The organism is Cryobacterium luteum (assembly GCF_900110125.1).
Classification (GTDB): Bacteria; Actinomycetota; Actinomycetes; order Actinomycetales; family Microbacteriaceae; genus Cryobacterium; species Cryobacterium luteum.
The window spans coordinates 169,325-280,984 of sequence record NZ_FOCN01000001.1; the positions used below are offsets into that span (position 1 = coordinate 169,325).

At 65.7% G+C, this 111,660-nt stretch carries 110 protein-coding genes, 4 tRNA genes, 3 pseudogenes and 2 riboswitches (2 of these 119 only partly in view); of the genes and pseudogenes, 47 read left to right on the forward strand and 70 right to left on the reverse strand.

All coding sequences use genetic code 11. The features are described from left to right. Together BMW72_RS00770 and BMW72_RS00775 are read left to right on the forward strand one after the other, a co-directional pair. On the forward strand, positions 1-648 hold the 3' portion of the coding sequence (locus BMW72_RS00770; RefSeq protein WP_092106273.1) for a DUF3105 domain-containing protein. It extends 33 nt beyond the left edge of the window; only the last 648 of its 681 coding nucleotides appear in the window; its start codon lies off the left edge, out of view; its stop codon occupies positions 646-648. Positions 649-659: 11 nt separating this feature from the next. Next, entirely contained in the window at positions 660-1,364 is a 705-nt protein-coding gene (locus BMW72_RS00775; RefSeq protein WP_134361565.1) for a DUF305 domain-containing protein, read from the forward strand. 86 nt (positions 1,365-1,450) lie between these two features. Here BMW72_RS00775 and BMW72_RS00780 read toward each other — a convergent pair whose 3' ends face one another. The 6 genes from BMW72_RS00780 to rplJ all read right to left on the reverse strand — a co-directional run bounded on the left by BMW72_RS00780 (position 1,451) and on the right by rplJ (position 8,259). Beyond that, on the reverse strand, positions 1,451-3,358 hold the full coding sequence (locus tag BMW72_RS00780) for an ABC transporter ATP-binding protein (RefSeq protein WP_370448772.1): 1,908 nt from the start codon (positions 3,356-3,358) through the stop codon (positions 1,451-1,453). Positions 3,359-3,449: 91 nt separating this feature from the next. Then, positions 3,450-4,418 (reverse strand): carbohydrate ABC transporter permease, encoded by a 969-nt coding sequence (locus tag BMW72_RS00785; protein WP_092106279.1) that lies wholly within the window; start codon positions 4,416-4,418, stop codon positions 3,450-3,452. Next, positions 4,415-5,548 (reverse strand): carbohydrate ABC transporter permease, encoded by a 1,134-nt coding sequence (locus BMW72_RS00790; protein WP_092106281.1) that lies wholly within the window; start codon positions 5,546-5,548, stop codon positions 4,415-4,417. Before BMW72_RS00790 ends, BMW72_RS00785 begins: the two co-directional genes overlap by 4 nt. Positions 5,549-5,695: 147 nt before the next feature. Beyond that, positions 5,696-7,015 carry an ABC transporter substrate-binding protein gene (locus BMW72_RS00795; protein WP_092106283.1) on the reverse strand — a complete coding sequence of 440 codons (1,320 nt, stop codon included), beginning with the start codon at positions 7,013-7,015 and terminating at the stop codon, positions 5,696-5,698. Between the two features lie 292 nt (positions 7,016-7,307). Continuing rightward, on the reverse strand, positions 7,308-7,691 hold the full coding sequence (gene rplL / locus BMW72_RS00800; RefSeq protein ID WP_092106285.1) for a 50S ribosomal protein L7/L12: 384 nt from the start codon (positions 7,689-7,691) through the stop codon (positions 7,308-7,310). A 52-nt stretch (positions 7,692-7,743) separates the two neighbouring features. Beyond that, complete coding sequence (gene rplJ, locus BMW72_RS00805; protein ID WP_092106287.1) at positions 7,744-8,259, reverse strand: 50S ribosomal protein L10; 516 nt, start codon at positions 8,257-8,259, stop codon at positions 7,744-7,746. A 327-nt stretch (positions 8,260-8,586) separates the two neighbouring features. Between rplJ and BMW72_RS00810 the strand changes: the two genes are divergently transcribed. Next, the gene (locus tag BMW72_RS00810; RefSeq protein ID WP_134361569.1) at positions 8,587-10,188 is read left to right on the forward strand and encodes an MDR family MFS transporter; all 1,602 of its coding nucleotides are present in this window, start codon (positions 8,587-8,589) and stop codon (positions 10,186-10,188) included. Then, positions 10,185-10,646: a MarR family winged helix-turn-helix transcriptional regulator gene (locus BMW72_RS00815; RefSeq protein WP_092106289.1), complete on the forward strand. Its 462-nt coding sequence runs from the start codon at positions 10,185-10,187 to the stop codon at positions 10,644-10,646. The genes BMW72_RS00810 and BMW72_RS00815 overlap by 4 nt, the downstream gene beginning before the upstream one ends. Here BMW72_RS00815 and BMW72_RS00820 read toward each other — a convergent pair. From BMW72_RS00820 to BMW72_RS00830, 3 genes are all read right to left on the reverse strand, one after another. Then, entirely contained in the window at positions 10,643-12,151 is a 1,509-nt protein-coding gene (locus tag BMW72_RS00820) for a sensor histidine kinase (RefSeq protein ID WP_092106291.1), read from the reverse strand. The genes BMW72_RS00815 and BMW72_RS00820 overlap by 4 nt on opposite strands. Before the next feature lie 23 nt (positions 12,152-12,174). Further along, complete coding sequence (locus tag BMW72_RS00825; RefSeq protein WP_092106293.1) at positions 12,175-12,921, reverse strand: response regulator transcription factor; 747 nt, start codon at positions 12,919-12,921, stop codon at positions 12,175-12,177. 68 nt (positions 12,922-12,989) lie between these two features. Next, positions 12,990-14,084 carry a hypothetical protein gene (locus tag BMW72_RS00830; RefSeq protein ID WP_092106295.1) on the reverse strand — a complete coding sequence of 365 codons (1,095 nt, stop codon included), beginning with the start codon at positions 14,082-14,084 and terminating at the stop codon, positions 12,990-12,992. Between the two features lie 324 nt (positions 14,085-14,408). Between BMW72_RS00830 and BMW72_RS00835 the strand changes: the two genes are divergently transcribed. Both BMW72_RS00835 and BMW72_RS00840 read left to right on the forward strand, forming a co-directional pair. Continuing rightward, positions 14,409-14,936 carry a YqaJ viral recombinase family protein gene (locus tag BMW72_RS00835; protein ID WP_092106798.1) on the forward strand — a complete coding sequence of 176 codons (528 nt, stop codon included), beginning with the start codon at positions 14,409-14,411 and terminating at the stop codon, positions 14,934-14,936. 120 nt (positions 14,937-15,056) lie between these two features. After that, entirely contained in the window at positions 15,057-16,034 is a 978-nt protein-coding gene (locus BMW72_RS00840; protein ID WP_241983968.1) for an NADP-dependent oxidoreductase, read from the forward strand. Between the two features lie 78 nt (positions 16,035-16,112). Here the strand turns inward: BMW72_RS00840 and BMW72_RS00845 are convergent, their stop codons facing one another. From BMW72_RS00845 to BMW72_RS00865, 5 genes are all read right to left on the reverse strand, one after another. Continuing rightward, positions 16,113-16,904 (reverse strand): hypothetical protein, encoded by a 792-nt coding sequence (locus tag BMW72_RS00845; RefSeq protein ID WP_092106297.1) that lies wholly within the window; start codon positions 16,902-16,904, stop codon positions 16,113-16,115. Between the two features lie 36 nt (positions 16,905-16,940). Continuing rightward, positions 16,941-17,525 (reverse strand): signal peptidase I, encoded by a 585-nt coding sequence (locus BMW72_RS00850; protein WP_092106299.1) that lies wholly within the window; start codon positions 17,523-17,525, stop codon positions 16,941-16,943. After that, positions 17,522-18,826, reverse strand: coding sequence for an RICIN domain-containing protein (locus BMW72_RS00855; protein WP_092106301.1), 1,305 nt, complete (start codon positions 18,824-18,826; stop codon positions 17,522-17,524). Before BMW72_RS00855 ends, BMW72_RS00850 begins: the two co-directional genes overlap by 4 nt. A 3-nt stretch (positions 18,827-18,829) precedes the next feature. Continuing rightward, complete coding sequence (locus BMW72_RS00860) at positions 18,830-19,438, reverse strand: hypothetical protein (protein WP_092106303.1); 609 nt, start codon at positions 19,436-19,438, stop codon at positions 18,830-18,832. A gap of 113 nt (positions 19,439-19,551) precedes the next feature. After that, positions 19,552-20,124 (reverse strand): alternate-type signal peptide domain-containing protein, encoded by a 573-nt coding sequence (locus BMW72_RS00865; protein ID WP_092106305.1) that lies wholly within the window; start codon positions 20,122-20,124, stop codon positions 19,552-19,554. Positions 20,125-20,430: 306 nt separating this feature from the next. Here BMW72_RS00865 and BMW72_RS00870 point away from each other — a divergent pair, with 306 nt between their 5' ends. Continuing rightward, positions 20,431-21,852 (forward strand): cryptochrome/photolyase family protein, encoded by a 1,422-nt coding sequence (locus tag BMW72_RS00870; protein WP_092106307.1) that lies wholly within the window; start codon positions 20,431-20,433, stop codon positions 21,850-21,852. Here BMW72_RS00870 and BMW72_RS00875 read toward each other — a convergent pair. The 3 genes from BMW72_RS00875 to aceB form a co-directional block, all read right to left on the reverse strand. Continuing rightward, on the reverse strand, positions 21,849-22,346 hold the full coding sequence (locus tag BMW72_RS00875) for a signal peptidase I (protein WP_166787760.1): 498 nt from the start codon (positions 22,344-22,346) through the stop codon (positions 21,849-21,851). The two genes, BMW72_RS00870 and BMW72_RS00875, sit on opposite strands and share 4 nt — an antisense overlap. A gap of 77 nt (positions 22,347-22,423) precedes the next feature. Continuing rightward, positions 22,424-23,131 (reverse strand): hypothetical protein, encoded by a 708-nt coding sequence (locus tag BMW72_RS00880; protein ID WP_092106311.1) that lies wholly within the window; start codon positions 23,129-23,131, stop codon positions 22,424-22,426. Between the two features lie 269 nt (positions 23,132-23,400). Then, positions 23,401-25,074, reverse strand: a complete 1,674-nt coding sequence (aceB, locus tag BMW72_RS00885; RefSeq protein ID WP_092106313.1) for a malate synthase A — start codon at positions 25,072-25,074, stop codon at positions 23,401-23,403. Between the two features lie 265 nt (positions 25,075-25,339). On the opposite strand from aceB, the gene BMW72_RS00890 reads away from it, so the two are divergent. The 3 genes from BMW72_RS00890 (at position 25,340) to BMW72_RS00900 (ending at position 29,537) form a co-directional block, all read left to right on the forward strand. Continuing rightward, positions 25,340-26,821: a helix-turn-helix transcriptional regulator gene (locus BMW72_RS00890; RefSeq protein WP_092106315.1), complete on the forward strand. Its 1,482-nt coding sequence runs from the start codon at positions 25,340-25,342 to the stop codon at positions 26,819-26,821. 211 nt (positions 26,822-27,032) lie between these two features. Further along, positions 27,033-27,992, forward strand: coding sequence for an ATP-binding cassette domain-containing protein (locus BMW72_RS00895; protein ID WP_092106317.1), 960 nt, complete (start codon positions 27,033-27,035; stop codon positions 27,990-27,992). A gap of 180 nt (positions 27,993-28,172) precedes the next feature. Beyond that, positions 28,173-29,537, forward strand: a complete 1,365-nt coding sequence (locus BMW72_RS00900) for an NAD-dependent succinate-semialdehyde dehydrogenase (RefSeq protein ID WP_092106320.1) — start codon at positions 28,173-28,175, stop codon at positions 29,535-29,537. A gap of 345 nt (positions 29,538-29,882) precedes the next feature. Here BMW72_RS00900 and rplA read toward each other — a convergent pair whose 3' ends face one another. The 5 genes from rplA to BMW72_RS00925 all read right to left on the reverse strand — a co-directional run bounded on the left by rplA (position 29,883) and on the right by BMW72_RS00925 (position 32,749). Then, a complete protein-coding gene (rplA, locus tag BMW72_RS00905; RefSeq protein ID WP_092106323.1) occupies positions 29,883-30,572 on the reverse strand; it encodes a 50S ribosomal protein L1 in 690 nt (229 codons plus the stop codon). Between the two features lie 139 nt (positions 30,573-30,711). Further along, a complete protein-coding gene (rplK, locus tag BMW72_RS00910; RefSeq protein ID WP_092106326.1) occupies positions 30,712-31,143 on the reverse strand; it encodes a 50S ribosomal protein L11 in 432 nt (143 codons plus the stop codon). A gap of 132 nt (positions 31,144-31,275) precedes the next feature. Continuing rightward, positions 31,276-32,247: a transcription termination/antitermination protein NusG gene (gene nusG, locus BMW72_RS00915; RefSeq protein WP_092106329.1), complete on the reverse strand. Its 972-nt coding sequence runs from the start codon at positions 32,245-32,247 to the stop codon at positions 31,276-31,278. Positions 32,248-32,363: 116 nt separating this feature from the next. Continuing rightward, on the reverse strand, positions 32,364-32,636 hold the full coding sequence (secE, locus tag BMW72_RS00920; protein ID WP_092106331.1) for a preprotein translocase subunit SecE: 273 nt from the start codon (positions 32,634-32,636) through the stop codon (positions 32,364-32,366). Positions 32,637-32,676: 40 nt separating this feature from the next. Then, positions 32,677-32,749, reverse strand: a tRNA-Trp gene (locus BMW72_RS00925). A gap of 278 nt (positions 32,750-33,027) precedes the next feature. Here BMW72_RS00925 and BMW72_RS00930 point away from each other — a divergent pair. The 5 genes from BMW72_RS00930 (at position 33,028) to BMW72_RS00950 (ending at position 37,310) form a co-directional block, all read left to right on the forward strand. Further along, a complete protein-coding gene (locus BMW72_RS00930; RefSeq protein WP_092106333.1) occupies positions 33,028-34,230 on the forward strand; it encodes a pyridoxal phosphate-dependent aminotransferase in 1,203 nt (400 codons plus the stop codon). 116 nt (positions 34,231-34,346) lie between these two features. Continuing rightward, positions 34,347-35,276: an ABC transporter ATP-binding protein gene (locus tag BMW72_RS00935; protein WP_092106335.1), complete on the forward strand. Its 930-nt coding sequence runs from the start codon at positions 34,347-34,349 to the stop codon at positions 35,274-35,276. Beyond that, the gene (locus BMW72_RS00940; protein WP_092106337.1) at positions 35,273-36,127 is read left to right on the forward strand and encodes an ABC transporter permease; all 855 of its coding nucleotides are present in this window, start codon (positions 35,273-35,275) and stop codon (positions 36,125-36,127) included. Before BMW72_RS00935 ends, BMW72_RS00940 begins: the two co-directional genes overlap by 4 nt. Before the next feature lie 509 nt (positions 36,128-36,636). Next, positions 36,637-36,948, forward strand: a complete 312-nt coding sequence (locus BMW72_RS00945; RefSeq protein ID WP_134450400.1) for a hypothetical protein — start codon at positions 36,637-36,639, stop codon at positions 36,946-36,948. 8 nt (positions 36,949-36,956) lie between these two features. Continuing rightward, positions 36,957-37,310, forward strand: coding sequence for a DUF559 domain-containing protein (locus BMW72_RS00950; protein WP_092106341.1), 354 nt, complete (start codon positions 36,957-36,959; stop codon positions 37,308-37,310). Between the two features lie 84 nt (positions 37,311-37,394). Here the strand turns inward: BMW72_RS00950 and BMW72_RS00955 are convergent, their stop codons facing one another. Continuing rightward, positions 37,395-38,126, reverse strand: a complete 732-nt coding sequence (locus BMW72_RS00955) for a LuxR C-terminal-related transcriptional regulator (RefSeq protein ID WP_092106343.1) — start codon at positions 38,124-38,126, stop codon at positions 37,395-37,397. Beyond that, complete coding sequence (locus tag BMW72_RS00960) at positions 38,123-39,553, reverse strand: ATP-binding protein (RefSeq protein ID WP_092106345.1); 1,431 nt, start codon at positions 39,551-39,553, stop codon at positions 38,123-38,125. The genes BMW72_RS00955 and BMW72_RS00960 overlap by 4 nt, the downstream gene beginning before the upstream one ends. 113 nt (positions 39,554-39,666) lie before the next feature. Between BMW72_RS00960 and BMW72_RS00965 the strand changes: the two genes are divergently transcribed. Both BMW72_RS00965 and BMW72_RS00970 read left to right on the forward strand, forming a co-directional pair. Next, positions 39,667-41,301: a PspC domain-containing protein gene (locus tag BMW72_RS00965; protein ID WP_166787761.1), complete on the forward strand. Its 1,635-nt coding sequence runs from the start codon at positions 39,667-39,669 to the stop codon at positions 41,299-41,301. A gap of 8 nt (positions 41,302-41,309) precedes the next feature. Beyond that, entirely contained in the window at positions 41,310-41,735 is a 426-nt protein-coding gene (locus tag BMW72_RS00970; protein ID WP_092106349.1) for a hypothetical protein, read from the forward strand. 92 nt (positions 41,736-41,827) lie between these two features. Here the strand turns inward: BMW72_RS00970 and BMW72_RS00975 are convergent, their stop codons facing one another. From BMW72_RS00975 to BMW72_RS00985, 3 genes are read right to left on the reverse strand one after another with little or no spacing between them, the layout of a single operon-like run. Then, positions 41,828-43,012 carry a UDP-N-acetylmuramate dehydrogenase gene (locus BMW72_RS00975; RefSeq protein ID WP_092106351.1) on the reverse strand — a complete coding sequence of 395 codons (1,185 nt, stop codon included), beginning with the start codon at positions 43,010-43,012 and terminating at the stop codon, positions 41,828-41,830. Positions 43,013-43,015: 3 nt separating this feature from the next. Further along, a complete protein-coding gene (locus BMW72_RS00980) occupies positions 43,016-43,453 on the reverse strand; it encodes a MaoC family dehydratase (protein WP_092106353.1) in 438 nt (145 codons plus the stop codon). Continuing rightward, positions 43,450-43,896, reverse strand: a complete 447-nt coding sequence (locus BMW72_RS00985; protein WP_092106356.1) for an FAS1-like dehydratase domain-containing protein — start codon at positions 43,894-43,896, stop codon at positions 43,450-43,452. Before BMW72_RS00985 ends, BMW72_RS00980 begins: the two co-directional genes overlap by 4 nt. Before the next feature lie 71 nt (positions 43,897-43,967). On the opposite strand from BMW72_RS00985, the gene BMW72_RS00990 reads away from it, so the two are divergent. After that, positions 43,968-44,417 carry a GNAT family N-acetyltransferase gene (locus BMW72_RS00990; RefSeq protein WP_166787762.1) on the forward strand — a complete coding sequence of 150 codons (450 nt, stop codon included), beginning with the start codon at positions 43,968-43,970 and terminating at the stop codon, positions 44,415-44,417. A gap of 48 nt (positions 44,418-44,465) precedes the next feature. On the opposite strand, the gene BMW72_RS00995 is transcribed toward BMW72_RS00990, so the two are convergent. The 3 genes from BMW72_RS00995 to BMW72_RS01005 are packed head-to-tail and all read right to left on the reverse strand — an operon-like array spanning position 44,466 to position 47,075. Next, on the reverse strand, positions 44,466-45,296 hold the full coding sequence (locus tag BMW72_RS00995) for a MetQ/NlpA family ABC transporter substrate-binding protein (protein WP_092106358.1): 831 nt from the start codon (positions 45,294-45,296) through the stop codon (positions 44,466-44,468). Between the two features lie 25 nt (positions 45,297-45,321). After that, positions 45,322-46,065: a methionine ABC transporter permease gene (locus tag BMW72_RS01000; RefSeq protein WP_092106361.1), complete on the reverse strand. Its 744-nt coding sequence runs from the start codon at positions 46,063-46,065 to the stop codon at positions 45,322-45,324. After that, positions 46,062-47,075 (reverse strand): methionine ABC transporter ATP-binding protein, encoded by a 1,014-nt coding sequence (locus tag BMW72_RS01005; protein WP_092106363.1) that lies wholly within the window; start codon positions 47,073-47,075, stop codon positions 46,062-46,064. Before BMW72_RS01005 ends, BMW72_RS01000 begins: the two co-directional genes overlap by 4 nt. 215 nt (positions 47,076-47,290) lie before the next feature. Here BMW72_RS01005 and BMW72_RS01010 point away from each other — a divergent pair, with 215 nt between their 5' ends. Beyond that, complete coding sequence (locus BMW72_RS01010; RefSeq protein ID WP_092106365.1) at positions 47,291-47,863, forward strand: HEAT repeat domain-containing protein; 573 nt, start codon at positions 47,291-47,293, stop codon at positions 47,861-47,863. A gap of 21 nt (positions 47,864-47,884) precedes the next feature. Here the strand turns inward: BMW72_RS01010 and BMW72_RS01015 are convergent, their stop codons facing one another. Beyond that, positions 47,885-48,781, reverse strand: coding sequence for a carbohydrate kinase family protein (locus BMW72_RS01015; protein WP_092106368.1), 897 nt, complete (start codon positions 48,779-48,781; stop codon positions 47,885-47,887). After that, positions 48,774-49,772, reverse strand: a complete 999-nt coding sequence (locus BMW72_RS01020) for a LacI family DNA-binding transcriptional regulator (protein WP_092106370.1) — start codon at positions 49,770-49,772, stop codon at positions 48,774-48,776. The genes BMW72_RS01015 and BMW72_RS01020 overlap by 8 nt, the downstream gene beginning before the upstream one ends. A gap of 168 nt (positions 49,773-49,940) precedes the next feature. Between BMW72_RS01020 and BMW72_RS01025 the strand changes: the two are divergent. From BMW72_RS01025 to BMW72_RS01040, 4 genes and pseudogenes are all read left to right on the forward strand, one after another. Continuing rightward, positions 49,941-51,041: pseudogene (locus BMW72_RS01025) on the forward strand (substrate-binding domain-containing protein). Between the two features lie 77 nt (positions 51,042-51,118). Continuing rightward, positions 51,119-52,165: an ABC transporter permease gene (locus tag BMW72_RS01030; RefSeq protein WP_241983969.1), complete on the forward strand. Its 1,047-nt coding sequence runs from the start codon at positions 51,119-51,121 to the stop codon at positions 52,163-52,165. Next, a complete protein-coding gene (locus BMW72_RS01035) occupies positions 52,162-52,962 on the forward strand; it encodes an ATP-binding cassette domain-containing protein (RefSeq protein ID WP_092106372.1) in 801 nt (266 codons plus the stop codon). The genes BMW72_RS01030 and BMW72_RS01035 overlap by 4 nt, the downstream gene beginning before the upstream one ends. After that, a complete protein-coding gene (locus tag BMW72_RS01040) occupies positions 52,959-53,261 on the forward strand; it encodes a putative quinol monooxygenase (protein WP_092106374.1) in 303 nt (100 codons plus the stop codon). Before BMW72_RS01035 ends, BMW72_RS01040 begins: the two co-directional genes overlap by 4 nt. A 107-nt stretch (positions 53,262-53,368) precedes the next feature. Here BMW72_RS01040 and BMW72_RS18590 read toward each other — a convergent pair whose 3' ends face one another. Further along, positions 53,369-53,533 carry a hypothetical protein gene (locus BMW72_RS18590; RefSeq protein WP_166787763.1) on the reverse strand — a complete coding sequence of 55 codons (165 nt, stop codon included), beginning with the start codon at positions 53,531-53,533 and terminating at the stop codon, positions 53,369-53,371. Positions 53,534-53,745: 212 nt separating this feature from the next. Here BMW72_RS18590 and BMW72_RS01045 point away from each other — a divergent pair, with 212 nt between their 5' ends. The 4 genes from BMW72_RS01045 to BMW72_RS01060 all read left to right on the forward strand — a co-directional run bounded on the left by BMW72_RS01045 (position 53,746) and on the right by BMW72_RS01060 (position 59,034). Beyond that, positions 53,746-54,660, forward strand: a complete 915-nt coding sequence (locus BMW72_RS01045; protein WP_092106376.1) for a LysR family transcriptional regulator — start codon at positions 53,746-53,748, stop codon at positions 54,658-54,660. A 292-nt stretch (positions 54,661-54,952) separates the two neighbouring features. Continuing rightward, positions 54,953-56,284, forward strand: a complete 1,332-nt coding sequence (locus BMW72_RS01050; protein ID WP_092106377.1) for an MFS transporter — start codon at positions 54,953-54,955, stop codon at positions 56,282-56,284. 48 nt (positions 56,285-56,332) lie between these two features. After that, on the forward strand, positions 56,333-57,595 hold the full coding sequence (locus BMW72_RS01055) for a M20 family metallo-hydrolase (RefSeq protein WP_092106379.1): 1,263 nt from the start codon (positions 56,333-56,335) through the stop codon (positions 57,593-57,595). Positions 57,596-57,597: 2 nt separating this feature from the next. After that, positions 57,598-59,034: an amidase gene (locus BMW72_RS01060; RefSeq protein ID WP_092106381.1), complete on the forward strand. Its 1,437-nt coding sequence runs from the start codon at positions 57,598-57,600 to the stop codon at positions 59,032-59,034. An 83-nt stretch (positions 59,035-59,117) separates the two neighbouring features. On the opposite strand, the gene moeB is transcribed toward BMW72_RS01060, so the two are convergent. The 4 genes from moeB to thiO are packed head-to-tail and all read right to left on the reverse strand — an operon-like array spanning position 59,118 to position 62,540. Further along, a complete protein-coding gene (moeB, locus tag BMW72_RS01065; RefSeq protein WP_092106383.1) occupies positions 59,118-60,278 on the reverse strand; it encodes a molybdopterin-synthase adenylyltransferase MoeB in 1,161 nt (386 codons plus the stop codon). A 5-nt stretch (positions 60,279-60,283) separates the two neighbouring features. Continuing rightward, the gene (locus tag BMW72_RS01070; protein WP_092106385.1) at positions 60,284-61,039 is read right to left on the reverse strand and encodes a thiazole synthase; all 756 of its coding nucleotides are present in this window, start codon (positions 61,037-61,039) and stop codon (positions 60,284-60,286) included. A 26-nt stretch (positions 61,040-61,065) separates the two neighbouring features. After that, positions 61,066-61,308 (reverse strand): sulfur carrier protein ThiS, encoded by a 243-nt coding sequence (gene thiS / locus BMW72_RS01075; protein WP_166787764.1) that lies wholly within the window; start codon positions 61,306-61,308, stop codon positions 61,066-61,068. Next, positions 61,305-62,540 carry a glycine oxidase ThiO gene (gene thiO, locus BMW72_RS01080; RefSeq protein ID WP_092106387.1) on the reverse strand — a complete coding sequence of 412 codons (1,236 nt, stop codon included), beginning with the start codon at positions 62,538-62,540 and terminating at the stop codon, positions 61,305-61,307. Before thiO ends, thiS begins: the two co-directional genes overlap by 4 nt. 36 nt (positions 62,541-62,576) lie before the next feature. Then, positions 62,577-62,676: riboswitch (TPP riboswitch) on the reverse strand. 74 nt (positions 62,677-62,750) lie between these two features. Between thiO and thiE the strand changes: the two genes are divergently transcribed. Next, positions 62,751-63,395, forward strand: coding sequence for a thiamine phosphate synthase (gene thiE, locus BMW72_RS01085; protein WP_092106389.1), 645 nt, complete (start codon positions 62,751-62,753; stop codon positions 63,393-63,395). Positions 63,396-63,448: 53 nt separating this feature from the next. Here thiE and thiD read toward each other — a convergent pair. The 7 genes and pseudogenes from thiD to BMW72_RS01120 all read right to left on the reverse strand — a co-directional run. Continuing rightward, a pseudogene (gene thiD, locus BMW72_RS01090) lies at positions 63,449-64,294 on the reverse strand (bifunctional hydroxymethylpyrimidine kinase/phosphomethylpyrimidine kinase); the annotation flags it as partial. Continuing rightward, a riboswitch (TPP riboswitch) is annotated at positions 64,277-64,376 on the reverse strand. (Overlaps the previous pseudogene by 18 nt.) A 63-nt stretch (positions 64,377-64,439) precedes the next feature. After that, the gene (locus tag BMW72_RS01095; RefSeq protein WP_092106393.1) at positions 64,440-65,276 is read right to left on the reverse strand and encodes an ABC transporter permease; all 837 of its coding nucleotides are present in this window, start codon (positions 65,274-65,276) and stop codon (positions 64,440-64,442) included. Then, positions 65,273-66,235 carry an ATP-binding cassette domain-containing protein gene (locus BMW72_RS01100; protein WP_092106395.1) on the reverse strand — a complete coding sequence of 321 codons (963 nt, stop codon included), beginning with the start codon at positions 66,233-66,235 and terminating at the stop codon, positions 65,273-65,275. The genes BMW72_RS01095 and BMW72_RS01100 overlap by 4 nt, the downstream gene beginning before the upstream one ends. Positions 66,236-66,301: 66 nt before the next feature. Beyond that, on the reverse strand, positions 66,302-67,159 hold the full coding sequence (locus BMW72_RS01105) for a DUF4097 family beta strand repeat-containing protein (protein WP_092106397.1): 858 nt from the start codon (positions 67,157-67,159) through the stop codon (positions 66,302-66,304). A gap of 75 nt (positions 67,160-67,234) precedes the next feature. Then, a complete protein-coding gene (locus tag BMW72_RS01110; protein WP_092106399.1) occupies positions 67,235-67,723 on the reverse strand; it encodes a histidine kinase in 489 nt (162 codons plus the stop codon). A 517-nt stretch (positions 67,724-68,240) separates the two neighbouring features. Continuing rightward, positions 68,241-68,936 (reverse strand): hypothetical protein, encoded by a 696-nt coding sequence (locus BMW72_RS01115; protein ID WP_092106401.1) that lies wholly within the window; start codon positions 68,934-68,936, stop codon positions 68,241-68,243. A gap of 531 nt (positions 68,937-69,467) precedes the next feature. After that, positions 69,468-70,124 (reverse strand): annotated as a pseudogene (locus tag BMW72_RS01120) (PDDEXK nuclease domain-containing protein). 545 nt (positions 70,125-70,669) lie between these two features. Here BMW72_RS01120 and BMW72_RS19455 point away from each other — a divergent pair. Next, the gene (locus tag BMW72_RS19455; RefSeq protein WP_166787766.1) at positions 70,670-71,284 is read left to right on the forward strand and encodes a DUF4232 domain-containing protein; all 615 of its coding nucleotides are present in this window, start codon (positions 70,670-70,672) and stop codon (positions 71,282-71,284) included. A 23-nt stretch (positions 71,285-71,307) separates the two neighbouring features. Here the strand turns inward: BMW72_RS19455 and BMW72_RS01130 are convergent, their stop codons facing one another. From BMW72_RS01130 to BMW72_RS01140, 3 genes are all read right to left on the reverse strand, one after another. Next, the gene (locus BMW72_RS01130; protein ID WP_092106405.1) at positions 71,308-71,592 is read right to left on the reverse strand and encodes a hypothetical protein; all 285 of its coding nucleotides are present in this window, start codon (positions 71,590-71,592) and stop codon (positions 71,308-71,310) included. 234 nt (positions 71,593-71,826) lie between these two features. Next, positions 71,827-71,900, reverse strand: a tRNA-Met gene (locus BMW72_RS01135). Between the two features lie 31 nt (positions 71,901-71,931). Then, positions 71,932-72,003, reverse strand: a tRNA-Thr gene (locus BMW72_RS01140). A gap of 128 nt (positions 72,004-72,131) precedes the next feature. On the opposite strand from BMW72_RS01140, the gene BMW72_RS01145 reads away from it, so the two are divergent. Then, complete coding sequence (locus BMW72_RS01145; RefSeq protein ID WP_092106407.1) at positions 72,132-73,832, forward strand: glycoside hydrolase family 13 protein; 1,701 nt, start codon at positions 72,132-72,134, stop codon at positions 73,830-73,832. Next, complete coding sequence (locus tag BMW72_RS19460; RefSeq protein WP_166787767.1) at positions 73,829-74,611, forward strand: GTP pyrophosphokinase; 783 nt, start codon at positions 73,829-73,831, stop codon at positions 74,609-74,611. The genes BMW72_RS01145 and BMW72_RS19460 overlap by 4 nt, the downstream gene beginning before the upstream one ends. A 227-nt stretch (positions 74,612-74,838) precedes the next feature. Here the strand turns inward: BMW72_RS19460 and BMW72_RS19465 are convergent, their stop codons facing one another. From BMW72_RS19465 to BMW72_RS01190, 8 genes are all read right to left on the reverse strand, one after another. Then, positions 74,839-76,023 carry a M23 family metallopeptidase gene (locus BMW72_RS19465; protein ID WP_092106409.1) on the reverse strand — a complete coding sequence of 395 codons (1,185 nt, stop codon included), beginning with the start codon at positions 76,021-76,023 and terminating at the stop codon, positions 74,839-74,841. Positions 76,024-76,205: 182 nt separating this feature from the next. Next, positions 76,206-77,042: an inositol monophosphatase family protein gene (locus BMW72_RS01160; RefSeq protein WP_092106411.1), complete on the reverse strand. Its 837-nt coding sequence runs from the start codon at positions 77,040-77,042 to the stop codon at positions 76,206-76,208. A 79-nt stretch (positions 77,043-77,121) separates the two neighbouring features. Then, positions 77,122-77,206 (reverse strand) — tRNA-Tyr (locus tag BMW72_RS01165). 114 nt (positions 77,207-77,320) lie between these two features. Then, the gene (locus BMW72_RS01170) at positions 77,321-79,240 is read right to left on the reverse strand and encodes an HlyD family efflux transporter periplasmic adaptor subunit (protein WP_166787768.1); all 1,920 of its coding nucleotides are present in this window, start codon (positions 79,238-79,240) and stop codon (positions 77,321-77,323) included. Further along, complete coding sequence (locus BMW72_RS01175; RefSeq protein ID WP_092106415.1) at positions 79,233-80,081, reverse strand: hypothetical protein; 849 nt, start codon at positions 80,079-80,081, stop codon at positions 79,233-79,235. The genes BMW72_RS01170 and BMW72_RS01175 overlap by 8 nt, the downstream gene beginning before the upstream one ends. A gap of 60 nt (positions 80,082-80,141) precedes the next feature. Then, positions 80,142-81,374, reverse strand: coding sequence for an ABC transporter permease (locus BMW72_RS01180; protein WP_092106417.1), 1,233 nt, complete (start codon positions 81,372-81,374; stop codon positions 80,142-80,144). Further along, positions 81,371-82,090: an ABC transporter ATP-binding protein gene (locus BMW72_RS01185; protein WP_092106419.1), complete on the reverse strand. Its 720-nt coding sequence runs from the start codon at positions 82,088-82,090 to the stop codon at positions 81,371-81,373. Before BMW72_RS01185 ends, BMW72_RS01180 begins: the two co-directional genes overlap by 4 nt. Continuing rightward, on the reverse strand, positions 82,083-83,312 hold the full coding sequence (locus tag BMW72_RS01190) for an efflux RND transporter periplasmic adaptor subunit (RefSeq protein WP_092106421.1): 1,230 nt from the start codon (positions 83,310-83,312) through the stop codon (positions 82,083-82,085). The genes BMW72_RS01185 and BMW72_RS01190 overlap by 8 nt, the downstream gene beginning before the upstream one ends. A gap of 126 nt (positions 83,313-83,438) precedes the next feature. On the opposite strand from BMW72_RS01190, the gene BMW72_RS01195 reads away from it, so the two are divergent. Beyond that, entirely contained in the window at positions 83,439-83,927 is a 489-nt protein-coding gene (locus BMW72_RS01195; RefSeq protein ID WP_092106423.1) for a YajQ family cyclic di-GMP-binding protein, read from the forward strand. A gap of 212 nt (positions 83,928-84,139) precedes the next feature. On the opposite strand, the gene BMW72_RS01200 is transcribed toward BMW72_RS01195, so the two are convergent. Genes BMW72_RS01200 through ubiE form a run of 3 tightly spaced genes read right to left on the reverse strand, consistent with a single transcriptional unit; the run spans position 84,140 to position 87,377 of the window. Then, positions 84,140-85,522, reverse strand: a complete 1,383-nt coding sequence (locus tag BMW72_RS01200; RefSeq protein WP_092106425.1) for an FAD-dependent oxidoreductase — start codon at positions 85,520-85,522, stop codon at positions 84,140-84,142. A 60-nt stretch (positions 85,523-85,582) separates the two neighbouring features. Further along, positions 85,583-86,653 carry a polyprenyl synthetase family protein gene (locus tag BMW72_RS01205; protein ID WP_241983971.1) on the reverse strand — a complete coding sequence of 357 codons (1,071 nt, stop codon included), beginning with the start codon at positions 86,651-86,653 and terminating at the stop codon, positions 85,583-85,585. A gap of 22 nt (positions 86,654-86,675) precedes the next feature. Continuing rightward, the gene (gene ubiE / locus BMW72_RS01210) at positions 86,676-87,377 is read right to left on the reverse strand and encodes a bifunctional demethylmenaquinone methyltransferase/2-methoxy-6-polyprenyl-1,4-benzoquinol methylase UbiE (protein ID WP_092106427.1); all 702 of its coding nucleotides are present in this window, start codon (positions 87,375-87,377) and stop codon (positions 86,676-86,678) included. A 100-nt stretch (positions 87,378-87,477) separates the two neighbouring features. On the opposite strand from ubiE, the gene BMW72_RS01215 reads away from it, so the two are divergent. Continuing rightward, entirely contained in the window at positions 87,478-88,719 is a 1,242-nt protein-coding gene (locus BMW72_RS01215) for an isochorismate synthase (RefSeq protein WP_422386316.1), read from the forward strand. Between the two features lie 4 nt (positions 88,720-88,723). Here BMW72_RS01215 and BMW72_RS01220 read toward each other — a convergent pair whose 3' ends face one another. Next, positions 88,724-88,966, reverse strand: a complete 243-nt coding sequence (locus tag BMW72_RS01220) for a hypothetical protein (protein WP_241983973.1) — start codon at positions 88,964-88,966, stop codon at positions 88,724-88,726. 648 nt (positions 88,967-89,614) lie between these two features. On the opposite strand from BMW72_RS01220, the gene BMW72_RS01230 reads away from it, so the two are divergent. From BMW72_RS01230 to BMW72_RS01260, 7 genes are all read left to right on the forward strand, one after another. Next, positions 89,615-90,007: a hypothetical protein gene (locus tag BMW72_RS01230; protein WP_092106433.1), complete on the forward strand. Its 393-nt coding sequence runs from the start codon at positions 89,615-89,617 to the stop codon at positions 90,005-90,007. A gap of 71 nt (positions 90,008-90,078) precedes the next feature. Continuing rightward, positions 90,079-90,297 carry a hypothetical protein gene (locus BMW72_RS01235; RefSeq protein WP_134450402.1) on the forward strand — a complete coding sequence of 73 codons (219 nt, stop codon included), beginning with the start codon at positions 90,079-90,081 and terminating at the stop codon, positions 90,295-90,297. Positions 90,298-90,934: 637 nt separating this feature from the next. Beyond that, positions 90,935-91,522 (forward strand): TetR/AcrR family transcriptional regulator, encoded by a 588-nt coding sequence (locus BMW72_RS01240; protein WP_092106437.1) that lies wholly within the window; start codon positions 90,935-90,937, stop codon positions 91,520-91,522. Next, the gene (locus tag BMW72_RS01245) at positions 91,519-92,670 is read left to right on the forward strand and encodes an SGNH/GDSL hydrolase family protein (protein ID WP_092106439.1); all 1,152 of its coding nucleotides are present in this window, start codon (positions 91,519-91,521) and stop codon (positions 92,668-92,670) included. Before BMW72_RS01240 ends, BMW72_RS01245 begins: the two co-directional genes overlap by 4 nt. 448 nt (positions 92,671-93,118) lie before the next feature. After that, positions 93,119-93,670, forward strand: a complete 552-nt coding sequence (locus BMW72_RS01250) for a TetR/AcrR family transcriptional regulator (protein ID WP_092106441.1) — start codon at positions 93,119-93,121, stop codon at positions 93,668-93,670. A 74-nt stretch (positions 93,671-93,744) separates the two neighbouring features. Next, positions 93,745-93,969 (forward strand): hypothetical protein, encoded by a 225-nt coding sequence (locus tag BMW72_RS01255; RefSeq protein ID WP_198411002.1) that lies wholly within the window; start codon positions 93,745-93,747, stop codon positions 93,967-93,969. 142 nt (positions 93,970-94,111) lie between these two features. Continuing rightward, positions 94,112-95,143: a medium chain dehydrogenase/reductase family protein gene (locus tag BMW72_RS01260; RefSeq protein WP_092106443.1), complete on the forward strand. Its 1,032-nt coding sequence runs from the start codon at positions 94,112-94,114 to the stop codon at positions 95,141-95,143. Between the two features lie 487 nt (positions 95,144-95,630). On the opposite strand, the gene BMW72_RS19130 is transcribed toward BMW72_RS01260, so the two are convergent. From BMW72_RS19130 to BMW72_RS01280, 4 genes are read right to left on the reverse strand one after another with little or no spacing between them, the layout of a single operon-like run. Then, positions 95,631-97,136 (reverse strand): 2Fe-2S iron-sulfur cluster-binding protein, encoded by a 1,506-nt coding sequence (locus BMW72_RS19130; RefSeq protein ID WP_092106445.1) that lies wholly within the window; start codon positions 97,134-97,136, stop codon positions 95,631-95,633. Further along, positions 97,133-98,113, reverse strand: a complete 981-nt coding sequence (locus BMW72_RS01270; RefSeq protein WP_092106447.1) for an FAD:protein FMN transferase — start codon at positions 98,111-98,113, stop codon at positions 97,133-97,135. The genes BMW72_RS19130 and BMW72_RS01270 overlap by 4 nt, the downstream gene beginning before the upstream one ends. Before the next feature lies 1 nt (position 98,114). After that, the gene (locus tag BMW72_RS19135) at positions 98,115-98,534 is read right to left on the reverse strand and encodes a hypothetical protein (protein WP_194088170.1); all 420 of its coding nucleotides are present in this window, start codon (positions 98,532-98,534) and stop codon (positions 98,115-98,117) included. Then, complete coding sequence (locus BMW72_RS01280; protein WP_134450403.1) at positions 98,524-98,991, reverse strand: hypothetical protein; 468 nt, start codon at positions 98,989-98,991, stop codon at positions 98,524-98,526. The genes BMW72_RS19135 and BMW72_RS01280 overlap by 11 nt, the downstream gene beginning before the upstream one ends. Positions 98,992-99,112: 121 nt before the next feature. Between BMW72_RS01280 and BMW72_RS01285 the strand changes: the two genes are divergently transcribed. Next, the gene (locus BMW72_RS01285) at positions 99,113-99,802 is read left to right on the forward strand and encodes a response regulator transcription factor (RefSeq protein WP_092106451.1); all 690 of its coding nucleotides are present in this window, start codon (positions 99,113-99,115) and stop codon (positions 99,800-99,802) included. Continuing rightward, positions 99,799-101,256 carry a sensor histidine kinase gene (locus BMW72_RS01290; protein ID WP_092106453.1) on the forward strand — a complete coding sequence of 486 codons (1,458 nt, stop codon included), beginning with the start codon at positions 99,799-99,801 and terminating at the stop codon, positions 101,254-101,256. Before BMW72_RS01285 ends, BMW72_RS01290 begins: the two co-directional genes overlap by 4 nt. 15 nt (positions 101,257-101,271) lie before the next feature. Here BMW72_RS01290 and BMW72_RS01295 read toward each other — a convergent pair whose 3' ends face one another. From BMW72_RS01295 to BMW72_RS01305, 3 genes are all read right to left on the reverse strand, one after another. Next, entirely contained in the window at positions 101,272-102,132 is an 861-nt protein-coding gene (locus BMW72_RS01295) for a DUF4190 domain-containing protein (RefSeq protein WP_092106455.1), read from the reverse strand. Positions 102,133-102,232: 100 nt separating this feature from the next. Then, positions 102,233-103,948 (reverse strand): 2-succinyl-5-enolpyruvyl-6-hydroxy-3-cyclohexene-1-carboxylic-acid synthase, encoded by a 1,716-nt coding sequence (gene menD, locus BMW72_RS01300; RefSeq protein ID WP_174843173.1) that lies wholly within the window; start codon positions 103,946-103,948, stop codon positions 102,233-102,235. Next, positions 103,941-104,423, reverse strand: coding sequence for a PLD nuclease N-terminal domain-containing protein (locus BMW72_RS01305; RefSeq protein ID WP_092106459.1), 483 nt, complete (start codon positions 104,421-104,423; stop codon positions 103,941-103,943). The genes menD and BMW72_RS01305 overlap by 8 nt, the downstream gene beginning before the upstream one ends. 72 nt (positions 104,424-104,495) lie before the next feature. Here BMW72_RS01305 and BMW72_RS01310 point away from each other — a divergent pair, with 72 nt between their 5' ends. Continuing rightward, positions 104,496-104,795 (forward strand): DUF4229 domain-containing protein, encoded by a 300-nt coding sequence (locus BMW72_RS01310; RefSeq protein WP_092106461.1) that lies wholly within the window; start codon positions 104,496-104,498, stop codon positions 104,793-104,795. Here BMW72_RS01310 and BMW72_RS01315 read toward each other — a convergent pair. Genes BMW72_RS01315 through BMW72_RS01325 form a run of 3 tightly spaced genes read right to left on the reverse strand, consistent with a single transcriptional unit; the run spans position 104,769 to position 107,911 of the window. Further along, positions 104,769-105,761 (reverse strand): 1,4-dihydroxy-2-naphthoate polyprenyltransferase, encoded by a 993-nt coding sequence (locus BMW72_RS01315; protein ID WP_422386313.1) that lies wholly within the window; start codon positions 105,759-105,761, stop codon positions 104,769-104,771. The genes BMW72_RS01310 and BMW72_RS01315 overlap by 27 nt on opposite strands. Then, positions 105,758-106,984 (reverse strand): AMP-binding protein, encoded by a 1,227-nt coding sequence (locus BMW72_RS01320; RefSeq protein ID WP_174843174.1) that lies wholly within the window; start codon positions 106,982-106,984, stop codon positions 105,758-105,760. The genes BMW72_RS01315 and BMW72_RS01320 overlap by 4 nt, the downstream gene beginning before the upstream one ends. A 15-nt stretch (positions 106,985-106,999) precedes the next feature. Beyond that, a complete protein-coding gene (locus tag BMW72_RS01325; RefSeq protein WP_092106463.1) occupies positions 107,000-107,911 on the reverse strand; it encodes a 1,4-dihydroxy-2-naphthoyl-CoA synthase in 912 nt (303 codons plus the stop codon). 211 nt (positions 107,912-108,122) lie between these two features. Here BMW72_RS01325 and BMW72_RS01330 point away from each other — a divergent pair, with 211 nt between their 5' ends. The 4 genes from BMW72_RS01330 to BMW72_RS01345 all read left to right on the forward strand — a co-directional run bounded on the left by BMW72_RS01330 (position 108,123) and on the right by BMW72_RS01345 (position 110,792). Next, positions 108,123-109,100 (forward strand): sigma-70 family RNA polymerase sigma factor, encoded by a 978-nt coding sequence (locus BMW72_RS01330; protein ID WP_166787769.1) that lies wholly within the window; start codon positions 108,123-108,125, stop codon positions 109,098-109,100. A 39-nt stretch (positions 109,101-109,139) separates the two neighbouring features. Continuing rightward, on the forward strand, positions 109,140-109,475 hold the full coding sequence (locus tag BMW72_RS01335; protein ID WP_092106467.1) for a DUF7882 family protein: 336 nt from the start codon (positions 109,140-109,142) through the stop codon (positions 109,473-109,475). Then, positions 109,472-109,726, forward strand: a complete 255-nt coding sequence (locus tag BMW72_RS01340; RefSeq protein ID WP_092106469.1) for a hypothetical protein — start codon at positions 109,472-109,474, stop codon at positions 109,724-109,726. Before BMW72_RS01335 ends, BMW72_RS01340 begins: the two co-directional genes overlap by 4 nt. Before the next feature lie 61 nt (positions 109,727-109,787). Further along, positions 109,788-110,792 carry an o-succinylbenzoate synthase gene (locus BMW72_RS01345; protein ID WP_241983974.1) on the forward strand — a complete coding sequence of 335 codons (1,005 nt, stop codon included), beginning with the start codon at positions 109,788-109,790 and terminating at the stop codon, positions 110,790-110,792. A gap of 78 nt (positions 110,793-110,870) precedes the next feature. Here BMW72_RS01345 and ccsB read toward each other — a convergent pair whose 3' ends face one another. Next, positions 110,871-111,660 carry the 3' portion of a c-type cytochrome biogenesis protein CcsB gene (gene ccsB, locus BMW72_RS01350; RefSeq protein ID WP_092106821.1) on the reverse strand. Its footprint extends 227 nt past the window's final position, so only the last 790 of its 1,017 coding nucleotides appear in the window; the start codon falls outside the window, past its right edge; the stop codon is at positions 110,871-110,873.

Sequence of the window (111,660 nt, forward strand, 5' to 3'; positions counted from 1 at the left end):
GCGTCAATCAAAGAAGAACGCGCCGCGAAGCGCGCGAAAAAGCTGGAGGAATATCACCGCCTACAGAAGCGCGGTAAGCGAAACCGGCTGATCGGCATCATCGGTGGTGCGGTGGCCATTATAGCGATCATCGCCCTCGTGGTGACAGCGTTCGTGCTGACCCCGAAGGCTGCGAATTATGCCGGCGGTGGTGCCGGTGACGCATCAACGGTCGACGGCACCGAGACCTTCTCCAACGCGGCCGGCCACGTTGAGACGGCCGTGACATATGAGCAGACGCCGCCCGCCGGCGGCGAGCACAACCCGGCCTGGCTCAACTGCGGTGTCTATATGCAGGCCGTTCCCAATGAGAACGCCGTGCACTCGCTCGAGCACGGGGCCGTCTGGGTCACCTACGATCCCTCGATCGCCGATGCCGAGTTGGAGACTCTCAAGGCCCAGCTTCCGTCGAGCTACGTCATCCTCTCGCCGTTCGAGGGTATTCCCGCACCGATCGTGCTGAGCGGCTGGAACGCCCAGCTGCAGGTCGATAACGCCGACGACCCGCGCATCGCCGAATTCTTCACTGAGTTCTGGAAGAGCACCAACGTGCCCGAAGACGGCGCCTCCTGCTCGGGCGCGATCGACGCGCCCGGCAAGGTCTCCTAGAACGCACACCAGTGACTTCTGACAACGCGCAACCCACAGTGGATGCCCACCGGCCGCATGCCCGCCGCCCGGTTCTGCGCACCATCGTCGTCTCGGTGATCGTCACGGCGCTTTTCGTCGGTGCCGTGGCTTTTTCGGCGGGACGGCTCAGTACCATCGTCGACGCCACCCCCGACACGAGCAGTGCTGAGGCAGGCTTCACCCGGGACATGCAGGAGCACCACAACCAGGGTGTCGAACTGGCCCTGATCGTGCGCGATCTCACCCAGGACGGGCCCGTTCGGCTGCTCGCCTACGACATTGCGACGACACAGGCCAAGCAGAGCGGGCAGATGTCGGGGTGGCTCGCCGTCTGGGGCCTGCCGCAGTTCGCTCCGGAACCGTCCATGACCTGGATGACCCGGCCGACACTTGCCGGCGCGGAGCACAATGCGTCGCACACGACCGACTCCGGCGCAGCCCACATCGCCGGGGAACCAATGCCCGGACTCGCGACCACGGCGCAGATCGCGGCGCTCACCGCGGCATCCGGTGTGGAAGCTGAACGGCAGTTTCTCGTCATCATGATCGCCCACCACCGAGGCGCGATCGAAATGGCCGAGGCCGTGCTGGACCGCAGCACGAACGCGACCGTGCAAAGCTTTGCGACGTCGGTGGTGCTGAGCCAGAAATCCGAGATTGACTTGATGACTGACATGCTCGCTGCACGCTCGTAGCCCGCCACCAGACGTCGCGGGCCCAGCTTCGGGAACCGGGACCATGATCTACCCTCGGCCCAGTTTCCGGGCCCGGGCCCGGCAAGTTAGAGCACAGGACTGGACGTGATCTGGCGGGCGTAGAGGCTCGCGTAGACGGCGCCACGGGAGAGCAGTTCAGCGTGAGTGCCGCGCTCGACGATACGGCCGGCGTCGACGACGAAGATCACATCGGCGTCGACGATGGTCGACAGGCGGTGGGCGATGGCGATGGTGGTGCGACCGTGGCTCGCCGTATCAAGCGCGGCCTGCACCACACTCTCCGAGATGGAGTCGAGCGCGCTCGTTGCCTCGTCGAGAATGAGCACCGGCGGGTCTTTCAGCAGCACCCGGGCGATGGCGATGCGCTGCTTCTCACCGCCGGACAGCCGGTAACCGCGCTCCCCTACCATCGTGTCGTACTTGTCGGGGAACGAGTCGATAGTGTCGTGAATGTTGGCGGCGCGCGCGGCCGTGACCAGTTCTGCATCCGTCGCCTCTGGCTTGGCGTAGCGCAGGTTCTCGGCGATCGTCGCGTGGAACAGGTAGGTCTCCTGGCTCACGATGCCGATATGCGACACGAGCGATTCCTGCTGCAGGTCACGCACGTCGACGCCGGAGAACAACACCCGACCGGCCGAGGCCTCGTAAAAGCGCGGGATCAGGTACGACACGGTGGTCTTGCCGGCGCCCGACGGGCCGACGAACGCGGCAAATTGACCCGGTTCGATAGTGAGCGACACGTCGGCGAGGGTGGGGCGGGCGTCACCGCCGGCATCCGGATAACTGAAACGCACGTGGTCGAACTCGACCCGACCGCGATCACCACCGGCCGACGGCACCTGGGCCGCGTCGGGCTTGTCGCTGATCGCCGGCTTCAGGTCGAGGTACTCGAAGATGCGCGCAAACAACGCCGAGGAGGTCTGCAGGTCGAGCGCAACGCGCATGAGGCCGAGCAGCGGAAAGATCAGCCGCGCCTGCACGGTCGTGAACGCCACGATCGTGCCGGGCGTGACATCCGTCGTGCCGTTGAACATGAGCGCCCCGGCCACGAGGTACACGATCGCCGGGATCGCGGACAGGAACACGCTGACCGTGGCAAAGAACCACTGGCCGCTCATCTGCTGGCTGACCTGCAGCCGCACCTGGTTGCGGTTTTCCTGCGCGTACCGATCGATCTCGTTCTGCTGCCGGGTGAAGCTCTTCGAGAGCAGGATGCCGGACACGCTCAGGGTCTCCTGGGTGATCGCCGTCATGTCCGACAGCGATTCCTGGGTTTTACCGGCGATGCGTGCCCGAACCTGCCCCACCCGGCGTTGCGCAAACACCAGGATCGGCATCAGCACCACCGCGACGATGGTCAGTTGCCAGCTCAGCAGCAGCATCGCCACGAACGCCGCGATCACCGTGACCGTGTTGCCCAGAATGCTCGAGATGGTGTTGGTCAGCACGGTCGCGACGCCGCCGACGTCGTTCTGCAGTCGCGACTGAATCACGCCGGTCTTGGTCTTGGTGAAAAAACTCAGCTCCATCGCCTGCAGGTGGGTGAACAGTCGCACCCGCAGGGCACCCATCACCTTGTTTCCGACGGTGGCCGTGAGCCAGGTCTGCCAGACACCGAGCAGGGCATTCACCAGAAAGACACCGAGCATCATCGCTACCAGTACCCCCAGCACCGAAAGGTTGGGGGTGCCTCCTGGCGGGAAAAGACCGTCGTCAAAGGCCCGCTGGGTGAGCAGCGGCGGCACCACTGAGAGGGCTGCGCTGATCAGAACGAGCACGACGGTGATGCTGAGCGTGCTGCGGTGCGGAGCGAACAGTGCGCCGATCCGAGCCAGCAGATGCGGGATGCGCGGGGCGAGCGCGTTCTCGGCGCGCTGCGCTGCAGCATCCGCTCCACTAACCCGCTTGCGGGGACGCTCGACCCCAGCCTGCTGCCGCGGGCCATGCCCAGGGGCGCCGTGCATTCCACTCATGCATTTACTCTAAACGTCACCGCCGACCCACCAGAACGGATGCCCGTGGCCGGGCCGGCCACGGGCATCCGTTTGCGCGCAGAACCGGTATCTACCCCTTGGTGGCGCCGGCCAGCAGGCCACGCACGAAGTATCGCTGCAGGGAGAGGAACACGATCACCGGAACGATGATGGAGAGGAACGCAGCCGCCGTGAGCAGGTACCAGTCCTGCCCGCGAGCTCCCGAGAGTTCCGCGAGCAGCTTCGTCATGGGCGCGACCCTGCCGTCCGCAAAGATCAGGGCAACGAGCAGGTCGTTCCACACCCAGATGAACTGGAAGATGGCGATCGACGCGATGGCCGGCATGTTCAGTGGCAACACGATCCGGAAGAAGATCTGCGCGTGGCCAGCGCCATCGACTCGAGCCGCCTCGATGACATCGGCCGGAATCTCCGAGACAAAGTTGTGCAGCAGGTAGATGGCCAGCGGCAGGCCGAACATGGAGTGGGCGATCCACACCTGCGCGTAGCCGCCCGCCGCGAGCGGCTCGACCGAGGGAAATCCGAAGAACTCGCCCTGCGAGAAAAACAACAGCAGCGGCACGAGGGCCATCTGGATCGGCACGATCTGAAGCGCGAACACGCTGATGAACAAAATGTCCTTGCCGCGAAAGTCGATCCAGGCGAACGCGTAGGCGGCCATGCTCGCGATCATCAGCGGTATCACGGTTGCCGGGAGCGTGATTGCGATCGAGTTGATGAAGGAACCAGCCAGATCGAGCTGGCTGTTTCCCGCACCAAGGGCCGTGGTGTAGTTGTCGAGGGTGAAGCCGGGGTTCTGGAAGATGGTCCACCACCCGGTGGTGCGCACCTCCTGGGCGGGCCGGAACGAGGAGATGAACAGACCCAAAGTGGGCAGGGTCCAGAACACCGCGATGACCAATGCCGCAATGGTCGCGCCGCGACTGGTGAGTCGCCGCTTGGCGTTCTTGGCGACCGAATTCTCGGCGCGGCCTTCTCCTCGGCGCTGTTGCCTTTTTCTGCCTGCGTCAACGGACATTTTTTCAGGTGTGACCGTCATCGGATTTCCCTCTGCTTCTTGATCTGGCGGGCGTTATAGACGACTATCGGCACCACCAGCACGAACAGGATCACTGCGAATGCAGCCGATCGGCCCAGCTCGAAGTTCTTGAACTGGGTATACATTTCATTGGCGACGACGCTGGTGTCATTCGCGCCACCGGTCATGGTGCGAACGATGTCGAAGACCTTGAGCGAGACGATCGAGATCGTCGTGAGTACGACGATCAGGGCGCTGCGGATGCCGGGAACCGTGACGTTCCTGAATCTCTGCCAGGCATTGGTCCCGTCGAGTTCCGCAGCTTCCATTTGCTCGACCGGCACACCTTTGATGGCCGCGGAAAGAACAACCATCGCGAAACCGGTTTGCGCCCAGATAAGTACGACGATGAGGAAGAAGGTATTCCATGGGGACTCGGAGATGAAGTCCACCGGCTGCCCGCCGAACCAGACCACGAGCTGGTTCAGGAGCCCGATCTGCTCCTGTTCTGCCGGACGAGCCGTATATACGAAACGCCAGATGATCGACGCACCGACGAACGAGATGGCTACCGGCAGGAAGACCAGGGTCTTGAAATACTTCTCGCCGCGGCTCTTGTCGATGAACACGGCATAGGCCAGTCCGGCGATGGTGGACACAACTGGAACGATGAGCACCCAGATGATCGTGTTGATGATGATGCGCACGTTATCGGGCTGGGTGAACACCCACACGAAGTTCTCCAGCCCGACGAACCGATCACCGCGAGCGCTCATGAAGGCTTGCACCGTCGTTTGAATGGTCGGAATGACCAGGCCAATGGTGAGCAGCAGGATGGCCGGGGCAAGAAACCCGACGAGCTGGAATAGATACCCCGCTCCCTTACGGCCGCGATAGTCGATGTAGAAAAAGCCGAGACCGAGAACACCGGCAGCGATGATGGCCCAGGTGTAGGAGTTGCCGACAAGGAGGAGAACCACCGGTGCGAGCACACAGACAGCCAGACGAATGACGGTGTAGATGGTGCCGGAACGGGGGGCGATCTCGACGAAGAACAGAATGGCGGCGATGACGATGCCGAAGGCCACGATGATGATGGGAACCTGCGCCAGCGGGGGAAGCTGCGCTAGCCACGAGAAGAAGGCGGACATCTGAAACCCTTCGAGTACGACAATGGACCCTGGAGATCGTGCGCGAACCGGTGAAAACGTATCGATAACGTACACCTGCAGTGCGAGGTGTGCCGCCCGACTTCGAAGGCGGGCGGCACACCGGTCATGCGTGAGGTACTGGAGGAACTAGCTCGACGGCCAGCCTGCCTCGATGCTCGAGAGCACCTCGGAGGTGGGGGTACCGTTGACCCAACTGACGATCCCCTTGAAGAACGTTCCCGCTCCCACCGCACCCGGCATCAGGTCGGAGGCGTCGAAGCGGAACGTGGTGTCGGGGTCCTGCAGGATCCTGATCGATTCAGCAAGGATCGGGCTGTCAACGAGGTCAGGGTCGACCCCATTGTTGGCGCTGATGCCGCCGCCGATCGAGACGAGGCTGTTCGCCCATTCCGGGGTGGAAAGGTATTCCTGAACGGCTTGGGTGTCGGCGTCATCGGTGAAGGCACCGACGATCTCGCCACCGCCCGTGACTGCCTGGCCACCGGCTTCGATCGACGGGGTCATGAACGCCCAGATGTCCGAATCCGGGCCGACCTTCCCGCCGGCGTCGCCGAGGAATCCGTCGAAGAAGGATGCCTGGTGGGTCAGCGCGCAGGTGCCGTCAACGATGGGGGCAGCGACGTCACCGAACGGGACGCTGTTGATCGATTTCACGTCGCCAAACCCGGCATTCACGTAGGCCGGGTTGAGCAGGATCTCTCCCACGGAGTCAAAGGCTTCCGCGATGGCCGGGTCGGTGAACGGAACCTCGTTAGCCACCCACTGGTCGTAGACGTCCGGGCCGGCCTGGCGCAGGACGAGGTCTTCAATCCAGTCCGTTCCCGGCCAGCCGGTGGCATCACCGGAACCGAATCCGGCGCACCACGGCTCCGTTCCGGTCGTCTCCTGAATGGTCTGCGTCAGGGCGAGCAGGTCGTCCCAGGTTTCGGGAACCTCAACCCCCCATTCCGCGAACTTGGTGGGCGAGTACCAGATGAAGCCCTTGAGGTTTGCTTTGAACGGAGCACCGTAGAAGACATCGTCGACGGTACCGTAAGCCTTCCAGTCTTCCGACCAGTACTCGTCGACGTTGGCTTCGACCGCGGCCGGAGCCGGCTTGATGAAGTCACGGCTGGCCAGGTCTGCCAGCAGTCCAGGCTGGGGGAAGATGCCGATGTCGGGAGGGTTGCCGCCCTGGGCACGAATAGAGATCTGGGATTCGAACTCCTTCGACGATTCGTACTGAATGTCGATGTTGTTGTCTTTCTCCCAGTCAGCCCACGATTTCTCGAGCTGCTCGGCCTCGAAATCGGCGATGGTGCTGTAGACGGTGACGACACCGTCGCCCTCGGCTCCGGCGTCATCGGCTGTTGAACCGGGGCCGCCGGAACAACCGGCCAGAGCCAGACCAGCAATCGCCGCCATGGCAATCGGTGCTGTAATTCGACGGTGCAGGGAAGGCCGCATCTTGTTTCTCCTCATTGAGTGGTACCGAATCGGTGGGTAACGGCGGGGACCGGGTGCACTCGAGTTAGGGCATGACTCGACCAACCTCCGGAACCGGTTTGACCACAAAGTACGATGCGGTTTAGCAATTGGCAAGGTTGGAACTGTAACAAGATGACAAAGATCGCGAATTCGTCACTTCTCTGAACAACAAAAGGGGCGCCGTCTCCTTACGGAAACGACGCCCCTTGCGCGCTGACCGGCCCGAAGGCCCGTCGGCTACGCCTCAATCAGAGCCCCTGCGGGGCGCAGATTACTTGAGGGTAACGGTTGCGCCGGCCTCTTCGAGGGAAGCCTTAGCCTTCTCGGCAGCGTCCTTGGCAACGCCCTCGAGGACGGTCTTCGGCGCGCCATCGACAACGGCCTTGGCCTCGCCGAGGCCCAGGCTGGTGAGCTCGCGCACAACCTTGATGACCTGGATCTTCTTGTCGCCGACGGCGTCAAGGATGACGTCGAACGCGGTCTGCTCTTCGACCTCTTCAGCAGCAGCGGCGGGGCCAGCGGCTCCGGCAGCGGCGACGGGAGCGGCTGCGGTGACCTCGAAGGTCTCCTCGAACGCCTTGACGAACTCGGAGAGCTCGATGAGGGTCAGGCCCTTGAACTGCTCAAGCAGGTCTTCAGTGGAAAGCTTTGCCATGATGTACTCCTATAGTTTCTAAAAAATTCGTGAACCGTGAACGGGCAGGTGCCTAGTTCGCGGACTCCTGCTTCTCACGCAGCGCGTCGATGGTGCGAACAGCCTTCGACAGCGGTGCCTGGAAGAGATAAGCGGCTCCGAACAGCGATGCCTTGAAGGCGCCGGCCAGCTTGGCCAGCAGCACCTCGCGGGACTCGAGGTCGGCAAGCTTGCCAACCTCCGCTGCGGTGAGCGGGTTACCGTCAAAGTAACCGCCCTTTACCACCAGGAGAGGGTTTGCCTTGGTAAAGGCACGCAGGGTCTTCGCGACGGCGACGGGGTCTCCGTGTACGAAGGCGATAGCGGACGGACCGACAAGTTCCTCGTCGAACGAGGTGATGCCGGCCTTGTTGGCCGCAATCTTGGTGAGCGTGTTCTTTACCACGGCGTACGTGGCGTCCTCACTGATGGACGTGCGCAGGCTCTTGAGCTGCGCAACAGTGAGACCGCGGTACTCGGTGAGCAGAACGGCGGTCGAGCTTTCGAATTTCTCCGTAAGCTCGGCGACCGTTGCTTCCTTGTTCGCCATGGTGCTCCTCATTAATAATCATGTGCCGGGTAGCCCGGGGCGCAGACATGAAAAAAGCTCCAGCGCAAGGCGCCGGAGCTTGGGGAACAATCCAAAAGACTGTAACTGAACTTCGAACACCTGCGCGGGCCGTTCACGTGAATGAACCTTCGTCTGCACTTCTGTCTCTCGACATAGCGCAGCAACCGGCGGTCTGTGGCTGAGGACCACTGTACGGCACGGGTCGGGCGCGTGCAAATCAGGGGCGGCGGCATCCGTTGGAAAGATGATTGACATCCATCAACTACTTATCTATCGTTGATAGTTGTCAATCATTTGAGGAGTCGCATGAGCCGCGCCAACCGTACCCAGCGGGAACCCATCAACGAGGGCTCGATGACCCATCGTCAGGTGCTCGAAGCACTCTCGGGCCTGCTGCTGGGCATGTTCGTGTCGATTCTGGCCAACACCGTCGTGAGCACCTCGTTGCCGCTCATTCTCAGCGATCTCAAGGGTTCGCAGTCCGCCTACACCTGGGTGGTCACGGCCACCCTGCTGGCCACGACGGTCAGCACGCCGATCTGGGGCAAATTCGCCGACCTGTTCAACCGCAAGCTGCTCATTCAGCTGGCCCTCGGCGTGTTCGTGATTGGCAGCGCGCTCGCCGGTTTCTCGCAGGATGCCGGCACGCTCATCGCCTTCCGCGTATTGCAGGGCCTCGGCGCCGGCGGTCTGGTAGCCCTCAGCCAGATCATCATGGCCGACATCATCAGCCCCCGCGAGCGCGGCCGCTACGCCGGCCTGTTCGGCGCGGTCATGGCCCTCGGCACCATCGGCGGCCCGCTGCTCGGCGGCGTCGTGACGGATGCCTTCGGGTGGCGCTGGAATTTCTTCATCGCCCTCCCGGTGGCGATCGTCGCTATCGTGCTCTTGCAGCGCACCCTGCACCTGCCGCCTCGCGTGAAGCGGGTCGTGCGCATCGATTACCTCGGCGCCGCGCTCATCACGAGTGGTGTTTCGCTCCTCCTGATCTGGGTGACGCTGGCCGGTTCGCAGTTCGAGTGGCTCTCACTGACTTCGTGGGCCATGGTGATCGGCGCCGCCGTTCTGCTCGTCGTGGCGATCATCGTGGAGTTTCGTGCGCCGGAACCGATCATTCCGCTCAGCTTGTTTCGCAACCACACCTTCAGCCTCTCAACCGTTGCGAGCCTCGCGGTGGGTGTCTCGCTGTTCGGCACCTCGGTCTACCTCAGCCAATACATGCAGCTCGCCCGCGGCGCCACGCCCACCCAGTCGGGTCTCCTCACGATTCCGATGATGGGAGGCCTGCTCATCTCGTCGACCCTGTTCGGCACGGTGATCAGCCGGCGCGGAACCTGGAAGTCGATCATGGTCTCCGGCTCAGTGCTCATGCTCGCCGGCACCACCCTGCTCGGCACCCTCGATGTGAACACGAGTCTCGTCTTCGTCGGCGTCTATATGTTCATCCTCGGCGCCGGCGTTGGCATGGTCATGCAAAACCTCGTTTTGGTCGTGCAGAACACCATCGAGGTGCGGCACCTCGGCGTGGCCACGAGCTCGGTGACCTTCTTTCGTAGCCTCGGCGGGGCGGTCGGCGTCTCGGTGATGGGCTCCATCCTCGGCAGCGTCGTCGCTACCCAGATCACGAGCAGCGTCGGCAACCTCAGCCCAAGCAATCAAGCGGATGCCGGCCGGCTGCTCGGCGACGGCGTCATTCCACAGGTGAATCTGCTGCCCGATGTGCTGCGCATCATCGTGGAAACGGCCTACGGCTCCGGCGTCGGCACGATCTTTTTGATCAGCGCACCGCTGGCCCTCGTCACCCTGCTCACGGTGTCGCTCCTGCCGAATCATGCTCTCGGAACGGAGACCGGCATCGATCGGGCCCACGATACGGCGTTGGTTTCGGCGCCGGAGGCCATGCCGTGAGTGACGTGGTGGAACCGCTCCTGGTGGAGGGCGACAGCCCTGAGCTGACCCGCGTCGAGGCGCAGATGGCCATGCTGGCATCGCACATTCGGGTCAACACGCGTTCGACCGCGGCCGTGATCGACCCGACGCTTGAGCCTTTCGGACTGGCCCTGCTGCGCGTGCTCGCCCGACGCGGTGAAACGCATGCCGGCGTCGTCGCCGATGTGCTCGCGGTGGATCGCAGCATGATCAGCCGCCAGGCGAAGCTGCTCTGTGCGCTCGGGCTGGTCGCGACCCGAGTCGACCCGCTCGACGGACGCGCCCGCTTTCTGGCCCTGACGGCCCACGCCGAGGAGAAACTCGCCGAGGTGCGCCGCAATCGCACGGCCCTCGTGCACCGGCGCCTCAGCCGGTGGACGCCCGCTGAGCTGGACCAGTTCGCCACCCTGCTGGAACGACTGAACGAACCCGACTAGTGTGCTTCGGCAGCACCGGCGAGCGGCAGCTCGACCCGAAACTGGGTACGGCCGGGCTGGCTGTCGACGGTGACCGCGCCGTGGTGCGCGGCGACGACCGCTGCCACGATTGCCAGGCCGAGGCCGGTGCTGCCCGTTCCGCGAAAACGTGAGGTGTCGCCGCGGGCGAATCGTTCGAACAGGGTGTCGGTGAGGGACTCGGGAATGCCCGGACCGTTGTCGGTCACCGTGATCACAGCTCGGTCGCCGACGGCTTGCAGCGCGACGATGACTTCGCTGCCGGCATCCGTATGCACTCGCGCGTTGGCGAGCAGGTTCGCGACGACCTGACGCAGGCGCGGTTCGTCGCCGATCGCCTCGATCGGTTCATCGGGCAGCTCGAGGTTCCAGACATGATCGCGGCCGGCCGCGTGCGCGTCGTTCACAGCGTCGACCAGCAGCACGGTGAGGTCGACCGGTTGCTGTTCGAGTTCGCGGCCCTCGTCGAGCCGGGCCAGCAGCAGCAGGTCTTCGACCAGGCCGGTCATGCGCACCGACTCGGATTCAATCCGGCCGAGCGCGTGGATCGTGTCGGGCGGCAGATGTTGGCCGCTGCGACGGGTGAGTTCGGAGTAGCCACGGATGGAGGCGAGCGGGGTGCGCAATTCGTGACTCGCGTCGGCGACGAACTGCCGCACCTTGCGTTCGCTGGTCTGCCGCGCCTCCAGGGCGAGGTCGACGTGGTCGAGCATGCGGTTAAGGGCGGCGCCGACCCGGCCCACTTCGGTGCGCGGATCGGTGTCGCCGGCCGGAACCCGATCATCGAGCGCAACCTCGCCGCGGTCCAGGGGCAGTTGCGCCACCCGGGTGGCGGTCGCGGTCACGCGTTGAAGCGGACGCAAGGCCAGCCGCACCACCCAGGCGGCGATGATGGCCACGACGATGAGTCCGGCGAGCGAGACGAACGTGATGATCAGGGCCAGCTGAGCTGCTGTGGCCGCGACGCCGGACAGCGGCAACCCGACCAGATAGAGGATGCCGGTGCGTGAGGTGTGCGCCTGCAGGCGGTACTCGCCGAGTTCACCGCCGAGATCGACCGTGACCGGGGCCGACTGGTTCACCTGGTCGGCGAGCAGTTGCACCTGATCGCCGGAAAGTTCTTCGATGGCACCGCTCTGGTCGTCGGTGTAGCCGGTCGTGATGGTCGTTCCGTCATAGACGAGGGCGAGCAGGCCGGGGGGCTGGGCAGGGCCACCGAGGATACTGTCGGCCGCCGGCATACCGAAGTAGGGAGATTCGGGGGTATCGCCGAACCGGTCGCCATCATTGTCGCCGCCGCCGAGCACCACGCCGGAGCGCTCGACAGCTGAGGCGAGTTGCACGTCCAGGCGGTCGATCAGTGAGGCGCGGAGAATGACAACGCTCACCACCCCGATCGTGACGCTCACGAGTGCGAGCAGCGCGACGACGGTGAGCACGAGGCGCCGCTGCAGGGTCCAGGGCGCTCGGGGCCGGCGGCGCGGCATCCGCTTTGGTCGAAGCCCTGGCATCAGGCGGTCTTGAGCATGTAGCCGGCACCGCGCACCGTGTGAATCATCGGATCGCGACCGGCATCGATCTTCTTGCGCAGGTAGGAAATGTAGATTTCGACGACGCTCGACTTGCCGCCGAAGTCGTAGCTCCAGACCCGGTCGAGAATCTGCGCTTTGCTGAGCACCCGGCGCGGGTTGCGCATGAGAAAACGCAGCAGTTCAAACTCGGTCGCGGTCAGTTCAATGGCCGAACCGTCACGAAAAACCTCGTAGCTGTCTTCGTCGAGGGTGAGATCGCCGACGGTGATGCGCGGGTCGGTCGAGTCGGCCACAGCTAGGGTGGAGCGGCGAATGAGGCCGCGCAGCCGGGCGACGACCTCTTCGAGGCTGAACGGTTTGGTGACATAGTCGTCGCCGCCCGCGGTGAGCCCCGCGATGCGATCGTCGAGCGAATCCTTGGCGGTCAGAAAGAGCACGGGGGTTTCGTAACCGTCGGCGCGCACCCGCTGCAGCACCTGCAGGCCGTCGATGTCGGGCAGCATGATGTCGAGCACGATGGCGTCCGGGCGGAAGTCGCGGGCGATGGTGAGCGCCTGGCGGCCCTCACCGGCGGTGCGCACCTCCCAGCCTTCGTAGCGCAGGGCCATCGAGAGCAGGTCGGTGAGGGTCGGTTCGTCGTCGACGACCAGCACCCGGATGGCGCTGCCATCAGCTTTGGTCAGCCGCGGGCCGTGGCCGGTGTGGGTGCTCTCACGTCTGCTCATTCTGACGAGTATCCGGCAGTTATCTATGAAGTAGCTATGAGTGCGCCCTCGGAAGCCTGAGGCCCCAGCTAGGCGGTCAGTGCGGCCAGAAGCGCCGGCGCCGGCACGAGCGCGTGGCGGCCAGGCACGACCAGCCGCTGGCAGCCGTCGAGTTCCACCTGGATCGCGGTGTCCAGCCGGGTGCCGGCGCGCTCTGGCCAGATCACCGCAAACCGGGTGGGGTCGGTACTGCACTCGGGTGCCTGCAGAGCGGATGCTGCGGCGGGAAGCAGCGTTGCAGCATCCGGTGCCAGGGTGGTCGCGCCGTTAAAGGTGCCGAACCGCAGGCGCATCATGCCGGTGAGCGCTTCGTCGTCAATGCCTTCGATGGAGTCGAGTTCGGAATCGGCGGCCGGAACGACCGTGTAGAAGCAGACACTCGCCCCGTCGACGCCGGCATACGACGGGGTCTCCGCCGGGGGAACGGGTATCGGCTGCAGGTCCTCGCCGACCGCGCCGAAATAGGTCTGTAGGCTCGTGACGCCGAACAGCAGCGACAGCTCGGGCGTGCTCGTGCTCATGGCGCAGCCGGCGTCGAGGGCATCGCGACCGATCTGCAGCACGAGCGGCAGCACCGTCGTTTCGGTCAGCTCGAGCATTTCGAGCGCTTTCAAAGTCGCCGGCTTGGTCTTGCCGCAGGAAGTGCGCGGCCAGGCCAACCGCAGCGCTTCACCCGCCGCGTTTTCGAGCCAGAGTTCCGGAACGATCTCCATGTCGGCGGTGCAGACCTGGTTGAGGCCGGGCTGGTCGTTGGGTTCGGCGAGCGCCGCGAGCAGTGCGTCGAAGTTGCCCGTGCGGGTCTCGACGGTTACGGCCGACCAGCGGCCCTCCGCGTCGTCGACGCTGCCGTAAAAGTTGCAGCGATAGGCCGCGACCGGTTCGAAGCCGGCCGGAACCATGCCTGGCGCGGGGGCGTCGGGACGCGTGGCGGTCAGATCGGTCTGGGCCGGGACCTCGGCCGGAAAGACCATTCCGTTGTTATTGAGGTTGGGCGCCTGGCAGTCGACAGCGGCGCCGAGCTGCGCGACCGGGGTGTCGGTGGCGGCGGGGTAGCCGGGCAGGCCGGCGCATCCGCTCAACAGCACGGTCAGTGTGACCAACCCGGCGAGCGCGGCTGATCGCATTGTGCGAGCTGAGTGTGCAATCTGTGACATCGTTGATCCCCCGATTGGTAGCCGTGCCCCCACGCTAGCGAACTCCGGTCTCTTCGCGATAACGATTCTCACCTGAGCGGATGCGCCGCTCAGGCAGCCGGGCTCACTCGGCGTCGAGCAATCGGGCGGCACCCCGTGGCGGTGGCAGGCCGGGCGGGCGCGCGGGCACACAATAGAGGAGTGCCGAATTCCACGCTGTCCCTCTTCGACCTGGACCAGCCCTCGACATCCGCTTCTCTGCCCGCGCCGCACACGCTGCGCATCGTCGCCGACTCCACCGACCGGGTGGCGTGGATGCGGGCGCGCAATCAGGGCATCACGGCAACGGATGTCGCGAAGCTGTCCACCCCGAAATCCATCGTCAATGCGGCGCGGGACAAAATGCACGGCACGAGTTTCGCCGGCAATAGCTACACCGACCACGGCCGGGCGCGCGAGCCGGTGATCGCCGCGTGGGTGTTGGAGAATTACGGCATTGAGCCGAGTACCAACCTTTTTCGGTCGCTCGGGCACCCGCGGCATCTGGCGACACCCGACGGAGTCGGCGTCGTGGCCGGCGGCGACCTGCACCTGTGTGAGATCAAGACCACGAGCAAGCCGTGGCGCAGCATTCCCCGCAGCTATCTGCGACAGGTGTGGTGGCAGCAATATGTGCTCGGCGCCGACCGCACCCTGCTGGTCTGGGAAGAACACCTCGACTTCGTGCCGGTCGCGGCCGTGCCGCAGTTTCGCTGGATCGAGCGCGATGAAGACCAGATCGCTATCCTGGTCGGCCTGGCCAACGCCCTGATCGACAACCTCGACCAGCAGGCTCGACGCTAGCCCTCCTCTCCTGTTACCGGGCCCGGGCCCGGTCGCTGGGACCATGATCTATCACGGGCCCGCTTTCCGGGCCCGGGCCCGGAAAGCACTGACGGGGCGGGATGCAGCAGAATGGTGGGCATGGCCCCTGACTTCGAACTTCCGCCGACCATGCGCGCCCTCGTCATCGACGAGACCGGCGCCCCCTCGCGGCTGCACCTGGCCGAGCGGCCGCTGCCCCGGCAGATTTCCGACGAGGTGCTCGTCAAGGTCGTCGCCGCCGGCCTCAACCCGATCGACGCCAAGACCCGCTCCGGCAAGGGCGTCGCGGCCGCGATCGAGAGCTATCCGGCCATTCTCGGCAACGATTTCAGCGGCGTCGTCGTGCGCTCGGCCTTCGAGGCCTCACCGCTTCAGCCCGGTGACGCCGTCTACGGCCTGTGCCGGGTGCCGCGCACCGGCGGCAGTTTCGCCGAGTACGTCTCGGTGTCGAGCATGAGTGTCACCCGCAAACCGGCCAGGCTCAGCCATGCCGAAGCCGCCGCCGTTCCCATCGCCGCCCTCACGGCCTGGGGCATGGTCAAGCTGGCCGGGGCTGCCCCCGGGCAGCGCATGCTCGTGCACGCCGCAGCGGGCGGCGTCGGCCACTTCGCGGTGCAGTTCGCCCGCGCTCTGGGCGCCCACGTGACCGCCACCGGATCGACCCGCAACCTCGACTTTCTGCGCAAGCTCGGCGCCGACGAGGTCATCGACTACACCACCACCCGCTTCGACGACGTCGTGCACGACCTCGATTCGGTCATCGACCTCATCGGCAACGTGCACGACAACACCGGCACCCGCTCCCTCACCGTGCTGCGGCCCGGGGGGTTGCTCGTGAACGCACCAACCGGCAGCTGGCCGACCATGGCAGCGGATGCCGCAGCCGCCGGCCGCCGCGCGACCGGTTTCAAGGTGTCCCCCGACGCGCGCGCCCTCGACGAGATCTCGAAGCTCCTCGACGCGGGCGTCGTGCGCGTACACGTCGACGCAGTGTTCGAACTCGCCGACGGCGCCGCAGCCCACCGACTGATCGAGGAGGGTCACACTCGCGGTAAGATCGTGCTGCGCGTCTCGTAGCGGGCATCGGCATCCGCTGCCCGCCAGCCGGGACCGCCGGGATCTAGATTTCGTTCCGTTCTCGGCGACGGCGGAACGTCAAAAGCAGGCCCAGACCCAGCAGCAGAACGCCCCGACGATGGCGGGAACGGGTAGGTCAACCCCGGTCCCGGACAGGGCGGCTGGCCGCGGCGCCGCTGACGAAGCCCCCAGAACGGCGACGAACACTCCCGTGTCGGCGCAGGCCGACGACGAAAACGGCCCAGCGACCGCGTCCCGCAGGGCCACCACGAGGCCCAGATTCGCCGTCTCGTTCGGCCCGGTCAGCCCGGTCACGTTCATCATGTCGATGCTGACCTCGGCTCGCGGCGTCGCGCCAGCGGCGAGCGGCTGAACCGGCGCGAGCACCGCACAATCGGCGTCGCCCGCGAACGTCGCGGTGGGCGCGGTCAGGTCGGCAGGGATCGTGACGCCCAGGGTGAGGTACTGATTCAGCCCAGCGGATGCCCCCTCTGCACTGCGCAGACTCACCCGCACTACCGCAGACTGGTCGCTCGGGTTGTGGATCCACAGGGACGCCCGCATCGACCCATTCGGAATCAGCGTCACGTACACGTCGAACAAATCGGTCGGCAGACTGCTCGCGAAGTGCACCCCGTCCGAGCTGACCTGCACGTCGCCGACCCTGAGGCTGGTGGCCAGACGGTCACGCGGCGCGGCCGCCACTGGCCTGGGCGACACCGAGTTCGCCGATGCCGGCCCGGGCGCCCCGGCCAACAACGCGAGGAATACCAGCAACAGCACCGAGGTCGCGGCGCCCAGCAGGCGAACGAAGCGGAGGCCACGCACACGGAAACCGCCGACAAAAGGCTGGGCATAACGTGGCTGCATGGTCGAGGAGCACCGACTTTCGGGGGTAGACATCGATCAGACCGCCACGCGGCGATGGGCACCGCGAGGGCGAGGACGGGCGGCGCGGAGCCCAGCGACGAGCCTCACGGTCGAGTAACCGAGCAGCGCCACGGCCACTGCCGGAATGATCACCGCGCGGCTCGCCCCGTTGACGAAGTTGTTGGCATAGCCGATCAGCGGAACGGAATACCAGAGTCGCCCCTGAATCTGGGCTGCGAGCACGAGGTCGGGATCGGGAAGACTGTTGTTGTCTCCCTGAAACTGAAAACTCCGGGTACCGTCCGTGGAGGAACTGATCGCGATGATGCGGTGGGTGATCACCGCCGGCTCGCCCGAGTGCATTTGATAGGTCGCGACATCCCCGATCACGAGGTCGTCGGTGTTGACCGGGTCGACCACGATCAGGGTGCCGGGCGGCAGGTGTGGCTCCATTGAGCTCGTCAGCACCGTCAACGGCGTTGCGCCCGTGAGCTTGGGCACGACAACCAGCACGGCGAACAGCATGACCACGAGCAGCAGAAGCGCCCCGCTGATAGCAACGCTGAGCGCGTGAACGATGCCCTTCGGAGCGTTGGTCAGGGGTATCGATGCGGGGATCATCCGTTCGCCGCCGTCAGGGTGAATTGCTGGGAGGCCGCCGCAGCGCACGGCTGCACCTTGAGCGCCGTTCCTGCTGTGTTGGCCGGCACGTACGCGCAGTCCGGTTTGTTTTTGTTGGGCCCGATGGTGAACCGATAGACACCATTGCCCACCAGGTCGCCGCTCCACTGTTGGCCAGGTTCCGTCGCGTCGCCTACTGCCACCACGATCGTCTTGAACCCCGGGGTCGGGCGCTGCCAGACCAGTCCGGGTGCGTCTTTCGAGCTAATGAAGGCGCTGTTCGTGCCCTCGTACTTCCAGAGCTGGGTCGCTTTGGTCTCGTCGCAGGCCTCCACCGTGACTGCCCCGTTTGTTCGTGTCGATCCGGTGACGCACAGCGTTCCGCTCTTCACGCGGTACCAGGTAGTTGCGGACGGTGTCGGGCTCGTCGTGACGGACGCCGGCGTCGACTGGTCTGAGAAGTTGCCGGCCGCGTCGACAGCGTCGACGGTGTAAACGTAGGTCGTGCCGACATTGAGTCCGGTATCGGTATAGGTTCTGCCGGCGAGGTCCCCACCGACCCGCTCCCCGTCGCGATAGAGGCGGTAGATGGCGACACCGACGTTGTCGCTGGCGGCCGTCCAGGTGAGTGTGGCGGCGGCATCCGTTGTCGATGTGGCGGTCAGATTGGTCGGCGAAGTCGGCCGGGAGACATCAGGCACAGTCTGTGTCACAGTGACCGACTCTGCCTGGGCCTTCCAATTGGTACCGACGGCCGCGCTCAGATCCAATCGAACCGCGACCTGGCCTCCGGCGTAGGTCGACATCGTCGTGGACGACATCGCGGTGCGCACGCAGAGCACGACGAACCCATTCGCGGCGAGTGACCCGGTCAGCGGCGTTGCGCTCGCCCAGGTAACGACGGTCTGGTTTCCGGGAAGCGTCGTGCTCGCGGTGCAATTGGCCGCGGCGGTGACCGGCCAGGTCGTGACGGTGACAGCTCCGGCGAGCGCCGCGGGCGACGCCACGGCGCTGAACGTCAGCGCATACGCTGCCGGCACGGAGCCGTTCGTGATCGTGATGGGCTTGGTTGTGGTGGAGCTGCCCGTCGTGTAGTCGAATTTCAGCTGGTCGTAATCGGATTGCGCGATGCTGACCTTGCCCGAGGTCACGGATCCCGTGGCGGTCGATGCCGCAGTGGTCCAGGCGGCGTGGGCGGCACCGGAGGCCGCGAGCACGAGAAAGAGTACTGTGCCGAGCAGGGCGGCGGTGCGGCGCTGCCGGCGAGGGCGAGCGGCAGCCTGGTGGCGTGAACGGGTCATGGTTTAGGCCTGCACTCCGGTAAGAACGACGGCAAAGTTGGCCGCTGACGACGACTGGCTCAGGCTGGGGGCGTCCACGGGCAGCGCGACCAGCACGCACACCGTTCCGGACTGCGCTTTGGCGAGGGTCAGGCCCACGGCCGTCGACGGCGCATTGGCAAATGTTCCCTTCGAGCTGGGGGCAACCGCGCTCGTGCATCCGGCCGTGTTGGCGACGACGGCAAGTCCGATGGTGAGCGAGTTGGAGAGGGTCGAGGCAGCCGTCGGCGCGATCAGCGACGAGCGGGTCACGGTCAGTGGCACGTCACCGGTGTTCGTGACGGTGACCGCGGCAGCAATCACCAGTCCCGGGTACAGCGGGGCGGCGGGAAGCGTGAGGGCCGAGACCATCATTGTGGCCGTTCCCGACGATACCGTGGCTGACGGTGTGGCGGCGCTCGAGTTCAGCAGCGCGTAGGTGCCGCCGGCAGCGGTCGTGGCCAGCACGACTGCCAGAAGAGTGGATGCTGCGGCCAGTACCAGGGCCCGCGCACGTAGCCGCAGGGTCGGCCCGGCACGGTGGGGGCGACGTTCAGCACGCGAAGCGCTGTGGCGTCCACGGGCTGTCTTCATGTCATCACCGCGCTTTCTGGTTGAACGGAGGAGCTGGAGGGGCGAGCGCACCGCCCGGGTGCTCATCGTCGGGTGATGGGCACACCAGGGACGGTGCAGGAGGTGGTGAAGAACTAGGTGGTCTGCGTCAGGGTCACGGCGAGGGCGCCCAGGTTGACCGAGCCGAGCATGGCATCGTTCTCGAACCCTGCGGTGCTGCTCTTGGGGAACGTCAGGGTGACGGTGACCACGGCAGCGCGCGAGATAACGCCGGTCCCCGTCGGTGTGATCGTGTAGGTCGGGCCGGAACCGGTGATGCCTGCGCCACTGATTGATACCTGGGCGCTCTTCGTGATGTAGCCTGCGAGCTTCCCGTCGGGTGTGGTGGTTGCGCTCGTGGCGGTGATGCTCGCTGGAGCAACGGCCAGAGTCGCGACCATGTTGTCGCCGGTTGCCGTTATATCTACCTTCTTCGTGTAGGTGAGGACGTCACCGGGCACGATCTTGTACGTGCTCAGGACGATTTCGGTGGCACCGCTCTTCCACACACCGGCGGCGGCGTTGTCGACTACCGTCAGGGCGCCGGCGGTGATGGTTCCGCCGGCAATCGATGTGCTGGAATTCCAGAGCGCGAACGTTCCCGCGCCGCCGAGCAGCAGGGTCAGTCCGGCGGCACCGGCGATAGCGCTAACGAGAAGCTTGTTCATAGTGGAGACCTTTCGGGAGATCGACTCAGGGGCGAGTGGTACACACACTATGTGGGACAGACAGATTTGTCTGTCCGTCGTTCACCCCCAGAATGGGGTTTAGGGTAAAAGTTCAATTGGTACTGAATTAGTTGAAATCAACAGGCGAGCCAGAGCATTTCGCGGCTAATTGGTAGGAATGCAACGAAAAAGCGACATGCGGGCGGGGGGACAAGTTCAACGCCGACCGGAAGGGACAGACCGTTCTACCTCCGAATTGGTCTGGCCCGTGGCATGGTCCAGACTGGAGTTTCACGAGGAGACCACATGACGTCAGAGCATCGAACCGACCACGCCGGGCCCGTCATCGTCTGGTTTCGCGACGATCTGCGGGTTGCCGACCATCCAGCTCTGCACGCAGCGATCGAGCTGGGGCAGCCAATCGTGGCCCTCTACCTGCTCGACCAGCAATCCACGGGAATACGCCCGCTCGGCGGCGCGGCCCGTTGGTGGCTGCACCAGAGCCTGCGATCCCTCGGCGACTCCATCGCTGCCCTCGGTGGTCGGTTGGTTCTGCGCCGCGGTGCGGCTGGCCCGATCATCGCCCGTCTGGTGCACGAAACGGATGCCTCCGCCGTGTTCTGGAACCGCCGCTACGGCCTGGCCGAACGCACGATCGACACCGCGATCAAGAGCGACCTGCGTGAACGCGGAGTCGATGCTCACAGTTTCGCCGGATCACTTCTGTTCGAACCGTGGACGATTCAGACCGGGCAGGGCGGCTCCTATTCAGTGTTCACACCGTTCTGGCGGGCCTGCACTGCTGGTGCGCCGCCGCGCGCGCCTTACCCGACTCCGGCCGCTATTCCCGGTTGGGCGGGCGACCCCACCACAGCCGCCCTCGTCTCCGACGACCTCGACGACTGGGGACTCCAACCGTCGAGCCCCGATTGGGCGGGCGGCCTGCGCGCCTCGTGGACGCCGGGCGAAGCATCCGCTCAAGCCCTGCTCCACATCTTCCTGGCCGAGTCGCTCCCCCGCTACGCCACCGAACGCGACGAACCGGCCCAGAACGCGACCTCACGCCTGTCTCCGCATCTGCGATGGGGCGAGATCAGTCCGTACCAGGTGTGGGCGGCCACCCAGACGGCCCAGCGCGGCCTCCGCGGTAGTGAGTTGGCCAGCGCGACCCGGTTTCTGGCCGAGGTCGGCTGGCGGGAATTCGCGTACCACGTGCTCTTTCACGCCCCGGATCTCGCGACCGAGAACCTGCGCCCCGCCTTCGACGCTTTCCCCTGGCCGCCGCTCGATCAGGATGCCCTGGCCGCCTGGCAGCAGGGTCGCACCGGCTTCGCCCTCGTCGACGCCGGCATGCGCGAACTCTGGCGAACCGGAAGTATGCACAATCGGGTACGCATGGTGACCGCATCATTCCTGATCAAGAATATGTTGGTCGACTGGCGCGAAGGCGAGCGCTGGTTCTGGGACACCCTGGTCGACGCCGACGCGGCGAGCAACCCGTTCGGCTGGCAGTGGGTGGCCGGTTCCGGAGCGGATGCCGCGCCGTATTTTCGTATTTTCAATCCCGAGTTGCAGGCGGCCAAGTTCGACCCCCATCAGCAATACATTCGCGAGAACGTGCCCGAATATGGCACGGATGCCTACCCCGCCCCGCTCGTGGACCTCGGCGAAACGCGTCGCGCTGCCCTCGCGGCCTACGAGCGGGTCAAGGGGCAGTCGGCAAGCTAGGCAACCCGAACCGAGACTCTGGGCTTGCCCGTAGGCCTGGGCTCGGACTTGGTTTCGGACGAACCGATGTACCAGATACTCAGCACGCACATGATGAGGGAGCCGACGGCGAGCGGATTCTGCAGGTACACCACGAGGTAACCCAGGTTGGGCACGAAGGCGGCCACACCGCCGATGACAGCGGCCGGCGGTACGGTGAACGGATCGACCGTGTCGTTCGCATCGCCTTTGGTCGTGAGGGTGGCATCGTCGTTGACGGCCATGAGTCGATGGGTGGTGCGATCACCGGCACGCCGAAAGGTGATGACCTGCCCGACCTCGTAGTGATCTGCCTCAACGATTACGATGCTCGCCGGCGGAATGCTGGGCGACATCGACCCGGTGCGCACGACGTAGGCCCGATAGGGCAGGGCGCCCGTCGCCACGAGGGCCACCGGAGTGAGCACGGCTGCCAGCACGAGGAGCAGAACCAGGGTGCCTTTGAGTCTTTTCACGGAGATTCTCCCGATCCAGAGGGGATTGGCCTGGACGTCGCTTCCCTCCAGCGACGCCCAAGCCGATTCATCGGTCCCTACAAGCCGGGCTTCTGCCCGACCTGGGTTGCGACGATCTGGTACGGAAGACCGTTCATGGTCGGCGCAGCAACCGGGTAGCTGTTCCACGCCCCGCCACCTTTAACATTCGAGGCATTGTCCAGCGACTTACTGACCCCGTTGCGTTCGAATTCGGGGTAGGCAAAGCCGAAACTTATGTGGCCATCAGGGCCACTCCAAGTATTTGGTGCCACGTTCGAGGCGACCTGCACCATCTTCGGCAGCGGGTGACAAAGGATTCCACCATCGTCGACACCGGGTGCAGCCAAAGTGCCGCATTTGGACAGAGGAGCTTTACCGTCCGCAAGATTAGTCGAATTGAATACCGTCGTGTCGTTCGCTGTCACGTTGAACGCGCCAAAGTTTCCAAGATCATTCAACGCATGCAGCGCGTCTGCATCATTAAAGACAACCCAGACGTCCTGATTGCTGCGTCCTGTGTTCTCATAACCCACGGTCTGGGTCTGGAGCGCCTCACCGGGCAACAGGTTCGAGAACTTGAGGTTGAGGCCCTCACTGCCCGATCCTCCTGAGCCCGAAATCTTGATCGACCCAAGGGATCCCGTAATTTCACCCTGCGCGGTGTCGCTGAAGTACGCACCGGTCGGCCCGAGTGCAGCGAGCGCCATGGTCAACGCCACGGCCACGCCACCGGCGCCCACGATAGCTTTCTTGCGGTTTAACATAAGTTTCACGTCAGTCTCATCTCAAATTGTCGATTCCGAATTGAGATAGTGAATTTCATTCACTATCTATATTCAAAACCATAGAGATGAAGCAAGCTCATGTATGCCCCCCATTGGGTAGCGACCGCCCCCAATTGGGGGGATGGAACGAATCGTCGCTTGGGAACGAAAAAACGGGCAAACAGCTGTCTGCACCCCTGTGATGATGCCGGGGTGAGACAGCCATTTGCCCGCTTCGCGAAACCGCAGTCTTACCTGCGAAGAACTATTTAGAAGAAACGAGCATACGCTCCGACCGTGAGAAACGTCGGGAACTCAGGCTCGAGAGCGGAGGTGCGCAACACGGTGAGGGCGTCGTCGAAACGGTCGGTGGGCGTGCGCTCAAGGCCATCCACGATATCGTCGAGCACTTCTTCGACCCAGTCGGAGTCGATCCGGCGGCCCTCGGCGGTGACCGAGTTCTCGTGGATCCACTGCCACAGCTGCGAGCGGGAGATCTCCGCGGTCGCAGCGTCTTCCATCAGGTTGTCGATGGCCGCTGCGCCAACGCCGCGCAGCCAGGACTCGATGTACCGCAGCGAGATGAGCACGTTGCCGCGCACACCGGCCTCGGTGATCTGACCGCCGACCGAAGCCACGTCGAGCAGCTCGGCGGCTGTCACGGTGACCTCGGGGCGCAGGCGCTCGAGCTGGTTCGGCCGGTCGCCGAGCACCTGGTCGAACTCGGCCTGCGCGGTCGGGATCAGGTCGGGGTGCGCCACCCAGGAACCGTCGAAGCCATCGCTGGCTTCACGCTTCTTGTCGGCGGCAACCTGGGCGAGCGCCTGCTCGGTGACCGCCGGGTCGCGGCGGTTCGGGATGAAGGCGCTCATGCCGCCGATGGCGAAGGCGCCGCGACGGTGGCAGGTGGAGACGAGCAGCTCGGTATAGGCCCGCATGAACGGCACCGTCATGGTGATCTGCTTGCGGTCAGGGAAGACGAAACGGCTGCCGCGGGCACGGAACGTCTTGATGATGCTGAAGATGTAGTCCCAGCGTCCGGCATTCAGGCCAGCGCAGTGGTCGCGCAGTTCGTAGAGAATTTCTTCCATCTCGAAGCCGGCCTGGATCGTCTCGATCAGCACGGTGGCGCGCACCGTGCCGTACTCGATGCCCAAACGCTCTTCGGCAAAGGTGAAGATGTCGTTCCAGAGGCGTGCTTCCTTGTGGCTCTCCAGCTTGGCCAGGTAGAAGTACGGGCCGGTACCGTTCTCGATAAGCTTCTTGGCGTTGTGGAAGAAGTACAGGCCGAAGTCGATCAGGCTGCCGGAGGACTTCATGCGGCGGTTGGCGCGGTCGATGAACGTGATGTGCTTTTCAACGAGGTGCCAGCCGCGAGGACGCATCACGATGGTCGGCGTCGACTCGTTCGTGATTTCGTACTTCTTGCCCTCGGGGCTCGTGAAGCTGAGCTGGCCGCGCACCTGGTCGAACAGGGTCAGCTGGCCCTCGATGACATTGGTCCAGGTCGGGCTCGTGGCGTCTTCCTGGTCGGCGAGCCACACCTTGGCGCTCGAGTTCAGCGCGTTGATGGCCATCTTGCGGTCGGTTGGGCCGGTGATCTCGACACGGCGATCTTCCAGGCCGGGTCCGGCTCCTGCAACTCTCCAGGTGGGATCGAGACGGATGCTCTCGGTTTCGCTCAGAAACTTGGGGTCGCGACCGTTTGCGGCGTCCACTCGCGTCTGCAGGCGGGCAGCGAGCAGGTCGTGACGGGTGCCGGCGAAACGTTCGTGCAGTTCGGCGAGGAATTCGAGGGCGTCAGGGGTGAGGATCTCGTCGTACCGGTCGCCCAGCGGGCCGGTGACCTCGAGGTGCGGGCGAATGGTGGCGAAGCTGCCGGTGTTCGTCTTCACGGTTTCGGAGTTGACCGCCTGATCGAGGGTCGGGTTCGGGGTGTTCATGGTCTGGCTCCTTGCGAAAGTAGGTGATACCGACAGGGGGCGAGCCGCAACTGCGCGGTTCGCCCGATCTCAGGCGGAGGGGGATGTGCTGTTCTGCTTCGGTCGAATCGACGAACGCGAGGGTAGTGCGGTCGTGATCCAAAAGTCGGTGCTTGCCTGTGCTTCTACTCTGCCCCGTCCGCACCGCACGAAACCACCATTCGTCAACAGAAGAAATCATGTTCTTCTGATTGTGGAAACTTTTCAATTGTGTGACACTGAGCCTATGGTCCCCGCCGAAGCCCTCTCCGCACTGTCGTCCCTCAGCATCGATGAACCCGAGCTCGACGCCCTCACCCTGGGCCGTCGCATCCGGGAACTGCGCACGAGCCGGCGCATGACGCTCGATGCCCTCGCCGCCGCGATCGACCGCGCGCCCTCGCAGGTATCGATGATGGAAAACGGCAAACGCGAACCCCGCCTCTCGATGCTGCGCACGATCGCCCTGGCCCTTGGCACCACCGTCGAGGAGCTCATGCGAACGGATGCCCCCTCCGAGCGCGCCGCCCTGGAAATCTCGGTTGAGCGGGCCCAACGCGGTCCGGTATTCCAAGCGCTCGGACTCCCCCGCATTCGGGTGAGCAAGGGGCAGAGCGACGAAACCCTGCAGACCATCCTGAGCTTGCACAACGAAATCGACCGTCTCAACCGGGAACGCGCCGCGACACCGGAAGAGGCACGTCGGGCCAACTCGGCCCTGCGCCAGATCATGCGCCAGCAAGACAACTATTTTCCCGAGCTGGAGGCGCAGGCCCTCGAGCTGCTCACCGCGGTCGGGCATTCCGGCGGTCCGGTGTCCCAGCAGCTTGTCGCCGACATGGCCACCCACCTGGGCTTTTCGTTGCACTACGTCAACGACCTGCCACACTCCACCCGGTCGGTCACCGACAAACTCAACGGACGCATCTACCTGCCGACCGAGCGTTCCGCATCGCGGGACTCACGCTCGCCGATCGTACAAGCCTTCGCGAGCCACCTTTGCGCCCACGAAGAGCCGAAAAATTACGCTGAATTTCTGCGCCAGCGGGTCGAGACCAACTACCTCACCGCGGCGATCCTCGTTCCGGAACAAGACGCGGTGCGCATGCTGACCGAGGCCAAAACCCTGCGGCGCATCTCGATGGAAGACCTGCGGGATGCCTTCGCGGTTTCATATGAGACGGCCGCGCACCGGTTCACCAACCTCGCCACGGCCCGGCTGGACATTCCGGTGCACTTCATGAAGGTGCACGAATCCGGCACGATCATCAAGGCCTATGAGAACGACAACGTGCGTTTTCCCAGCGACGCGCTCGGCGCTGTCGAGGGAACCACGGTCTGCCGCAGCTGGACGGCCCGCACCGTGTTCGACGTCGAAGACCGTTTCAGCGCCTGGTATCAGTACACGGACATGCCGTCCGGAAGCTTCTGGTGCACGTCCCGCATCGAGAAAGCCAAGGAAGGCGAGTACTCCGTGAGCGTGGGCGTACCGTTCGCGCACGTGAAGTGGTTCAGAGGCCGGGAGACCCAGAACCGTGCCGTGTCGCTGTGCCCCGATGAGTCCTGCTGCCGCCGCGCGCCCGACAACCTCGCCGGCCGCTGGGCCGGGCAGTCCTGGCCGGCCGCGCGCACCCCGACGAGCCTGCTCGCCGCGCTGCCCACCGGCACCTTTCCAGGAGTCGACCAGACCGAGGTGTACGAATTCCTCGAAGCCCACTCGCCGCACTGACCGCGCGGGCTGCCGGGTCCGCGGGACGGATGCGTGCGCATTCGCTCAAAAAAAACAAACCGGTACGTTGTCGGCAATACTTTCGGTAGCATTGATATGACGTGACAATGCTCGAAACCGGGACATTCTTGCGTACCACGCACCAGAGATTGTCGGTCGGGCTTATCCATGCATCGCCGGTCGTCTCGACCTACTGAAATGCGAGCCGACCATGTGTGACGCTCGCGGTATGTTCCGGTGCCTCTGTCGCGTCGTGCGCGCCGGCATCCCCTCGCTGGCACAATCCATGATCGATCCGCAGGAGCGGATTACATCTGCAACGCCGGCCGAAACGACAGCGCCCATGCCGTCGAACTGGTTTCGCTCGGCGACGCTGCTCGATGTACGGGGTCTCCAGGTTGGGGTAACGGCTCACGCGAACGCACCCCGGGTCGTCAACGGCATCTCGCTCTCCATCACCTGCGGTGAGGTAGTCGGGCTGGTCGGTGACGACTTCTCCGGGGCTCTCGAGGTCGCCCAGTGCATCGCCGGCGTGTTGCCGACACCGGCCACCATCCGCTCAGGGTCGATCCTGTTCAACGGTGCCGAGCTGGTCGGGCTACCCGCACGATCCCGGCACCCGCTGCACGGCCCGAAAATCGCTTACCTGTCGCGCGATCCGCTCGCCGGCCTGGACCCGGCGGCGACCGTCGGAAGCCATCTGGCGGCACCGCTGCGTGCGACGCTCGGCCTGTCGAAACCGGCCGCCTACGAACGCTCCATTGAGCTGCTGCACCAGGCCGGCGTCGAACGTCCCGAGCACGCGTTCACCGCGTTTCCGCACGAGGTATCGGCGACGATGGCGCTGCGCGTGCAGATTGCCGGTGCCCTCGCCGGCAATCCGAATCTTGTTGTGGCCGACGACCCGTCGGACACCCTCACCGCATCGGACAGCTCCGAGATTCTTGAGCTGCTGGGCCAGTTGCAGCGCGACCGCACGCTGACCATGATCATCGTGACCCGCTCGGTGCGAGTGGCCGCGCGCACCTGCCACCGCGTTGCCGTGGTGCGCACCGGTGGGATCGTGGAATACGCCTCCGTCGCCGACTTATTCGACTCCCCGAAGCATCCGTACACCCGCGAGTTGCTGTACGCGGCCGCGAACGAGTGGCCGGGCAGCCCCGCCGCGTAGATTCGGTCCGTGGAGGCCATGCTGACCACGCTTTCCGGCCTGCCCCGGTCTGCTGTTACGCGTTCTGCTGAGCCGGGACCGGCGGCCTCGTCTTTAATCATTCGTTGCTATATCTTTGACAAACCAGAGTTTGCATCGGTGCCGATTTCTTGGGTGCCCGACCAGTGAAGGATCAAGCCTATGACCAGCTACGCCGTCATCAACCCGGCCACCGGGGAGACTGTAAAGACCTACGACACCATCTCGGATGCCGAGCTCACCGCCGCGCTCACCGCCGCAGACGACGCACACACCTGGTCGCGCTCCATCAGCGTCGAAGACCGTGCAGCGCTCGTGCGCCGCGTGGCCGAACTGCACCTCGAGCGCCGCCAGGAGCTTGCCGATATCATCGTGCGCGAAATGGGCAAGCCCATGGAACAGGCCCTCGGCGAGGTTGACTTCAGCGCCGACATCTACGCTTATTACGCCGACAACGCGACGGACCTACTGAGGGACGAAGCTATCAACCTGCTCGCCGGCGAGGGTTCGGCGCTCATCCGGCGCAGCTCGCTCGGCGTGCTACTGGGCATCATGCCGTGGAACTTCCCGTACTATCAAGTTGCCCGTTTCGCCGGACCGAACCTGATCATCGGCAACACCATCCTGCTCAAGCACGCCGAGCAGTGCCCCGAATCGGCCGCCGCGATCGCGCAGATCATGCTCGACGCCGGTTTCCCCGCCGGGGCGTACACCAACCTCTACGCTTCCCATGACCAGATCGCCACGGTCATCGCCGACAAGCGCGTGCAGGGTGTCTCGCTCACCGGTTCGGAACGCGCCGGAGCGGCGATTGCTGAGATCGCCGGGCGCAACTTGAAGAAGGTCGTGCTCGAGCTCGGCGGCTCAGACCCGTTCATCCTCCTGTCCACCGATGACCTGGATGAGACCGTCGGCGCCGCCGTGGCCGCGCGGATCGACAATAACGGGCAGGCCTGCAACGCTGCCAAGCGTTTCATCGTCATCGAGGAGCTGTACCAGCCTTTCCTTGACAAGTTCACCGCGGCAATCACCGCCGTCGAGCTGGGCGACCCGACCAAGGACGGTACCGGGCTCGGGCCGCTTTCCTCGGCAAAGGCCACCGAAACGCTCACCGAGCAGGTTTTGCGCGCTGTGGCTCAGGGCGCCACCCTCGTCACGGGCGGAACCTCTGAGGGCAACTACTTCACCGCAACCGTGCTCACCGGTGTGGCGCCGGGCTCCGATGCCTTCCACGAAGAATTCTTCGGTCCGGTCGCACAGATCTTCAGCGTCCCCGACGAGGCCGCCGCAGTCGCATTGGCCAACAACACCCCGTTCGGCCTGGGCTCCTACGTCTTCACCACCGATCCCGAGCAGGCACTGCGCGTTGCCGACGGCATCGAGGCCGGCATGGTCTTCATCAATTTGGTCGGTGCCGACGGTGCCGAGCTGCCCTTCGGTGGCGTCAAGAGGTCCGGCTCGGGGCGTGAGCTTGGTCGTTTCGGCGCCGACGAATTCGTCAACAAGAAGATGATCCGCATCGGCTAACCCGGCCGCGACCACCGCCTGACAGCGGATGCGCGCGCCCGATCTGGGTGCGCGCTACGCGGGTTACCGTAGCGGCTACCGATATGGGGCGCGGTCATCGAGGCTGACCCCATCGCTGCCGCCACGAGCGCTGGCGGCGGGTTGCTTGCGGGGTGTCGAGTTATGAGGTCTTTTTGGGGGGATCCGCACGCTTTTCGCGGCTCCCCCCAAAAAGGCCTCATTGTTTGAGCTGAGGAGCAAGTGATCCGCTGCCAGCGCAACCCGCCGAAAGCCACCCGGCCACAGCCATCCGCTTAAAGCAGAAGGGCCCGTCCGAAGACGGGCTCTTCTTGGTGAATCTGTTATTTAGATGCTGTTGACGTCGAGCTGGATGCCAGGACCGAAGGTTGTCGAGACGACACCCTTCGTGATGTAACGGCCTTTGGACGAGCTCGGCTTGAGGCGGTTGATCTCCTCGAGCGCTGCCGAGATGTTCTCGTTCAGCTGGTCGGCGGAGAAGGACGCCTTGCCAACGACGAAGTGCACGTTGGAGTGCTTGTCAACGCGGAATTCGATCTTTCCGCCCTTGATGTCGGACACGGCCTTGGCGACGTCGGGCGTCACGGTTCCGGTCTTCGGGTTCGGCATGAGGCCACGCGGGCCGAGCACCTTTCCGAGACGACCGACCTTACCCATGAGCTCGGGGGTCGAGACGGCGGAGTCGAACGAGGTGTAGCCAGCGGCTACCTTCTCGATGAGCTCATCGCCACCGACCTCGTCGGCGCCGGCTGCGATAGCAGCTTCAGCGGCGGGGCCGGTTGCGAAGACGATGACCCGGGCGGTGCGGCCGGTGCCGTGCGGGAGGATGACGGTTCCACGAACCATCTGGTCGGCCTTGCGGGGGTCGACTCCGAGGCGGAGGGCGACCTCAACCGTGGAGTTGAACTTCGCGGAGCCGGTCTCCTTGGCGAGGGCGACGGCCTCGGCCGGGGTGAAGACGTTGTCTTCGCCGATCTTGGCGGCGGAGGCGCGGTACGCCTTTGACTTGGTTGCCATGTTGAATCTCCTGTATGTACTTCAGAGTGTGGTGCGAGCCTGGCAGGCTCTTCCACTAATTGCTAAGGGTGCTTCCGGCGCCCGTGGCGCCGATGCGGGGGTGTGCTCGCGCAGTTTATTGTTCGCGCAGTTGTTGGTGCTAGGCGCTGACCGTGATGCCCATGGAGCGGGCGGTTCCGGCGATGATCTTCGCGGCGGCGTCGATATCGTTGGCGTTGAGGTCAACCATCTTCGCTTCGGCAATTTCGCGTACCTGGGCCTGGGTGAGGTTGGCAACCTTGACGGTGTGCGGGGTTCCGCTACCCTTGGCGACTCCGGCGGCCTTCTTGATGAGCTCCGCTGCGGGCGGGGTCTTCAGGATGAAGGTGAACGAACGGTCGTCGTAGACGGTGATCTCAACGGGGATGACGTTGCCACGCTGGGCTTCGGTCGCTGCGTTGTAGGCCTTGCAGAATTCCATGATGTTGACGCCGTGCTGGCCCAGTGCCGGCCCGATGGGCGGTGCGGGGTTGGCTGCGCCGGCCTTGATCTGAAGTTTGATCAGACCTGTAACCTTCTTCTTCGGTGCCATGATGTTGTCCTTCGTATTGATGTGCGAGCAGCCCGGGGGCCGCTCTCCCGGCGGCCCGGATGGGCCCCGGTGGTCTGGGGAACCAGCGTGGATGACCCGTAGTCGGGCATCCGCTGATGAAAGCCGTGCTGGTTAGAGCTTGGTGACCTGGTCGAAGCTGAGCTCGACCGGAGTCTCGCGCTCGAACAGGGAGACGAGCACGATGAGCTTGCCGCTCTCCGGCTTGATCTCGCTGATCGAACCGGGCAGGCCCGCGAACGAACCTTCCTTGATCGTGATGGTCTCGCCGATTTCGTAGTCGACCTCGGCAGCGATGACGCGCTGCGCCGACTTTCCGGGGGCGCCGCCGGGCTTGGTCGGGGCTTCGACGATCTCGACGAGTCCCTTGAGCATGCCGAAGGCTTCTTCGAAGCGCAGCGGAGTGGGGTTGTGGGCGTTGCCGACGAAGCCGGTCACGCCGGGAGTGTGGCGAACAACCGACCAGCTGTCTTCGTCAAGGTCCATGCGCACGAGCACGTAGCCGGGGATGCGCACGCGGGTGACCATCTTGCGCTGGCCATTCTTGATCTCCACGACGTCTTCCATGGGCACTTCGCACTGGTAGATGAAGTCTTCCATCGCCATGGACTGCTTGCGGTTCTCAATGTTCGACTTCACGCGACGCTCGAAACCGGCGTAGGAGTGAATGACGTACCACTTGCCCGGCAGAAAGCGCAGTTCCTTACGGAACGCTTCGTAGGGGTCGATCTCTTCGTCGGCCGGGTCGACGTTCGCTTCAGCGTTGGTCTCGGTGTTGACGAGCTCGTCTTCGTCTTCGACGGCTTCGACGGATGCGTCAGCCTCTTCGGCCGAATCGATGTCGAGGGCGTCGTCGACGATGGCGTCAGCTTCGGGATCGGAGGACTCGGCGAGAGCATCGAGCGCGGCGTCGAGATTGACCTCGATGTCGTCGTCGTCGTCGATGACGTGGAGCGCCACCTGCTCGGCGGCCTCTACAGAGTCTTCGTCGGCGGCAAGGCTGTTGCCTTCCTGCGCCTCGTCTTCCTCGGAGGACTGCTCGGCGGCAGTGGCCCAGTCGACATCGTCGTGCTTCGTCTCAGTCACTAAAATCTCAATCCCTTATTTTTCTACCTGTGCAAGTTGTCTGGGCACGTTCTGTGCCGGATAGTGCGCGTGCCGGTGGTGCGGGCGTTCCGCCAAGCGGATGCCGGTGGTGACCTCTAGCCCGGCGTTCCGAACACATAGAGAACGGCGAGGCCGAAGACCCAGTCGAACGCCGATACGATGCCCATCATGATGATCACGAACACGAGCACGACGCCGGTGTAACTCAGCAGCTCCTTGCGAGTCGGTGTGACGACCTTGCGCAGTTCCGCGAAAACCTGCTTGATGAACAGGTTCAACCGAGCGAAAGGACCGCGATTGGATTCGCGGGCAATTCGTGCGTTCGCGACGACTTCCTCACTAGGTTCGTCGACAACTTTTCGGGCCACCTGTTACACCTCTCATGGTCGGCAGACATCTACCGATGTGCAGGGCGGACAGGACTCGAACCTGCAACCTGCGGTTTTGGAGACCGCTGCTCTACCAATTGAGCCACCACCCTATGGAAGCAAACCCGCCACGCCGATCAGACTCTCGTCCCAGTGGAAACACTGGGAAAAAGGCGCAGAAAAGCATGGCAGAATTCAACTACCGTCAACTAGTCTAGGTCACGGACCGGCCACTGTAAAGCTGAGACGATCTGGCCCGGCGAGCGGGCCAGTGCCTCACTAGTCAGCTTGGCACAAGATCGCGGTCACCCTGGCACCGGATGCTGTCTCAGCGATCCGTCTGCCGCTCGCCTCCTAGCCCGCGCGCGGGTCGGGTAGCTAAGCTCAACCTGTGGCTCACGAACTCAAGCGAATTTCAACTCGGATCGGCTCAATTGCTGAGTCGGCGACCCTCAAGGTTGACGGCAAGGCCAAGGCGCTGCAGGCCGCCGGGCGGCCGGTGATCAGCTTCGCGGCGGGGGAACCCGATTTTCAGACGCCCGAACACATCGTGGAGGCGGCGTTGGCCGCGGTGCGCGACCCCAAAAACTACCGCTACACCCCCGCGGCCGGTCTTCCAGAGCTGCGCGAGGCCATCGTCGCCAAGACGCTGCGTGACAGCGGGCTCGCGGTGTCGCCAAGCCAGGTCGTGGTCACCAACGGTGGCAAGCAGGCCGTCTACCAGGCCTTCGCGACCCTGCTCGATCCCGGCGACGAGGTCATCGTGCCGACCCCGTACTGGACCACCTACCCCGAGGCCATCCGCCTCGCCGGCGGCGTGCAGGTGGATGTCTTCGCCGGCAGCGACCAGGGCTATCTCGTCTCTGTCGAGCAGCTCGAAGCCGCACGCACACCCCGCAGCAAGGTTCTGCTGTTCGTCTCACCGTCCAACCCCACCGGCGCCGTCTACTCGCCCGAGCAGACGCGGGCCATCGGCCAGTGGGCCGAAGACAACGGGTTGTGGGTTATCTCGGACGAGATCTACCAGAACCTGACCTACGACGGCGTCAAGGCGGTCTCGATCGTCGAAGCCGTGCCCGCGCTGGCCGACCGCACCATCCTGGTCAACGGCGTGGCCAAAACCTATGCCATGACCGGCTGGCGCCTCGGCTGGATGGTCGGTCCTGCCGACGCCATCAAGGCGGCAGCCAACCTGCAGTCGCACCTCTCCTCGAACGTGTCGAACATCTCGCAGCGCGCCGGAATCGCCGCGCTGAACGGCCCGCAGGATGCCGCCGAGGCCATGCGGGTGGCCTTCGACCGCCGACGCAAGCTCATCGTCGCCGCGCTGAACAAGATCCCCGGCGTCGTGACCCCCACCCCGCAGGGAGCCTTCTACGTGTACCCCGACGTGACCGGCCTGCTCGGTCGTTCCTGGGGCGGAGTCACCCCGACGACCTCGCTCGAACTGGCGGACTTCATCCTCGATCGGGCTGAAGTCGCCGCCGTGCCCGGCGAGGCCTTCGGTCCGAGCGGGTTCCTGCGCCTCTCGTATGCCCTCGGCGATGACGCCCTGCTCGAGGGAGTGCAGCGCCTCCAGCGCCTGTTCACCTAGTCGCCGCTGTCGGCTACGCACGGGTCGACGCGGGTGCCGACATCCGTCGATCGGTGGATGGGGATATAGGTCTAATGGCGCTGGTGCAGCCACCAGGACGGTGGGACTCTGGTTCTATGACATCTACTCCCCCGGCCGTGCAGGTGCGCGATCTGCAGAAATCGTACGGCAGCGTCGAGGCGGTGCGCGGCGTGAGTTTCTCCATTGCCGCCGGCGAGACCTTTGCCCTGCTTGGCCCGAACGGCGCGGGCAAGAGCACGACCATCGAGATTCTCGAGGGGTACCGCGACCGTACCGGCGGGGAGGTGAGCGTGCTCGGCGTGGATCCACACCACGGTGACCTCGCGTGGAAGGCCCGCCTCGGCATAGTGCTGCAGACCAGCGGTGAGAGCGGCAACATCACGGTGACCGAGCAGCTGCGCCATTTCGCCGGGTTCTATCCCAACCCCCGCGACGTCGACGAGGTTATCGACGCAGCCGGCCTGCGCGACAAGGCCAAATCGCGCATCAGCAAGCTCTCCGGCGGGCAGCGTCGACGAGTGGATGTCGCGCTCGGCATCATCGGACGCCCCGAATTGTTGTTTCTGGACGAACCGACAACCGGGTTCGACCCCGAGGCCCGGCATCAGTTCTGGGATCTCATCCGCTCTCTCAAGAAGGAAGGCACGACCATTCTGCTGACCACGCATTACCTCGACGAGGCCGCCCACCTCGGCGACCGGGCCGGCATCATCGCCGGGGGGCGGCTCATCGACATTGGCTCGATCGACGAAATCGGTGGAGCGGATGCCCGCGTACCGCTGGTGCGCTGGCGTGACGGCAACGGATTGGTGCGGGAAGAACGCACGAGCCACCCCGCGCGGATCGTCGCAGACCTCACCCGGAGCCTGAACGGTGCCGAACCGGAGGAACTCGAGGTGATCCGGCCAAGCCTTGAAGACGTCTACCTAGCGCTCGTGCGCGGCAATCAAGCTGAGGCTGTACGGAACGAAGGGGCGACATCCGCGGCAACAAACGTACTCACCGGCACGGACGTGCGAGCATGAGTTCCACGATTTCGGGCACTCGCCCCCGGAGGAAGGCCCCGAGTACGCTCGTTCTTGGCCTATCGCGCATCGGCTACGAAACCAGGCTGTACTTTCGCTCGCCCGACACGCTGTTCTTCACGTTCTTCTTTCCGTTCATCATGCTCGGCATCTTCACCGCCGCGTTCAGCGCCTCGGGCAATATCGGCGGTGGCGCCGACGGCACCGGTGGAGTCAGCGTGGGCGCGTACTATCTGCCGGGAATGCTGGCCGCTGGCATGTTGCTCTCCGGCGTGCAAAACCTTGCCGTGGACATCGCCGGAGAAAAGAGCGACGGCACCCTCAAACGTCTCGGCGGTACCCCGCTGTCACCGCTGAGCTATTTTCTCGGCAAAATCGGGCAGGTGTTCGTCACCGCGATTCTGCAAGCCAGCCTGCTGTTGCTCGTGGCGCGGTTCGTGCTCGACATTTCGCTTCCGACCGAGCCCGAGAAATGGGCTACGTTCGCGTGGGTGTTCGTGTTCGGTGTGATCACGAGTGCGTTCCTCGGTATCGCGCTCGCATCCGTGCCGCGGTCGGGCAAGAGTGCCACAGCCGTTGTCATTCCGGTGGTGCTCGTGCTGCAGTTCATCTCGGGGGTCTATCTGCAATTCACGGCGCTGCCCGAATGGATGCAGAACCTGGCCGGCGTCTTTCCGCTCAAGTGGATGGCGCAGGGCATGCGTTCGGTCTTTCTGCCCGATAGCTTCGCGGTCGCCGAACAGACCGGATCGTGGGACCTGGTGTGGGTAGCCGGCGCCCTCGGCGCCTGGCTCGTGGTCGGCCTCGTACTCAGCCGGGTGACTTTTCGCTGGATTCGCCGCGACGCGTGAGCGCCCCGCTGCCGACGGCCCCGGCCCGGTGAGGGGTCGCAGATCGACCCACCTCAACCCTGGAAGGGTCGATTTTCGCCCCCTCACGGTGCAAGCTTGCTTTGGCAAGGCAACAGCTCGATTCGCCCGCAAGCAACGGATCTCCGACTGACGGGTCGCATATCGACCTAAAACGACCTACTCAAGGTCGATTTGCGCCCCCTCACGGCACAAGTGGTGTCTTCCTGTGGAGAACTCGCCCGGTATCCGCCAGATCCGGTCATGGTAACTTCATGCCACGTCGACTGCCGCTACCGCCCGCACTTCAGGGCGGGGCGTTCACAACCCGCTTCGCCCAAGAGCATGGTGTCACTGAGGGACGGCTGCGAAGCGGAGAGCTTGCCCGGCCGTTTCACGGCATCCGGTCAACGGTTGCAGTCACCACTATCCCGAATCTCGCCCGCTCTTTCCAATTACGGATGCCCGCTGCCGCGTTTTTCTGTGGAATCACGGCAGCATGCATCATTGGCTTGCCACTTCCCCTGCGTTTGCAAGAGCTGCCGGTGCTCCATGTCGGCGTTCCAGCTCCCCAGCGCGCACTCCGCTCAGCCGGAACGGTCGGCCACAAACTGCAACTCAACCACGGCGATCTTCTGCACCGGGACGGGCTGCGAATAACGGCTGTCGCCCGCACGTGGTGCGACCTCGTCACCGTGCTCGACCTTGAAGACCTTGTCGCCGCCGGGGATTACATCATCCACACGCGGCGTCCGCTCGCCTCGCAGCATGAACTCAAAGAAGCCGTCAGGATATACCGGGTCGGCGCACTACCGCGCGCCTGATTGAAGCGGTGGCTCTGCTCAACGACTGCGCCGAATCGGCGCCGGAGTCGATTATTCGAGTCACGATCGTTCGGGCCGGCATCATCGGACTTGTGGCAAATCACCCGATTTGGAACGTGCGCGGCCAGCTCATTGCACGGGCTGACCTGTGTTTCCCGGCTCATCGGGTGATTTTCGAATACCAGGGCGACTATCATCGCGCAGAGCCTGGCCGCTGGAGGAAGGACCGCACGCGGATCGCTCGACTGGCGGCCGCCGGGTGGCACGTGATCGAAATCGCCGCAGACGAGCTCCGCGACCGCACAACCCTTGTGGAACTCATCAGAGACGCATTAGAGCTGTACCCGCCAGTGTTCGCGTGAGGGGTCGCAGATCGACCCATTTCAACCCTGAAAGCGTCGATTTGCGCCCCCTCGTACGCGTTATTTGAACGGAAGGGGTGAGGGCTAGAGCAGCTTACGCTCGAGCGCCCAGGCGGTCAGTTCGTGCCGCGAAGACAGCTGCAGCTTGCGCAGCACGGCCGACACGTGGGTTTCGACGGTCTTGGCCGCGATGAACAGGGTGCTCGCGACCTCCTTGTAGCTGTAGCCGCGAGCGATGAGGCGCATCACCTCGGTTTCGCGGGCGGAGAGCCGGTCGAGTTCCTCGGTCGTCTCGGCGGTTTCGCCGGCGACGGCGCCGAAGGCGTCGAGCACGAACCCCGCCAGACGCGGTGAGAACACGGCGTCGCCGTCGGCTACCCGGCGGGCGGCCTCTGACACCTCGGCGCCGGAAGAGCTCTTGGTGATATAGCCGCGGGCGCCGGCCCGAATGACGCTCACCACGTCGTCGGCGGCGTCGGAGACACTGAGCGCCAGGAACAAGGTGTGCGGAGCACGCGACGCTGCCTCACGAATGACCTCCGCGCCGCCCCCGCCCCGCCCTCCGGGCAGGTGCACGTCGAGCAGCACGACGCGCGGCTGCAGGTCGATTACCGAAAGGATGGCGGCGTCGACCGTGGCAGCCTCACCGAGCACGGTGAGATCGGCGTCGAGTTCAGCGCGCAGCCCGGAGCGAAAGATGGAGTGATCGTCGACGATCAGCACACGCAGGCCAGCGGATGCCGCGGACGGCACGGCGGCAGGCACCGCGGCGGCACGGGTACTGTCGCCCCGGCCGCCCGGTTCGGGGATGGTCATCGTATGCTCGTTTCGGTGTGCTGCGCAATGGTCGCTGCGCGGGTCGTGGGTACCGGGGCTGCGGGGGGCGCTGCAGGACCCAGATCGACGTTTGCTGCGGCTGGGAGGGTCAGCAGAATTTCGGTGCCGGCCCCGCCCGGACCGGGTCGAACGTAGGCCGAACCGCCGGCCCGGTGCATGCGCCCGAGGATGGACTCGCGCACGCCGAGGCGGTCTGCGGGAATCTGGTCGAGCCGAAAGCCCGGGCCTCGATCGGTCACGCTCAGTTCAATGCCGCGGGCGCCGGTTTCGAGGTAGACCGAGACCGCACCGCCGGCATGCCGTGCGGCGTTGAGCATGGCCTCGCGGGCGGCAGCGACGAGCGATTCTGGGGCATCCGCTTTGCCCGGGGTCGAGTCCGGGCTGGCCGTCGAGCCCACGCCAACACCCGCGCCGACCGTGACGACCTCGAAGTGCACCGCAAAGTCTTCTTCGATCTCACCGGCGATGCGGCGCAGCGCGGCGGCCAGGTCGGTGGCCGGTTCGGTGCTGCCGCCCCGGGTTCCGGTGAACAGCCATTCGCGCAGCTCGCGCTCCTGAGCACGAGCGAGCCGGGCGGCCTCGCTGTGCGGCCCGGCCTTCTGCTGGATGAGCGCGAGGGTCTGCAGCACCGAATCGTGCAGGTGCGCGGCGATGTCGGCCCGTTCGGCCTCCCGGGCGCGGGCTGCCCGTTCGTCGGCGAGGTCGCTCCACAGCCGCAGCAGCCACGGCGCGGTCACCACGGCGACACCGAGCAGAACGGATGCCGCCGCCAGAATGACCGTCCACGCGTTCGGGCTGGTGCCGGTCACGAAAAACAGCAGAATGCCGATGGCCACCAGCACGAGCGCGCCCAGGATTCGAACGAGCAACGCCGAGGATTGCTGCGCCGCACCGCTGCGAATATCGGCGAACTGGCGCCAGGCGAGCGCGGTTCCGGCCAGCACGACAATGGCGGGCACTACAACGGCGAGCGGAATATCGGCACCGAGGCGGCTCGCCACGAGGGCGCCACCGGCCGCCAGCAGGGCGAGCCCGAGCAAAATCTCGGTGACGGGCGCAGCTCGCGCCGAGTCGGCATCCGCTCGGAGCGACGGTGCTGCAGGCTGGCCGATCAGGTCGGGATCGGCCGACCGGGCAGCGGGCGCGAGGGGCGCTTGGGAGGGGCCGGCGAACGATTCCTTCGACCGGCCCAGGCTCGACTTGGGCAGCGGGTCGCTCGTTGCCCCGCCCGACGGAATCGTCACCCACAGCCAGGCATACAGCAGCGCGCCGAAGCCGCCGCAGAAGCTCAACAGCACGGTGACCAGGCGCACCGTGGGCAGCGAGACACCGGTGTGCTCGGCGAACCCAGCACACACCCCGCCGACGAGGCGAAGCCGGGGCCGGGTCATCCGTGCTGTTCTCACGAGTTCATCCAAGCACGCCCAGCCTGCAGCCGAGGTGTCCCCGGTCATCAATCAGGGTTCAATCAGGGTCATCCCCCATGGCAGCGCTCTCAACGCGCTGCCAGACTCTGATCATGACCGACACACCGAGGGCCCAAGCACCTCATCAACCGCCCCGACCAGACCAAATCGCGCGCTTCTTCGACTGGATCCGCGGCAGCGGCGTGAACCGTGACGGCGACCGCTGGATCGCCGGCGTCTGCGGCGGCATCGCAGCCCGCACCGGGCTCGACCCGCTCATCGTGCGCGGCATCGTCGTCGTGATCGCCATCCTCGGCGGTCCCGTCGTCTTCGCGTACGCCGTGGGCTGGGCGCTCCTGCCGCGCGGCGGCGGCCGCATCTACGCCGAAGAGGCCATTCGCGGTCGCTTCGAGCCAGCCATGATCGCGATCGGCGCGCTTCTCCTGTTCACCGTCGTGCCGATGTTCCGTGGACTCTGGTGGAACGGCCCGACCGGGTTCTGGGCCCTCCCCGACTGGCTCTCCACCATGCTTTCGGTCGGTTGGGGCCTGGCTTTGGCGGCCGGCAGCGTCTGGCTGGTCGTCTATTTGGTGCGCCGCGCGAAGAAACCTCGCTCGGCACCCGGTGCTGGCGCCGGAGCAGGCGCAAGCGGAGGATTCGGCCCCTTCGCTCCCCCGGTCGGCCCGTTCGGTCCCGGCAGTGTCTACGACCCGCGACCATTTGCCGGCCCCCCGCAGACGGATGCCCCCACCACGCCACTCGAGACCTCCGCGTCGAGCGCCCCACCGGCCGACTCAGCAGAAGACCCAGCAGTCGACCCAGCGACGACGACCGGAAGCACCACCGGAAGCAGCACCGACAGTACGAGGGAGACCGCCCCAACCCTGGCGTTCGCCGCCGCTCGTACGACCACGACCACCCCACAGACCGCCACTCAGGCCACCCCCCAGGCCGACCCCACAACCTATCCGCCCACCAACCCCTACGCGGCGTACGCGCAGAACTCGGCCAGGGACATCCGCTCTGAGCAGAACAGGGCCTGGCAGGAACAGAACCGGGCCCGCCAGGCAGCCCACCGTGCCCGGATTCGGGCTCGCCGCCCCGGGGCCGGCTTCAGCGCGATCGTGCTCGGCCTGGCCCTGGCCACCGGCGCCGTGGCAGCCGGAGTGAATTCGAACGGCGTCTGGTCGCAGGATGCCATCATTCTCGGTGTAGCGTTCGCCCTCGGAGTGCTCGCACTCGGCATCGTCGTCGCCGGTATCCGCGGACGCACCGACGGCGCCATGGGCGGGTTCGCCTTTCTGGCCGCGGCCACTCTCGTCGTGCTCGGTGTGTTCCCCCAAGGCACGCAATTCTCGGTTGTCGGCAATACCGTCTGGTCACCGAGCGCGAATTCGGCCGCGGCTGACCCTGCCTCCAGCTACGCCATGATCGTGGGGAATACAACTCTCGACCTGAGCGATTTCGACAACCCCGGGCTGAACGAAGACCGCGTCATCGACGTTTGGCTCCTCGTCGGCGCCACCGACATCCAGCTGCCGGCCAATGCTCCGGTACGCGTCGAATCGCGCGCGCTGGTCGGCGGTGTCGAGTACTCGGGACGCGCTGTGGCGGCCGAAAACGGCGAGCAGACCGGCGTGTTCTCTTTCGACCAGCGCGCCTTCAACGCGAACAGCCGCAGCGACGGTCCGCTCGTGCGCATCTGGACCCTCACCGGCGTCGTTACGCTCGATTCCTCCAACAACTAGGACCCCTCATGACCACACCACAGAACACCACCGGCTCCGACGCCCCCACCGAGGACTTCTCCGCGAGCCGCCGGGGCAGCGACGCAACTCCCACGAAGAATGTGTCGGCGCCCGCATCGGCGAATCCGACCCTGCCGTATCCGGAATCGGCTTTTCTGGCCGAAGAGCACGACGTCACGAAGAACTTCTTCGCCCCGAACACCGACAAGCCGACCACCGCCGAAATCACTGCCGCCGCCCCACCGCGGCTGCGCCCCCGCTTCGGCACGATTCTCTGGGGGATCCTGTTGCTCGCCTTCGCCACCTACATGGTGGTGTTCACCCTGCTGCCGGTACCACCGGATCCCACGCTCTGGCTGCTCGGTGGGGTGATCGCGGTCGGGCTCGGGCTTGTCGTGGCCGGCATTGCTGCCGCAGCCCGACGCGCCGACTGAAGCGCCTTCACGGTGCCGAGGTGTGAACGAAGGCGCCATTTTCGCGAGAAATGGGCTCAAACTCACACCTCGGCGGCACCGGCACTCGTGGGCTAGAGCGTCAGCCCCACCAGCACGGGCTCCGGCTGCAGGTTCACCCCGAACTCGGCCTGCACCCGGCCGAGCACGTACCGCGCCAGCTCGGCCACCTCGGCCGCGGTCGCCCCGCCCGTGTTGGTCAGGGCGAGGGTGTGCTTGCTCGACACGGCCGCCCTCGACCCGGGCAGCCGAAATCCGCGACGGACCCCGGCCTGCTCGATCAGCCACGCCGCGCTGAGCTTGACCAGGCGCACCGGCTCCTCACCGGGAACGGGCCCGACCCCCATATATTCCTCCAGGGGAATCACCCGGTCAGCCGGCTCGTTCTCAAGCGGCCAGCGCGGGGCGTCCGCTGGCAGCGAGCGAGCAAAGGTCTCGGTGACGATCGGGTTGGTGAAGAACGAACCGGCGCTGAACGTGTCGGGATCGTTCGGGTCGAGCACCATCCCCTTGCCGGCCCGCAGGCCGAGCACGGTCGCGCGCACGACCGGCAGCGGCACGCGGTCGCCGAGCTGCACGCCGAGCGCACCGGCGAGCTGGGCGTACTTGAGCGGCTGGCCAAGGGGGCTCCCCAAGACGGATGCCTCCGCCGCGGTGTCATGCAGCTCCAGTTCGATGGCGAGCACGACCCCGCGCAGGCCCTGCTTGAGCGCCGAAGTGCGGTAGCCGAGGTCGAGGTCGGCGCGTTCAAGCCGTTCCACTTCGCCGCTCTCGTAGGAGAGAAAATCGACCGCGACGAGACTGTCGGAGAGTTCCTGGCCGTAGGCACCGATGTTCTGCACCGGCGCCGCGCCGCACGATCCCGGAATACCCGACAGCGCTTCGATGCCGGCCCAGCCGTGATCGACGGTGTACGCGACGAGTTCGTCCCACGGTTCGCCGGCCTGCACGCGCAGGCGAACCCGGGCTCCCGGTTCAATGCCGGCGGTGGGGGCGGCATCCGCTTCGCTGCCGGTGTCGCGGCCGACAGTGAGCACCTCGAGACCCCGGGTCACCACCTGAATGACGATGCCGTCGAAACCCTCGTCGGCGACGACGGTGTTGGAGCCGCCGCCCAGCAGCAACCAGTTCTCTTCCAGGCCCCAGACCACGAGAGTCTCGTTGATGAGGTCCTGTTCGGTGACCGGCGCTACCCGGGCGGCGGGCGGCCCGCCGACGCGAAAGGTGGTGAGGGTGCTGAGATCAACCGGTTCGATCATGGGTCAGGCCAGGTTGACGCGCGCCTGCGCCTTGCCGAGAACGGTAGCGCCGTTGAACATGACCGTCAGGTCGATGCGAGCTATGCCAGCTTCCAGGTCGAGTGCGCCCACCTTGGCGACCACAGACACCGTGGCGCCATCCGCGGCATCGACGAAGACGGGGCGGGTGAAACGCACCTGGTAGTCGACCACCCGCGCCGGGTCGCCGGCCCAGTCAACGACGGGCTGCACGGCCAGGCCCATGGTGAGCATGCCGTGGGCGAGCACACCCGGCAGTCCCACCGACTGAGCGACATCGTCGCGGTAGTGAATGGGGTTGAAATCACCGGATGCCCCGGCGTAGCGCACGAGGGAATCGCGGGTCAGGGAGAAACTCGCCTCGGCGACAACGCTGCCCACCGTGAGCTCGGTCACTGATCTGATGGGTGAGGCGGGGGTCATTCGTCTCCCCTGACGACGAGGGTGGAGATGGCGGTCACGACGTGGGCGCCGGCGGCGTCGACGATCGTGGACTCCGCGGTCACCATCGCGTGGCCACCGAGGGTCTTGATACTCGTCACCGCGAGCGTCGCGGTGAGTACGTCGCCGGCCACGATGGGGCGGGAGTAGCTGAAGCGCTGGTCGCCGTGCACGACGCGGGTGAAGTCGATGCCGGCGCCCGGTTCGGCGAGCAGCTGGGCCAGCGTAGCCTCCTGCACGACCACGGCGAAGGTGGGCGGGGCGACGACGTCGTTGTGGCCGGCTGCGCGGGCCGCTTCGGGATCGTGGTTGATCGGGTTGGTCGCGAACACGGCGCGGGAGAATTCGCGCACCTTTTCACGGCCGACAAGATACGGTGCGACCGGCGGAAAGACCCGCCCCTGCAACTCTGGGTTCACTGACACCCGTCGAGTCTACTAAGAGTGGTTCCCGACACTGTCAGGAACAGACCGCGACAGGGCGCACACTGGTAACCGTGAAATGTGTATCCGTGCGCCTCGGTGACCCCGAGGTCGCCCCTCTTCTGCTCGACCTGCACCACGAATACGAGACCCGCTACGGCGATGGCGATTCCGTGCACGACGTTGACGGTGCCGAGTTCGATCCACCATTCGGCGGCTTTCTCGTACTCGTCGACGGCGACACGACGGTCGCCGGCGGCGGCCTGCACCAATTCAGTGCCACGACCGCCGAGGTCAAACGCATGTGGACCAACCCGGATTACCGCCGCCAGGGCCACGCGAAAACAATTCTGCGCGAACTCGAGCACCTCGCCCGCAGCCTCGGCTACGAGCGGTTGCGCCTGGAAACCGGCTACGCCCAGCCCGAAGCACTCGCCCTGTATCGCAGTCTCGGCTTCACCGAGATCGGCAACTACGGCATCTACGAGCACGCCTCCGGCTTTGAGCTGGACCTCACGCGTTAACCAGCGGACGCCCGCCCACTGCCGTGGCGGGCATCCGCTTGAACAGTGTTACGCGGTCGGGATGACCAGTCCGCCCCAGGTGTCGGTCATGTACTGTTGGGTTTCGGCCGAGAGCAGCAGTTCGAGCAGCTTGACCACGCGAGGGTCGTTCTGAAGCTCCGGCGTCGTGGCGAGCACGTTCGAGTAGGGGCTGTCGGTGCCTTCGATCAGGATCGCGTCGTCGGCACTCAATCCGGCTGGCAGCGCGAAGGAGATCGTGACGAAGGCGGCGTCGACATCGGCGACGGCCTGCGGCAGGGTGGCATTCTCGATCTCAACGAACTCGAAGTCGCGCGGGTTGGCGGTCACGTCGGCGAGCGTGGTCGGCGAATCGGCCACCTCGATGAGCCCTTCGGCGGCGAGCATCTCGAGAGCGCGTCCTTCGTTCGACGGGTCGTTCGGGATCGCGATGCGAGCGCCGTCTTCGAGGTCGTCGACGCTGGTCACCGTGTCGCTGTAGAACGCGGCGCTCGGCAGGTAGATCGCGCCGAGGCTGACCAGGTCGCCGCCGGTGGAGCTGTTGAAGGTGTCGAGGAACGTGGCGTGCTGAAACAGGTTCGCATCGATCGAACCGTCGGTGAGGGCCACGTTCGGCGTGGTGTAGTCGGTGAAGTCCTTGTAGACGATCTCGAGACCGGCGTCGGCGGCAAGGTTGTCTTGCACGAACTTGATGATGTCCCCGGCCGGCGTCGCGAGCGCACCGACGTTGATCGTGCCGAGGGTCGCGGCGTCGCCCTCGGTGGCGGTGGGCTCGGCGGCGGCGCAGGCCGACAGGGTCAGCAGCGCGGATGCGGCGAGGTAGACGCCGGCGAGGCGGCCGGCACGGGTGGTGAGCTTCAAGGTGTCTCTTTTCGTGTTGGACGAATTAGATGGCAGTGGGAACGGCGGCGCGGCTTCGGGCCGGCCGGGCGCGGTGGGAGAAACGACGAGCCAGCCACGTTGCGAGCCCCTGCAGCATCATGACGATGATGAAGATGAGAATGATGACGGCGACCATGTGGATGGTGCTGTAGCGCTGGTAGCCGTACTGGATGGCGACCTGGCCCAGCCCGCCGCCGGCGACCGTTCCGACCATGGCGGAGAAGTTGATGATCGAGGTCACCGTGGTGGACAGACCCAGGATCAGGGGCGACAGCGACTCCGGTACGAGCACCTTGGCGACGATCTGCCAGCGGGTCGCCCCGAGCGACTCGGCCGCTTCCACGAGGCCGGAATCGACCTCCTTGATGGCGATCTCAACCATGCGGGCGAAAAACGGGATGGCCACGACGGCGAGCGGCACGATGGCGGCGGTCGACCCGATGAAGGTTCCGATTACCAGCCTGGTGAAGGGAATCAAGGCCACCATCAGAATGATGAACGGCACCGAACGGCCGAGGTTGACGACGAATTCAAGCACCCGGTTGACGACCCGGCCGAGCGGCCGCGACCCGAATGGGGCCTCGAACAGTCCCCCGCGTTCGGTGCCGACCAGCAGGATGCCGAGCGGCAGTCCCACCAGAACGGTGACCAGCACGGCGACACCGACCATATACAGGGTCTCGCCGGTGCCAACGAGGAGCACCTGGAACAGTCCAGGCCAAAAGCCGGGAGCGGTGGGGTCGATCATGCGTGAGCTCCTTGCACGACGGCGCCGTCGCCGACGATCTCCACGAGCAGTCCCTGTCCGCGCAGGTCATTGATCGGGGCGGCGTTGAAGAGCGGTGTGCCCGGCAACTCGAGGCGGGTGCGCCCGGCCTGGTTGCCGCCAATGGTCTCGACGGCGGCGCCGAGGATGCTCACGTCGAGGCCGTAGCTGCGGGCCAGCTGGGCGATCACCGGTCGGTCGGCCGAGCCGCCGCTGAAGGTGATCTCGATCACGGTGTTGCCGGGGTGCGGGGCGATCTCGCCGAGCGGGAACAGCTCGTGGGCCAGTCGGGAGCCCGGCGTCGAGATGAGTGACACGATCGAACCCTGCTCGAGGATGCGACCATTCTCGAGCATGGCGGCCGAGTCGCAGACCCGTTTGACGACATCCATTTCGTGCGTGATGAGCAGCACGGTGAGGCCAAGCTGCACGTTGATCGTTTTCACGAGGTCGAGGATGGAGCGCGTGGTCTCCGGGTCGAGGGCGCTGGTGGCCTCGTCGGAGAGCAGAATACGCGGGTTGCCGGCGAGCGCCCGAGCTATGCCGACGCGCTGCTTCTGCCCGCCGGAGAGTTCGGCTGGATACGCGCCGGCCTTGTCGGCGAGTCCGACCAGGTCGAGAATCTCGAGTGAGCGCCTGCGGCGTTCGGCGCCGCCGACCCCGGCAATTTCCAGGCCCAGCTCAACGTTGCCCTGGGCCGTGCGCCCGGCGAGCAGGTTGAAGTGTTGAAACACCATGCCGATCTTGCGGCGGGCCAGGCGCAACTGGTCGGGCGAGAGCCGGGTGAGCTCCTCGCCGTCGACCGTGACCGTGCCGCTGTTGGGGCGTTCCAGCAGGTTGATCGCACGGATGAGGGTGCTCTTGCCGGCTCCGCTCTGGCCGATCACACCGAAGATCTCGCCGCGGGCCACCTCGAGGCTGACATCGTCGAGGGCGGTCGTGGCGGCGGCGCCCGACCCGAAGGTTTTGAAGACGTGTTTGACGGAGATCACTGGGCACCCGGCCTGGTTGAGGCACGGTACCCATTTACCGCAACGGCTCCAGTTTGTCGACCGACGGACGGCCCGCCAAATCCCGCACGCCTCTGTTGCGTCGTATTACCCCGGGTCGCCAGAGCGCAGAAAGTGCCCGTTTGGCCCGCTCAATCGGGCATTTTCTGCGCTCTCGCGGGCGGGAGAGGGGTGCGGGGAGGTAGCGTTAGAGGGCTATGCAAAACAAATTGATTCCGCACCCCGACCTTCCGATTGACCTGCCGACCGAGGAACGCATTCGCGCCGCCGTCGCGCACTACGGCGAGAACGTCGTCATCGACAATTCCGTGGCGTTGCTGCGTGCCAAGAACGCCGGTAAAGACTTTCTGCTCTATGCCGGCGGACGCCACGCGCTCGGCATTCTCGAGGGTGCTCCCGCGCTGTACTGGCCCGAGCTGTGGGGCGCCCGCGCCCTGCTGCACGTCTGGGGCGAACAGGCCGCGCCGTACATCGTCGTCGGCCTGAACAATCAGGCCTGGCGGGTGCGCGAGATGTGCGCCAAGGTCGTGCTGCTGCGCGGCCTGCAGGTTGTGCCCAAGCTCGTGCGCCTCACCACCGACGAGCACCCCCGCGTACGAAGCGCCGCGCTGCATGCCCTCGCCGATCAAGGCACCGAAGCCAATATCGCCACGATCGAGGTGCGCCTGCGCGACTCCGACAAGGAGGTGCGCCGCGCCGCCCAGCAGGCTCGCGACTCCATCCGTTCACGCCTGAAGCTGATCGACGCGGCGGCCGAGCCCGAGGCGTAACCTGCCGCGGGCATCCGCTCGCTACGGCCGCCGGAGCAGCGCGCCCTCGTGCCGGCAGGTGGCGGCGGCGGCGAGCATGGCGTCGGCCAACAGTGCCTGCCAGGCGGCGGAATCCTGCGGCACCCCGTCCTTCACGATCGTGCGAACGGATGCCGCCAGCGTCGCGTCCCCGGCACCCATCGTGTCGATGACCGGACCGTCGAGCTGCGCGATCGGCACGCTGATCAGCCCCGTGTTCGCGAACGCGACCGAGGCTCCCAAACGTCCGGCGGTCGCCAGCACGGTGTGGGCGCCGGCGTCGACGAGCCGTTCCCTCAGCTCATCAAGCGTGCTGTCGTAGAGCAGGTCGGCGTCTTCATCGCCGACCTTGACGAGCAGGCTGCGCGCGGCGAGCGCTTCAAAATTACGCACGAACCGCGGCCCGTCGTGCAGCATGCCGGCTCGCGGGTTGGGGTCGATAACCAGTCGCCGCTCCGGGTCGGTGACGCAGGCGGCGAAGGCTTCGGTTTGCGCGGTGTCGTCGAACGGAAAGCAGCTCACGACGACGAGCTCGGCGGTGCCCAGCGCAGCGCGCTCATTCGTGCCGAACTCGATGCGGCGCGCCTTTGCAGCGTCGTTGAAGAAGTAGCGCGGCTCGCCCTCAGTGCGGTCGGACACCGCCCGCGACGACCCGAGCGGGCCGACGGTCGCGATGAGCTCGACGCCGTACTGGTCGAGGAAAGCGCGCAGCACCGCGCCGTCGGCGTCATCACCGACCATCGCGATCAGGGCCGTCGGCACTCCGAGCACAGCCAGGCCGACGGCCACGTTCAAGGCGGCGCCACCGGGGAATTCCCGGCTCTCGGCCGAGTCACGCAGCACGTCGATCAGGGCATCACCGACCACGACGATGCGGGCGGGAACAGTGAGTTCAGGCATGGGGTCCAATCTCTCCGGAGCCGCGAGCGATGAGCTCGGTCGGCACGACATAGGAATGCGTCGGGGTGCGATCACCGTCGAGGCGCGCCAGCAGCCGCTCGGCCGCGAGCTCGCCGATTCGCTGCGGGTTCTGGGCGATGACGGTGATACCGGGGGTGAGCAGGTCGGCGAGGGAAATATCGTCGAACCCGACCAGAGCCACTCGGTTCTGCAGGGCGCGGGCACGCAGCGCGGTGATAGCGCCGATGGTGACGAGGTTCTGGCTGGTGAACAACGCCGTCGGCGGGTCGGTCGAGTCGAGCAGGGCCAGCACGGCCCGATTCGCTGCGACTTCGTCGTGCAGATCGACGACGACTGGGATGTCGCGGGTGGCAACGCCCGCTCGTCCCAGTTCCTCGAGAAACCCACGACGACGTTCGCGGGCCGTCTGGATGGAATCGAGGTCACCCAGATAGGCAATCCGGCGGTGGCCGTGTTCGAGCAGGTGGCGGGTGGCGAGGGCGGAACCGGCTGCGTTGTCGCTGACGACGGCATCCGCTTCGATGCCGGCCGGCTCGCGGTCGATGAAGACCAGCGGGGTTCCGCGGCGCAGCTCCGGGGCCAGATAGGCCTGACTTTTCGTGACCGTGGTCAGGATCAGACCGTCGACGCGCCGCTGCAGGAACGCTGAGACCAGGCCCTGTTCGCGGTCGGGATCGTCGTCGAGGCTCGAGGCGAACACCGCGATGCCGCGTGCACTTGCGGCCTCTTCGACGGCACGGTGCAGCGTTCCGTAGAACGGGTTGGCGACGCTGCCGACGAGCAGGCCGAGCGTCTTGGTGCGCCCATCGGCACGGCGCAGGTTGCCGGCGTGCAGGTCGGGTTGATAGTCGAGACTGTCCGCAGCCTGCTTCACCTTGGCGATCATGGCCGACGACACGTTGGGCTCACCGTTGATGACTCGAGACACCGTCTTAGTGCCGACGCCGGCCAAGGCGGCGACCTGGCGCATGGTTGGGCGAGCGCGCGGCGCACCCCCGGGGCTACCAGCCGACATCGTTGTCACGATTAATCTCCAACTTGATTAAGTGCCTTGACTCTATAGCAAATGTGGTCTAAAAATATCACTGACATCGTTGTCAGGGAGTTTGTCTCCCGTCTAATCAGAGGAGATTCACCGATGAATCGCACCACACACAGCATGGGCTCACGGCGTTTCATCGCCGCGGCTTCCGTCGCCACCCTGGCTACGCTCGGCTTCGCCGGCTGTTCCAGCGGCGGGGCCTCCGATGGCGCCAGCGACGGCGGCAGCAGCAACGAGATCGGCGTTTCGCTGATCGTCAAAACCACCAGCAACCCCTTCTTCATCGCCATGCAGGAAGGCGCCCAGACCGCCGCCGACGACCTCGGTATCACGCTCACCCTCGCCGCCGGCAAGGAAGACGGCGACGAAGACACCCAAATCTAGGCCATCGAGAACTCCATCTCCAAGGGCGACAAGGGCATCCTGATCACCGTCAACGGCCCGGGCGTTGAAGACGCCCTGGTCAAGGCGCGCGACGCCGGACTCTTCGTCATTGCCCTGGACACCCCGCCCACCAACCCCGACGCCGTTGACATCACCTTCGCCACCGACAATTTTGCGGCCGGCCAGGAGATCGGCAAGTGGGCCGCAGCCAAGCTCGATGGCGACAAGGCCACGATCGCGCTGCTCGACCTGTTCGATGACAAGATCGTCTCGGTCGACTACAACCGCGACCAGGGCTTTCTTGACGGCATGGGTATCGACACCGTCGACGTGGAGAAGAACGGCGACGAAGAGAAAACCGGCAGCTACAGCGGCGGCGACTATGAGATCGTCGGCAGCGAAGCCACCACGGGCGCTGAAGACGGCGGCCGCACCGGTGCCGAGAACCTGCTCAGCCAGAACCCCGACATCAACGTGGTCTACACGATCAACGAACCGGCCGCCTACGGTGCATACCAGGCCTTCAAGGCCGCCGGCAAGACCGACATGATCATCGTCTCCGTCGACGGCGGCTGCGAAGGCGTCAGCCAGGTGAAGGACGGCTTCATCGGGGCGACCGCCCAGCAGTACCCGGTCAAGATGGCGGAACTCGGTGTGCAGGCGATCTTCGACCTCGTTGACTCGGGCACGACGCCCGAGGTGACCGCGGGCCTCGACTTCTTCGACACCGGTGTCGCCCTCGTCACCGACGATTCGCAGCCCGGGGTCGAGTCGATCGACACCACAGCCGCCGCAGAGATCTGCTGGGGCTAAAACCCCACGCGCGGGATGCCCGGCTCACGGGCATCCCGCGCATTCCTGCTCCTACCCTCGACCACTGGAGGTCGCTCGTGAGTCAGTCCACCCAACAGGTACCGGCAACCACCGGGCCGCATGATCTGGCCGAGGAATTCCTCGACCGCACTACACCGCTCAGCCGCCTGCGCAACGTCATGCATCGTTACCCGGCGCTCAGTCCGGCCATCGTGCTGATCCTGGCCATCATCGTTTTCGGCCTGCTCAACGAGCGGTTTCTCAACCCGGCCAACCTGTCGCTGATCACCCAGCAGGTGGCCGTGGTCGGCACCCTGGCCATAGCCCAGACCCTCATCATCCTCACGGCCGGCATCGACCTCTCGGTTGGCGCGGTGATGGTGCTCGCCATGATGGTCACCGCCCAGATCACCATCGAGACCGGCATGCCCGCCATTCTCGGTCTGCTGCTCGGTCTCCTGGTCGGCCTCGCCGCTGGAGCCTTCAACGGATTCCTGGTGACCAAGCTGCGGCTCCCCCCGTTCATCGTCACCCTGGGTACCCTCAACATCTTTCTGGCCCTCACCCTGCTCTACACCGCCGGCGCCACGGTGCGCGGCGGCGAGATGCCCGATTTGCTGACCTGGTCCGGCACGACCTTCAACATCGGCGGTGTCAATTTCACCACCGGTGTGCTCATGATGCTCGTGCTCTACTTCGCGATCGCCTTCATTCTGAACAACACCTCCTGGGGTCGCCACGTTTACGCGGTCGGCGACGATAAGGAGGCCGCCCGCCTCGCCGGAATCCGGGTCAACCGGGTGCTCATGAGCGTTTACCTCGCTGCAGGCGCGATTCTTGCCATCGGCGCCTGGATTCAGATCGGCCGCAGCAATGCTGCCTCCCCCAACGCCAGCGGTGAACTCAACCTCGACTCGATCACCGCCGTCGTCATCGGCGGAACCAGCCTGTTCGGTGGCCGCGGCACGGTCTGGGGAACCCTGCTCGGCGCCCTCATCGTCGGCGTCTTCCGCAACGGTCTTTCCCTGGCCGGCCTCGACGTGCTGTGGCAAACCTTCGCAGTCGGCGTGCTCATCATCGTGGCCGTCTCGGTCGACCAGTGGATTCGAAAGGTACGCAAATGACCCTCACAGCGGATGCCGCCGCCACGCCGGCCGCAGAAACTCGCCAGCCCATCCTGCAGGCGAAAAACCTCGTGAAAACGTACGGGCGAGTCGTGGGCCTCGACGGGGTGAGCCTCAGCCTCTACCCGGGAGAAGTCCTGGCCATCATCGGGGACAACGGCGCCGGCAAATCCACGCTCATCAAATGCCTGACCGGAGCGGAGCTCGCCGACGAGGGCGAGATTCTGCTCGACGGTAGGCCGGTGCACTTCAAGAGGCCGCAGGACGCCCACCTGGCGGGTATCGAAACCGTGTACCAGACCCTCGCGGTGTCGCCGGCCCGGGACGTGGCCAGCAACCTGTTTCTCGGCCGCGAGGAACGCCGAAAGGGCATTCTCGGCTCGGTCTTTCGCATGGTCGACAAGAAGGGCATGCGCAAGAAGGCACGCCAACAACTCGCCGATCTTGGCATCACCACCCTGCAGGACGTCACGGTGCCGGTGGAGAACCTCTCCGGCGGGCAGCGCCAGGCCGTGGCTGTGGCCCGCGCGGCCGCATTCGGGTCGAAGGTCGTCGTGCTCGACGAACCCACCGCAGCTCTCGGTGTGCGCGAGTCGAACCAGGTGCTGCAGCTCGTGAAAAATCTGCGCGACCGCGGCATCCCGGTCATCCTGATCAGCCACAACATGCCGCACGTGTTCGAGGTCGCCGACCGCATCCATATTCAACGGCTGGGCAAGTGTGCGACCACGATCACCCCGCAGTCGCACAGCATGACCGACGCGGTCGCGATCATGACCGGGGCACGCAAAGCATGACCGGGCCGGTGATCGCCCTGTACGCCGAGTTCACGGCGCTTCCCGGGCACGAGAAGGAAGTTTCCCGCCTGCTGCAGGGCCTCACGATTCACGTGCGCCAGGAGGCAGGCTGCATTCGCTTCGACCCGCACCGGCTCGGCAGCGACCCGGCGGCCTTCTTTGTCTATGAGGAGTACCGCGACCCTGCCGCGTTCGACGCCCACCGCGCCGCCGCCTACGGTGCAGCGTTCAACCTGGCACTCGCACCACTCGTCGAGGGCGACGGTTCGACGCTCACTTTTCTGGCCCCCCTGATCTGAGCCGGGCCCCGACCAGGCGGGGTCCGGTACAGCAGTTCACGGGTACAGAAACAGCCGGCACGAGGAGTCCATTCTCCTTGTGCCGGCTGCTCTGCGGCCCTGCAGCGTTAGACGCTCTTGCGTCCTGACATCGACCGCATCAGGAACATGATCACCGCGATGATCGCGAGCACGATACCGACCCAGAGCAGAAATTGAAGCGACTGCACCAGCCCTCCGGTAATGAGCAGCACCACCGCAACAACGGCCACAATGATGAGTAACGGATTCATAGTCCGACCTTTCATGTCATGCGCGGGAAGATCCCGATTGCAGCGATAGTACCCCCCAATCGAGGGTCGCAAGCGGATGCCGCAGGGCATCCGCTTGCGTGTCGCGGTGGCTGCTCATTCGCCTCCGTACGGATGCCGGGCGTTACGATTGAGCGATCCATTCGCTCGGGCGGAGTGCTCGCGTTCCCGCCTGCTACCCGACCTGGAGCCCGATGCGACACTTCACCCTCACCCAGTTGCGGTATTTCGCCGTCGTGGCCGAACTGGAGAGCATGACGCAGGCGGCGGCTCGGCTGTTGGTGAGCCAGTCCGCCGTCTCCACCGCGATGGCGGAGTTGGAGCGCACCCTCGGCGCCCAGCTGTTTCTACGTAACCCCTCGACCGGGCTCAAACTCACGCCGACCGGTCGCCGGTTCGCGCTCGACCTGAAGGGCTTTCTCGACCACGCTGATTCCCTGTTCGAGTCGGCCTACGGTGCCGCCGAGACCCTGACCGGCGAGCTGACCGTCGGCGTGTTCTCCCCGCTGGCCTCTTTTCGACTGCCGGCCATTCTCAAGGCATTCGAGGCCACCCATCCCGGAGTCGACGTGACCTTTCTCGAAGCCGACCTCGCCTCCCTGCAGACCGCGCTGCGCGAGGGACGCTGTGACCTCGCCCTCATGTATGGCCACGGCCTCGGCAGTGGATTCTCGAGCCAGGTGCTCGAGCGGGTTCCGCCGCACGTCATCGTTCCCGAAGGACACCGAGCCGCGAACACGCCCGGCCAGGAGATCGCCCTGAAAGACCTGGCCGGCGAACCGCTCATTCTGCTCGATCTGCCGCACAGCCGGGAATATTACGAGAGCCTGTTCGCGCTCGCCGGGGTGGCGCCCAACGTGCGTCACCGGTTCGCCGGCTATGAAACAGTGCGCTCCTTCGTGGCCCAGGGCCACGGTTATGCGCTGCTCAACCAGCGGGTCTACAACGATGTGCCCTACTCCGGTGGCCGGGTGGTGCCGCTGCGGTTGACCGACGAATTTCCGCCGAGCGAGGTGATGCTCGTGCGGCTCGAGAGCACCCTGCCCACCCGACGCGCCCTGGCCTTCGACGAGATCTGCCGCCGGCTGTATGGCGCGACCCGGCCATAACCCATCACCAAAACCGATGCGGTCGGCCATGAGAATCAATTGGACAAGGGTCTTTCGACGCGCGCAAGCTTGACCACAATCGGTCGCACACTCCCGGCGCGGCTCGTCTGCGACCGGGATCGGGACCGCTGTGATCAAGGAGGATCAGTGTTCGAGCAGACAATTAATGTGTCGCCCCGGTTACACACCAGCGGATGCCCCGCAATATGACCGACATACGGCCCCCGCAGAGTTCACCGGCCAGAAACGCAGCGGCGACCGCCGGAATCATCGCGATCGTACGGTGGATCTCATGACCACGACCGAAGCCACCGCCCCGATCAGTCCGCCAGCCGAGACCGCTCCGCCGCAGAAAATCACCGGCCTGCAGAAGCGCGTGCTGCTCGGCGGCAGCATCGGCCAGTTCATCGAGTTCTACGATTTCACCCTGTACGGCCTCACGGCCGTGATCTTCTCCCAGCTATTTTTTCCCAGCTCGGACCCGATCCTGGCCCTGTTGGCCACCTTCGCGACTTTCGGCGTCGCCTTCGTCATTCGTCCGCTTGGCGGCCTGTTCTTCGGCGCGCTCGGCGACAAGATCGGGCGTCGCAAGGTGCTGGCCATCACCCTGCTCGCCATCGGTACCGCGACCGCGTGCATGGGGTTGCTGCCGACCTTCGACCAGATCGGTGTCTGGGCTCCCCTGCTGTTGCTGCTGTTACGGCTCGTGCAGGGCTTTTCGGCCGGCGGCGAATCGGTCGGCGCACCCTCGTTCGTGTTCGAACACGCACCGATCAACCGCCGCGGACTCTGGCTGAACATCACCATCGCGGCCACCGCCCTGCCGTCGGTGTTCGCCGGCACGATGATTCTCATCCTCAGCCAGAGCATGTCCGACGAGTCGTTCACCGCCTGGGGCTGGCGACTGCCGTTCCTGCTCGCCCTGCCCCTGGCCCTGTTCGGGGTGTGGATTCGCAGCAAGACCAGCGAGAGTAAATCGTTCACCGACGCCCAGGCCACCAGGACGAAGGAGTTCAGCCCGGTCAGGGAATCCTTCCGAGAGAACAAACTGCGCATGGTGCAGGTCATCTTCGTCATGGGCCTCACCGCGATGGGCTTCTACTTTCTCTCGGCCTACTTCGTGGCCTACGTACAGACCACCGGTAACCTCAGCCGCGAACAGTCCCTGCTGGCCAATGCGGCAGCCCTCGCCCTGTACGCCGTGCTGCTGCCGATCGGCGGGCGCATCGGCGACCGGGTTGGGCGCAAGCCCATGCTCATCGCCGGGTCGGCCGCGATCGCAATTGTCGCCATCCCGAGCTTCATGCTCGTCACGAGCGGCAGCCTGCCCCTCGCCCTGCTCGGCCAGATGCTGTTCGTGATTCCGCTGTGCATTTACGGCGGCGGCTGCTACACCTTATTCGTCGAGATCTTCACGACCAGAACCCGTTTCACGAGCGCCGCCGTGAGCTACAACCTCGGTTACGCCATCTTCGGCGGTACGGCACCGCTCGTCGGCACGGCCCTCGTCGCCAGCTCGGGGGTCGCCTTCGCCCCCGGCTTCTACATGGCCGGAGCAGCCGTGATCGTGTTCCTGCTCGTGACCCTCACCAAGGTGCCGGAAACGCGGGGGCGCCTGGGCTGACACCTCAGCATCCGTTCGCGCATCACTCGCTGTATTAAAGGAGCACACATGTCATCCGCTGATTTTCTCACGGACTTCCACCACGTCGCCACCATCGGTGCCACACCCCGACAGGGCGTCGACCGCCAGGCCGCCACCGCCGAAGACGCGCAAAGCCGCGCGTGGTTCTCAAAGTGGATCACCGACGCCGGCTACACCCTGCACGTTGACGGCATCGGCAACATGTTCGGGCTGATCGAGTGGACCCCCGGCGCACCCTACGTGCTCGTTGGTTCGCACCTCGACAGCCAGCCGCTCGGCGGACGATTCGACGGTGCCTACGGCGTGCTCGCGGCCCGCAACGTCGACGAGCTGATGCGAGCGAGCGGCACGGCGCCGTCGTTCAACCTCGCCGTCGTGAACTGGTTCAACGAAGAGGGCGGCCGGTTCGCACCGAGCGTCATGGGCAGCAGCGTGTTCGCCGGCCTGTTCGATCAGGAGAAGATGCTCGACGTGACGGACCTGGCCGGGGTGACCGCTCGCGCCGCCCTCGCCGAGATCGGCTACCTCGGCACCGACCCGCGCCCGGTCACCGTGAGCTACGCCGAGATCCACATTGAACAGGGTCGCATTTTGGAGCGCGAAGAGATCGCGATCGGCGTCGTCGACCGCAGCTGGTACACCCAGAAGCTCGACATCGAGGTGCTCGGCGAGCAGTCGCACACCGGGGCGACCGCCATGGCCGATCGCCACGACGCCCTCGTCGCTGCCGCGAAGATCATCCTCATGGTGCGCGAAGTCACTACCGACTTCGCCGACGAGGCCATCGTGTCCTCGGTCGGGCAGCTGACCCTCGAACCCAACTCCCCTATCGTCGTCGCCCGCCGGGTGCGCCTGGTCGCCGATCTGCGCAGCGGCGACCCACAGATCGTGCAGACGGCCCGCGCGACCCTGCTCGAGAAAATCGCTGCTCTCGCCGTCGAACACGACATCCAGATCACTGTGACCGATTTCGATGTTCGTCCGATCCGGTATTTTCCGGAGAACGGCCTGCAGCTGGCCGAGGCAGCCGCCGTGCGGGCCGGGCTCTCCACCCGCCGCATCCAGACGATGGCCGGCCACGACTCGGTAGCGATGAACACCATCGTGCCCTCGATCATGTTGTTCATTCCGAGCGTCGACGGCGTCTCGCACTGCGAACGCGAATTCACCACGGATACCGACATGGTTGCCGGGCTCGCGCTGCTCACCGAGGTCACTACCGATCTGGTCAACGGCGCCCTGGTCGACTCGGCCACGGCCCCCGCACTGGCGTCGACGGTCCGGGCGTAACGGTGTCGGGCACGACCACGGCGACCGACCTGCACTACCTCGGCGCAACCGAGGCGCTCAACCTGTTTCGGGCGCGCGACCTGTCGCCAATCGAGCTGCTCGAGTCGGTCCTTCAGCGCATCGACGCGGTCAACCCGCGGGTCAACGCGCTCACCGAGCAGTTGGTCGATGCGGCACGAGAGTCGGCCCGCAACGCCGAGCAACAGTACCGGGCCGGCGGCGCTCTCGCCCCACTGCTCGGTCTGCCGGTCGCGGCGAAGGAGAAGCATTCCCTCGCCGGGCACGTGCTCAGCAACGGGCTCGTGGCCCAGCGCGCGGTGGTGGCGAACGCCGATCATCCGGTGATCAGCCGCATCCGCTCGGCCGGCGGCATCGTGCACGCCCGCACCACGACGCCCGAATTCTGCTGTGCCACGGTGACCCACTCGCCGCTCTGGGGCGTCACCCGCAATCCGTTCAACCTGGCACTCTCCCCCGGCGGCTCCTCGGGCGGTTCCGGCGCTGCCCTCGCGGCGGGTTTTACGCCGCTCGCCACCGGCTCGGACATTGCCGGATCGACCCGTCTGCCGGCGGCCTTCACCGGAACCGTCGGGTTCAAGGCACCGTACGGCCGCATCCCGGGTGTAGCGCCGCTCGCCGCCGACCACTATCGCGGCGACGGCCCGATGGCCCGCACGGTAGCGGATGCCGCCCTGCTCGCCAACGTGATGGCCGGCCGGCACCCCGGCGACCATACCTCGCTCGCCGACACCGCACCGCTGTCCGGGGCGTGGGCCTCGGCGCGCGGCCTCCGCATCGCCCTGTGCATACGACTCGGCGACTACCTCGTCGATGCCGACGTGGAGGCGAACACCCGCGCGGTCGCTGCGGCGCTGCAGAGCGCCGGGGCGATCGTCGAGGAGGTCGAACTGCCGTGGACCACGGCCGAGATGCACCGGGTGTCGTTCACCCACTTCGGTCATATTCTCGGGCCCGCCATGGAGGACGAGACCCGCGGCGCCGAGAGCGGGCTCGCCGCGTATACGGTGCAGTTCATGGCCGATGCCCGCGCTGCGACCGCCGGCACCCGTTTTCTCGACGGGCTCAGCGCCGAAACCCGCCTGCAGGGCCAACTCGCCGCTGTGATGAGCGGGTTCGACGCCCTGATCTGCCCGACCTCGGCGGTGGCGTCGCTGACCGCCGACGATCACTATCTGAACGGCATCAGGACCGGCGGCGAGCACCTCGACCACTATTGGCAGGCGCACATGACCGTGCCCTTCAACATCGCGAACCGCTGCCCGGTGCTGGCGGTTCCGAGCGGCATGGCCGACTGCGGTATCCCGACCGGAGTGCAGATTGTCGGGCATCCCTTTGATGACGACACGGTCTTTCGGGTCGGTGCCGCCGTCGAGATGCTGCGCCCCTGGGCCCACCGCTACGCCCTGATCGGCGACTGACCCTCGTGGCCTTTGTTTGAGATGACGGCCTGCGTTCAAACCAGTGCCACGTTCTCAAACACGTGCCGCGAGCTGCGGCTCACTCAATAGGTTGGCAGCGCGGGCTCGATTTCCCTGGTCCAGGCCACGATTCCGCCCTCAACCTGGCGCACCTGCGCGTACCCCCGGCGCTGCAGCTCGGCCAGTACGGCTGCGGCGCGGGGGCCGGCCTTGCAGTGCACGATAATGTCGCGGTCGCGGGCGAGGCGGGCCTGCCCCGAGAGGATGCCGCCCTTGGGTACCAGCAGCGATCCGGCAATGTGCACGATCGCATATTCCTCTGGTTCACGAACGTCGACGAGATCGAAGTCGAGCTCGCCGCGTGAGCGCGCATCGAGCATGGCGGCGAGCTGGTGCACGGAGATGGACTGGTCCCCCTGAGGCGACGCCGGGGGCGTGCCGCAGAACAGGTCGTAGTCGATCAGTTCGGTGAACGGCTCGGTAGCGGGGTCGGGCGCAATCGTGATTTCGCGCCACGAGGCGTCGAGCGCGTTGAACAGCACGACCCGGCCGAGCAGGGTACGTCCCACCCCGGTGATGAGTTTGACGGCTTCGGCGACCATCGTGGAACCGATCGTTCCGCACAGCATTCCGAACACTCCGCCCTCGCCGCACCCGGGTACCGTCCCGGCCGTCGGCGCTTCCGGATACAGGTCGCGGTAGGTGGGACCGTGCCGATTCCAGAAGACACTGACCTGCCCGTCGAAGCGCAGGATGGAGCCCCAGACGCAGGGCTTGCCGAGCAGCGCTGCGGCATCGCTGACCAGATAGCGGGTGGCGAAGGTGTCGGCGCCGTCGAGGATGAGGTCGTACCGGGCGAACAGTTCGAGCGCGTTGGCCGCTGACAGCCAGACGTCGTGCTGGTGCACGGTGACGAGTGGGTTGAGCTCGGCGACCGCCGCGGCGGCGGATTGCAGTTTCGACCGGCCCAAATCGGCGACGCCGTGGATGACCTGGCGTTGCAGGTTGCTCAGGTCGACCGTGTCATGGTCGACGATGCCGATGGTGCCCACACCGGCGGCGGCGAGGTAGAGCAGCACCGGCGAACCGAGACCGCCAGCTCCGATCACGAGTACGCGCGCATTCTTCAGCCGGCGCTGGCCGAGCAGGCCGATTTCGGGTAGGAGAATGTGGCGGGAGTACCGCTCCCGTTCGGCCGTGGTGAGCGGCTCGCCCGGTTCGACGAGCGGCGCGAGCGCCGGCATCCGCTTCACAGGTCGGGCCGTCCGATCACGGGTGACGACGCCAGGGCGAGGTCGCGCCGCGGGATGCGGCCGGCCAGCGACGCGCGCCGGCCCGCGATCACGGCGTGTTTGAAGGCGTCGGCCATGAGCGCCGGGTTTTGCGCGCGGGTGACCGCGGTGGCCAGCAGCACGGCGTCACAGCCCAATTCCATGGCGAGGGCGGCGTCGGAGGCGGTGCCGATGCCGGCGTCGAGCACCACGGGGATGCCGGCGCGGGCCACGATCAGCTCGATATTGTGCCGGTTGAGAATGCCGAGCCCGGTGCCGATCGGCGCCCCCAGCGGCATCACGGCCACGGCGCCAAGATGTTCGAGCCGCAGGGCGAGCACGGGGTCGTCATTTGTGTAGGCGAAGACCTTGAAGCCCCGCGCGACGAGCTGTTCGGTGGCCTCCACCAGTTCGACCGCGTCGGGCAGCAGGGTCAGCTCATCGGCGATGACTTCGAGCTTGATCCAGTGGGTCTCGAGGGCCTCCCTGGCCAGCTCGGCGGTCAGCACGGCCTCGCGCGCCGTGAAACAGCCGGCGGTGTTCGGCAGCACGCGAATGGAATGCTGCAGCAGCAGCTCGAAGAGCGACTCGGAGCTCGCCACACTGTGGCGCCGCATCGCGACGGTCGTGAGTTCGGTTCCGGAGGCACGCAGCGCCTCGCCGAGGCCGTGCACGCTCGGCGCGCCCCCGGTACCCATGATCAGGCGCGAGGTGAACTCGACGCCGTCAATCATCAGACTGTCAGTGTGTGTGGGCACGATCAACCTCCCTGAACCGCAGAAACGATTTCAACTTCATCGCCGGCGGCAAACCGGGTGCACGACCACTGGCTGCGGGGAACGACCGCGGCATTCCGCGCGACGGCCACGCCGAGACGGCCCCCGTCGTCGGCCCGGCCCTCTGCGTCAATGGGGCGATCGGTGATCTGGGCTACGAGGTCGGTCACGCTGCCACCGGCCCGCACGGTTCGGCTCTGGCCGTTGACGGTGATGGTGACGGTCACGAGTGGCCTCCGTTGAGCGAAGCGGATGCGAGAACCCGGCTCGCCGAGAAACGATCCGGCCGAAAGCTCCGCCACCGATCCGTGGCGTTCCCCTCGATGAGGTCAACACAGTGCTGGGCAGCCATCGGGGTGAGCAGCACCCCGTGGCGAAAGAATCCGGTGGCGATGATGAGGCCGGGAATATCGCCACTGTCGGCTCCGGAACGGCTGACCCGACCGAGCAGCGGCGCATTGTCGGGCGTTCCCGGCCGCGCCCGAGCGGTCACCTCGAGCAGTTCGAGTTCGCTGACCGCCGGCACCAGCTCCTGGGCGTCCCGCAGCAGTTGGTGAACGCCACCGGCCGACACCGCGCTCGAGCCGTCTTCACGCTGGGTGGCTCCGATCACGAGCGTTCCGTCGGTGCGGGGGACCAGATAGACCGGCACGCCGTGCACCAGGCCGCGCACCGTGCAGGTGAGCAACGGCCGAAGGTGCTCGGGAACACGCAGCCGAAGGACCTCACCATAGACCGGGCGCAGCGGCAGGCGCAGGTGCTCGGGCAGCCCGCTCAGGTCGGCCGCCCCGAGCCCGTTGGCCACGACCACTTCGGTCGCGCTGACCGTTGAGCCATCAACCAGGGCCACGCCGGTGACGCGCGAGGAGGCATCCGCTGCAACGTCGTGCAGGAGCCCACGGGCACGCACGCGAAGCACGGCTGGCTGGCCGTCTCTGACGAGCCCGACCAACGCGAGCTGGATGCGCGCGGTGAGCTGGCGCGGGTCAACCTGATGATCCTGGCCCACCAGGAAGGCACCGGAAATGCGCGGACTCAGCAGCGGCTCGAGCTCACGTGCTTCGCGAACGGTCAGGGGCTCAACGCCCAGCCCGTTGACCAGTTGTACGCCGCGAAGGTCGGCGAGCGCTTGCCGATCGGCCGCTTCGGCACCGACGTTGATGGTTCTGGTTCTCTGGTACCCGGTGAGGTCCGACGCGGTTCCGAGCGATTCGATGAAGGCGGGATACAGCGCCGAGGAGGCGAGCATGAGCTCGAGGAGCGCCTCCTCCTGGTAATGCAGTTCGCTCACTGCCGCGAGCATTCCGGCGGCCGCGAAGGTGGCACCTCCGGCCGGATCCGGGTCGATGACGACCGCCGTGCGGCCGGTCTGCGCCACGGCCCAGGCGATGCCGAGACCGATGATGCCGCCACCGATGACGGCAACGTCGACGCTGCGATGGGCCCGCCGCTCACTCATGGCGCGCTTCGCAGAGTGGGGACGGGTGGCGAGTGCTATCGATCATGCGGACATTCCTTCGCTAGTGCTAACTAGACAGGTTCAGCGGGTATCGATCTCAGCTCGCACACAATATGGAGCACCCCGTGTCAGGGCCCAGCCTATACGCGCTCACGCCTCGAGCCCGCTGCGGCGCCCGAGGCCGGGCAGCAGCCACCTAATGTTGGACAAATGGACCAGATGACCGCCCGGCTGTATCTCTGCACCGATGCGCGTAAGGATCGGGGTGATTTCGCTGACTTCGTGCACGCCGCGTTCGCCGGCGGGGTCGACATCATCCAACTGCGCGACAAGACCATCGATGCCGCCGAAGAGCTCGACTATCTCGAAATTCTGCGCACGGTCGCCGAGCAACGGGCCCGGCTCTGGGCCGTCAACGACCGGGCGGATATCGCCGGTCTCGCCGGCGCTCCGGTGTTCCACGTCGGGCAGACCGACCTGCCGCTCGCCTCGGCCCGCACTTTGCTCGGCCCGGCCCCGCGGATCGGCCTGTCCACGCACACCCCCGAGCAAGTGGATGCCGCGCTCGCCGCCGACAATCTCGATTACTTCTGCGTCGGCCCGGTCTGGGCCACGCCGACCAAGCCCGGTCGCGCCGCGGTCGGAACCGAGTTGCTGGGCTACGCGGCCGAGCAGAGCGCATCCGCTGCCAGCCCGCGCCCGTGGTTTGCCATCGGCGGTATCGACCTCGGCACCATCGACCAGGTGGTCGAGGCCGGCGCCACTCGGGTGGTCGTGGTGCGGGCGATCACCGACGCCGACGACCCGACGGATGCCGCGCAGCGGCTTCTGGCCAGCCTGCCCCCGCTCGACTAATCGAACGGTCAGGCCCGTGCACCCGGACTGGAGGAGGCGCCTGCGCGCGCGAACAGCCGATGAAAGTGGTGGATCGGACCGTTTCCCCGGCCGACCTCGAGCTCGTCAGCGTGGGCCAGGGCATCCTGGAGCCAGTCCTTGACCTCGGCGAGGGACTGCGCCCAGTTCCCCCTTCGAGCCTGCACGGTCGCCATCGCCGCCGACAGGGAACACCCGGTGCCGTGACTATTCCTGGTCTCGATGCGCGGCGCCGTGAACTCGAGCACCTTGTGCGTGAGCAGCCCGTGGGTGTTTACCAGAGCATCGGGGCAGGCTGTTCCGGTGAAGTGCCCGCCCTTGACCAGCACGGTGGTTCCGGTGCGGGCCGACAGCCGTTCGCCCTGTTCGAGAGCCTCGGTCCAGTCGATCGCCGCTGGCTCATTGAGCAGGACGGCCAGCTCGGGAACGTTGGGCGTGACGAGGTCTGCGTGCGGAATCAGGTCGCGCAGTGCCTGCTCCGCTGAGGCGTCGAGCAGCCGGTCACCGCTGGTCGCCACCATCACCGGGTCGAGCACGACCAGCGGCGGCCGACACTCCTCCAGCCAGGAACCCACCTCGGTGATCACCGCGAAATTCGCGAGCATGCCGATCTTGACGGCGTCGATGGTCACGTCGTCGCTCACCGCGGTCAATTGCTGCCGGAGAAAATGGACCGGCGGGGTGTGCACCGCGCGCACCCCGCGCGTATTCTGCGCGACCAGGGCAGTCACGACCGCCATTCCGTAGCCGCCGTTGGCCGCGATGCTTTTCAGGTCGGCCTGAATTCCGGCGCCGCCGGTGGGATCGGTGCCGGCAATACTGAGAATCCTGGGCGTCTGCCGCAGCGTGAGAGGGTGGCGACGATCGATCATTCGTGACATTCCTTCGCTAGTACTAACTAGACAGGTTCAACGGGTTTTGATCTCAGCTCGCACACTGTGTGGAGCACCCCGTGTCACGGGCCAGCCTATACGCGGCAGCAGCACAGGCGGCCGAGCGCCCGACCGTTTCCCGAACGGCGTGAACTCAGCGCACCGACTTACGTTCGTAGATCACCCGCGACCAGGAGTACCCGAGGAACGCGATCACGACGCACCAGCCCAGTGCGAACACGGGGTTGGTGCCGAGCGGGGTGCCGAGCAGCAGCCCGCGGATCGTCTCGATGAACGGAGTGAACGGCTGGTACAGCGCGAACCAGGCCAACCCGGCCGGCATCGACTCCGTCGGCACGAAGCCGCTGCCGAGCAGCGGCAACAGTGTCAGGATCAGCGGCAGGTTGCTCGCCGTTTCGACCGACTTGGCCTGCATGCCCATGGCCACCCCGAGCCAGCTGATCGCATAGGCGACGAGTGCGAGCAGGCCGGCTGCGGCCATCCACTCGAGCGGTGAAGCCGTGGGACGAAACCCGATCAGCAGGCCAACGCCGAGTACGAGCGCGACCGCGATCAAGGCCTGGATGGCGTTGCCGAGCACGTGCCCGGCGAGCACCGCGGCGCGCGAGATGGCCATGGTGCGAAACCGTGCGGTCACCCCCGTCGTCATGTCCATCGAGACTGTGGTCGCGGTGCCGCCGGCCGTACCGGCGATCGTGATCAACAGGATGCCCGGCACCACGTAGGCGAGATAGGCTGCACGCCCGCCGGTCGCGTTCACGCCGGGCAGCCCGGCCCCGAGCGTGCCGCCGAACACGAATACGAACAGCAGCAGAATCACCACCGGCCCCACGATGGTGAACACCGACAGTCCCGGGTAGCGCACCATGTGCAGCAGGTTGCGGTGCAGCATGGTGAGCGAGTCGGCGATGACGTGCGACGGCCGCCGGATGCCCGCGGCCGGCTTCACCCGCGCAGAAACGGTGGTCATGACGTCATTCCCTTCGCGTCGACCGGGCCGGCCGGAGTCTTCGTGCCGGTGAGGGCGAGGAAGACGTCATCGAGGTCCGGGGTGTGGGTGCTGAGGTCGGCGACCTCGATGTGAGCTGTATCGAGGCGGTCCAGCACGGAGCGCAGCGCCCCGATTCCACCGTCACTCGGTACGGTGAGGGCGAGATCGACGGCGTCGCGGGTGCACTCGTCAAGCAGGCGGGCGGCGGTATCCAACGCGGCAGCGTCCGCGAAGCGCAGCCGAAGGTGACCGCCCGGCACGAGGCGTTTGAGTTCGTTCGGCGTGCCCTCGGCGACGATGCGGCCCCCGTCGAGTACCGCGATGCGGTCAGCGAGTTGGTCGGCCTCGTCGAGGTACTGGGTGGTCAACAGCACGGTCGCGCCCTCCGCCACGAGGCCCCGCACGATGTCCCACAGCGTGCGGCGGCTGCGCGGGTCGAGGCCGGCGGTGGGTTCATCGAGAAAGATCACGCTCGGTGCCTGCACCAGGGTCATGGCAAGGTCGAGGCGGCGCTGCATGCCGCCGGAGTAGGTGGCCAGCGGTTTGCGGGCGGCGTCGACGAGGTCGAACTGATCGAGCAGTTCGACCACCCGTGCCTTCGAGCGTTTCGATCCGAGGTGGCGCAGACGCGCCATCAGCCTGAGGTTCTCCTCGCCGGTGAGCAGGCTGTCGACCGCGGAGAATTGCCCGGTGAGACCGATCTGGGCGCGCACGCCGGCCTGGTCGCGCATGACGTCGCATCCGTTCACGAACGCCGTCCCGCCATCGGGCCGCAGCAGGGTCGAGAGAATGTGCACGGTCGTGGTCTTGCCTGCTCCGTTCGGGCCGAGCAGCGCGGTCACGGTGCCCGCGTGCACGGTGAGATCGACGTTGTCGAGCACGATCTGGTCGCCGTAGCATTTGCGCAGTCCGTGCACGTCGATCGCTGGGGTATGCATGGTGTCGTTCCTTTCTGTTTTATCCTCGATAGCTTCCTCGACGCAGCTTCGCCGAATCGCTGGTTCTCAGCGCTCGACCGCGCGGGCTCGCTGGATGGTGATGTTGCCGTACTGCGTGCGGGCACGCACGGCGATGGTCTGTTCGGAGGCGGCGGGCGCGCTGTCGCCGGCGAGTTCGTTGCGCACATGGCCCTCTTTCGACGACAGGTCAAGCCAGGCGGGAACGCCGGGCTTCACGCCGATTGTGACCTGACCGAAGCCGCTTTCAACCTGCACGGAACCGGTCGACACGTCGCGCAGCTGAATGCTGCCGTAGGCGGTCCTGGCCGAGACGGATGCGAGCGCTTTGGAGATCTCAAGGTCGCCATAAGAGAGCTTCGCGTCGAGATCGCCTCCGCACTCGCCGACCGTGATGCTGCCGTGCGATGCTTTGAGAAGCGCGTCGCCGGTGACCGTTCCAACCCGGATCTGGCCGTGATCGGCGGTGATCTCGGCTGCGCCCCGAATCGTTTTGATGGTTGCGTTGCCGTGGGAGGCGCGCAGCCACAGGTCGCCGGTGCTATCGATATCTACCGGCCCCATCGAACACTTGATCCGGGTGGCGCCGAGGGTGCCGACCGAACGCAGGTCGCCGACAGCGAGCTCGGCGGTGAGTCGCGATCCGGCCGGCAGCTCGATCTTCACGTCGACCGATTCGGTGGGGCCGAACCAGCTGATGCGGGGTTTCGGCCCCACAATCACCAGGCGTGCACCGTCGAAGTCCACCCGGGTCTCCTCCGCGCCGCGCAGGTCGACCGCCTTCGTCGGGTTGGTCGGCCACACGGTCACCACCGTTTCGCCGCGGTCACCGGCAACGATTTCGATGGCACCGACCTGCAGATTGACGGCGAGGTCGATGGGCGTGGGGGTGGTGAATGTGGGCATGCTGACGCTGCCTTTCCGGGCGTGGTTGTGCAACCTACGCGGGTGCGCGGGTTGGTTTTGCGGCGGCCTGGCGCTCTAGCGCGCCCAGCCTGTGAAGTTGTCACCGGTGCGCAGGGTGCGCTGCGCGGATCGTCGTTGCCTGGGTTGCAGGGCTGCAGCGATTGCACGCACCAGCCAGCTGTTCACCGACAGGCCGTCCGCGGCGGCCGCGTCGTCGACCCGCGCTTTGAGGGCGTCCGGCAGACGCAGGGTCGTGCGCGAGGTACTCGTTTCGTCAAGGTCAACGGATGCCGGGCCTCGCTCGTCACTGTCGGCCTCCGCACTCGGCTGGGTCACCACAAACTCGATCTCGCGTCCGCGCAGCCGCACGTCAACCGATCCGGGGGCGAGGTCTCGGGTGATCTCGGCGGCCGCAGCGGACAGCGCATCGAGCAGCACGAGCCGGGTCGCCGCGTCGAGTCCGGCGGCGAGGCGCTCCGCGACGACGCGCGTGCCTGCGGTGCCATTGTCGGCGGCATCCGCGAGGTGGCGCTGCAGGTCGTTGACATACTGTCCGAGTTCCATGTCACCATAGTGACACCACCGTGGTGTCACGTCAAGTCACAATGGTGTCATGTTTGGTAGCAGTCTTTACCGCGTCGAACGCCGAGTGCCCCCTCGCTCAGCTGTAGCGTGGTCGCGATCGTGGCGAATTCCGTAGCGCCGAGGGCCCGGAGCAGCGCGCGGAGCCTCTGTCGGGTTGGTGCATGGATTCAACCAGTGCCGGGTCGCTGAGCAACAATAGGCGGCGGACTGGCTGGATCCGGCTTTTCATCTCTTTCAGCTTGAGGGTGATCGTGACGCCGCCGTGCCCGCGGGCACTGTGCGCGTCGCAGCCAGAGCGCGCTCGCGCATGGCGAGGAACAGCGGAAACGTGAAGGCGAAAGCCGTGAGACCCGAGCGACCAGCACTACTACCCGCTTGAGTGCGCCGGAGCAGACCTGGCGATTTTGACATTGTGTCGAAGGATGAGGTCCAGGTCGTGCGTCACTGTGCGTGCCCGCACTGCGCCTGGACCTCAGCCTTGACCGGACGTTCTCAGCTAGTGCAGGACTCCGCAGGCGACCGGGTCGGTTGCCTCGGCGGGGAGGGCGGGGTCGAGCTCGCTTACGCCCTCGGGATCGCTGAGGTTGTAGGTTCCATTGCCGTCGTAGTCGTTTCCGTGGATCACGACAACACCTTCACCATCACGGATGGCCTCGGAGATCTGCGCGGCGGTGCCGAGCCCCTCGGCTCCCGGGTATCCGGTTCCCGCCACGTCAGTGAAGCTCACGTTGGTCCGGAGATAGTTATAGGAGCCGTTTTTCGAGACGGGGAACCGGGAAACGTCGAGAAAGCTGGCCGGCGTGGTGTCTCCTCGAGTGTTCAGGGACACCACGACGGGTCCGTAGGCCGGAACGCCCTCGACCGTGTTGAGCCTTCCGTCCCCGTTACTGTCCAACGCCAGTGTGGGGCACTCATTCATGGCCTGTTCGCCGTAGTGGATGTGCTGGGCGTGGGGAGCATCGGGCGTCAAACCCTTGGCGCGGATCCCGATCGCCCGGATTGTCTCGCCGCGAATGACGGCGAACGCCTTCCCCGACGCACCCGAGTCGTTGAGCTCCGTGAGGTGGGCGGTCAGCACCACGTTGCCGCGCACCGATTTCGGGACATGCGCTGACGCCGGCGCAGCGCCCATCGAGACAGCAATTAGCGCAGCTGCACTCGCGCCGAGCAACAGTTTAATGTTCTTCTTCACGTTTCACTCCTTTGTGACCTCGCCCATCGGGACGATCCCGAGGGTTAAATGAGACAACTTCAGTTCGTAGCCCTAGGCCAATTGGATTGGCCTCATTCGCACGCACGCACGCACGCACGCACGCGGCGAAGGGTATCCACGAATCGAGATTCCCGACAGTGGTCGCTGCTGACTTTCTCCGCAGCTTGAGAATGCCCTTTCACCGTCCTGGTGGCCTGATGGAACGATTGATGAGACCGTCGTCGTGCGACACCTGGTGGAAAACAGTACCTAAAGATTCGACATCAGCTCACTTGGTCATCTTCCATTGCCGAGATCGATGGAACGGACGACGCAGCGTCTCCGGTCGCAGCCATTTTGGTTACCTATATTGACCCACTTTCGAAGGTCCGCTGGCGCCGGCGTGCACGGGAATGCGCGGCAATGAAGACCAAGCGCGAGGCACATAGTCATGAGCCATCAGCATCACGCCACCCGGCCAACTGAAGCGCCAATTGTCCCACGCACCGTGGGACAATTGAGGGTTACCAGCTATTCGTCCGCGATGGCATCCAGCAGCTTTTTTGCGTCCGGCAATGATTGCTGCTCTTCGGCCGGCAGTGCCTCGTAGGTGTATGTGGCCACGGCCATCGGCGAACCTGCTTGGCTCAGCGCGTATCGAACAATACGGTCACTCTTGTCTCCGCGAATTAAGATGCCCACCGTCGGCCGGTGCATGTCCGAGCGCAGGTGATCATCCACCAGAGCGATGTAGAAATCGAGTTGCCCGGTGAAGGACGGCTCAAACGCACCCTCCTTCAGGTCGACGATGACGTAGCGGAGCTGGCGTACGTGGAAGAACAGCAACTCGATATAGAAGTCCTACCCATCGACCTCGAACTGCACTTGGCGGCCGACGAATGCGAAACCCGCACCAAGCTCCGCGAGGGTCTGAGCGATGCGCTTGGTCAATGCAAGTCCGAAATCGCACTCCGCAGCTTCACGGGTAAATTCCAGAAAATCAAAAACGTAGGGATCCTTCGCGATCTGCCGTGCCAACTCGGAATCTGGTGCCGCCAGCCGCTCGGTGAAGTTCGACGGAGCCGACCCGGTCCGCTCGAGACGTACGGTAATTGGAATATTTGCGGGAGCGTACATAGTTCGACTATCTCCGTCTCGGGGATGGGTTCCGATGGATTCCCCCAGCATGCTGACCTATTAGCAACACAGGCCAGTGCATGCGGGTTCGTTCAAACCGCCCGCAGAATCGAACATCGCGCCGTGTGAGGAGATGATCCCGGTCCCCCAACACCGATCCCAACCACAAAACCTCCGAGAATCAGCGCTCTGAAACTGAAGGAACACAGGTCCTGTTCAACATCCTAAGGATCGAACCGGATGCAACTGATTGGCATGTCAGCAACGGGGACCTCCAACGGGAATAGCCCCGCGGAGGCTGGGCGCCGCCGCCCGCCTGAGCAAACTTGTCTCGTTTACCCTGCCTGTAGGAAATCTCGCTCACCTGCGTCATACGGGACACGAATTCGAGGCTCTGGCCGTCTTCCAACCATCGGTTATATGAGGCACTGAGGTTCCGAGACACGTTACGGTTGTCGTGGATAACGTCTGCGACTGCGTGCGGCAAATATGCGGTCGCAGGGTTGCGATTTTGCTCGTACTTCGGGACCTCGCCGTCCCTAGTCGCAGAGCGCAGGTACATGCATCAATGGACACCACGACAACCGGGGGAAATCATGAAGAAAACTTCTGCGCTCTGCGCAGGACTAACCGTCATCTTTTTCTTGACTGGCTGCTCTGGCCAGGTGAGCGGTGCGGCAGGGACTTCGGTCCCTTCGCCCTCTAGTACGGGTCATCGTTCGGCCTCCCCGTCTGCTTCCCCTTCGCCCGTAACGCCTGCTCCGGCGGAGTCCGAGCCCGCCGGAGCCGCTGAATGTGATGGGAACAACCTGGATATCTCGATCGCCGCACAGCCGATGGACAGCGGAGCAGGTTCGTTCTACTCCGAGATCACGTTTACTAATACCAGGAGCGACACCTGTCTGGTCGAGGGACCGCTTTCCATCTTCAACCTCGCAGACAGCGCTACGGGGGCGGTCGTCGGGAAGCGCGCGGCAGACAGCGGGCTGCCAGAGGAAGTGCAACTTGCTCCTGGGGCGTCTGCCTACAGCACCATCCACTTCACCAATGCCGGAGCATACGACTGTGAAACCGCCGTCGCCGATGTGGCCTACGTGAGTCCGCCCAATTGGGATTCATCGCGGACCATCACGCTGGAAAGTCCCGTCACCGTATGCAACACACCCGCAACCTACAACGTGTCGTGGATCAGCGCGACCAGTCTCTTCTGATCCAAACGCATAGGCAGCGACACTCAGCCGCCGATGCAATCGCCACTGCCGCTGCCGCTGGAGCAGGGGCGATAGCCCGGGTTGACGGTCGTCGCTGGAGGATCAGGACGCCAATCGATCGTTGGAACCGACACTAACAGCGACACACCCACCGTCAAGATCACAGCCACGCTCGCGATCAGCACAAGGCCGCCACGGCGCCGCACGAGTGCCCGCACGAGCAGTCCGATTTGAATGGCGATCGTAATACCAGCGGTAGCCCAGTAGCTCACTACGGCCGAAACGATGAATTCCTTGCTGCCGTCCATTTGAATCTGCGGGGTTGACGAAGTGAGCAGAAGACACCTCGACGCGCGCCAATTTTCTCGTCTCCACCGGTGCATGGATGGACGAAAAATCAGTCGGAAATTGGCCGTTGAAGCGATCAAACCAGGGGAACCCGCTACTTCAATCTGCGGGGTTGATGGGGGCAAAACCGCAAATCGGCGAAAAAATACCCCGGACTTCCGCAGAAGTCCGGGGCGATTTTAGTGAATACCGTGTAGCGGGAGCGGGAATTGAACCCGCGACACCACGATTATGAGCCGTGTGCTCTAACCAACTGAGCTACCCCGCCGCGACTTGTCGGCTGTTCGCTTCCAAGCCTGAGCCCCCTGTGGGAATCGGACCCACTACCTCTTCCTTACCAAGGAAGTGCTCTACCAATGAGCTAAGGGGGCAGAGCAACCAAAAAAACAGTAGCAATGCCGCGTTTTTGGCAACCTAGAAACTTTATCACCCCGACAGCGAGGTCCGGACCACTTTCCCTCGCTAGGGGCATCCAGCAGCAATGCCGTAACATTTTAGGATGACTGGCACCAATCTGACTTCCGGAACCGAATGGTGGCGCACCGCCGTTATCTATCAGATCTACCCGCGATCTTTCGCCGACGCCAACGGTGACGGCATGGGGGACCTCGCCGGCATCAGCGCGCGACTGCCCCAGCTCAAAGAACTGGGCGTCGACGCCATCTGGCTCTCTCCCTTCTATACATCACCGCAACGCGACGCCGGCTACGACGTGTCTGACTACTGCAACGTCGACCCACTGTTTGGCACCCTCGACGACTTCGAGGTGCTGCAACGCACCGCCCATTCCCTGGGCATTCGCGTCATCGTCGACATCGTGCCCAACCATTCCTCGAGCGACCACGGCTGGTTCCAGGCGGCGCTCGCCGCCGGCCCTGGCAGTGAAGAACGCGCACGCTACACCTTCCGCGACGGCAAGGGCGAGAACGGCGAGCTGCCTCCGAACAACTGGGAGTCCGTCTTCGGCGGCCTCGCCTGGACCCGCACGACCGATCCGGACGGCACCCCCGGCCAGTGGTACCTGCACCTGTTCGACAGCAGCCAGCCCGACTTCGACTGGGACAGCGAGTGGGTACGCGAACAGTTCCGTGCGGTGCTGCGCTTCTGGCTCGATCGCGGCGTCGACGGCTTTCGAGTGGATGTTGCGCACGGCATGATCAAGGCTCCCGGCCTCCCCGATTACACGCCTCCCGCCGAGGGCGGCAGCATGGGCGGGGCACCGGCATCCGCTTTGGAACCGGGCATCACCGCCGAGACGCCGCTGACCGCCCCGTACTGGGCGCAGGATGGCGTGCACGAGATCTATCGCGACTGGCACCGGGTGCTCGCGGCCTACCCTGGCGACCGCGTTCTCGCCGCCGAGGCCTGGGTCGATCCGCTCAGCCAGATGGCCAAATGGGTGCGCCCCGACGAGATGCACCAGGCCTTCAACTTCGCCTACCTCGAGACCCCGTGGAACGCCGCGAAGCTCAAGAGCGTCATCGACGAGTCGCTCGAAGCCTTCGGCAACGTGGGCGCACCGAGCACCTGGGTGCTCTCCAATCACGATGTGGTGCGCCACGCCTCCCGGCTTGCCCTCACCGGCGACAACCTGCAGGGTCACGGTATCGGTCCGAAAACGGTCGGGCTGCCTGACCCGGCGCTGGGTCTCCGACGAGCGCGGGCGGCATCCGCTTTGATGCTGTCGCTGCCCGGCTCGAGCTATCTGTACCAGGGTGAAGAGCTCGGCCTGCCCGAGGCCGTCGACCTGCCCGACGACGCCCGCGAAGACCCCACCTGGTTTCGTACGAACGGCGAGCGTTACGGGCGAGACGGATGCCGCGTGCCGATTCCGTGGGAAGCCGCCGGTGAATCGTTCGGCTTCAGCACCGGGCCGAAGAGCTGGCTGCCGCAACCGAAGGAGTGGGCAGGGCTGGCTCGCGACCAGCAGGACGGCGTGGCCGGATCGACGCTCGAACTGTACAAGTTCGCGCTGCGGTTGCGGCGCGAGCACGCCCTGGCCTCCGGTACCGTCGTCTGGCTCGACGGGTTCGGTCCCGAGGTTGTGGCGTACCGCAACGGCGACGTGACCGTGCTGGCCAACACGGGGACGGCATCCGTTCAGCTGCCGGACGGTGACGTGCTGCTGGCCAGTGAAGACCTGGTCGGACGCATCCTACCGGGAGACGCGACGGTCTGGTTGCGCTCAGCACGGGCATGACCGACGCCGCAGGCCGACCGGACGAGACCGGCAACAGCGCGCTGGCGAGCATCGCCGCGATGCGCGAGCTGAAGCTCGAGCTGACCCGGTTCATGATGTCGTATAAATTCGCGAGCGACGAGATGCTCACCAAGATCAACATTCTCAAGGAGGAGTTCAGCTCGATCCACGACTACAGTCCGATCGAGCATGTCAGCTCGCGGCTCAAGTCGCCGGAAGGCATTCTACAGAAAGCCATCCGCAAGGGATATCCGCTCGAACTCGACGGCATCCGCGACAATATTCAGGACATCGCGGGCATTCGCATCACCTGCAGCTTCATCAGCGACACGTATCGCATTCGGGACCTCCTCGCCGGGCAGCGGGACGTGACGGTGCTGCACGAGAAGGACTACATTCGGGAGCCGAAGGCGAACGGCTATCAGAGCCTGCACCTCATCGTCGCGATTCCCGTGTTCATGTCCGACCGCGTACAGCCGGTCACCGTGGAGATTCAGATTCGCACCATCGCCATGGACTTCTGGGCGAGCCTCGAGCATAAGATCTTCTACAAATACAACGGTGCCGTGCCGGACACGCTCGTCGAAGACCTGCGGCAGGCAGCGGATGCCGCCAGTCGCCTCGACGTGAAGATGGAACTGCTGCACGACCAGGTCGTGGCGCTCGAAAGCGTCGATCCCAACGACGCCGACCTGTTCAGTTTCGACGGACTCCCGCCGTTTCCGCTGCCGAAGGGCCTGCTCGATTCCTTTATGCGCGGCCGCACCGAGCCGGAATAGCCCCTGGACAGGTTCGCTCGAGCGGGTCGCCAACACCCACCCCGCATAACTCACTCATTTTCGTGCTCGTTATGCCTGCTCTCGCCACCAACGAGGCCGCCCTCGGTTGCTAATTCAGGAAATTTGAGGCGAGCGACCAGTTGAAACCTGGGAAACACGGGGCACCCCAGCGCTCGCTGGTCCGATTTCCTGAATCAGCCACCATGACATTGGCCCACCGGCCGCGGCTAGTTGGTGTTGGCGTAGAGCCAGGCGAGCGGGTCGATCTTGGTGCCGGTGATTCCGCCCTGGCGAATCTCGAAGTGCAGGTGCGGTCCGGTCGACATTCCGGTGCTGCCGGTTTTGCCGATGACCTGGCCGACCTTGACCACGTCGCCCTCCTTGAAGAGCATCGATCCGTGGATCATGTGGGCGTACACGCTCGTGACGAGCTCGCCGTTGATCATATGGTCGATCATCATGTGCACGCCGAGGCTGGCCTCGCCGTCTTCGGCGTAGCTGACCACGCCGTCGGCGATGGCCTGGATCGGCGCACCGACGCCCGGATTGAAGTCCTGGCCGCCGTGGTTCACGGAGCAGCCGGCACAGTTGCGGTAGCCGATCTGGTCACCGATGTGCACGCCGACGGCGAACGGCCACTGAATCGTGCCGTTCGGGTTGTTGGTGAAGGTGTCTTCCATTCGGATACCGCTGGCTGCGGCAACCTCAGCGACGGTGCTCGACTCATAACCGTCACGCTCGACCGTGACGGTATCGCCGCCGGCCAGATTCATGCTCTGTACCTCGTCGGCCGGCAGAACGCGCTGGGCTTCCAAAACGGATGCCTGCACGTCCTGCGAGGACAGCAGCGCCTCCGCCGGAAGCGAGGTAGCCACGGCCATCAAAGCTACGAACGACATGGCGAGGATCGAGGCGCCTTTGGCTGCGCGCTTGCGCATGGTGCTGCCCGCTGGCCGTGCGCGGGGCGTACGGCGGGGCAGTGCCGCGGCCGGAACGAATTTGCGCGCGGGGGCAAAGGTCTCGCCGGGCTTGTGCTCGATGCGCTGGCGGCGGTGCGGGCGGTCTCCGGCAGCAGGAATCACCGTCGGGATCGACGGGGCGATGCCGGGAGCCAGGAGCTTCTCGTAGTCGGTGGGCTCAGCGTCGGCGATCGGCAGGGCGGCGACGACACGGTCGGTCTCGGTGACGACGGCCGGCTCGAGGTCGGGTTCGGTCAGATCGGCAGCGACGATCAGGTCGGCGGCAGGGCTGAGTCGAACAACATCGACGACATCTTCGTCGACCGGAGCCAATTGGGAGAAGGCAACACGCTCGCGCTCGCGCAGCTCGCGCAGCTCGCGACGGGTGAGAGCTGCCGGTTCAGCTGGGGGAAATACGGTACCGTCACTCTCGCCGGACACGGAGGTGTCCAAAGATGGAGTGTGACGTGACAAAATGCAGCTTTCGGCGTAGCGGACGGGATCGGGTACTCGTACTGGAAAACGCCAAAAGACGGCAAGCCAATATAACGAATTGATTAAGGATAGCGCTCAACCCTGAGAATACCAGAGGAAAGTGACCGATCACACCCGAATGGGGGTAAATGGGCGTTACCTCACCGGGCTTGCGGGTCGACTGGGAAGCGTGTGAACAGCCCGGCGAGCACCGGCTCGAACTGCGCGTAGAGGTCGGGAGCGGCGGCGATGAGCAGGTCGCGACCCTCGGCATCCGCTTGCAGAGCGCCCACTCGAGCGCCTGCCTCGCGAGCGATCAGGGCGCCGGCGGCGTGATCCCAGGGGTTCAAGCCACGTTCAAAATAGAGGTCGAGTCGTCCGCAGGCGACCGAGCAGAGGTCGAGAGCGGCCGAACCGATCCGACGGATGTCCCGCACCTGGCCGATGAGACCGCCAACGACATTTGCCTGCCACACCCGCCGGGTCGCCTCATAGCCGAAGCCGGTGCCCGCCAGGGCGAGCGAAAGCGAGACGTCGTGATTGACGTGCAGGCGTTTGTCGCCCAGCCAGGCACCGGAGCCGTCGGACGCGGTGAAAACCTCGCCGAGGGCTGGATTGACGACCGCGCCGGCAAGGGCGTTCCAGGTCGCCGGGTCGGGATCACCCTGCACGACGGCGACGCTGACGGCGTAGAACGGGATGCCGTAGAGATAGTTGACGGTGCCGTCAATGGGGTCGACCACCCAGGTGAGCCCGCTCGTGCCGCTGGTCGCGTCGGATTCTTCACCGTAGAAGCCGTCGTTCGGCCGGGCATCGGCCAGCAGGCCGCGAATGAGCAGCTCGACTTCGCGGTCGGCCGCGGTAACGATGTCTTCGGGTGAGGACTTCGAAGCGGCGATCTCGACCCCCTCCGAGCGGCGGCGGTGGGCGAGCGCCCCGGCGGTGAGGGCGATGGTGCGCGCGAGGTCGAGCAGCCCGGTCGGGGCAGGATGCGTCATGCCCTCACGCTACAGGGCGGGGCTTAACCAGGACAGGCAGGCCCGGGGGCCTGCCTGTCCTTCTGAACTGCTTTACTGTTGGTGGCGAGTGCGAGGTTCGAACTCACGAAGGCTACGCCGTCTGATTTACAGTCAGATCCCTTTGGCCGCTTGGGTAACTCGCCAGGCGCTCCCGACCAGGTGTAATCACTTGACCGGAGACGCGGGGTTAACAATACAAGACGAAACGCCCCACCGAGAAATCAGCCGTGGCCGTGCTTCTTGATGAGGCGCATCCGCTACCCGGCGGGTGGGCCGCCCATGCCGGCCGGCGGGGTGCGCGTCTCAGCCGACGTCTCGCCGCCGAGGCCACTGAGCCCGCTCTCGGTTTGGGTAGCGGTGCTGGCGATGGCGGAATTCAGATCGGCCAGGATCACCCGGTCACCGGAGTCGATTCCCGACGTGATCTCGGTCAATTCAAAGCCGACCGCGCCGACCGTCACCTCGACGCTCGTGGAGACGCCGTTCTCGAGCAGATCGACCGTGGAGATCGAGGCGGCCAGGTGCACCGCCGAGGTCGGCACGGTGATCACCTCGTCGAGGCTGGCCACCGCCACGGTGACTGCGGCCGAGGCACCGTTCAGCAGGTTGGGGTCGGTGTTGTCGAGGGCGATGTGCACCGTGTATGACGGTGTGGACGACGTCGACACGTTCAGCATGCCGATCGAGCTGACCGTTCCGGACAACTCGTCGCCGACGCTCGCCACGGCGACGTGGGCGCTTTGGCCGACGGCCACCCCGGCGATGTCGGTGAGCGAAACGCTCGTGCCTACGACAAAGCCATTTTCGCCGATCACCGTGATCACCGCGGTCGACGACGACGCCGAGACGGAGTCACCGACCGCCAGATCGACGGCCGCGACGGTGCCGGCGATCGGGCTGGTCAGCGTGGCCAGAGTGAGGTTGTGCTCGGCGATCGCCAGTTCGGCGACGGCCGAATCGATCTCGGCCTGGTCGGCCACAATCGTTTCGGCCGAGGCGACCGTGGTGGTCGCGCCGCCCGTGGCTGCGCCGGTACCCGAAATTGCAGCGGATGCCCCGGCCCCGCTCGCTGCCGACGTGGCCGTTGATTCGGCGGTCGCGTTCGTCGAACCCGACGCAACGGTGCTGGGAGCGGCAGTAGATGACGACGGAGCGCTCGCAGCGGCGACCGCCTTCTGCAGGGCGCTGACCGATCGGTTCAGGTCGTCGACGAGCGTGAGCACGCCCGCCTGGGCCTCGTTGGTCGCCGTCTGGCCGGCTAGCACGGCGGTGATGGCGCTCTGGCAGTCGGCGAGGGCAAGTTTCGCCGCCGCGAGTTTCTCCGCGGCGGTCAGGGGCACGGTCTGCTCGGTCGTTTCGTCGGTCGCTCCGGTCGCTCCGTCGGTGACCGTGGCGGCAGGCTCGTCGGCGTCGGTGGCAGCCTCATCCGCGGCGGCGTCCTCGAGTGCGGACTCAAGAAGGGGCAGACACACGTCGGTCGTCGCGGCGATGGTCTGCTGAGTCGCGGCGAGCGCGGTCACGGCCGTGTCGTAGTGGGTGAGCAAGGCAGCCTGGGCGGCACCGACCGCCCTGATGGCCTCCGTAACGGCGGTCGATGTGGCGGCGATCGAAGCTCCGGTCGAAGCCGTGCCCGTGCCCAACGAACTCGCCGATGTCGACGCGGCACCCGACGAGGCGGGCGTGGCAGCTGTGGCGGCGGCATCCGTGGTTGATGCCGTGCTGGCCGTTGTGGTGGCGGCCGTCTGCGACTCGAGGTCGTTCTCCAGAGTGACCTGGGCGGTGGAAACGTTGGCCTGGGCCTCGTCGATCGCGTCAGTCAGGCTCGCCACGTCGAGGGTGGCGAGCGTCTGCCCGGCGGTCACCGTGTCGCGCACGCTGACGGCGACGCCGCTCACCGTGCCGGCGACCGAGAACGACGCATCGCTGCGACTGGCCGAGGCCAGAGTTCCGACCAGGTCGAGCGATTCGCTGACCGAGCCGAGCGCGGCCGCGACCGTGCGGTAGTCCCCTTCCGGTGTGCGGGTTACGGCGTAGGCCACTCCCCCGCCCGAGGCGACGATTACCGCGGTGACCGTTCCGGCGGCGAGCAACCGCCGGCGCCTCTGCCGGGTGGCGCGAAGCGCCGTGGCGAAAGGCTCCCGGTTCACAGTGGTTGCCGGCGCCGCGCGCTTACTCATCCGCCGCACCATTCATTCGGCCGCCGGGGCCGGCCATGGCGCTCACGCAGCCGTCAGCACCGCCCACGGACAGGGCCACCGTGGTAGCCGCGAAGGATCCGCTGTCGTCGGCCTCGCCCTGGGCCGTCGCGCACAGTCCAACGGCAACGGCCGTCGCATCAGAAGCGGATGTCGCGGTGTAGCTGGTCGTGTCGTCGACCGTGACCGTTTCAGTCGTCACGGCGCCCTCAGCGTCGGTCGAGTCGACCGTGATGCTGGTCGCGGTGACCGCGGTGACCAGGCCGCTGGTTCGAGAACCGAAGCCGCCGGCATCCGTTGGCATATCGGTGGGCATACCGGTCGGCATGCCGCTCGGGGCGGTACCGTCGGCGCTGGCGGGCAGGTCGGTGGGCGGCGTTCCGCCACCGGGCATTCCTCCGCCCATTCCGCCCAGACCCGCGGTGCAGGTCCCGTCAACCGCAGCCGTGACGACGACGGTGGTCGCAACGCTTGCGGCATCCGTTCCGTCGGCCGCTGCCGCGCTGAAAACGTTGACGCACTGGCCAATGGTGACGTCGCCCAGTGCCGCGGCGAGCGTCGAGGTGAAGGTCGTGGCCGTCGTGTAGGTCACCGCGGTCTGGGATTCGCTGTCCTGCAGCTGAAAACCGAGATCGGCCAGGGCGGCGACCTCCCCGGTCACGCCGGGCGCGACTCGCGCCTGCTGGGTGGTCGACGTGTCGGTCGTGGCAGCAGGAGCTGCCGTCGTGGCGGTGGCCGAGCAGCCCGAGAGCAGCAGAATGCCGCCGAGGGCGAGCGCGCCGCCGGCGAAGACCGCGCGACGCTTGAGGGTGGATTTCAACATGACCGTGATCTCATTTCGTTGGAGGGAAAAATGATGGAGCGCCGAGTCCTGGCGCAGGTCTTATTCACTGCGCAGCGCATCGATGGGCGCGAGGCGGGCGGCCCGGGTGGCCGGGTAGACGCCGAAGCTCACACCGATCACGATGGCGACGCCGATGGACAGCGCGACGGCGGCCGGCGAGACGACGATCGAACTGCCGATCACCCCCGGCAACAGCAGGGCCGCAGTAACGCCGAGTATGGCGCCGAGCAGTCCGCCGCTGAGGCCGAGGATGGCCGCCTCGATCAAAAATTGGCGGCGGATGGCACCCGGCGGCGCCCCGAGGGCCTTGCGCAGGCCAATCTCTCGGGTACGCTCCGAGACCGAGACGAGCATGATGTTCATGACCCCGATGCCGCCGACCAGCAGGGATAGCCCGGCCACGCCGGTGAGCAGAATGGTGAGGGTTTCGTAGACGGCCGTTGCGGTGCTGACCAGGGCGTCCTGGCTGCTGATCGAGAAGTCAGCGGCGGTGCTGTCGGTGATCGAGTGCAGGTTCAGCAGCAGGGTTTCGGCCTCCTGGTAGGCGGCGGAGAGCTGCCCGTCGCTGGCTGCCTGCAGGTAGATGGTCGACACGGCGGCGCTCTCGGTGCCGCCGACGAGCACACTCGCCGCGGTGGAGAACGGCACGATCGCCAGATCGTCGAGGTTGTCTGACGAGTCCGACCCGGCGGTGTCGAGCACACCGATCACCTGAAAGGGCTTGTCGCTGATCACCACCGACTGGCCGACGACCCGCTGGGTGCCGAACAGCTCGTCGGCGGTCTCCGAGCCGAGCACGATCACGGCGGCGGAGGTCTCGTCGTCTTCGGCGCTGATGAACTCACCCGTGCTCAGGGTGCGGGCGCGCACATCAAGCCACGAGGCGGTCGTTCCGGTGACGGAGGTCGTCCAGTTGGTGTCGTTCGCTTCGAGCGACAGCGAGGTGGTTTTCTCGGCGGCGACCCCGGAAATGTCGGGGGCGTTCACGCTCGACGCGAGCGCGTCGGCATCCGCTCTGGTCAGCGTCGAGCTCGAGCCGAAGCCACCGCGCACACCCGATGTGTCGGTGCTACTGCCGGGGGCGACTATCAGCAGGTTGCTGCCGAGCGAGCTGATCTGCGCGCTGACGTCTTTCTGGGTGCCGAGGCCGAGGCCGACGGTGAGAATGACGGCGGCGATACCGATCAAAATGCCGAGCACAGTGAGGGTCGAGCGCAGGGCGTGGGAATAGACGGCGCTCCAGCTCGTGCGGAATGATTCGAGCCAGTTCATGCGGCAACGTCCTCGTTCAACTCGTCGCGCAGAATCTCGCCGTCGCGTACCCAGACGATGCGGGCAGCCCGGCGGGCGACTTCGAGTTCGTGCGTGATGAGCACGATGGTGCGGCCGCGGGCGTGCAGTTCGTCGAACAGGGCGAGCACGTCCTGCGTCGAGACCGAGTCGAGGTTTCCCGTTGGTTCGTCGGCCAAAATCATGGTCGGTTCGCCGACCAGGGCGCGGGCCACGGCCACGCGCTGCTGCTGCCCACCCGAGAGTTCACCTGGCCGATTCTCGAACCGGTCGCCCAGCCCGACCCTCACGAGTGCTTGCTCGGCACGTTCCTTGCGCTCGTTCCGAGGTACCCCCCCGTAGATGAGCGGTAGTTCAACGTTGCGCCAGGCCGGCAGCGACGAGAGCAGGTTGAATCCCTGAAAGACGAACCCGATCTGACGGTTGCGAATCGCGGCGAGATCGACCTCGTCGAGGTCGTTCACGTCGGTGCCACCGAGGCGGTATTCGCCGCGGGTGAGGGTGTCGAGGCAGCCGAGAACGTTCATGATCGTGGATTTGCCCGACCCCGACGGCCCCATGATGGCGACGTATTCGCCCTCGTGAATGGCCAGGTCAATGCCCTTGAGGGCTTCGAATTCGATGCTTCCGGAGCGGTAGGTTTTGCCGGCGCCGCGCAATTCGATGACGGGGGCATCCGTTGGAGTCGGGTCAACCATTGTTCGTGCCTCCGGGCATCTGACCGGCCGGGAAGTCGCCGGTGGGCATCTCCCCGCCGGGAAAAGTGCGGTCGGTGCCGGTCGTGCCGGCATTGCCGCTGCCGGGGGTGAACGCGGCCACGACCACCTCATCGCCCGCGGCGAGCCCCGCGGTGATCTCGGTGAGGTTGCCGACCGTGGCACCGACGGTGACCGGTGTGGAGATCTCCGTGCCGTCCGCGTTCTTCAGCGTCACAACGGATGCCCCATCCACGCTGGTCACGGCGGCGCTGGCCACCGTGAGCACGGCGGTACGGCGTTCGTACACAATGGCCGCGGTCACGGCGACGCCGTCGTAGAGTCCGTCGGTGGCTCCAGTGACGGCAACAACGACCGGGAAGGCGGCGACACCCGTGGTGGTGGACGGCAGCAGGCCGATCTCGGAGACGGTTCCGAAGAAGGCGGTTCCATCGTCGAGGGAGAGTTCGACCTGGTTGTCAGCGGCGATGAGGGCGGCATCCGCTTCACCCACCGTGAGGTCGACGGTCCAGGAATCGGTGCCGACGATGGTGAAGGCGGCCGTGCTGGCGGTGGTCGTGCCGCCGGTTCCGGCGGCAGCGGTTGCGCCCGCTGCTGCGGTACCGGCCCCGCTGCTGCTGGTGCCCGCCGAGATGACATCGCCGACGGCCACGTTCACGACGGTGACGACTCCGGCGACCGGTGCCGTGAGGGTCACGGCGTTCTGAGCGGCCACGGCCTCGTCGACAGCGTTCTGGGCGGTGGTGACGCTCGCGGTGTTGGCGGCGATCTGGGCCAGGGCGGCCGTGCTGCCGTCACTGGCATCCTGGCTGTCCGTCAGCTTGGCCGCGGCGCTCGCGAGGGTCGCCCGGGCCGCGAGCACTTCGGCGTCGACGGTGAGGGTGTCCACGGTGGCGAGCACGTCACCGGCCGCGACGACCGTTCCCGCCAGCACGTTGACCCCGGTGACGGTTCCGGAGGCGGCAAAGGAGACTTCCTCCTGCACGGTCGGGGTGAGGGTGCCGGAAGCCGAAACGCTCTGTTCCATGGTCTCCAGGCTCGCCGCCACGGTTTGGGCGACGGGGGTGGCCACGGCGCTCTCGGTCTGGGCGGCAATGATCCACCACGCGCCGCCGCCGGCCAGGGCAAGCACGACGACGGCGCTCAGCACCCACCAGCGGGCTCTCATTCTCCTGATGCGGATGCGAAACTGCCTGAGTTTCATTGTTCTCCTCGTGTATTCGACACACTCTTGCCTGTGCCACTCAGGCGAACCTAAGCAGGCGGTCTATGCCCAAGGCATCCGTGGCCTATCAATCGGCTATGAGCGACTGTCAGATACCATGGGGGAATGGCAGATTCAACATTCGACATCGTCAGCAAGGTCGACCCGATGGAGGTCGACAACGCCCTCAACCAGGCGCACAAAGAAGTCGCCCAGCGTTACGACTTCAAAAACGTGGGAGCCTCGATCGCGATGAGCGGCGAGAAGGTGCTCATGAAGGCGAACACCGAGGAGCGCGTCAAGGCGATCCTTGAGGTGTTCGAGGCCAAGCTGATCAAGCGCGGCATCTCGCTGCGCAGCCTCGATGCTGGCGAGCCGTTCGCCTCCGGCAAGGAGTACCGCATCGAGACGTCGATGAAGGCCGGTATCGACCAGGAGAACGCGAAGAAGATCAGCAAGATCATTCGCGATGAGGGCCCCAAGGGCGTCAAGAGCCAGATCCAGGGCGACGAACTGCGGGTCAGTTCGAAGAGCCGTGACGACCTGCAGGCCGTGATGGCACTACTCAAGGGCAAGGACCTCGACGTGGCCCTGCAGTTCACGAACTTCCGCTAACCGCTGGCGCCGTGGCCAGCCTGCGGCATCCGCTTTCAGCAGCAACGCACCGCGCGCTGGTGGCTAATTCAGGAGATCCGGTCGCCGCACCCAAGCCGGCCGCACTGTTTCGCGGGTAGCCGCTTCCGGTCTTGGCGTATTTCCTGAATTAGCCACGCGGGGACCCGCCAAACGGATGCTCAGCGCGGCCATATCTGCTGCCGGAGCGGGGGCTACTCGGCGCGGGAGACGGTGACCATTTCGTCGCGGTCGACGACCTTGATGCGGGTGCGGCCAGCCGCCTCGCCGAGCGCGAGCTCGTGCTGGTCGAGGTTGTGCCAGCCGTCGAGGCCGGTGTAGCGAACGCCGCGAGCATCGAGCAGCGCCACGATGCTCTCCTCCGACGGCGATTCGGGGCGCCACCAGTTGCCGAGGTCGTTGATCAGGTGCTTGATCGTCTCCATCGCGTCGCTCTTGGTGTGGCCGATCAGGCCCACCGGGCCGCGCTTGATCCACCCGGTCGCGTAGACGCCGTACATCTGCTGGTTGAACAGCCCGCCGGTGCCGGCCGAAGGGTCGCGGCGCAGTACCTGGCCCTCGCGGTTGGGAATCACGCCACGCTTCTTGTCGAACGGCACGTCGGGTAGTTCCGACCCGAAGTAGCCGACCGCCCGATACACCGCCTGCACCGGGATCTCGCGAATCTCACCGGTACCGACAACGCCGCCGGCGGCGTCCGTTCTGGTGCGTTCCCACCGAAAAGCACCGACCCGGCCAGTGCCGTCATCGACGATTTCGACGGGCTTGGCGAAGAAATGCAGGTGCAGCCGGCGGCTGGCCGTGCCGGTCTCGCGGGCGCGCCACTGATTCAGCGTCTTGTCAATCACGAAAACCTGCTTATTGCTGGCCACGGCAGCCTGGGCGGCCTCGTCGTAGTCGAAGTCCTCGTCGTAGACGATCATGTCCACGTCATTCAGCTCGCCGAGCTCGCGCAGTTCCAGCGGCGTGAACTTGACGGATGTCGGTCCGCGGCGTCCGAAAACGTGCACGTCGGTCACCGGTGACGCCTTCAGCCCGTCATAGACGTTCGCGGGAATCTCGGTCGGAAGCAGGTCGTCGGCGTGCTTGATGAGCATGCGGGATACGTCGAGGGCAACGTTGCCGTTGCCGATCACGGCGACCTCACGGGCCGAAAGGGGCCAGGTGCGCGGCACGTCGGGGTGCCCGTCAAACCAGCTGACGAAGTCGGCGGCGCCGTAGGAACCGTCAAGGGACGCACCCGGAATGTTGAGGTCTGCGTCCTGCACGGCACCGGTCGCGAAAATGACCGCGTTGTAGTGCTTCTTGAGGTCGTCAAGCGTGAGGTCCACGCCGAACCGCACGTTGCCGAACACGCGAATGTCGCCGCTGTCGAGCACACCGCGCAGCGCGGTGATGATGCCCTTGATGCGGGGGTGATCGGGGGCGACGCCGTAGCGCACCAGTCCGTACGGCGCCGGCAGGTGGTCGAACAGGTCGATCGAAACCTCGAAGTTGCGCTCGGACTTGAGCAGAATGTCGGCGGCGTAGATGCCGGCCGGACCTGCGCCGACGATGGCCAGTCTCAATTTGGTCACGAAAGATTCCTTACTGGGCGAACCATCGGGTCCAGGCCCTGGCCAGCTCTCGAATGGCGTCTAGCTGGAACGCTCGACGATGGACTCGGCAAATCGGGTGAGGGCTTTCTTGACCGAGCCGTTCGGCAGCGGACCGAGGGCCGCGACCGCGTCGCGGGCCCAGCCGTGTGCCTCGGCAAGGGTTTCGGCGGTGACGGCGTGCTCGCGCAGCGCGGTGATCGCCGCATCAGCGGCCTCGCCCTGCTCAGCACCGTCCGTCATAACGTCGCGTTCCAGCCGTTCCAGCAGATCAGCGGATGCCCCGTCGCTGACGGCGCGTTCCCGCAGCCGCAGCAGTGGCAGCGTGACGACTCCGGCGCGGAGGTCCGTTCCCGGCACCTTACCGGTCTCCTGCGGCTGCGGGGAGAGGTCGAGCACATCGTCGATGAGTTGAAAGGCCACACCGATCTTCTCGCCGAAGTCCACGACGGGCTGCTCGTACTCAGCCGGGGCGTTCGAGAACACCACGCCGCCCTGGGCGGCGGCGGCGATCAGCGAACCGGTCTTGCCGGCGAGCACCTGTATGTAGTGTTCGACCGGGTCCGCGCCGGCCCGGGGGCCGACCGTCTCCTGGAACTGGCCGAGCACGAGGCGCTCGAAGGTGGTTGCCTGCAGTTTGATGGCACGTTCGCCCAGGCGGGCCATCAGCTGGCTGGCGCGGGCGAACAGCAGATCGCCGGTGAGGATGGCGACGGAGTTGCCCCACACCGTTTGTGCGCTGGGCACCCCGCGGCGTTTGTCGGCGTCGTCCATGACGTCGTCGTGATAGAGCGAGGCCAGGTGGGTCAGTTCGATGGCCGACGCCGCGGTCACGACATCGGGCACCACACCGTCGCCGAGGTGCGCGGTGAGCAGCGCGAGCATGGGACGCACTCGTTTGCCGCCGGCGTTGAGCAGGTACCGGCTGGTGACAGTGGCGATTTCGTTGGCGTAGACGAGCTCATTGAGGAGTGCCGCTTCGACCTGTTCGATGCCGGCGTCGATGTTCGCCGCCAGGCCGCGGTCGGCGGAAGTGGAGAAAATACGTTCGCCGAGGCCCGCTTGGCTGGTCACCGACGCGCTGCGTCGCGTCACGGGGGCTCTGGATTTCACGTAAGTAAGCCTATCGAGTCGGTCAGGGCTTGGTACCGCGGTGCAGGGCCACGATGCCGAGCGTGAGATTGCGGTAGGCGACGGCAGAATATCCGGCCGAGCGCAGCCATCCGCTCAGTACCGGCTGGGTCGGCCAGGCCGCGATGGATTCGCCGAGGTAGTCGTAGGCTTCGGCGTTCGATGAGGCCAGCCGAACAACCCGCGGCATGACGTGGTTGAGGTAGGCGAAGTAGCTCTGGCGCACGAGCGTCAGCGGCGGTGTCGAAAACTCGCAGATGACGACGCGGCCGCCGGGCTTGGTCACCCGGTAGAACTCGGCGAGAGCTTTCTTCGGTTCGACCACGTTGCGCAGCCCGAACGAAATGGTGACGGCGTCGAACTCGTTGTCCTTGAATGGCAACGCGGTGGCGTCGGCTTGCACGAACTCGATGTTCGCGTTGTGCGCGTGCCGGGCCTGGCCGACCTCGATCATGCCGGCCGAGAAGTCGGCGGCGATGACGTGGGCACCGCTGCGCGCGAGGGCGGCGCTGGAGGTTCCGGTGCCGGCGGCGATGTCGAGGATGCGTTCGCCCGCCTGCGGATTGACCGCCTTGGTCGTTGCGAGGCGCCAGAGCGACGCGTTGCCAACCGACAGCAACGCGTTCGTGCGGTCATAGTGGGCGGCGACCTCGTCGAACATGGCAGCCACCTGCGCGGGCCGTTTGTTCAGGTCTGCTCTATTCACCCCATCATTCTAGGTTGCGTGGGCCCGCCGAACCTGCACAGTTGCCGGGGCCCGCATTCGCGTGGCCGCAGTGGCGCGGGCGTAGGCTGTACAGGTGAATGTGCAGGCCTTGACGGTCGAAACCTCCCCGATAGCCGATATCCGCCAACTGATTCTGCTGCTCGACGGCCGCGCGCCCCTGCTCTGGATGCGTCGTAACCAGGGCCTGGCCGGCATCGGCTGCGCGCTGCGACTGGAATTCTCCGGCCCCACCCGTATGACGGATGCCGCGGCCGCGTGGAAACAGGTCGTCGCGCTGGCCACCGTGACCGACCCGCTGACCCGCACCGGCACCGGGCTGCTCGCTTTCGGTGCGTTCGCTTTCGACGAGTCCTCCACCGAGGCCAGCGTGCTGATCGTGCCCGAGATCATCGTGGGCCGAGAAGACGGACAGTGCTGGGTGACGCGCATCTGGGCGACGGGCGAGAACGCCCCGGAGCAATCGATGGCAAAGGACCCGCTCGTGCTGCATCCGCTCGGCGACGAGTATCGCATCGCGCTGCTGCCGGGCGCACTGCCTCCAGACGACTTTCTCACAGCGGTCAGTTCGGGCATCGAGCGTATTCGGGCCCAGCAGGTCAACAAGGTCGTGCTCGCCCGCGACCTGGTCGGGCGGGTGCCGGCCGAGTCCGACCTGCGCCGCGCCATCACGAAGCTCGCGCTCGGCTATCCGGACTGCTGGACCTACGCCGTCGACGGACTGATCGGATCGAGCCCGGAAACCCTCATTAGGGCTGACCACGGTTCGGTCAACGCCCGCGTTCTCGCCGGCACGATCTCGCGGGGAGCGGATGCTGAGGACGACCGCGAGGCCGCCCTCACCCTCGCGACATCGTCGAAGGACGGCGACGAGCACGAATTCGCCGTGCAGAGCGTGCTGAAGTCGTTGCGACCGCACACCTCGGTGCTGGCGACGAGCGAGATTCCCTTCACCGTGAAACTGCCGAACCTCTGGCACCTGGCGACCGATCTGGAGGGCACCCTGAGTGACGGGTCGACCTCTCTCGACCTGATCGCCGCGCTGCATCCCACTGCTGCGGTCGCCGGCACCCCCACCGACACGGCGTTGAGCCTCATTCGCGAGCTCGAACCCTTCGACCGTGGCCGCTATGCCGGCCCGGTCGGGTGGGTCGGCGCCGACGGCGACGGAGAATGGGCGATCGCCCTGCGCTGCGCCCAGGTGGCTCCGACCGGCGGCATCACGGCGTACGCCGGCTGTGGCATCGTTCTCGAATCCGACCCGGAACGCGAGCTGGCCGAGACGAAGATGAAGTTTCGCCCGATCGTCGAGGCCTTCGGCTGACGACCTAGTGTCCTGCGTCGGGAGTTCGTTGTAGAAGTCGTTTGAGGGATTCGAGGATTTGTTCTGCGGATTTGGTCCAGATGAATGGCTTTGGGGTTTCGTTCCATGCTTTCGCCCAGTTGCGGACGTCGGCTTCGAGCGCTTGAACGCTCCGGTGGTCGCAACGCTGGAGGAGATCAGCGGTGACGTAAGCGAAGAAGCGTTCTACCTGGTTGATCCAGGACGAATACGTCGGGGTGAAGTGCATGGTGAAACGGGGGTGGGCTTCGAGCCAGTGCTTGATCGTGGGCTTTTGTGAGTGCTGTAGTTGTCGCAGACCAGATGCACGGCCAACTCGTCAGGGACGTCGGCGTTGATCTTGTTCAGGAACTTCTGGAACTCGAGCGAGCGGCGCCGGCGATGAATGCTGGAGACAACGGTGCCGTCAGCGGTGTTAAAGGCGGCGAAGGGGCTGGTCGTGCCATGACACAGCTGCTCCCGTTCCTCATCGGTAAGAATCAGCTCACTCTTTGGGCATCCAGTTCGTGACATAACTCAATCTCGCTACGTGCTGAAATGCTCCGGATGCGACCACCCGACAGTGGGACGCAACCCAGCTCGGCGGGCGCCTGAGTTCCCGGCTCGGGGATCGGTCTGAGGCGTCTTCCGAAGTTGGTCACCCTGGAGAAGCAGGTTCGATGACGATCCTCTCCGTCGTAATTCCCAGCTATAACGAAAAGCACCACTAGTCGCAACCTCGGGACCTTTGGCCCTGTGAGCTGAGAAGTCCGTGCATCAGGCTGATTCCACGAGGCTGAACTTACCGCTTCATGGCCATCTCAGGCTTTGAACACGATCGCTTCCGGGCACTGCAATTAGCTTCGGTCCGCAGCCAGACAAGAGAAAAGAAACTGCAATGAGAACCGATGAACGCGCAGTGAGAACGCCAGGCGAAGTGCGAATACCAGACGATCTGCAGCTCACCCAGATTTCCGACGGCGAATGGAGAGTCAGTGACGGACGGGTGCCCTGGGACAGTCCTTTCTCACTCATCGGTTTCATCAGTCTGAACGCAGACCAGTACGAGGTGCTGGAGTTCGGTGATCCCATGCGCACGTTCGTTGTCGGCTCTATGGCAGAGGCCGAATCGATATTCACCCCGCCAGCCGGTGATGTCACGCAAGGCAAGCTGGCACGAGACCCACGACGCCTGGACAAGCGCCTCGAACGCGTGCTGCCACAGTGGACACCCGTGAACTCGGTCTCGTGCACAGCCAGGGCTGACGCAGGGGCCTCAGCGAACCGTTAGCAGCGAGAACTCCAACGAGTCCTCGCCGTCTACCTCGGATACTTCCAGGTAAATCACACCCGCAGTGGCAGATGAACAGTGATAAGAGAAATGGCTGGCGCAAAATGGGCAGGCGCGGAATAGGTCTGATCGGGATCGTGTATCTGGTTATCGGGGTAGTGGTCGCTGCCAACCAGAGTTATCTCGTGGCATGGAACGTTCCCGGCAACATTCTGGAAGGCATGGCGGCGATTGTGCTCTGGCCTTTTGTGGCCTTCTTCGGGGTCGATCTGCACACCTTGATCGCATAGGGACCCGAAATTTACACTCCTGACGGGCCTTCACTGTTCGGGGTGAAACAGCTTTCCCGGACGTGACCCTTGACCGAACCATCGGGTGAGCGCACAGGCCAACGTTTGGCAGGCAACGACACAGCAACGGCGACGAGTATTCGCTCGCCCCGACAGGTAAGAAGAGGAGAACCCCGTGGGACACGAAAAAACTCAAACTTCCCCGTCCGACATCGACCTTCCGCTCACTCAACCGATCGACATCACAGGACTCATTCAAGAACAGAATGGCGACGGCGGAATTCGTCAAGGCGAATGAGGCCCTGTGGGCATTCATCACGTAAGTCACTCGGGCGCGATGGGGTATGCCGCCGCACAGGGCTGGCGCTCGCGACGGGGCTGACCTAAGTGGAGAGTGCACCCAACCGCGCCCCCTGACAATGGAGTGAACCCTGCCCGCATTCGATCCGGATCTGGAAGAGGTTCACGTTCGCGAGCATCCCCTGCGCCGACCCGGAAACTCTTAGCGTGTTATTTATTCCGTTTCGTGAGCTGACCCCCTCTACGTCGACAAGGACAGCCTCAAGGCCCTACGTCCCAAGCGCCTATCTTTACCTATGCACATTAGGACTTTACCTAATGTGTGTAGACTGGCGTGATGAAGCGCATCCCTCTCACCGCGACGGTGATCATCGCCGAGGCCGCAGACCTGGCCGACGAGACCGGCTTCGACGACGTCACCCTGTCGGCGATCGCGCTGAGGCTTAGCGTGCAGACGCCCAGCCTCTATTCGCATGTCCGCGACCGTGCGGCGCTGCTGGACGGGATCACCGCGCTCGCACTGTCGGAGCTCGCTGACCGTGTGGCGGTGGCGATTGCCGGTCGAGCCGGTCGGCTTGCGCTCCGCGGCTTCGCTGAGGCGCACCGGGTGTACTCGCTGGAGTCGCCGGGTCGCTGGCAGTCCCTTCAGCGGCGCGCCGGCACTGCCGCTGTGGAGTCCAGCGCCGCGCGGTGCTTCGTCGCGCTGACCGACGCCCTGCTCCTGGGCTATGACTTGCCGCCGGGGGAGCGAGTGCACGCCACCCGACTGATCGGCAGCACCATTAACGGCTTCCTCGCCCTCGAGCGCATCGGCAGCTTCGATCACAGCGAACCCCCACCCGAGGTGTCCTGGCGCACGACCCTCGACGCTCTTGACGCCCTCCTGCGGGCATGGCCTACCGACACGGAAAAGATCCATCGATGATCACCACCTCCCTCACCGCACAGTTCCTCCATGGCGCAGCCGAGGTGGAGACGACCGCCCGTGGTGTCCGCCCGCATCGTCTGCCAGCGTGGGTGCGCACGCAGTTCCCCGACCCGCAGTTGCTGATGATGGAAGGCCAGCCCTCCGGAGTGCGCCTGGCGATGTCCACCGCGGCGCGGACCATCCACCTCGTCTTTCACCCCTCGAGGCTCACTTACCTGGGCGCGGACCGTCCCCGAGGCAGCATCGACCTGGTGGTCAACGGCGACCTCGTCGCGAGCGACCTGCTCGACGACGGCGACGTCATTGAGGCTGACCTCCAGACCGGAGCCACGAGTTCTCGACCGGGCACGACTCACACCACGATCTTCAGCAAGTTGCCCGAGGGCGACAAGCTCGTCGAGATCTGGTTACCACACAACGAGTCCATCGAGCTGATTGAGCTGCGGACCGACGATCCGGTGAGCCCGGTCAAGTCGACACGTCCCGTCTGGATCCACCACGGCAGCTCGATCAGCCACGGCTCGAACGCGAGCACTCCAACCCAGATCTGGCCGGCGGTCTCCGCGCGGCTCGGCGGCGTCGAGCTGCGGAACCTCGGATTCGGAGGCGGTGCACTCGTCGACCCGTTCCTCGCCCGCGTGATCCGCGACGCTCCGGCCGATCTCATCAGCGTCAAGCTCGGGATCAACGTCGTGAACCTCGACTCGATGCGGCTCCGTGCGTTCGTGCCCGCCGTGCACGGATTCCTCGACACGATCCGCGACGGGCACCCCACCACCCCGCTCGTGCTCATCTCGCCGATCTTCTGCGCCATCCACGAGGACACCCCCGGCCCGGGCGCCGTCGACCTGGACACCCTCGGCACCGACCAGGTCCGCTTCATCGCCACCGGCCCCAGCGAAAGCCAGCAGCAAGGGCGCCTCACCCTGCGCGTCATCCGCGACGCCCTGACGTCACTTGTCCAACGCTGGACCGACGATCCGAACCTGCACTACTTGGACGGGACCACTCTGTACGGCGAGCAGGACACCGCTGAGCATCCGCTGTCCGACGCGTTGCACCCCGATACCGCCACCCACCGGCTCATCGGCGAGCGATTTGCCGAGTACGCCTTCACACGAACCGGACCGTTCGCCCCACACTGAAACATGTGGGGCGGTCGGCCCCTGTGGGTGCTCGTCGGGCAGAGGAGACCTGAGCTCGCAGACCAGACGAAACCAGGCGCTTCTATCCGCCAGCACGCTCGGCCCATCGGCTCCCGATTCACCATGCGACGCGATCAGGTATAGCGGGCATCAGACAGCGCGCGAACATCCTGTTTGCCGTGGACGCGGGCGCACAGAGTCAGTGCGCTCGGGCCGTGGGGCTGGTCAATGTGCGGAGAGCGGCCAGCCATGATTGTCACCAACGCACGGGTCGATCCGATGACCGACGGGCCCGGTGCCCGTGGCGAGATAGAGACCACAGCTGCCCACGAGCACCGCCGCACCATGCTTTCCTGGGCCGGGCCGCGGCGGCCTGAGGCTGATCAGCGACATGCTTGGAGTGCGACGGTGGTCGCGCTCACCCGTGAGTGACTGTATAGTCACTCACATGTCCTCCCTCAGCACCGCAGAAGAGCGTGTCCCGGTCGTCACCGCCAGCGCGGTGCGGGAGTTCGCGAGCGGTGGGTACCGCGGCACGACGATCGCGGACGTGGCCCGCGACGCCCGCATCTCGCCCGCCTACGTGTTCAAGCTGTTCCCCAGCAAGGAGCGCCTGTTCGTCGCCGCACTCGCGGACTGCTTCCGACAGATCGTCGAGACACTCAGCATGGGGGCCGACGAGGCCGAAGACACGAGCTCGGACGGCATCCTGGACGCGATGGGCGGCGCTTATGCGGAGCTCATCAGCGACCGTTCGCTCCTCATGCTTCAGGTCCACGCGCAGTCGGTCGCGAACATCCCGGAGATCGGGCAGGCGCTCCGCCTTGGCATGGCCTCGGTCGTCCGGCTGGCCAAGTCCCGGTCCGGAGCAAGCGACGACGCCGTCCAGCGTTTCGTCGCCTACGGGCAGTTGTGCCACCTGATCGTCACAACCGGCATCGACGACGTTCCCGACGAGTGGGCGTCGATCCTCTCCGCCGGCATCCGACACCCTCGCTGATCACAGTCCTCCACAACCACCGCACAACATCGTTAGTGAGTGAACACACACTCTATTTCCAAATGAAGGATCTTATGTCCACTCAATCCATCCTCGCTCCAGCGTCGCGCCGCACCCCGCGCTCCGTTTTCGTCTCCGCCTGGGCCGTACCGGTCCTCGTGCTTGGCCAGTTCTCGATGCTCGCCATCGTGCCGGTCGTCCTCGTCCTCGTCGGCACCCTGCGCCACCCGGGACTGCGACCGCTGCGCCCGTACAGCGCTGCCCTCGCCGCCATCTACGCGACCCCGCTCGTCATCTAGATCTTGCGCCCCGACGGTGCCGAGAGCCTGTCCAAAGACATGCACCCGGTGTTCATCGTCCTTTTGGTGGCGGTCGCAGCCGCGCTGCTCGTGAAGCTCCACACCCGCAAGCGCTGACCCCTACAACCCCGAAGGAGAAACCATGACCACCCGAACGCGTGTGACCGAAGTCGTGATGCCCGGCCTGATCGAGCCCGACGGCCTGCTGATCCAGGATCGTGATCTGCCCGCTCCTGCGACGGGTCAGGTGCTAGTCCGGGTCGAGGCGACCGGAGTGTCCTTCGCCGAGCAGCAGATGCGTCGTGGGAAGTACTACGACCAGCCACCGTTCCCGTTCGTCCCGGGCTACGACTTCGTCGGCACTGTCGAGGCGACCGGCGAGGGCGTCGACCCGGCGATGGTCGGCGCTCGCGTGGCCGCCGTGGTCAAGATCGGCGCTTGGGCCACGCACGTGCTGACCGACGCTACTCACCTGGTGCCCGTACCCGGAGGCATCGACCCAGCGGACGCCGAGACGCTCATCGTTAACGGGATCACGGCCTGGCAGATGCTCCACACGATCGCGAAGGTGCAATGTGGCCAGAGGATAGTGGTGCTCGGCGCGAACGGCGGCGTCGGGTCGACGCTCGTGCAGCTTGCCGCTGACGCTGGCATCACGGTCATCGGCACCGCCGCGACCCGCCACCACGACCATGTCCGGAGCCTGGGCGCCACACCCGTCGATTACCGCGCTCCCGACCTTCCGGCGCGCCTGCGCAGCCTCGCGCCCGACGGTGTCGACGCGGTGTTCGACCACGTCGGCGGGCCGGGGATCCAGGATTCCTGGAGGCTGCTGCGCCGGGGAGGGACGCTCGTCTCGTACGGCAGCGCGGCGACCAAGGACGACCTGGGCAAGTCGCAGCTGCCCGTCCTCGCCCTCGTCGGACGTCTCCTGGTATGGAACCTCCTGCCCAACGGTCGACGGGCACACTTCTACAACTTATGGGCCGGTCACCGCCGCCCCACGCGCTTCTACCGCCGCCTGCGTGACGACCTGACGCAGGTGCTCGAGCGGCTTGCCGCCGGCACCCTCGCGCCGCAGGTCGCCGCGCGACTCCCGCTCGTCGAGGCCGGACGCGCGCTGGAACTCGCGGAGTCCCACACGGTGGCCGGCAAGGTGGTGCTGGTGCCCTGAGGCCTGCCGCGCGAACTCGTACCGGCGGGCCAGGCGCTCTCCCGTGAGGGAGTTGGCGATGTGCACAGTTCGGCCCGCGGGCACGCCCGCAGGCCCTCTCTGACTTCGGGCGTGAATCCTGGCGACGTCAATGGGCTCGTTGCAGGGTCTGGTGCGTCTGTGAATGCTGACGTCCGGTGGGAGAGTTGGCGGTGTTCTGTGCTCGGGTGTTGGCGAGGCGGCAGGAGTCGATGCCGGTTTCGAGGATGTTGCCTCCGAAGGTCGGTTGGTCGACGATCGCGCGGCAACCGACTTGTTATCTAGCCCTTCAGCGCAGCCAAGGATGATCCGGGACCGCAACGCCAACGCCTGCGCCGACGTCGGTCGCCGTGACCAGCGCAGAAGCTGCTCCCGTTCCTCATCGGTAAGAATCAGCTCACTCTTGGGGCATCCAGTTCGTGACATAACTCAATATTGCATTTAAGCAACTAAATTACGACGCAAGACACTAGATGTTCAAGACGAGCGACGCCGACAGCGAGCGGGAGACGCAGGGGTACATCACACCGAGAGCATCCTTCTCGGCATCATCGAGTACCGAGTCCAGATGTTCCGGCGTGCCCTCGACCACCCGTACCTCACAGGTACCGCAGATTCCCTTGCGGCAGGAGCCGAGAATGGGCACGCCGTGGGATTCCAGGGCGTCGAGCAGGCTCTCCTCGGCAGGGACGGTGAAGTCCAGGCGGCTCTTGCGGCAGGCGACCTGGATCGGTGCGGCTGGCCTGGCTGAGCGCTCGAGGGGAACGAACCGCTCGAGGTGCAGTCGCCCGGCCGGCACTCGTGCCGCCACCGCGTTCATGAGGGACTCCGGTCCGCAGCAGTAGACCTGTGCCGTGACCGTGCCGAGAATGACATCCAGGTCGAGCCCGCCGACGTTCTCGTCGCTCGCGTGCACGATCATCCGCTGGGGGTACTCTGCTTCGAGTTCGGCCACGAAGGCCATGGTCTGTCGGCTGCGCCCGGCGTAGACGAGCCGCCAGGCCCGCCCCGCCGGGAGCGATTGGATCATGGCCGTGATCGGCGTGATGCCGATCCCGCCCGCGATGAAGAGATAGTCGGCGGCCGGTTCCAGTTCGAAATGGTTCATCGGCCCCGAGACGGGCAGGCTCATTCCCGGCACGAGATTCTCGTGAATCCACGAGCTGCCACCCGACGACTGACTGGTGCGCAACACCGCCACGTCGTACTGGTTGCGGTTGGCCGGGTCACCACAGAGCGAATACTGCTTCTGCAGGCCGTTCGGCAGGTGCAGGGTCACGTGTGAGCCCGGCTGCCAGACCGGCAGCATCCCGCCGTCCGGCAGTTTCAAGCGGATGCCGACGATCCCGTGCGCAAGCCCGGTCGCGCTGGCAACGACCATGGTGCGCGGAACCGGCTGCACGGGGGCCCCGCCGGGTGCGGCATCCGCTTGCCGGGCTGAACCGCTGCGTTTACCGGCGATGATGCGCAAAATGACGGCCAGCGCAGCTAACAAGATGAGCGCGATCGAGACGATTCTGTACCAGAGCGACCCTACATCGGTGCCGGTGAATCCGGCGTGGAACGACACCAGCAGCAGGGTGGCGTAGCTCGCGTAGTGCAGGCCTTTCCAGAATTTTCGCGGCAGCCGCTTGAGCATGAGCGAGGAGCCCTGAACGGCGACGAGCAGGTAGAACGCGAGTATACCCAGGGCGACCGGCAGCGGTTTGAATGCTGTGGCGAACGGCACGAGTACTTCGGCCACGGTGAAGGACAGCCAGGAATCGATCATGAGCGACACCATGTGCAAGCCGACCATGACGAGGGACGTGCCGCCCAGGTAGCCGTGCAGGTCCTGCAGCCAGGCCGGGTTGTCGACCCGGCGCATCACCCGGGTCGAGAGCAGGATTCCCCAGAGCACCGAGGTGGTCAGGAGTGCCCAGGCGATCATGGCACTCGCGCGGGAGACGTACCACCAGAGGTGCGGATCATTCATCGGTACAGGTTCCAGTTCTCGGAGGCCGCGAGGGCGCCCGTGTGATCGACGACCAGGCCGGCGGCGCCGACCGTCGGCAGCCAGGCGAGATAGTCGGCGGTGGGCCGGAGAAATCCCGGTTTGGTGAGGGTTTCGGCGCGAGCGCCGGTGGACGCGATGACCGACACGGTTTGCACCCGGGTGGCCGCACTGTCGTGGGTGCGCGGGTCGAGAAGGTGGTGATGCTCTCCGGCCGTCGTCGTGAAGCGGCGCTTGCGCTGGCTCGACGTGGCTAGTGCCCCCGTACCGAGACGGACGACGGCACAGTGGTTCGCTGGGTTCAACGGGTCCTCGACTCCCAGCCGCCAGGCCTGCCCGTCTGCTCCCTGTCCGCAAACGGCGATGTCGCCGCCGATCTCGGCGAGTGCACCCCAGGCACCCTCGTTCATGGCCAGTTCGCAGACGAGGTCAGCGGTCAGGCCCTTGCCGATGCCGCCCGCGTCCAGTGTCGTGCCGCGCGGGAGCCGTACCGTTGTTCCGTCAATGTGGATTCCGGCCAGGTCGCCCGGCGAGCGCGCGCTCTCCGGTAAGCGGGTCACCCGGCGCGGGTCAATGGCCGACGATGAATACCCGGCCGCGAGCAGGTCGGGCAGCAGCGTGGGATCATAGTCGCCGCGGGTCAGCTCGCAACCGGACTGCATGGCTCGAATGAGGCGCACGGTCAGCGGGTCGACGTCGACCGCACGTCCTTCGGCCCAGTTCAATCGCGTGATGTCACTATCGTTCACGAATCGGCTCCAGAGCTGCTCCAGGCAGTCAGCGAGCGCGAACGTCGCATCGAGCAGGGCAGCGGATGCCCCCACCAACGTGATTCCACAGCTGCCGCCCATCAGCGGCTCGCGGCGGGAGAGCGTTTCCGGCCGGGCCCCCGTTCCGGCATAGCCGGCCCGAACGGCGTCGCGGGCGATGGCCTGAGGAGTGAAGGTACGCGAGGCCATGCTAGCCGCCGGACCCTCCGGACGAGGCCGCGACAGGCGCCGGAGCGGGTGCCGGTGCCGGAGGAGCAGGCGCGGGAGCGGGAGCAGGTGCCGCAGCGGGAGCCGGAGCAACGGCAACCGGCACAGCTGCTGCGGGTACCGGCACCGCCGGCGCTGCGGCCGGCGCGGGTGCGGCGACAACCGGCGCGGGTACTACCTCCGGAGCGGGCACGGCCGGTGCACTGGTCGCCGGGGCGACAGCCACGGGAACGACCGCGGGGGCGGCGACTCCGGCCGGTGTGGTCCCCGTGCTGGCCAGCGTCACCTCATCGGCTGCCGCGCCGATCTGAAATCCGGCGACCATTCCCACGAGCGCGAGCGCGCTCGCCGCCCCGGTGATGTTGCGTGCGTGATGGGCTGGCCGACGGCGCTTAGTCATCATCGTCGTCGCTCTCATCCTCGTGCGCGGAATCATCCTGCGCGAAGTCATCGTCCTGCGAGGAATCGTCATCGTCGTCGTACGCTCCCGAGGCGCCAGATCCCCCCGACGTGCCGGCAACGGGCGCGGTTGCAGCCGGTGCGGGTGCCGCAGCGGGTGCCGGGCTCGAGTCGTCCCCGGCGAATTCTGCGGCGGTACCGGCCGCCGGCACAGCGGTGCTCGCGCCGGCCGGTCGAGGCGCCAGCGGCGTCCAGGTCGCGCCGACATCAGCGGTGGGCGCCGGCGCGGGCACGGCCGGCGGCGTAGCGGTCGGCGTGGATATCGGTTCGAGCACGGTGGTGGCCTGGCCGACCAGTCCGACGGGAGCGTTGGTCAGTGTGTCCGAGTTGACGGCCATCGCCGCGCCGGCCGTTCCGAGTACCCCAACAACCGAGAGCACCATCATCGTTTTTGATTTCATGATTCGAGACTACGAAATCGTCGGTAAACATCGGCCCGGAGTAGATCCAAGATTTGTCCAAGAAATCAGCGCGGGTCTGGTCGCGGCTATCTGCCACTCGCCGGGCCGCCAGACTAGGGTCATGCGAGTTCTAGTGATCGAGGATGACGCGGCCGTCGCGGACGGCCTCATCGACGGGCTCAGCTACGCCAACTTCGAGACCCTCCGTGTCGCCACCGGAACGGCTGGGCTGGCCGCAGTGGATTCCTTTCGCCCCGACATCATTCTGCTCGACCTGGGCCTGCCCGATCTGGACGGTACCGACGTCTGCCGGGCCATCCGCTTAAAGGAACAGACCCCGATCATCGTCGTGAGCGCGCGGGACGACGAAATGGATCGGGTGATCGCCCTCGAAATCGGTGCCGACGACTACGTCGTGAAACCGTTTGGCATGCGCGAGCTGGTCGCCCGCATCCGCGCGGTGTCGCGCCGCACCGGCACCACCGAAACGGATGCCCCACCCGCCACCGAGCGCCGCTTCGGCCCGCTCCTCATCGACACCAGAGCCCAGCGCGTGCTGCTTGGCGGCAGCCCTGTCCACCTCACCGCGAAGGAATTTGACCTGCTCGTGTACCTCTCGGATGACCCAGGTGCCGCGCTGCGCCGAGCCGAAATCCTGCACGATGTGTGGGACACCAACTGGTACGGCACGACCAAGACCCTCGACGCCCATATCGCGGCGATCCGCAAGAAACTCGGTGACCCCGGCTGGATTCAGTCGGTGCGTGGCGTCGGTTTTCGCTTCGAGCAGCCGGCCGAGCCGCGCTCATGAAGTGGCGGCTGATGGCGGCGTTCATCGCGGTCACCCTGCTCATGTTGCTCGTGCAGGACGTGCCGCTGAGCACGTACCTGCGCACGGTCGAACGCGACCGCATCATCACGTCCCTTGAACGCGACGCGTTCGTGCTCGCTGGCCGCAGTGAGGAGGCGCTGGAATCGGCGATCACCGATGATGACGCGGGCCTGGCCGCTCTCGCTCGCACCTACCGCGACGCTGGGGGCGCGCGGGTCGTCATCGTGAACACGGCCGGAACGGCGATCGCCACGAGTGACGACGACCAGTCCAGCATCGGCAGCGACTACGCTTCCCGCCCTGAGATCACCGGCGCCCTCGGTGGCCAGATCATGTCGGGAAGTCGGTATTCCGACACCCTTCAGGTGGAGCTGCTGTACGTGACCGTCCCCGTGTTCAGCGGCGACGAAGTCTACGGTGCGGTGCGCCTGACCTATCCGGAACAGGTCGTCGACGACGCCGTCAACGACCAGATCCGCATGCTCGGAATCGTCGCCCTGACCACGGTGCTGCTCGCGGGCATCGTCGGTTACATCTTCTCGACCTCGGTCACGCGTCGGCTCAAGCTCTTGAAGGATGCCACCGAGCGACTGTCCAGCGGCGATCTGAGCGCCCGGGCGGATGAGTCCGGCGGCGCCCCGGAACTGCGCTCCCTGTCCCGCTCGTTCAATATCATGGCCGAACGCCTCGACACCCTGCTGCAGGAACAACGACGCTTCGCAGCGGATGCCTCCCATCAGCTGCGCACGCCCCTCACCGCCCTGCGCCTCAAGCTGGAACGCGCCGGAAGCCTGGTATCCACCGACCCGGCGGGCGCTGCCGTTCGGCTGGCAGCCGCCGAAGCTGAAGCCGACCGCCTCGGTACGATCGTCGAGGGACTGCTGCTGCTCAGCCGCACCGAGGGCCGGTCGGCGCCACTGATGACCGTCGACCTGGCGGAGATTGCTCGTGAACGGGTGGAGCAGTGGCAGGCGCTCGCCCAGGAGTCGGCCGTCACGATTCGTTATGACGGTCCGCTCACAGCGTCGGTCTCGGCGGTCTCCACAGCCGTCGAACAGATACTCGACAACTACGTCGACAACGCGCTCTCAGTCAGCCCGGGCACAAGCACGATCATCGTGCGCGTCACCTCCGCTGTGCCCGTTGCGCGGGTTGACCGTGCGGTACGGCAGCTGGGCCCGGCGCCACTCGAGACGGTGCAACTCGAGGTACTCGATGAAGGCCCAGGCCTGAGCGTCGAGGACTGCTCCCGTGCATTCGACCGGTTCTGGCGTGCACGTTCCGACAGCGCGGGGAGCGGCCTCGGCCTCGCCATCGTCGCGCAGCTGGCCAAAGCCAGCCGTGCCACGGTGGCCCTGGCCCCCCGTGGCACGGGCGGGCTCGCCGCCTCCGCCACGTTCACGGCCGCCGGTCCAGCCCGCGAGGGCGCGTGAATGGGAACTCCGCGGCTACCTCCAGCGCCAGGAATCGACGGCCGCGGCGATGATCTCCTCGCCGTTGTCCTCGGGAATAACGAAGGAGACCACGAAGAATTTCACTGGCTCGTCGGCAGACTGGTAGGTGTCCGGTGCGAAGACGGTGAGGAACGCCTTGGTCCGGGTGTTCTCTGCGGTGCTGATCAGGCGGGTGAGGTTGGCGTCGACGCCGTCGAGGGTAACAGCCTCCTTCAGGCTCGTGACCTCGCCGGCCTCGGGAAAGTAACTCTGGTTCAGAAACTCGACCATGTCGTCCAGGCTGCCGCTCGGAGCCCATTCGTCGGTGCTGGCCACCGACACCGGTTCCACCAGCACGCTGCCCAGGATGCTGCCCACCCCGGTCTTATGGATGACACCGTCGGCGTCGCGTTCACCCCACAGTTCCAGGGAGGTGATGCAGCCCTCCGTCTTCTCAGCGGATTGGTTGTTGAGGTATTCGCCCGGCCCGTTGAAGGAGTAGCAGGGAGTGATGACGGGTTGGGCATCGGTGAGTACGGCCGTGCCGATTCCCGATTTCACCAGCGCAACCACGATCACAGCGGTCACCAGCACGTTGGCCACCACGGCCAGGGACGACCCGATCAGGCCCGCGAGACCGAACGATTTGCCGCCGGGTCGGCGCAGAGCCACGATGCCGAGGATGATGCCGGCGATCCCCAAGAGCAACCCGAGAATCGGGATCCAGCCGGTGACGAAGGCGCTGATACCGACGATGAGGGCCGCGAGCACGATGCCGCCGCGACGTCGCGGTGGGCTCGGCACGGGAAACTGACCGGGGAACTGCTCGGCCAGGCCGGCGGTCTGAGGTTGTCCCTGGGGTGAGTCGATGGTCATCTGGGCCTCCCGGCATCCGTTTACGTTAACGGTACCCATTCGCACGAATGCGGTTACTTGCCCCGGCGAATCTGTGGATTACTCGATGGCCGAGCCAAAACTACCGAACGAGCGGAACCTCAAGGATTGCAGGTCGGGTATGGACACCGGTGAGGGCGCGCTCGAGGTCGCTGCGGGTGGCGGCCAGCTCGTAGTCCCAGCCGTAGGCTGTGGCGAGCGCCTTGAGGTCGACGCTGCGCGGGGTGTACAGCACGCGCTCCATCGCCGCGGGCGGGGCGGTTGCGGCAACCTCAAGGCCGTCGAAGATGCTGCCGCCGCCGTCGACGCCCACGATCACCTGAACCCTTGGCCTGGGCTCTCCCGGGGCGAGCAGCAGAGACCCGACGTCGTGCAAAAAAGTGAGATCGCCCAGCAACACCCGAGTCACCCCGACCGAGCGCGGCTCCGGTTCGGCCTGGCTCGCGAGCGCCACACCGAGTGCCGTCGCGATGGTGCCGTCGATACCGGCCAGTCCACGGTTGGCCAGCACGGTGATCTTCTTACCGAGCACGCGCTTGTCGGCCTCGCGAATGAGCCGGGAGGCGCCGAGCACGAGCCGGTCGTGCGGCCACGACGCCCGCCACACCGCGTCGACGAGCAGCGCCCGAGTCAGCGGGGCGCGCAGCACGGCCAGTTCAGCGCGGGTTATGCCGCGTTTGTCGATCGGTACCCGTTCCGCGCTCGCCTCTGCCTCCGATAGCGCCCGGCTGGTCATGACCCAGCGGCCCAGCCACTCGCGGCCGGCCGGCGTGCGCGAGGCCGCAGCGCACGCCGCATCCGCTCCGATCGAGCGGGTGAAGGCTCGTACGACGTGGCCGGGGTTGTACCATTCGAATCCGGTCGGGGCGACAACGATGGTCTCGACACCGTCGCGTGCGATGAGGGCCGGTATCTCACGGCTGAGGGTGGGGTGGCCGAACACGATGACGCGTTCAACCTGACCGCCGAGATCGATGGCAGCGAGCAGTTCCCGGTAGTGCACGATCAGGTTCGGTCCGAATCGGGCGCCGCTCGACACCTCGGCGAGCAACGGCCAGCCGCCGGCATAGGCGAGCTCTTCGGCCGCTGGACCGGCACCGTCACCGGCCACGACGACCGTGCGCGGTCCCGGCGCAAGCAGCATCGTCGGCTCGTCGGTCGGCCCGGAAGCAGCGCGGGCAACCGGCGTCAGCACGGTCAGCCCCATCGGCAGTGCCGACGACAGCGGCTCGCGAAAGGCCAGGTTCAGTTGCGCGGGGCCGGGAGCCGTGGTCGCGGCGCCGGTGGCGGCATCCATTGCCTGCCGCGCGAGCGCCGTGGCGATTTCGGCCTCATCGGGTTCACCGACCGGAGCGGGAACATCCAGGCACAGCCGCGTGGCAACCCCGAACAGGCCCGCCTGCACGGTGGTCTGATTCGAGCGGATGCCGCGCAGCTCGGACGGGCGGTCCGCCGTGAGCAGGATCATCGGCACCCCGGCGTGGTGTGCTTCGAGCACGGCCGGGTGGAGGTTGGCGACAGCGGTTCCCGAGGTCACCACGACGAGGGCGGGCAGACCGGTTTCGAGCGCGAGGCCGACGCTGAGAAAACCGGCGCTGCGCTCGTCGGTACGCACATGCAAGCGGATGCTGCCGGTTCGTTCCAGTTCAGCCGCCGCCAAGGCGAGGGCCTGCGATCGTGCGCCGGGGCAGAGCACCAGATCACGCACTCCGAGTCGAACGAATTCGTTCAGGAGGGCGATGCTGAAATCGGTCGCCGGGCTAGTACGGGTTGGGTTTACAACGGTATTCTCAGGCATCCCGACGGCCAGGCTGCTCGCCATCGCCCGGTTCGCTCTTCTTCTTTTTCGGGTCGACGCCAGCCGTGTCGGCAGCGCCAGCGGCACCACCCTTTTTCGGTGTCGGGTCGTTCTTGTCGAGATCAGCGAGGTCCTGCTCCATGCGACGGATGCGTTCCTGCTGGTCCTTCTCGTTGAATGGGCGGTTTTCTCCGGTAGCGGTGGTAACGCTGCCGCCGCTGTTCAACCCGCGCAGAAAATCCAGATCGTCATCAGGAGCGACCGATCGGAAGGATCGGGTAGTCGGCGTGGCCCGACCATGGCCGACGAGCAACCAGAGCAGCGGGCCGATCAGCGGAACCAGCACGATGACGAAAATCCAGACCCAGCGGGGCAATCCGCGAATGCGTTTGCGGTCAAAAACGGCGCAGTCCACGAGGGTGTAGACCGTGAGAATGACCAGGGCCAGTCCTAGTCCGATCAAGAGCTTGGGCATATCCCGATTGTAAGCCGCTTGGCCGTGAGAGACATGTGCGGATGCCCAGCCGCGGCATTCTAAGCTGGATCCATGAAATCCGTGCCCCCGTGGCTGTACTACTCCGTGCTGCGCGTCTTGATGTTTGCCGTTCCGCTGGCGATTCTGCTGTCCCTGGGATTCTGGCCGTGGGCTGCGGCCGTGATCGCCGCCCTGCTCGGACTGTGCCTGTCCTACCTTTTTCTGGGCAAGTCCCGCGAGAGCGTTGCCCGTGACCTGTACCGGGCCCGGCACCCCGACAGGGAGCCGGTGAACCCGGATTCCGAGGTCGAGGATCTGGCTCTGAATACGCAGGAACAGACCGGCTCAGAACGCGAAAGCAAGTCCCAGTAGCAGGCCGTAGGCGAGCGCCGCGAGGCTCGTCAGCTTCAGTGCGAGGATGAGCTCCTTCGCCGACGTCGCGGTGATCGTGATGAGGCAGGCCGGCAGCGCCAGCAGCAGCACGAAGAACGTGAAAATTCCGCGCGGATAAAACACGCTGAAGAACCCGGCGATCACGAACGGCAGCAGCAGAAAGACGCAGAACACGACCCGGGAGGCCGTGCTGCCGATCCGCACTGCGAGGGTGCGCTTGCCGGCGGCCTTGTCGGGAACGATGTCGCGCAGGTTGTTGACCATGAGCACCGCGCACGCGATCAGCCCAATGGCCACACCACCGAGCACGCTTTCGGTCGTGAATTCACCGACCTGCACATAAGTCGTGCCGGCGGTGGCGACCAGACCGAAGAACACGAACACGAACAGTTCGCCCAGTCCCAGGTAGCCGTAGGGCTTCTTGCCGCCGGTGTAGAACCACGCAGCGGCGAGAGCGACCACGCCAACGGCCAGGAGCCACCAGTATTGCGTCAGCACGACGAGGGTCACTCCCCCGACGGCAGCAAGGCCGAAAAAGACGAGGGCAACGCGCAGCACGGTACGCGGGTTCGCAACGCCGCCGCCGGTGAGTCTGGCCGGTCCGACGCGAAAGGCATCGGTGCCGCGAATGCCGTCGGAGTAGTCGTTGGCGTAGTTGACGCCGATTTGCAGCAGCAGTGCAATGGCGAGCGCGAGGAGCGCGCGTACCGGGTGATAAATGCCGGGGCCGCTCGCGACGATAGCAGCACCGGTGCCGACCAGGACCGGAGCGACGGCGAGCGGCAGGGTGCGCAATCGTGCGCCCGAGATCCAGTCGGCGGCGGTGGCCGGCTTGACCGCGGCCGGTCCCTTGCGCGGCGGGCCATTCTTGAAGGCCGGATGTCCTGACTTGCCGCTGGTCCTGGTGCCGGCATCAGCACCGGACAGCTTCGCCGCGGGGTTCAATCGTTGTTGTTTGGGCCTGACCGGCCGAGCTCCTTGTGCCACGCCCCCATCGTACTGTCCAGCGCCGGATCGGCCTGCGCAAGACTGGCCGCAGCACCAGCCAGCGCGCGGCGATCGGGTTTGCCCGAAGCCAGCAGCACGATCTCCGGCACTCGCACGATGCGTGCAGGCCGTGCCGCACGTCCCAGCAGCGCCACAACGGATGCCGCGAGCCCCCCCTCGATGGCTCCCCCGGCCACCACGATGACCGGCACCTGCCCCCACCTCTCGTCGTCGACGCCGACCACGACGGCCTGCTCGAACCCCGGATACACGCGCACAATCCGTTCGACGGCATCGAGCGACACCTTCTCGCCGCCCGAAATGATCACGTTATCGGCGCGGCCGAGCACCGTGACGCCGCCACTCTGCGGGTCGACCTCGCCGAGGTCGCCGGTGCGATACCAGCGCACGCCGTGCTCCAGCAGAAAGCGGTCAGCAGTGCGCGCCGCATCGTCGAGGTAGCCCTCGGCGAGCACCGAACCCGACAGTTCGAGCTGCCCGTCGACGACACGAATGAGGGTGTCCCCGATCGCAACACCGTTGTAGACGCAACCGCCGGCGGTTTCCGACGACCCGTAGGTGCGTACGACGCGCACGTCGAGTTCGGCCGCCCTCGATATGAGTTCAGGTCGGATCATTTGCCCGCCGACCAGAATCGCGGTGAAGCGACGCAGCACTGCCAACAGGGCCGGGTCATCCGCTGCGTCGAGCAGGCGGGCCAGCTGCACCGGAACCAGCGCGGTGTAGCGCAGCGGTTCGGTCATGGTCTCGGCCAGCCGCCGAAAATCCTGCGGGTCGAAGTGGCCAGGCGCCAGCACGAGAGGGGTGGTCTCGGCGGCGATGGACCGCACGAGCACCTGCACCCCGGCGATATAGTGCACGGGCAGCGCCAGGAGCCATTGTCCGGCTCCGCCGAGGGCCACGACCGAGGCTGCAGCGCCGGCGAGCAGCGCGTTGGTGGAGAGCATGACCCGCTTGGGCGTGCCGGTCGACCCCGAGGTCTCGATCACCACGGCGACGCGTTTCGGCACGGCCCCGAGGTGCGTTCTCGCGTCGGGTTCCGCCGCGCCGGCACCGACTGGCACCGGAAGCACGGCCGGCCCGCTTCCGGCCAGCGCATCCCGTAGCACGGCCAGAAAGTCGAGCGGATGCTCCGGCGCGAGCACCCGAAGCGGCCTCACGAGCGCCCGCCCACGTCAGTACTGCCAGGGATACGGCGACCAGTCGGGTTCGCGCTTCTCCAGGAACGAGTCCCGCCCCTCGACGGCCTCGTCGGTGCCGTAGGCCAGCCGGGTCGCCTCGCCGGCAAACACCTGCTGGCCGACCAGGCCGTCGTCCACAGCGTTGAAAGCAAATTTGAGCATCCGAATGGCGGTGGGCGACTTGGTCAAAATCTCGCGGGCCCAGTCCAGCGCGACCGTCTCGAGCTCGGCATGCGGAACGACCGCGTTGATCGCGCCCATCTCCAGGGCGCGCTGGGCCGAATACTCCCGTGCCAGAAAGAACACCTCGCGGGCGGCCTTCTGGCCGACCTGGCGGGCAAAATAGGCGCTGCCGTATCCGGCGTCGAAGGAACCGACGTCGGCATCCGTTTGCTTGAATTTGCCGTGTTCGGCGCTCGCGATGCTCAGGTCGCAGACCACGTGCAGCGAGTGTCCCCCGCCTGCTGCCCAGCCGGGTATGACGGCGATGACCACCTTGGGCATGAAACGGATGAGCCGCTGCACTTCCAGAATATGCAGGCGTCCCGCCCGCCCCGAGTCGATACCCGACGCGGTGTCCCCCTCGGCGTACTTATAGCCGTCGCGGCCCCGAATGCGCTGGTCTCCGCCGGAACAGAAGGCCCAGCCACCGTCTTTGGCGCTCGGCCCGTTGCCGGTGAGCAGTACGACGCCGATCTTCGAGTTGGTGCGCGCGTCGTCCAGAGCCGCGAACAACTCATCGACGGTGCGGGGCCGGAAGGCATTGCGCACTTGGGGCCGATCGAACGCGATGCGGGCGATCCGACCGCTGCGATCGTGGTGGTAGGTGAGATCGGTGAGATTCTCGAAGCCCGCAACGGCCTTCCATTGGCTTGCGTCGAAGATTTCGGATACCTGTTCGCTCATGCTGTCAGCCTACGCGGGGCCGGGGCGCTGTCTCCAACTCATAAGAAAGACGATTGAGAAGACGAAAAAACCTCAGGTACTGTGGACCAAGCAAGAAGTCAACCCCTTGCCATCCACCCCGTTCGGGGGTGTACTAATGACTTGGAAAGTACGGGGAGGTCGCCATGAAAACCACACACGGCAGCACGATCAACTGCGGGGGCACACACTCATGACGACCACCGTTCAGGAATCCCGCACCGCATCGCCCCGCCGAGCCGCCGTGCCGGGCAATTACAACGCCGCGTCAACGGATGCGTTCGGAGACTACCTGCGGCGCATCGGCAAGGGGAGCCTGCTCAATGCCGAGCAGGAAGTCGACCTGGCTCGCCGCATCGAGGTGGGGCTGTTCGCCGAGGCTCGACTACTGAAGGTCGAAGGCGCGGCCACGCGGGATTCGGCCGACGAGCGCGAGCTGGCCTGGCTGGTGCACGACGGGCGCCGCGCCAAGAACCAGTTCATCGAAGCCAACCTGCGTTTGGTTGTGAGCATCGCCAAGCACTATTCCGGTCGTGGCGTGCCCATCATGGACCTCGTGCAGGACGGCAATATGGGACTCGTCCGTGCCGTCGAGAAATACGACTTCATGACCGGCTACAAGTTTTCGACCTACGCCACCTGGTGGATTCGACAGGCCATCCACCGCGGCATGGCCGACAAGTCGCGCATGATCCGCATCCCGGTGCATACCGCCGAGAAGCTCAACAAGATCAAGCGCATCCGGCGCGACCTCACGAGCGTGCTCGACCGTGATCCCACGGCACGCGAGATCGGTGAAGCCGCCCAGCTTCCCGTGCGAGACGTGCTTCGGCTGCTGCAATACGACAACGAGCCGATTTCCCTGCACACCCCGGTCGGTGACGGCGCCGGCGACATGGCCGAGCTCATCATCGACGATGACCTTCCCCAGCCCGACGAACATGCCACGCTGACCCTGCGGGCCGCCGACATCCGCTATTTTCTCGATACCCTGCCACCGCGGGAACGTTCCATCCTGCGGGCACGGTTCGGCCTCGACGGTAATGAGCCGCGCACCCTCGACCAGATCGCCCACATTGAGGGAGTCACCAGGGAGCGGGTGCGACAGATTGAAAAGCGTGCGCTGGCGCTGCTGCACGTACCGAGGTTGGAGCATTACCTACGGGACTGAACGCCAGCCACATCGATTGCACGCGAGCAGGAGCGAGACATGGGAAAACTGACCTACGACTCGACCCTCACCGCGGACTTCGACGATCGCATCCTGGCTCATATCCAGGTCGTCATCGGTGCCAAACTGCGCCGCGGCGAATCGTTCTATTTCAGCTGGCGCGACGACCCGCAGGCCGGGGACGGGCGCAGCACGATCTGGTTGCACCCCGGCATTTCCATCGCCTATAAATACTTCGGCAGTCGTTCGCCCACGCTCAACCGGGACTGGATCGAAGCACTCATGGCCACGGCCAATTCCTCCGTCGGATTACAGATCGTTCCGGAACCCCGCTCGCCGGCGTCACCATCCAGCTCCGCGAAGGACGAACTATGAACCGAATCGACATCGTCTACGGCGGCAAACCCTATTCGCTCGGCGGTCGTTCCATCGAATCCATTCAGGTCGAGATCGATGGGGCCCTCGCCGTCGGCCTGCCCTTCTGGTTGCGGGTGAATAGCGGCGAGGGTCGTTTCGAAGACGCCTACCTACTGATCGCCCCCGGCATTCCCGTGGCCATGGTCAACGTGAAACCGAACGGCGTCGACCACGACCATGACGGCGACGAATTGTATGAGCAGGACTAGGGCGAAGAGGATTAGTGCGGCGCTGGCCGTCTACCCAGCCGGAGGCTGACACACTGGAACCATGATGACCTCACTGGATGCCACGGTCCCGCCCCTGGAAGAGCTTCTCGGTTCCGCGCACGTTGTCTCCCTGAAACTGTTCGACCGGTTTCGCGGGTTGGACAATCGTGAAGCGCTGCTGTTGGAGGGGCCCGAAGGGTGGACCGAGTTCTCGCCGTTCGGTGAATACGACGATGCCGAGGCCGCGAACTGGCTCCGGGCCGCCATCGACTTCGGTTGGCAACCCACTCCGCACGCACTGCGCACAAGCATTGCGGTCAACGCCACCGTGCCGGCCGTTCCCGCGCACAAGGTCGCTGAGGTGCTCGCTCGTTTTCCCGGCTGCCGAACCGCCAAGGTGAAGGTGGCCAGCCCCGATCAGACCCTCGCCGACGACGTGGCCCGCGTGGCCGAGGTGCGCCGCGTACTCGGCCCTGAGGGACGCATCCGCATCGATGCGAACGGCCTGTGGAACGTCGACGAAGCCGAACACGCCATTCACGCGTTGAGCGCCTTCGACCTCGAGTATGTCGAGCAGCCCTGCATGACCGTGCCCGAACTCGCCGAGATTCGCCACCGCACCGCCTACCTGAGCGTGCCGATCGCCGCCGACGAGAGCGTGCGCAAGAGCGGCGACCCGCTCGCCGTCGCCAGAGCCGGTGCCGCCGACATCCTGGTGATCAAGGCTCAGCCGCTCGGCGGCATCCGCGCCGCATTGTCCATCATCGGCCAGACCGGGCTGCCGGTCGTGGTTTCCAGCGCCCTCGACACCTCGGTCGGGCTGTCCATGGGCGCCCACCTCGCGGCATCCGTTCCCGGACTGTATTTCGACTGCGGCCTCGGCACTGCCTCGCTGCTCGCCGACGACGTGACCCGTGAACCGCTGCTTCCGGTCAACGGGGCTGTCCCTGTGCGCCGGGTCGTTCCCGATGCGGCACTGCTGACGCAGCACGCCGCCAGCCCGGAACGCCGCGACTGGTGGCTCGCGCGCCTAGCTCGAACCCACGCGCTCGTCGCCGGTGCCTAGCGCAAGTTCATACCGCGAAAGCGGGAAAATTGTTGCTTCAACCCGGTCGAAACAACGCTATGCCCGCTCTCGCGCGGGTTACAGTCCGGAGTAGGCGTGCAGTCCCTTGAAGAACACGTTGACGATGCCGAAGTTGAACATGACGGCGGAGAATCCGATGATTGCGAGCCAGGCTGAGCGTGATCCGCGCCAGCCGCGGGTCGCGCGGGCGTGAATGTAGCCGGCGTAGATGACCCAGATGATGAAGGTCCACACCTCTTTGGTGTCCCAGCCCCAGTAACGACCCCAGGCCTGTTCGGCCCAGATTGAGCCGGCCATGAGGGTGAAGGTCCACAAAATGAAGCCGATGATGTTGATGCGGTAGGCCAGGTTCTCCAGCGTCGCTGAAGACGGCAGCGTGGCCAGGAAGCGCAAGCGAAGAGCGGATGAGACGGCTCCGCGCGGCGCGGCCGTTCCCTCGAGTACGTGGTTCTCCCGCCTGAACTGCAGCAGCTGCACGGTCGACAGCGCGAAGCCGAGCGCGAACATTCCGGTGGCCAGGGACGCTACGAAGACGTGGATGACCAGCCAGGCCGACTGCAGCGCCGGCGGCAACGGGGCCACTTCCACGTAGAACTGCAGGGCGGCCACCCCGAGCAGCACGAGCACGAGGCCGGTGACGAAGGTGCCGAGAAAGCGCAGGTCTGACCGGATCAGCACGATCAGGAACACCGTCATGATGAGCAGGGTGCCCGTCATGGCGAACTCGTACATGTTCGCCCACGGCACCCGGTTGGCTGCGAAGCCGCGCATGATGGTGGCCGCGAGGTGCAGCGCCCAGGCCAGCACGGTCAGGGCGACTCCCACGCGCAAGCTCGATGACCGCCCA

What these genes read in the sequence shown, in the direction of transcription:
- BMW72_RS01270 (WP_092106447.1), bottom strand. Translation starts at nt 98,113, where the DNA reads ATGGCCTCGCGTACCTTCACTCCTCAGGCCATCGCCCGCGACGCCGTT.
- thiO (WP_092106387.1), bottom strand. Translation starts at nt 62,540, where the DNA reads ATGAGTGAGCGGCGGGCCCATCGCAGCGTCGACGTTGCCGTCATCGGT.
- BMW72_RS01175 (WP_092106415.1), bottom strand. Translation starts at nt 80,081, where the DNA reads ATGTTGAAATCCACCCTCAAGCGTCGCGCGGTCTTCGCCGGCGGCGCG.
- BMW72_RS19460 (WP_166787767.1), top strand. Translation starts at nt 73,829, where the DNA reads ATGACCGACGCCGCAGGCCGACCGGACGAGACCGGCAACAGCGCGCTG.
- thiE (WP_092106389.1), top strand. Translation starts at nt 62,751, where the DNA reads ATGGACCAGATGACCGCCCGGCTGTATCTCTGCACCGATGCGCGTAAG.
- BMW72_RS00820 (WP_092106291.1), bottom strand. Translation starts at nt 12,151, where the DNA reads ATGCCGCGCCGCCGGCCCCGAGCGCCCTGGACCCTGCAGCGGCGCCTC.
- BMW72_RS00865 (WP_092106305.1), bottom strand. Translation starts at nt 20,124, where the DNA reads ATGAACAAGCTTCTCGTTAGCGCTATCGCCGGTGCCGCCGGACTGACC.
- BMW72_RS01100 (WP_092106395.1), bottom strand. Translation starts at nt 66,235, where the DNA reads ATGCATACCCCAGCGATCGACGTGCACGGACTGCGCAAATGCTACGGC.
- BMW72_RS01285 (WP_092106451.1), top strand. Translation starts at nt 99,113, where the DNA reads ATGCGAGTTCTAGTGATCGAGGATGACGCGGCCGTCGCGGACGGCCTC.
- BMW72_RS01185 (WP_092106419.1), bottom strand. Translation starts at nt 82,090, where the DNA reads ATGGTTGACCCGACTCCAACGGATGCCCCCGTCATCGAATTGCGCGGC.
- BMW72_RS01345 (WP_241983974.1), top strand. Translation starts at nt 109,788, where the DNA reads ATGATGACCTCACTGGATGCCACGGTCCCGCCCCTGGAAGAGCTTCTC.
- BMW72_RS01040 (WP_092106374.1), top strand. Translation starts at nt 52,959, where the DNA reads ATGACCGGGCCGGTGATCGCCCTGTACGCCGAGTTCACGGCGCTTCCC.
- BMW72_RS01290 (WP_092106453.1), top strand. Translation starts at nt 99,799, where the DNA reads ATGAAGTGGCGGCTGATGGCGGCGTTCATCGCGGTCACCCTGCTCATG.
- BMW72_RS01235 (WP_134450402.1), top strand. Translation starts at nt 90,079, where the DNA reads ATGAACAGTGATAAGAGAAATGGCTGGCGCAAAATGGGCAGGCGCGGA.
- BMW72_RS01195 (WP_092106423.1), top strand. Translation starts at nt 83,439, where the DNA reads ATGGCAGATTCAACATTCGACATCGTCAGCAAGGTCGACCCGATGGAG.
- BMW72_RS00810 (WP_134361569.1), top strand. Translation starts at nt 8,587, where the DNA reads ATGAGCCGCGCCAACCGTACCCAGCGGGAACCCATCAACGAGGGCTCG.
- BMW72_RS00880 (WP_092106311.1), bottom strand. Translation starts at nt 23,131, where the DNA reads ATGTTAAACCGCAAGAAAGCTATCGTGGGCGCCGGTGGCGTGGCCGTG.
- BMW72_RS00975 (WP_092106351.1), bottom strand. Translation starts at nt 43,012, where the DNA reads ATGATCGAACCGGTTGATCTCAGCACCCTCACCACCTTTCGCGTCGGC.
- BMW72_RS01190 (WP_092106421.1), bottom strand. Translation starts at nt 83,312, where the DNA reads ATGAAACTCAGGCAGTTTCGCATCCGCATCAGGAGAATGAGAGCCCGC.
- BMW72_RS01105 (WP_092106397.1), bottom strand. Translation starts at nt 67,159, where the DNA reads ATGCCCACATTCACCACCCCCACGCCCATCGACCTCGCCGTCAATCTG.
- BMW72_RS01220 (WP_241983973.1), bottom strand. Translation starts at nt 88,966, where the DNA reads ATGCACTTCACCCCGACGTATTCGTCCTGGATCAACCAGGTAGAACGC.
- rplK (WP_092106326.1), bottom strand. Translation starts at nt 31,143, where the DNA reads ATGGCACCGAAGAAGAAGGTTACAGGTCTGATCAAACTTCAGATCAAG.
- BMW72_RS01305 (WP_092106459.1), bottom strand. Translation starts at nt 104,423, where the DNA reads ATGCCCAAGCTCTTGATCGGACTAGGACTGGCCCTGGTCATTCTCACG.
- BMW72_RS01280 (WP_134450403.1), bottom strand. Translation starts at nt 98,991, where the DNA reads ATGAAATCAAAAACGATGATGGTGCTCTCGGTTGTTGGGGTACTCGGA.
- BMW72_RS00840 (WP_241983968.1), top strand. Translation starts at nt 15,057, where the DNA reads ATGGCCCCTGACTTCGAACTTCCGCCGACCATGCGCGCCCTCGTCATC.
- BMW72_RS19135 (WP_194088170.1), bottom strand. Translation starts at nt 98,534, where the DNA reads ATGATGACTAAGCGCCGTCGGCCAGCCCATCACGCACGCAACATCACC.
- BMW72_RS01170 (WP_166787768.1), bottom strand. Translation starts at nt 79,240, where the DNA reads ATGAGTAAGCGCGCGGCGCCGGCAACCACTGTGAACCGGGAGCCTTTC.
- BMW72_RS00860 (WP_092106303.1), bottom strand. Translation starts at nt 19,438, where the DNA reads ATGAAGACAGCCCGTGGACGCCACAGCGCTTCGCGTGCTGAACGTCGC.
- BMW72_RS01015 (WP_092106368.1), bottom strand. Translation starts at nt 48,781, where the DNA reads ATGCCTGAACTCACTGTTCCCGCCCGCATCGTCGTGGTCGGTGATGCC.
- BMW72_RS01055 (WP_092106379.1), top strand. Translation starts at nt 56,333, where the DNA reads ATGTCATCCGCTGATTTTCTCACGGACTTCCACCACGTCGCCACCATC.
- BMW72_RS00780 (WP_370448772.1), bottom strand. Translation starts at nt 3,358, where the DNA reads ATGAGTGGAATGCACGGCGCCCCTGGGCATGGCCCGCGGCAGCAGGCT.
- BMW72_RS00900 (WP_092106320.1), top strand. Translation starts at nt 28,173, where the DNA reads ATGACCAGCTACGCCGTCATCAACCCGGCCACCGGGGAGACTGTAAAG.
- BMW72_RS00870 (WP_092106307.1), top strand. Translation starts at nt 20,431, where the DNA reads ATGACGTCAGAGCATCGAACCGACCACGCCGGGCCCGTCATCGTCTGG.
- BMW72_RS00850 (WP_092106299.1), bottom strand. Translation starts at nt 17,525, where the DNA reads ATGATCCCCGCATCGATACCCCTGACCAACGCTCCGAAGGGCATCGTT.
- BMW72_RS00940 (WP_092106337.1), top strand. Translation starts at nt 35,273, where the DNA reads ATGAGTTCCACGATTTCGGGCACTCGCCCCCGGAGGAAGGCCCCGAGT.
- BMW72_RS01110 (WP_092106399.1), bottom strand. Translation starts at nt 67,723, where the DNA reads ATGGAACTCGGACAGTATGTCAACGACCTGCAGCGCCACCTCGCGGAT.
- BMW72_RS01070 (WP_092106385.1), bottom strand. Translation starts at nt 61,039, where the DNA reads ATGATTGACGGCGTCGAGTTCACCTCGCGCCTGATCATGGGTACCGGG.
- BMW72_RS01010 (WP_092106365.1), top strand. Translation starts at nt 47,291, where the DNA reads ATGCAAAACAAATTGATTCCGCACCCCGACCTTCCGATTGACCTGCCG.
- BMW72_RS01045 (WP_092106376.1), top strand. Translation starts at nt 53,746, where the DNA reads ATGCGACACTTCACCCTCACCCAGTTGCGGTATTTCGCCGTCGTGGCC.
- moeB (WP_092106383.1), bottom strand. Translation starts at nt 60,278, where the DNA reads ATGCCGGCGCTCGCGCCGCTCGTCGAACCGGGCGAGCCGCTCACCACG.
- rplJ (WP_092106287.1), bottom strand. Translation starts at nt 8,259, where the DNA reads ATGGCGAACAAGGAAGCAACGGTCGCCGAGCTTACGGAGAAATTCGAA.
- BMW72_RS00795 (WP_092106283.1), bottom strand. Translation starts at nt 7,015, where the DNA reads ATGCGGCCTTCCCTGCACCGTCGAATTACAGCACCGATTGCCATGGCG.
- BMW72_RS00790 (WP_092106281.1), bottom strand. Translation starts at nt 5,548, where the DNA reads ATGTCCGCCTTCTTCTCGTGGCTAGCGCAGCTTCCCCCGCTGGCGCAG.
- BMW72_RS19455 (WP_166787766.1), top strand. Translation starts at nt 70,670, where the DNA reads ATGAAGAAAACTTCTGCGCTCTGCGCAGGACTAACCGTCATCTTTTTC.
- BMW72_RS01255 (WP_198411002.1), top strand. Translation starts at nt 93,745, where the DNA reads ATGTCCACTCAATCCATCCTCGCTCCAGCGTCGCGCCGCACCCCGCGC.
- BMW72_RS01180 (WP_092106417.1), bottom strand. Translation starts at nt 81,374, where the DNA reads ATGAACTGGCTCGAATCATTCCGCACGAGCTGGAGCGCCGTCTATTCC.
- BMW72_RS01340 (WP_092106469.1), top strand. Translation starts at nt 109,472, where the DNA reads ATGAACCGAATCGACATCGTCTACGGCGGCAAACCCTATTCGCTCGGC.
- BMW72_RS00825 (WP_092106293.1), bottom strand. Translation starts at nt 12,921, where the DNA reads ATGAGCAGACGTGAGAGCACCCACACCGGCCACGGCCCGCGGCTGACC.
- BMW72_RS01000 (WP_092106361.1), bottom strand. Translation starts at nt 46,065, where the DNA reads ATGATCGACCCCACCGCTCCCGGCTTTTGGCCTGGACTGTTCCAGGTG.
- BMW72_RS00830 (WP_092106295.1), bottom strand. Translation starts at nt 14,084, where the DNA reads ATGCGATCAGCCGCGCTCGCCGGGTTGGTCACACTGACCGTGCTGTTG.
- BMW72_RS01295 (WP_092106455.1), bottom strand. Translation starts at nt 102,132, where the DNA reads ATGACCATCGACTCACCCCAGGGACAACCTCAGACCGCCGGCCTGGCC.
- BMW72_RS01230 (WP_092106433.1), top strand. Translation starts at nt 89,615, where the DNA reads ATGAGAACCGATGAACGCGCAGTGAGAACGCCAGGCGAAGTGCGAATA.
- BMW72_RS00845 (WP_092106297.1), bottom strand. Translation starts at nt 16,904, where the DNA reads ATGCAGCCACGTTATGCCCAGCCTTTTGTCGGCGGTTTCCGTGTGCGT.
- menD (WP_174843173.1), bottom strand. Translation starts at nt 103,948, where the DNA reads ATGCCTGAGAATACCGTTGTAAACCCAACCCGTACTAGCCCGGCGACC.
- BMW72_RS01145 (WP_092106407.1), top strand. Translation starts at nt 72,132, where the DNA reads ATGACTGGCACCAATCTGACTTCCGGAACCGAATGGTGGCGCACCGCC.
- BMW72_RS01325 (WP_092106463.1), bottom strand. Translation starts at nt 107,911, where the DNA reads ATGAGCGAACAGGTATCCGAAATCTTCGACGCAAGCCAATGGAAGGCC.
- BMW72_RS00785 (WP_092106279.1), bottom strand. Translation starts at nt 4,418, where the DNA reads ATGACGGTCACACCTGAAAAAATGTCCGTTGACGCAGGCAGAAAAAGG.
- BMW72_RS19130 (WP_092106445.1), bottom strand. Translation starts at nt 97,136, where the DNA reads ATGAATGATCCGCACCTCTGGTGGTACGTCTCCCGCGCGAGTGCCATG.
- BMW72_RS00955 (WP_092106343.1), bottom strand. Translation starts at nt 38,126, where the DNA reads ATGACCATCCCCGAACCGGGCGGCCGGGGCGACAGTACCCGTGCCGCC.
- BMW72_RS00980 (WP_092106353.1), bottom strand. Translation starts at nt 43,453, where the DNA reads ATGACCCCCGCCTCACCCATCAGATCAGTGACCGAGCTCACGGTGGGC.
- rplA (WP_092106323.1), bottom strand. Translation starts at nt 30,572, where the DNA reads ATGGCAACCAAGTCAAAGGCGTACCGCGCCTCCGCCGCCAAGATCGGC.
- BMW72_RS01095 (WP_092106393.1), bottom strand. Translation starts at nt 65,276, where the DNA reads ATGACCACCGTTTCTGCGCGGGTGAAGCCGGCCGCGGGCATCCGGCGG.
- BMW72_RS00935 (WP_092106335.1), top strand. Translation starts at nt 34,347, where the DNA reads ATGACATCTACTCCCCCGGCCGTGCAGGTGCGCGATCTGCAGAAATCG.
- BMW72_RS00895 (WP_092106317.1), top strand. Translation starts at nt 27,033, where the DNA reads ATGTGTGACGCTCGCGGTATGTTCCGGTGCCTCTGTCGCGTCGTGCGC.
- BMW72_RS00890 (WP_092106315.1), top strand. Translation starts at nt 25,340, where the DNA reads ATGGTCCCCGCCGAAGCCCTCTCCGCACTGTCGTCCCTCAGCATCGAT.
- BMW72_RS01245 (WP_092106439.1), top strand. Translation starts at nt 91,519, where the DNA reads ATGATCACCACCTCCCTCACCGCACAGTTCCTCCATGGCGCAGCCGAG.
- BMW72_RS01310 (WP_092106461.1), top strand. Translation starts at nt 104,496, where the DNA reads ATGAAATCCGTGCCCCCGTGGCTGTACTACTCCGTGCTGCGCGTCTTG.
- BMW72_RS01160 (WP_092106411.1), bottom strand. Translation starts at nt 77,042, where the DNA reads ATGACGCATCCTGCCCCGACCGGGCTGCTCGACCTCGCGCGCACCATC.
- BMW72_RS01020 (WP_092106370.1), bottom strand. Translation starts at nt 49,772, where the DNA reads ATGCGCCAGGTCGCCGCCTTGGCCGGCGTCGGCACTAAGACGGTGTCT.
- BMW72_RS01050 (WP_092106377.1), top strand. Translation starts at nt 54,953, where the DNA reads ATGACCACGACCGAAGCCACCGCCCCGATCAGTCCGCCAGCCGAGACC.
- BMW72_RS01130 (WP_092106405.1), bottom strand. Translation starts at nt 71,592, where the DNA reads ATGGACGGCAGCAAGGAATTCATCGTTTCGGCCGTAGTGAGCTACTGG.
- BMW72_RS01330 (WP_166787769.1), top strand. Translation starts at nt 108,123, where the DNA reads ATGACGACCACCGTTCAGGAATCCCGCACCGCATCGCCCCGCCGAGCC.
- BMW72_RS00970 (WP_092106349.1), top strand. Translation starts at nt 41,310, where the DNA reads ATGACCACACCACAGAACACCACCGGCTCCGACGCCCCCACCGAGGAC.
- aceB (WP_092106313.1), bottom strand. Translation starts at nt 25,074, where the DNA reads ATGAACACCCCGAACCCGACCCTCGATCAGGCGGTCAACTCCGAAACC.
- BMW72_RS01240 (WP_092106437.1), top strand. Translation starts at nt 90,935, where the DNA reads ATGAAGCGCATCCCTCTCACCGCGACGGTGATCATCGCCGAGGCCGCA.
- BMW72_RS01035 (WP_092106372.1), top strand. Translation starts at nt 52,162, where the DNA reads ATGACCCTCACAGCGGATGCCGCCGCCACGCCGGCCGCAGAAACTCGC.
- BMW72_RS01335 (WP_092106467.1), top strand. Translation starts at nt 109,140, where the DNA reads ATGGGAAAACTGACCTACGACTCGACCCTCACCGCGGACTTCGACGAT.
- BMW72_RS01250 (WP_092106441.1), top strand. Translation starts at nt 93,119, where the DNA reads ATGTCCTCCCTCAGCACCGCAGAAGAGCGTGTCCCGGTCGTCACCGCC.
- rplL (WP_092106285.1), bottom strand. Translation starts at nt 7,691, where the DNA reads ATGGCAAAGCTTTCCACTGAAGACCTGCTTGAGCAGTTCAAGGGCCTG.
- BMW72_RS01260 (WP_092106443.1), top strand. Translation starts at nt 94,112, where the DNA reads ATGACCACCCGAACGCGTGTGACCGAAGTCGTGATGCCCGGCCTGATC.
- BMW72_RS00855 (WP_092106301.1), bottom strand. Translation starts at nt 18,826, where the DNA reads ATGACCCGTTCACGCCACCAGGCTGCCGCTCGCCCTCGCCGGCAGCGC.
- BMW72_RS00835 (WP_092106798.1), top strand. Translation starts at nt 14,409, where the DNA reads ATGCGGGCGCGCAATCAGGGCATCACGGCAACGGATGTCGCGAAGCTG.
- BMW72_RS18590 (WP_166787763.1), bottom strand. Translation starts at nt 53,533, where the DNA reads ATGAATCCGTTACTCATCATTGTGGCCGTTGTTGCGGTGGTGCTGCTC.
- BMW72_RS00965 (WP_166787761.1), top strand. Translation starts at nt 39,667, where the DNA reads ATGACCGACACACCGAGGGCCCAAGCACCTCATCAACCGCCCCGACCA.